Consider the following 107,543-nt stretch of genomic DNA (forward strand, 5'->3'; position numbering starts at 1 on the left):
CCGTCGAGTCGCTCATGGGCTCCGCGACCGGCGGCACCGTGGCGCTGATCATCGGCATCGCGACCGCGCTGTGGTCGGCCTCGGCGTACATCAAGGCCTACTCCCGGGTCTCGAACTCGGTCTACGAAGTGCCCGAGGGGCGCGGACCGATCCGCATGAACGGGACGATGCTCGCCCTGACCCTGGCGATGATCCTGGGGATCCTGTTGGTGATGATCTCGGTGCTGCTGAGCGAGTCCATCGTGGACGGCCTGCTGGGCCCGATCGCCTCCAGCATCGGCGCGGAGGGCGCGCTGTCCTTCCTCATGAACTCCTTCCTGCCGATCTGGGCATGGGTCAAGTGGCCGGTCATCCTGCTCATCGCCTTCGCCCTCATCTCCCTGCTGTACTGGGGCGCCCCGAACATCCGCAAGCCCTTCCGCTTCATCTCCCCCGGCGGTGTGTTCGCGATCCTCGGGATCGGCGTCGCCGCGGTGGCGCTGTCGATCTACATGGGCACCGTCGCCGGCTACTCCAGCTACGGCGCCATCGGCGGCATCATGGCCGTGCTCTTCGCCCTGTGGGTCATGAACATCGTGATCATCATGGGCGCTCTGGTCGACGCGGAGTACGAGCGGGCCCGCGAGCTCGTGGCCGGCAAGCCCGCCGAGGAGACCCTGGCACTGCCGATGCGCGACGACGCCGGCGCCGAGAAGGCCGACTCCAAGCGCGAGAAGATCGTGGACGAGGGCCGGGACATCCGCCTGCAGAACCTCCACCACGACTCCGAGGCCTACCTCGGCGAGGACGCCCGCCTCACCCCGCGCCACGGCGTGCCCGCCGTCGGGACCGACCAGGACACGACGACCACGGAAGGTGGCTCCGCCGGCGCGGCCACCGACCCGGCGGACGCGGACCGCGACGGCACGAGCTCCTGAGATGTGCGGGCGCTTCGCGTTCTTCCAGGAGATCGACCCGCTGCTGGACGATCTCGGCGCGGTCGACCTCGAGGACCCGCGTCTGCGCAGCCGGTGGAACATCCCGCCCACCGCGCCGATCCACGTGGTCACCGAGTCGATCGACAAGGAGACCGGCGAGGTGCTGCGGGCCCTTCGGGTGGCTCGCTGGGGGCTGCTGCCCCCGTTCGCGAAAGACGAAGCGTTCTCCTCGCGCACCTTCAACGCGCGCCGCGAGACCCTCGGCGAGAAGCCGAGCTTCCGCGGCAGCCTGGGGAGATACCGGGCGATCGTGCCGATGGACGGCTACTACGAGTGGGGGCGCGACGCGAAGGGCACGCGCAAGCAGCCGTTCTTCATCGCCCCGGCCGACGGCTCCCGGCTGTACATGGCGGCGCTGGTCTCCTGGTGGAAGGGACCGGGCGGCCACGAGGGCCCGGCCGCGAGCGCGGACGGCGCCTTCCTGCTCTCGGCGACGATCATCACCCGCGAGGCCACCGGGGAGCTCGCCGAGATCCACGACCGCACCCCGGTGATGCTGCGCCGCGAGGAGATCGACACCTGGCTCGACACCGGCATGGACGACCGCCATGCCGCCCAGGAGTGGATCCTCGGGGACGAGCACCTGCTGGACGACGCCACGCTCGCCCTGCGCGAGGTGGACCCGGCCGTCGGCAAGGTCGGCAACGACGGTCCCGAACTGCTCGAGGGACCGCAGACCCTGCTCTGAAGGCCGTGCCCGGATCCGACCGCGGTCTGACGCGCCCGGGGCCCTCCCCGCCGTACCCTCGTGACCATGACGAACGGACCCGAGACCCGACCGGAGACGCCCCCGCGGCGCGCCGGCCGCGCCGACCCGTTCCGCTGGATCATCGAGAATCCCGGCACCGTCGACCTGATCGGCTTCGGCGCCGCCGCCGCCGCGATCGCCGTCTTCGCCCTGGTCACCGGCTCCTACGGCTGGTGGACGCTGTTCTCGGTGCCGATGGTCGCCGCCGGCGCGCTGTGCCGTGTGCGGCCGCTGATCGGCGTCGTCGTGATGGGCGCCCTCGCGGTGCTGCACGTGCTCGTCAACGTGCCGGTGGTGCTCGGCGACGTGATGACCTTCTACGCCATGTTCTGCGCCGTCGCCTACGGGACCACCGCCGTGCACGCGATCGGTGTCGCCGCCGGGATGCTCGGCGTGCTCACCCAGGCCACCTTCTGGGGCATCGACGCGCTGCGGAGCGAGTACGGAGGTCCGCTCCAGGCCCTGGCCAGCTTCGTCGGCCTGTGCGTCATCGGCAGCATCACCATCGTCGCGATCTGGGCGCTCGCGAACCTGCAGCGCGCCCGGGTGCGTCAGCTGGTCCTGGTCCGCGAGCGCGCCGAGCAGGCGGTGCGAGAACGTGAGCAGCGCACGGCCCTGGCCGTCGCCGACGAGCGCGCCCGCATCGCCCGCGAGATGCACGACGTGGTCGCCCACTCCCTCTCGGTGATCATCGCGCAGGCCGACGGGGGCCGCTTCGTCGCCGCGCAGAAGCCGGAGAAGGCCGGCGAGGTGCTGGGCACCATCGGCACGACCGGCCGCGCGGCGCTGGCGGACATGCGCTCGCTGCTCGGCGTGCTGCGCCAGGAGGACGAGACCAGCTTCGGACCGCAGCCGGGGCCCGAGATGCTCCCCGACCTCGTGGAGCGGGTGCGGGCCGCCGGCCTCGACGTCGACCTCGACCTCGGGAGCTCCCTCGAGGACCTCCCGCAGGCTCTCGGCATGTCCCTGTTCCGCCTCGTGCAGGAGTCGCTCACCAACGTGCTCAAGCATGCCGGTCCCGACGCCTCGGCCGCGGTGCGGATCCTGCGTGACGACCAGCAGGTCACCGTCGAGGTCCTGGACGACGGCCAGGGCGTGGACCCCGCCTCCGACGGGCAGGGGCACGGGCTGACCGGGATGCGCGAGAGGATGTCCGTGTTCGGCGGCACCCTGCAGGCGGGTCCGCTGCCGTCCCGCGGCTTCCGGGTGCTCGCGACCGTGCCGCTGCGGCAGGCGGCACCGCCGTCCGGTCCGTCGGCCGAGGCGCCAGCCCTTCCCGTTCCACCGGCGGGGACGCCCGCGGCCCACCCCGCCTCCCCGGCACATGCACCGACCCGCCCCCTCGAAGGAGATTCCCGATGACCGATCCGCTGGACCGCCCGCTGCGCATCGCCCTGGTCGACGACCAGCCGCTGGTGCGCGCCGGCTTCGCGATGGTCATCGACTCGCAGGACGACATGGAGGTCATCACCCAGGCCTCCGACGGCGCCGCCGCCGTCGAGGAGCTGCGGGCCCGCACGGTCGACGTGGTGCTCATGGACGTGCGCATGCCCCGCATGGACGGCATCGAGGCCACCGCCGAGATCCTCGCCCGGGCGGCGGAGGGGCGGGCACCGAAGATCATCGTGCTGACCACCTTCGACCTCGACGAGTACGTGGTCGCGGCGATCCGGGCCGGCGCCAGCGGGTTCCTGCTCAAGGACGCCCAGCCCGAGGACCTGCTCGGGGCGATCCGCACCGTGCATCGCGGGGACGCCGTGATCGCCCCCTCGGCCACGCGTCGGCTCCTGGAGCGGGTGATCAGCGCACCTGAGCCGGAGCAGCAGGACACCGCGGTCCTGGGGTCCCTCACCGAGCGCGAGCTCGAGGTGCTGACCCTGATGGGGCGGGGCTTCTCCAACAAGGAGATCGGCGCGGAGCTGTTCGTGGCCGAGGCGACCGTGAAGACGCACGTGGGGCGGGTGCTGGCCAAGCTCGACGCCCGGGACCGGGTGCAGGCCGTGATCATCGCCTTCGAGACCGGTCTGGTCGCCCCCGGCGCGCGCTGAACGGCGCGCTGACCGGCTTGCGCTGACCGGTGCCCGTCACCCGTCACGCGCCGCTCACCGGGCACCGCCGCCGGTGTCAGACCCTGGTATGACGGGACCCGCCCGGGAGCGCGACCCTCGCCGCGCACCACCCGACCACGGGGTGACGACACGGAGGGGCAGGAGGCGGAAGCATCGGGGACGACCTCAGCACCCCGGACGAAGGACCCTCGATGACCACCGCCCCTCTGGCCGCCGCCCCGTCCCCCACGGACGGCGCCTCCCCCGCTCTCCTCGCTCTCGGCATCACCCGCACCTACGGGACCGGCGCCGGGACCGTCACCGCGCTGGACGCGGTCGACCTCGACATCGCCCGCGGCGCCTTCACCGCGATCATGGGACCCTCCGGCTCCGGGAAGTCGACCCTTCTCCACGTGCTCGCAGGGCTCGACGAGGTCGACGCCGGAACGATCGAGATCGACGGCACCGAGATCACCGGGATGGGCGATGATGCGCTGACCCGCCTCCGCCGGGAGCGGATCGGCTTCGTGTTCCAGTCCTTCAACCTGCTGCCGATGCTCAGCGCCGAGCAGAACATCCTGCTGCCGCTCGAGCTCGCCGGGACCCGGGTGGACCGAGCCTGGTTCGAGACGATCACCGAGGCGTTCGGCATCACCGACCGTCTGGACCACCTCCCCTCGCAGCTCTCCGGCGGCCAGGTGCAACGGGTCGCGATTGCCCGCGCCCTGGTCACCTCGCCTGCCGTGGTGTTCGCCGACGAGCCGACCGGGAACCTCGACTCCCGCACCACCGAGGAGGTGCTGGACTTCCTCCGTCTCTCCGTCGACGAGTTCGGCCAGACGGTCGTCATGGTCACCCACGAGCGCGACGCCGCCGAGCGCGCCGACCGCATCATCACCCTCGCCGACGGACGGATCGCGAGCGACGAGCTGCTGCGGGGGAAGCGCTGATGGCCCGCACGCCCGTGAAGCTCACCCCGCTGCGGCGCCACCTCGCCGCGGTCATCACCATCGCACTGTCCTGCGCCTTCGTCGCCGTCATGATCCTGGCGGGGAACCTCGTGCAGGACTCGCTGCGCTCGCAGGCCGCCCAGCTGTACGACGGCGCGGACCTCGAGATCACCCGGCCGCTCAGCGACCAGGAGCGGGCCTCCGAGGAACCGCTGGCCGCCCCGGAGGTGGAGGGCGCCGAGTCGGTCTGGCCACAGGTCGAGAACTACCTCCCTCTCGAGTCGACGCGCGGCGAGGCCTTCCTCTCGGCGGCCGTGCTGCCGCCGGGCGATCGCGGATCGCAGAGCCTCGTCGAGGGGGTCCGCGCAGAGGACGCCACGGAGATCGTGCTGGACCGCGGCGCGGCCGACGCCCTCGAGGTGGGCCTCGGCGACGCCGTCACCCTGCCCGCCGAGTCCGCTCCCGAGCAGCAGGACGTCACCCTGCGAGTCGTCGGCATCGCCGACGCCGCGGAGGGGGCCGTCTTCGGCGGCACCCCGCGGGTCCTCCTCGACGAGGCGAACGCGGAGACGCTGCTGGGCCCCGGCGCGGGCACCGCCACCGAGACCTGGCTCGCGAGCGTCCCCGCCGGCACCGATCCCGCAGCGGTCGCCGACGTCGCCGACGCCGCCGCCGGCGACCTCGACGTGCGCACCGTCGACGAGGCCGAGCAGGAGGCGGCCGACTCCCTCCTGCGCGGGTTCTCGGCGCTCGGCATGATGCTCGCCGTGTTCGTGGTCATCGCACTGTTCACCAGCGCCGTGGTCATCGCGAACACCTTCGCGGTGACCCTCGCCCAGCGCACCCGCTCCCTCGCGCTGCTGCGCACCCTGGGGGCGACCCGCTCCCAGGTGCGCGGCGTGGTGCTGCGGGAGTCTCTGCTGGTGGGTCTGCTCGGCGCCGGGCTCGGGATGCTCGGAGGGCACCTGCTGGCGCAGCTCGCGCTCGTGGGCGCCGCCGGTCTGGGGTGGCTGGAGGGCGTGATGGTGGTCCCGATCAGTGCCGCCTCCGCGCTGCTGCCCCTGCTCGCCGGGGTCCTCATCACCCTGGGCGCGAGCCTCGCCCCGATGCGCTCGGCCACCTGTGTCGCGCCGCTGCAGGCGCTGCGACCGGCGCCGCCCGCCGCTCGCCGCGGCCTCGGCGCCCGCGGAGTCCTGGGGCTGCTCGCCGTGGTCCTGGGAGTCGCTGCGATGGGCGGCGGCACCGCCCTCGCCCTGAACGACAGCGCGGGGGCAGGTATCCTCGCCGCGATGTTCGGCGGGGTGCTCAGCTTCAGCGGCGTGCTGCTGACCCTGGTGGTGCTCACGCGTCCGCTCTCCGCCCTCGCGGCCCGTCTCGTGGGTGCTGTCGGAGGGCTCCCCGCCCGGATCGCGGGCGCCAACGTGGCCCGCAACCCGCGGCGCAGCGCCGCCACCATCGCCGCCCTCCTCATCGGCACCACGCTGATGACGATGATGGCCGTCGGCGCCCGGACGGCCGAGGCGACGCTCACCTCCGAGCTCGACTCGCGCCGCCCGATCGACCTGGTCGTCTCCGCCGAGGAAATGCCCGAGGACGCCGTCGACGAGATCGCCGCGATCCCCGGCGTCGACTCCGCCCATGCCTCGGCGCGCGGTGACATCGACGTGGGGGTGCCGGAGCCGATGACCGTGCACTCCGCGACCCCGGAGATGATCCGCGAGACCTCCCACCGACCCGAGATGGCCGACGAGCTGACGGACGGCGAGGTGATGCTGGGCCAGGAGCGCGCCGAACGGTTCGGCGTCGAGGACGGCCAGGTGCTCGAGATCGACGGGCCCGACGGCACGGCGCACGAGCTGGAGGTGAGGGTCGATGCGAACCTGCAGATGTCCCTGGTCACCCCCACGACCCTCGAGCAGCTGGTCGGTGAGGGCGCGACCCCCGCCGTGCTGGCCGACTTCGCCGATCCCGGCACTGCCGAGCGCGAGGGCACCGACGTCTACGGGCTCATCAGCGCCGTCGACGAGGTGACCGCCGAGGACGGCTTCGTCGACGCCACGGTCGAGGCGGGAGGCGCGGAGCGGGAGGCCTACGGGCAGATCCTCGACATCCTGCTGGGCATCACCCTCGCCCTGCTCGCGGTCGCGGTCCTGGTGGCGCTGGTCGGGGTGGCCAACACGCTCAGCCTCGGGGTCATCGAGCGCACCGGGGAGAACGCCCTGCTGCGAGCGCTGGGCACCACACGTCGGCAGATGCGGGCGATGCTCGGCTGGGAGGGCGTGCTGCTGGCCGTGGTCGGCGCAGTGCTGGGCCTCGTGCTCGGCAGCCTGTACGGGGTGCTCGGGATCAACGCCCTGCTGGGCTCGACCTATCCGGTCACGATCACGATCCCCTGGGGTCAGCTCGGCCTGGTGCTGGGTCTGGCCGTGGTCGCAGGGGCGCTGGCCTCGGTGCTGCCGGGCCGGGCCGCCGCGCGCACCGCCCCGGCGGCGGCACTCGCGGACGCCGACTGAACCACCTCCCGGCGGGGCGGGCGTTGCGAGAGCAGCCGCTCAGTCCCCGCCGGGCAGGGGGGTGGAGCGCACCAGGCGCGTCAGGAGCACGAACAGCGCGATGGCGAGGAGGAGAGCGAGACCGCCCTGCCAGTACAGGGCCCCGCGCAGAAGGCTCGCGCCCACCAGCGCCTGGAACATCTGCCAGGTGATGCCGAAGCCCAGGCCGAAGCGTCCCCTGGCCAGGATCGAGCGCGAGGCCAGGGCGAGCGCGAGCGCGAACAGCACCAGGAAGATCCCCAGGCCCGTGCCCAGGCGGACGTCCAGTCCCCCTCCGGAGACCGCCACGAAGCAGTACGTCGCCGCGGCCGCGAGCATCAGGGCCTCGATGCCCAGCAGGACCGCTGCGGTCGGACGGGTGCGGGGACCGGGGTCCTCGGCGTCTGCCTCACGGGTCGGTGAGGAGCCGCGGGCGGAGGAACGGGGTGCGGTGGGCATGGAGGCACTGTATCGGCAGGGCGCCCTCCCGGCCGACGCCCTGCGGGGCGCGGCACGAGCCGCGGTGGGAGGCCGCACGTGCCGTCGCACGGACGATCATCGCGGCGCCCGATCGCACTTTCTCGAGCGGGATGCAACGGCTTCGTGCCCGGCATCACGGGCATCGGTGCCCGACGTCGAGCGGTGTGGGAAGTGCCACCAGGCTTGCTCATCCAGGCCCTTGTCCACTCACCCGGCCGCCCAGAACAATGGAGCACGGCACGTCGCACCGACGGACACCCGGGAGCTCACGCCTCGGAGCCCGTCCGACGAGCCGGAGACCCGAGAACGCCCCTCAGGGGAGCGACCCTCGCCGCGTCATGCCCCACGGGGCGGGGCGTGGCGTCCTGGAAAGAGAGAGTGACGATGGACTGGCGCCACCGTGCCGAGTGCCTCAACCATGATCCCGAGCTGTTCTTCCCCATCGGGAACACCGGACCGGCGATCACGCAGATCCAGGAGGCGAAGGCGGTGTGCCAGAAGTGCGACGTCATGACGGCGTGCCTCAAGTTCGCGCTCGAGACCGGCCAGGACTCCGGCGTCTGGGGCGGCCTGTCCGAGGATGAGCGCCGCTCCCTCAAGCGTCGCAACGCCCGCGCCCGTCGCGCCGGCTGACGCCCTCTCCCTGCCTCACCCCGCCTCCCGGGCCTGCAGGGTCCCCGTTCACAGGGTGAGCGGATCCAGGTAGACGTCGACCGTCGCCCGTGTCCCGCCCTCGGGCCTGTCCTCCCAGAAGAGCGTGCCGCCCAGCTGCCCCTGCACCAGGGTCAGGGCGATGTTCGTGCCGAGGCCCGTCGGCTTCGCCGATCCCATGCCCTCGCCGTCGTCCTCGATGGCGATGATGAGATGGGAGCCGGTGCGCTCGCTGCGGATGGTGAGGGTGCCCCCGGTCTCCGAGAGGCCGTGCTCGACGGCGTTGGTCGCGAGCTCCGTGACCACCAGCGCGAGCGGCGTCGCCTCCTCGGCGCGGATCGATCCCACCCGCCCCACCTTCTGCGTGCGCACCTCCACCTGGCTGTCGGTCAGCTGCGGCGTGCCCGCCCGGTGCACGGTCGCGCTCGCGGCATCGACGGCGAGACGCAGGCAGCGATCGACCACCTCGTCGAAGTGCACGGCCTCCTGCGATCCCTGCAGCAGGGACTCGTGGACGAGCGCGATGGTCGAGACCCTCCGCATCGCCTCCGCGAGCGCCTCGCGCGCCTCGTCCGTCTTCATCCGCCGCGACTGCATGCGCAGCAGGGCCGCGACCGTCTGCAGGTTGTTCTTCACCCGGTGGTGGACCTCGCGGATGGTCGCGTCCTTGGTGATCAGCTCACGCTCGCGGCGACGCAGCTCGGTCACGTCGCGCACCAGGATCACCGCACCGGTGCGCTGCCCCTGTGCGGTCAGGGGCACCGCCCGCAGCGAGAGGGTGCCGCCGCGGGCCTGCATGTCCGAGCGCCAGGCCGCACGGCCCATCAGCACCAGCGGGAGCGATTCGTCCACCGGGCTGCGAGTCTGCAGCACCTCGGTGGAGAGCTCGGCGAGAGTGATGCCCTCCATGTCCCCCTCGATGCCGAAGCGGTGGAAGGCCGAGCGGGCGTTGGGCGAGGTCCACTGCACGACACCGTTCTCGTCGAGCTCCACCACGCCGTCACCGACCCGCGGCGCGCCGCGGCGCGGCGGGATCGGGGCGCCCTCGATCGGGAACGCCCCGTTCTCCAGCATCCGCATCAGCCGCTCGCCGAGTCGACGCTGATGGGTCTCGTTGTTCGACGGCACGCCGTCGCTGTCGGGACTCTCCGCGGCCAGCACGGCGAGGGTGCGGCCGTTCCGGCGCACCGGCACGAGCACACCGATCGCGGGCCGGCCCTCGCGCTCGATCGGGGTGGGCCGCTGATCGGGCGCACCGCCGCCCAGCAGGCGGGCGATCTGGGTGCCCTCCTCCCCCTCCTCGCACGTGGTGCCCACCGGGTCCTCGTAGTAGACGGTGGGGCCGGTGGCGGGGCGGCAATGGGCGACCGCCAGTGGACACTCCTCCTCCTGGATCCAGAGGACCAGGTCGGCGCGCAGCAGGTCGGCGAGCAGGTTCCAGTCGCCGATCAGGTGCTGCAACCAGTCGGCCTCCTTCTCGGAGAGACCATTGTTGTCGGCGAGGAACTTGGACAGGCTCGGCATGAGGACAGGATAGGGGTCAGCGGCGGCCTTCTCGCGATCGTCCCGCCGACGGGCGCCCCGGGAGCCGGCCTCCAGCATCCGGGCGACGATCGTGCTGGTCCCCGGCCTCTCCCGTCACCGCTCTGCCCTAGGCTGGGCGCGACACGTTCCGAGGAAGGACACCGATGAAGCTTCGCGAGACACTGAACCTGCCGCTTCCGCCTCGTGCGGCGGCCGAGATGTACGCAGACCCGGAGTACACCGAGATCCGGCGTGGCACGCTCGGCGCCACCTCGGCGGAGTCGACGCTCGACGGCGACCCCTCCGGAGCGTTCACCGTCCGCACCGAGCTCTCGATGCCGACGGACCGGGTGCCGGACATGGTGCGTCCGTTCGTCGGCTCCTCAGTGACGATCCACGAGGAGCAGGCCTGGTCGGCGACCGAGCCCGACGGCAGCCGCAGCGGCACCATGCGGCTGGACGTGGCGGGCACCCCGGCAGGACTCACGGCCTCGGTGCGCCTGTCCCCCACGGGCGAGCGGAGCAGCAGCGTCGAGATCGACGGCGAGCTGGTCGCCAAGATCCCGCTCATCGGGCCGCGGCTGGAGAAGGCCGCGGTCCCCTACGTCTCCACGGTGCTGCAGGCGGAGGAGCGCTCTGCCCGGGCCTACCTGGAGTCGACCTCCGACTGACCGGTCCGGGCCGAGCTCCCCCGTCGCCGGGCGGCGGGGAGGCGGTCGAGCCGTCAGGCCGCGCTGCCGCCGTCGAGGAAGGCCAGCGCATCCCGCCCCTCGGAGGCGTCGAACCACAGCAGCGCGGGATCCGTGTCGTCCGCGGCCGCGGCTGCGGCGTCCTGCTCGGTGACGTGGAAGCTCGCGATCTTCGCGAGGACCTCCTCCCGGAGGGACACGCCGAAGACGCCGCCCTCCTGAGGAGCCCCGGTGAGTGCGCCGTCCGGCGCGTCCGCGGCGATCACGAGTGCCCTCGCGGAGTCCTCGCCCGCGGTGAGGGCGACGTGCACGGCATCCTGCAGCGCGTCGTACTCCAGGTCCTCCTCGTCCTGGCCGGGTCTGTCCGCGCGCACCTCGGTGGTCACCGCCCAGGCGGCGCGATCCGCGGCGAGGTCGAGGGAGCGGGCGGAGCTCTCGAGGCGCGGACGGTCCTGGACGGTCAGCGGCAGGTAGATCCTCATGGGGCCGATTCTCTCACCGCGACTCAGCGGCCGATGCGCCGAGGTCCCGTCCCAGCACCGAGCGGGTCGCGGCGAGGTCGCGCAGCCCGCGCCTGAGCGCTGTCCGGGGCGCGGCCTCGGCCAGCAGCGCGCCGTCCCAGGCGGCTGTGCGACAGGAGACCGGATCGTCGGGGAGCAGGGAGAGCGAGGCCACGGGCATCCTGTCGGCGATCAGGTCCCGCACCCGGTCCCCCGGCACCGGCGACCCCACCCGGTTGACGACCACGTGCAGCTCCTGGACGCCGATCTCCTCGAGCCGACTGCTCTCCCTCAGCAGTCGGGTGATGCTCACGGGGTCCGCGGTGACGACGGCGACGACAGCGTCCGCGGCGTCGAGCGCACTGAGCGCGGCAGCGTTCCGCTGCGGCGCGACGGTGTCGTAGCTGAGCTCCTCGTCCTCCTCCAGCAGCGGACCGACATCGGCGATCACCAGATCGCCCCGGCGCGCGAGCGCGGCCCATACGCCGTCCATCGAGGTGCGCCTCAGCTCGGCCCAGCGAGCGGGGACCCCGATCCCGCTGAGCAGGCGCAGTCGGGGCTGGACCAGCGGGAGGAGCGACTCCAGCGTCTCCGGGTCCAGCGCGTCGCGATCCTGCGCCCGAGCCGCGGCCACCAGCCCCGGGGCCTCGTCGAGCACCCCCAGCATCTGGCTCTGCGCAGGACCGTAGGTGTCCGCGTCCACGAGGATCGTCTCCTGGCCGGCCGCGGCGGCCTCGGCGGCCAGGTTGGCCGCGATCGTCGAGCGGCCGGGCGCGCCCGTGGGACCCCACACGACCAGCAGGCGCCCCGGCGACGCGGGGACCGCCTCCTCGTCCGGCCGCGCCCGGTCCTCGGGATCGTCCTGCTCACCGCTGACCGCTGTGGCGGCCGCGGCGAGGATCTCCTCGATCGGGGCCTCGGAAGGCAGGACGTGCGGCAGCCCGAGCCCTGTCCGCTCGGGGGCGTCCTCGGGTCGCAGGCCGACCACCGCCGCGTCCCGCATCATCGCCGCGATCGCGTCGCGCCCGAGCCCGCGGACGGTCACGTCGATGAGGACCACGTCGCCGACCCCCGCGGCGGTCACAGCGAGCGTCTCGGCGAGGTCGGCGCAGCGGCGCACGACGCGTGCCGAGCGATGCTCGTCCGTCGCCAGGTCATGGACGATGCGGACCTCGTCGCTCCCCGAGGCGCACAGGACGATGTCGATCATGGGGCGAGCCCATGGGCGCCGGGGACCCCGATCACGTCGAGACGCTCTCCTTGCGAGAGCACCTCGAGCACGGCTTCGAGACTGTCCCCGGGCACCAGCACCTCGACCGACATCGAGCGCATCCCGAGTGAGCTGCCCTCGTCGATGCGTCGGACGACCGCGTCGGAGACCAGCAGCTGCGCATGAGCACTGGTCTCGTCCCCGGCCGGTGAGGTGTGCCAGAGCTCGACCGTCGCCCCCGGCACCACGGACTCCGCCACCGTCGCGTCGACGGGGATCACGACCGGTCGCAGCGGGACGTCCGCGGACTGACCGATCGCGGACAGCGGAACGATCTCCCCGGCCTGGATCGTGCGGGTCGCGACCGCTCCCTCCGGGATCGCCTCCGCACTGCCGACGTAGTGGTCGGTCTGCTCGCCGAGACGGAGGTCGACGGCGACCAGATCGGCGGCGTCGATCGGGTCCCCCGGGACGATCGGCGCGCGGGCGACGAGCACGGACGTCGTCTCCGACAGCCGTGTGACCAGCATGGCCCCCATCAGAACGCTCGCCACGACGAGAACGACTCCCACGATGAGCCGCGGGTCCCGCCATCGTGGTCGGCGCAGCCTCATCACCGGTGCGGTTGCCCCCACTGCATCCTCCTGCCCCTCGATCCGGCCGGTGCGGCCCGATGTCACGGGACATTACGACAGCCCGGCCCTCCGTGGGGGCGGAAGCGCGAGCTCTGTGGAAAACAGGCGCGGACGCCCGTCCCGACGTACCGCCGTCCACAGCGGGCACGACAGGGAATGGGGAGGATGAGACACTGTGGACATCCCGCCGTCCCAGGTGTGCCCGACCGGAAGGATCGTCGATGCCGCCCCGTTTCGTCCCGCTCAGCGATGTCGCGGAGATGCTCTCGATCTCCGCCTCGCAGGCCTACGCGCTGGTGAGGTCCGGGGAGCTCCGGGCGATCAAGGTCGGCGGCCGGGGCCAGTGGCGCGTCGAGACCACCGAGATCGAGTCGTACATCCAGCGCAGCTACGAGGCCACGGCGAACATCCTCGAGCAGGAGCGGCGCCAGGAGCGCGAGAAAGCGGGCGGGAAGGGCTGACGCGGAGCGTCGTCCCACCGGCTCCGACGGCCCCGAGGCCCGAGGTGCCGTCGTGCCGTCGTGCCGTCGTGCCGTCGTGCCGATGCACCCTCAGCGCGGGAGCACTGCCAGCAGCGCCGTCATCGCCACCGTGATCCGGGCCGTGCCCGGCACCGCCGTCTGCTCCCCCGTCGGCAGCGACCGGACGTCCATCGCGTCCGCGCCCACGGCGGCGAGACGACCGACCACGCTGCCGGCCGTCGTCTCCAGCCGCACCACGCTGCGATCTCGCGCGATCTCGCGCAGCACGGAACCGAGGCTGCGGGAGGAGATCGGCGACTCCTCGGCAGGGCGCGCCCGGCCGGGCAGACCCTCGACGAGGGCGACCGCTGCCAGCGGGATCACCGACCTGCCGCCTCCACGGCGCTCCCGCAGCGACACCCACGCGACTCCCACCTCCTCGACCCTGCCGGTCGCTCTCAGCGAGGGGCCGAGATGGAGCGTCAGCGGATCATCGCCGGCTCCTCGGAGCCGATCGGCGAGAGTGAGCTGAGCACGCTCGGCGCGTGTGAGCTCCTCCGAGACCGCGCGCATCTCCTCCTGCTGCTGATGCGCGAACTGGCCCTCGAGGTCGTCGAAGATCCGCTCGAACCGCATGACGCCACTGTAGGTGCACGGGTCCACGAGCGACGGCTCCTCCCCACGCGGAGTCATCCACAGATCCTCATTGCCCCATTGCGTGACGCGCCACACACGACTATCTTCGCTCTAAAGACATTCACCAGCATCAAACTGCATCAAACGACATCCCTGCGTCGGTCGGAGACGCCACCACGGCGATGTCACGACATCCGGGGGTGCCCATGGCGGACGACACGACGACACAGACGGCCGTGCGGCCCGGGGTGACTCTGCTCTGCGCCGCGGCAGCAGCGTCCGGAGCGCTGGCGTCGGGAGCCGTTGTCGGCGCCCTCGGCCCGGTGGCCCGCACCGGGCACGGCGAACAGGCCCTGGTCGCGGGAGTCCTCGTCGGCCTCGCGCTGATCGGCGCCCTGCTGTGCCTCTACCTCGCCGTGATCTGGGCGCTGGCGGCACTTGTCGTCATGGTCGGACCGGCCAGCCGCAGCGGTGCCGCCGTGCTCGCCGCGCTCCGGGTGCTGGCGCCGCGCCTCGCCCGGCGCCTCTCGACCGGGGCCGTGGTCGCCACCGCCGCCACAGCATTGGTCATCGCCCCGGGGTCCGCCGCCGAGAGCATCCCCGAGAGGACGGCCGGCGCTTCCGGACCGGCCTCCTCCGTGAGCGTGACAGAGGGCAGGGACCACGCGATCCCGCAGTCCTCTCGGTTGGTCTCCGCGCAAGGACCGTCGACGGAGTCCGACCGGGACGCCGCCTCGTCGGACGGGACGGCCGGCGGTCCCGACGCGCCCCGCGACGACGGAGATGCCGCAGCGGAGATCGACGCGCCGCCGTCGCTCGGCTGGGGCGAGGAGACCTCCCCGGAGCCGTCCGACGCGCCAGAGGCGCCAGACGCACCAGACGCACCAGATGCACCGGAGGCGCCGCCGCCGGATCCGACCCGCATCGTGATCGTGCGCAGCGGCGACAGTCTGTGGAGCATCACCGAGGATCTCCTCGGCCCCGCGCCCTCCGACCCCGCGGAGATCGCGGCCTCCTGGCCGCAGCTCCACGAGATGAACCGGGACCTCATCGGGCCTGACCCCGATCGACTGCATCCCGGTCAGGAACTCACCGTCCCGACCTCGCTGACCCCTCAGGACACGCCATGACCACCACCGATCAACGCCCCGCCCGCACCGGCACCGAGAGCTACGCCCCGGAGGACCCCCGCTCGATCGAGCCGCTGGTCGCGCCCGTCGCTCGACGGGCCGTCGAGATCGTCCGGGACATGCGCCCGGAGAACTCGCTCTCGCGACTGGTCATCCCGGAGGTGAGCCATCAGCTCGCTCGCCGAGCGGCGCTGACACGACGACTGCGAGCGACGACCGGCTACGCGCCGCCACGACAGCTCATGGTCACCGGGGTGCGCATCTGCGTGGTCAACGAGCACACGGTCGAGGCCAGCTGCGTGCTGCGCGAGCCCGACCGTGCACGGTTCCTCGCCATGCGGTGGGAGCTGCGGCACACCGGATGGCGGGTGACCGTGCTCGAGATCGGCTGACTCAGCGCCGCCGACGCTGCGCCCTGCGCTGAGCCCGGTTCTGCGCGGCATCCTGCGGTGCGCCGGACGGCTTGTCCTGCACCTTGTCGCTCGAGGTTCCTTCGGCCGCCTCGCCGGCGCGTGCCCGACGTGCCTGTCGGCGCCGCTGGGCGCGCGAGAGCGTCGAGGAGTCCTGCACGCCGCTCCCCTCCGCGGAGGTGTAGCGCAGCTGTCGCTCCGACGGACCGTCGTCCAGGCCCTTGGCGCGCAGGACCACGCGATTCTCCTGCGCGAGCTGCTCGGCCCGCTCGTCCCGCTCCTCGTCCGACAGGTCGGTGACGGGATCGGTGTCCGCCCCGGCATCCGCGCCAGCTTCCGCATCGGCATCGGCATCGCGCGGCGTGTCGGTGTGCCCCGCCGCGTCGTCGCGGGCCTCCGCGTCGGTGCTCTCGACGCCGACGGCCTGCCCCGATCGCTCGGCCTCCTCCGTCTCCACGGCAGCTGCGCTGCCGGACTCGGCCTCGGTGCTCGCACCGTTCTGCACGACCCCCGCGGACGACGCACTGCTCGCGACCGCGGCCTGCGCGGCGCGGGACGCGCCGCGCAGCAGATCGCTCACCGCCTTGGGCACCACCGGCTCGGCCTTCTCCACCTGGACCTCGAGGTGGTAGACGTAGCCGACCACGTCCTCCTTCACCCCGGCCATCATGTCGTTGAACATGAGGTGACCCTCGCGCTCGTACTCGATGAGCGGGTCGCGCTGGGCCATCGCGCGCAGCCCGATGCCCTCCTTGAGGTAGTCCATCTCGTAGAGGTGCTCGCGCCAGCGACGGTCCATGACCGAGAGCAGGACTCGGCGCTGCAGCTGGCCCAGCCCTTCTTCGCCGAGCTCCTCGCGACGCTTCTCGTAGGCGACCCGGGCGTCGGCCAGGATCTCCTCCTTCAGCACGCTCGCCTCGAGGTTCTCCTTGCCACCCATCTCCTCGATGAGCTCCTCGGCGGTGAGGGAGACCGGATAGGCCGGCCGCAGCGCCCCCCAGAGCTCCTCGAGATCGACGTCCTCGGCGGGCTTGCCCCGGGTGTGGGCGTCGACCGTGCCGCCGATGACCTCCTCGATGAAGCGCTCGATGTGCGCGTCGAGGTCCTCGCCGTCGAGGATGCGCGAGCGCTCCTCGTAGAACTTCTTGCGCTGCTTGGTCAGGACGTCGTCGTACTTCAGCACGTTCTTGCGGATCTCCGCGTTGCGCGACTCGATGGAGTTCTGCGCGCGCTGGATCGCACCGGTGACCATGCGGCCGGTCAGCGGGATCGACTCGTCCACGCCGCCCCGCGCCAGCAGCGACTCCGCCGCCCCGGAGTTGAACAGGCGCATCAGGTCGTCCTGCAGCGAGAGGTAGAAGCGGGATTCGCCCGGATCGCCCTGACGACCGGAGCGCCCGCGCAGCTGGTTGTCGATGCGTCGCGACTCGTGCCGCTCGGTGCCCAGCACGTACAGACCGCCGAGGCCGACGACCTCGTCGTGCTGCTCCGCCACCGCGTCCTTGGCGCGCTCGAGCTCGTCGTCCCACGCCGACTCGTAGACCTCCGGATCCTCCTCCGGGTCCAGACCGCGCTTCTCGAGCTCCGCATGGGCCATGAACTCGACGTTGCCGCCGAGCATGATGTCGGTGCCGCGGCCGGCCATGTTGGTGGCCACCGTGACCGCGCCCTTGGCCCCGGCCATGGCGATGATCGCCGCCTCGCCCGCGTGGTTCTTGGCGTTGAGGACCTCGTGCTCCACGCCCTGGGCGGTGAGCATCTTGGCCAGGTACTCGGACTTCTCGACGCTCGTGGTGCCCACGAGCACGGGCTGCCCCTTGTCGTGACGCTCGACGATGTCCTCGACGACGGCCTCGAACTTCGCCTTCTCGGTGCGGTAGATGCGGTCGGCCTCGTCGGCGCGCTGCATCGGGCGGTGGGTCGGGATCGGCACCACCCCGAGGTCGTAGGTGTTCATGAACTCGGCGGCCTCGGTCTCGGCGGTGCCGGTCATGCCCGAGAGCTTCTCGTAGAGCTTGAAGTAGTTCTGGAGGGTGATGGTGGCGAGGGTCTGGTTCTCCGCCTTGATCTTCACCCCCTCCTTGGCCTCGATCGCCTGGTGCATGCCTTCGTTGTAGCGCCGTCCGGCGAGGATGCGGCCCGTGTGCTCGTCGACGATCATCACCTCGCCGTTGAGGACCACGTAGTCCTTGTCCCGCTTGAACAGCTCCTTGGCCTTGATGGCGTTGTTGAGGAACCCGATCAGCGGGGTGTTCAGCGACTCGTAGAGGTTGTCGATGCCCAGGCGGTCCTCGACCTTGTCGATGCCGGACTCGAGCACGCCCACGGTGCGCTTCTTCTCGTCGACCTCGTAGTCCCGATCGCGGCGCAGCTCGAGGACGACCTTCGCGAACTCGGTGAACCACTTGTTCGCGTCCCCCGAGCCGGGGCCGGAGATGATCAGCGGGGTGCGGGCCTCGTCGATGAGGATCGAGTCGACCTCGTCGACGATCGCGAAGCTGTGACCGCGCTGGACCCTGTCCTCGGGCTTGAGGGCCATGTTGTCGCGCAGGTAGTCGAAGCCGAACTCGTTGTTCGTGCCGTAGGTGATGTCCGCCGAGTACTGCTCGCGGCGCTCGGCCGGGGTCATCCCCGACTTGATCACGCCCGTGGTCAGCCCGAGGGCGCGGAAGACGCGGCCCATCAGGTCGCTCTGGTACCCCGCGAGGTAGTCGTTGACGGTCACCACGTGGACGCCCTTGCCCGCCAGCGCGTTGAGGTACGCGGGCAGGGTCGCGACCAGGGTCTTGCCCTCGCCGGTCTTCATCTCGGCGATGCGACCGCGGTGCAGCGCGGCACCGCCCATGATCTGCACGTCGTAGGGGCGCTGGCCCAGGGTGCGGTGCGCGGCCTCGCGCACCGCCGCGAAAGCCTCGATCATCACGTCCTCGAGGGTCTCGCCGTCCTCGAGCCGCTCCTTGAAGTGGTCGGTCTCGGCGCGGAGCTCCTCGTCGCTGAGCTCCGTGAAGACGTCCTCCGCCTCGCCCACTCGCTGGGCGATGGCTTCGAGCCGGCGCACTTCCCGGCCTTCGCCGGCGCGCAGGATCTTGTCGAAGAGGTTGACCACTCGTGCTCCCGTAGATCTGGTGTCCGCCGTCACGGGCGGTAGATGCCTGACCCATCGTAAGCGTCACGGTCCCCGAGGGTGACCACCTGCGTGCATCCTCACCCGGTGTCGTCTCGGGCCGTCGCCCTCGACGCGCCGTCCCGGGTCGCTCCGGCACCCTCCGGCACAGGGACGCCGGCGGACCTCACGGAGCCCGTCATCCCTGGCCGCACTGCCGCGCGAGCGCCGAGGAGAGCTCCCCGGTGCCGCTCCCGGTGCTCACCTCGATCCCCTCCAGCCCCTGCCACCGCGCGGCGCGGCCGAGCTCTGCGACGAGCGCGTCGAGGACCTCCTCGTCCGGCGGGCGGCTGCGGGAGGGGAGGTGCGGGAGCGGCTCGCGGTAGGTGCCGCGGACCTCCAGCACGCCGCGGGCGCGGTCCGCGCGGAGGTCCACCCGGGCGGGGATCAGGTCACCGTGCAGGAAGAGCAGCGAGTAGTACCCGGTGGTGCGGCGCGCGGCCGGGGTGTAGATGCCGATGCGGTAGTCCACGTCGAAGAGGTGTTCCAGGCGAGGGCGATGGAACACGATCGGGTCGAACGGGCTGACCAGCGCCGCGGTGCGCAACCGGCGGGCCCGGGGGGCCTCGGCGTGCAGGAGCATCCGGCGCTGCCCGGCGGGATGGGCGACCTCGACCTCCTCCAGCTCGCCGCGCGAGATCAGGTCCTCGATCGCCGGGCGGACCTCGCGCACGCGCAGCCGGAAGTAGTCCGCCAGCGCCCCGGCATCGGCGATGCCCAGGCAACGGGCGGCACGGGAGACCAGCTCGCCGACGGCCGCCGCCCTCCCCGGCGGGCCCGGCGCCTCCTCGACCGGGACGTAGAGGCGCTCGAACTGAGGATTGCGGGCCACGCAGTCCAGCTCTCCCGTGCGGAACAGGTACTCGACGGCCCACTGGGTCGAGGTGCGCCGCCAGCCCCATCCCTCACCGCGCTCGAGGTCCCCCAGATGGCGCGACACGGCGGCGGCGCTGACGGGGCCGAGCTCGGCCACCGCCTCCCGGGTCCTGGCGAACAGATGCGGGGACGAGGTCGCGATCTCACGCAGCGCGCCCCAGTCGCGCTCCGCGGTGTCCCGGCGTCGGAAGGCCAGCAGACGGTGCACCTCCGGGGAGGTGAGGGCGGCCTCGTGCGCGAGGCTCTCGTGCAGGATCCGGTGCGGCCCGGGTCGCAGGGCACGATCCAGCACCGCGGGATCCCAGATCCCGGTGCGGGTGTAGACCGGCAGGTGATGGGCGCGGGCGAAGACGCTGACCGAGTCGATCTGGAGGAGCTGGGTGCTCTCGAGGGTGCGCGCGAGCGCGCGGCGGCTGGTCGCGGTCGTGGGATGCTCGCTGCGACGTGCGCCGCCCATCCCCTGCGCGCGCAGAGCGATCCGTCGGGCGGCGGTCCAGCTCAGGGAGGCGCTCATCGGTGGCCGCCGACGCGACCGAGGGCGGGAGGGCGCCGGTGCGCTCCTCCCGCCCTCCGGTCGGGTCTCGGGGTCAGGATGCCGCCAGCTCGCCGTCGAGCTCGATGACGCCGTAGTTCCAGCCCTTGCGGCGGTAGACCACCTTCGGGTTGCCGGACTCGTCATCGACGAACAGGAAGAAGTCGTGGCCGACGAGCTCCATCTGGTAGAGCGCGTCGTCGACGCTCATGGGGTTCGCGGGATGCTTCTTCTCGCGGATGACCACCGGGCTCCCGGCCTCGGCCAGATCGACCTCGTCCGTCCGCGAGCTCTCGGCCGATTCCTCCGCGGGCTGCGGCGAGGTCTCCTGGAGCGAGGCGGGCAGCTCCTGGTCCGCGGGCATGGTGCGCAGGCTGGCCCCGCTGCTCTTGTGGGAGCGGTCCCGGCCGCGGCGATGATCCTTGCGACGGTCACGAGCCCGGCGGAGACGTTCGAGGAGCTTGCCGTAGGCGATGTCCAGGGCCCCGTAGAGATCGTCGGCTCGCGCCTCGGAACGGATCAGCGCACCGTTCTCGTGCACGGTGAGCTCGACGCGATCGCTGAGCTCGGCCTGCCTGGGGTTCTTCTCCTGCGAGATCTCGACGTCCACGCGGAGTGCCGCGGGGGCGAGCTGGGTGACCTTGTCGAGCTTGTCGGTGAGATGACGGCGGAATCGATCCGGGACGTCCATATGACGTCCGACGACGTTGATCTCCATGAGTGGGTTCTCCTCCTATCCGGGTGCGGCCGCTCTGAGCCCGGCCGCGATGGCTCTTCGGCTGGGTGTCGCACCTCCTGATGAAGGGGGTCCCGCCCTCGATGTGGCGAGTGCCATAAGCATGCCACGTTTCACTCGATGTTTCCTGATCGTTCGTCGCGGAACTCGCCCGGCGGCGGGATCCGTGCGGAGGCGACCACGACGGCGCCCAGCACGCGCATCCCGGCCCCCGTGAGCGCCTCGTGCATCCCGCGCAGGGTGGATCCGGTGGTCACGACGTCGTCGACGATGACCACGCTCCGGCCTGCTCGTCCCGCGTCACGGGCTCGGCGCCCCGAGAGCACGATCCTCCGGGCGCGTCGCTGCCGGGAGCCCTGCCCCTCCTGGGCCGTGGTGGGCCGGGCGCCCAGCAGCAGGGCCCGGCCCGCCCCACCGCGGTCCAGAGCACGCACGAGCTCCGCGGTGTGGTCCTCACCGCGTCGCAGCCGGGCGCCGCGCCGGGAGGGCACCGGGACCAGCGAGGGGTCGACGACCTCCGCGTCCTCGGCGAGCCGGGCCACGGCAGGAGCCAGCGCCGGGGCGATCCGCGCACCGAGATGCAGCATCCCGCCGTTCTTCCAGGCCAGCACGATCTTCTGCAGCTCACCGCCGTACTCCCCGAGCGCGAGCACGGGAAGCAGCGCGCTGTGGTCCACGCCGGCGGGCAGCACGATGCCGCCGCGTCGCTCCTCCCGTACCCGTGCGGCCGTCAGCACCTGCAGCGCATCGCAGCAGGTCTCGACGCGACGCGGCTCGACCTGCAGCAGCGCCGCGCAGCGCGGACAGAGCCAGACGTCCTCACGGCCGCACGGGCACCTCCGCGGGGCCACCAGCGCGCAGGTCTGCGCGATCACCTCCCGCACCGTGCCCGAGAGGTCGCGCCGATCGTCCATCCGCCGATCCCAGCACCTCCGCCCCAACGGTGCGAGGCAGCGATGCCCGCGGTGGACGGCACCGCGGTGGGGAGGAACGGTCGCCGCACCGCGCGAGGGCCGTCATGCCTGCCCGCCGGGCCTCAGTAGAAGGAGGGGTCGCGCCCCTCGATGTCGACCGGGGTCCAGCTCTCACCGTCGCTGCGCAGCAGCTCTCCGCCCGCGGTGCCGGCCCAGACGGCCTCGGCCACCACGGAGCCGGCGATGCGGTCGATGCCGGGCTCCAGGACGGGCAGTGCCTCGCGCCCGGCGGCGAGGTCGACGATGAGGGCGCGCTCCTCCTCCGCGGACCGGTCGGTGCCGAGCATCACCAGCGCGAGCTCGTCGTACCAGGAGAGATCGGTGACCGAGGTGAGGAAGGTGTGCACCGTCGTCGGCTCCGTGAGCGAGGCGGGGACGCCGTCCGCATCGCGCACCACGGCGCACAGATCCACGCGGGATCCGCCGTCGTCGGCGGAGAGCAGGACCATCCGGGTCGCGTCAGCGGCGATGTCCAGAGCCTGGATCTCGCGCCCGGCCAGCCACGGGGCATCCACCTTGGCATCGCGGTCGGGTCCCTGTCCGGACAGCGCCAGCAGCGCTCCCGCGCTGGACCGGGACGCGGTCCACACGAAGCCGGCGTCGTCGATCCGGGGCGCGACGAAGGCGCCGCCGGTGGCCGCCTCTCGCAGGGGCACCGAGCCGTCGGTCGAGGCGATCAGGACGACGGAGCCCTCACGGCTGCGTGCGGCGGCCAGCACGCCGTCCTGCGCGATCACCGGCGCGGAGACCTCGGTCTCGGCGAGGTCGGGCACCAGCTGGACGGCCGGGTCCGCCGTGCCCGCATCGGTCAGCGAGATGATCCCGGACGGTCCGGCGGCGATCGGTCGATGCCCCGGCAGGGCCCGTTCGACCCGGGTCTCGTCGTCCAGCACCACGTCCTGGCCGTCCTGCACCAGGCGCACCCCGGACAGGGTGCGCAGCGATCGCAGCGACGCCTCCAGCTGGGAGAGGGCCAGCGCCCTCGGCCCGGCGGCGAGGCTCGCGATCGCCGTGGGCACCGTGACCTGCGCGCTCCCGTCCACGCCGGTGGTGATGACCGCATCGGAGATCCCCGAGGTCCGGGGCACGTGGCTGGTCACCGCTCCCTCGAGGAAGGGGGCGGGGCCGGCCAGGAAGGCCTCGAGCACGGCCGGGGCGCCGCGCCGCAGCGGGAACCAGCGATGGTCGGGGACCAGATGTCGGTCGCGCGCGTCGAGGAAGTACAGCCGTGCAGGTCCGTACAGGGTCTCGAAGGCGGCCTCGGAGAGGAAGATCCCGTCCGGGACGGCGCTGAGCCGCCACTGGTCCTCGACCTGCTCGATCTCGACCTGGATCTCACGGGAGACGGGACCGGACATCAGGCTGCGCACCCCGTCGGCATCGACGAGGGCGACGACCTGCAGCATCATCGCCAGCTTCCCCTCGCCCACCTCCTCCACCTGCAGCTCCTGGCTGCCGGAGTAGACGGTGATCCTCGCGGCCGGGTCCCAGGTCGCGCTCGCCTCGGCGGTGAGATAGGCCCGCGCCACCGCGAAGTCCTCCTCGGAGCCGACCCCGGCCTGGACGAATCCGGCGACGACGTCCTCGGCGGTGGCGTCGTCCGGCGGCGGCAGGGCCCGGACGTAGGGCGCCCCGGGCTGGGCCTGCCCCGACAGGGTGCGGCTGTCGATCGGGGAATCGGTGGGGATCCGCGCACAGGCGGTGCCCAGGCCCAGCACTGCGGCGGCACCGGCCGCCCGCAGCACGTCGCGTCGTGCCGGTCTCATCGCTCTCCACCGATCTCGCCCGCGCCGGGGACGCTGCCGCCCGCCCCGGGAACGCTCTCCCCGGCGCTCTCGTCGAGGTCCGGGAGCAGCCCGGGCCCGATCATGATCTCGCCGGTGGGCGTGGGCGAGACCGCCGCATCGGCCTCACGGCGGTCGAAGGAGCGCTCCAGCCGCAGCGGCGAGCGGAGGAGCGTCGCCCCGGGACGCCGCGGAAGGGTCAGGCGGAACACCGCCCCCTCGCCCTCCTGCCCCCAGGCCTGCAGCCAGCCCTCGTGGAGCCGGGCGTCCTCGACCGAGATCGACAGCCCCAGTCCGGTGCCGCCGATGGTCCGCGCCCGGGAGGGATCGGCCCGCCAGAAGCGATCGAAGACCCGCCGGGCGTCCTCCGGGGAGATGCCGTGGCCGTAGTCCTGCACGACGACCGCCACGGCGTCCTCGTCGGACGCCGTCTGCACGAGCACGGGTCGGCCGGCGCCGTGCTCGATCGCGTTGGTCAGCAGATTGCGCATCACCCGGTCCACGCGTCGCGCGTCCACGACGGCGTCGACATCCTCCCCGGACAGTCGCACGTCCAGCAGGCATCCGCGCGCCCCGGCCAGCGGGCGGACGTCCTCGATCGCGCGCATCACCAGCTCGTCGAGGTCCTCGCGACGGGCTTCGAGCACCGCCGCCCCGGCGTCGAAGCGGGAGATCTCCAGCAGGTCCGCCAGCAGCACCTCGAAGCGCTCCACCTGCGCGGAGAGCAGCTCGGCCGTGCGCTGCAGCTCCCCCGGCAGCTCCCCGCGGCGGCCGTCCAGCACCGAGGACGCCATGCGGATCGTGGTCAGCGGCGTGCGCAGCTCGTGCGAGACGTCGGCGACGAAGCGCTGCTGGACGTGCGAGAGCTCGGTGAGGTCGTCCACCTTCTGCTCGAGGCTGCGCGCCATGTCGTTGAAGGACTCCCCCACCCGGGCCAGCTCGTCGGCGCCGGAGACCTCGACCCGGCTGGTCAGGTCGCCCGCCGCCATCCGCCCGGCGGCGTGCGCGGCACGCTTGAGAGGCGTGGTCACCAGCCGGGCGACGACGATCGCGATGCCGACGATCAGGGCCAGGAGGACCGCGCCGCCACCGAGGATCACGCGCTGCACGAAGGAGAGGGTCTCCTGCTCCTCCTGCATCGAGTAGACGAGGTACAGGTCGTAGGAACCCGCGCTCGGGACGATCACGCGGGTGCCGACCAGGAGCGCCGGGTCCGTGCTGCCGGCACCGTCGTCGCGGCCGATCGAGCGCCAGGAGATCGCGTCGGGCTGCTCCGCCACCGTCGCGGAGAACTCGTCGTCGACCTCGTCGAAGAGGGTGCGGTCCGAGGAGGCGACGGGGAAGACGGTGCCGGTCGTCTCCACCGGCACCAGGGCGACCTCGCGCCGGTCCCCGCCGCCCTGCCCGCCCGTGGTCTGGACGAAGGCGCTCACCGCGTCCTGCTGCTGGGTGCTGGTGGAGCCGGAGACCTGGGAGAGCGTGTCGGTGAGGTCGCTGCGCACCTCGAGGGTCTCCTCGAGCACCCGGTCCCGACGCTGCTCGTAGAGCCCGTCGGCGATCACCGAGGAGAGGTAGGCGCCCACGGCGAGCAGAGCGACGATCGAGAGCAGCGTCGTGACCAGCACGACTCGCAGGGCGAGCGGCCAGCTGCGCGGATCCGCGCCGAGGACCGCGCGCACGCTCCCCGCGGTCGAGGAGGAGTCCTCCTCGGCGCTCGCCCGCGGATCGCCCCCCGCGCTCGGGCCGGTGCTCACGGACGGGCCGGTGGTCACGATCGGGTCGGGGCGGTCAGGCCCCGCCCCCGGCGCGATACCCGACCCCGCGCACCGTCACCACGATCGCGGGGTTCTCGGGATCGTGCTCGATCTTCGAGCGCAGACGCTGGACGTGCACGTTGACCAGGCGGGTGTCCGCGCTGTGCCGATAGCCCCACACGTCCCGCAGCAGCACGTCACGGGTGAAGACCTGCCACGGCTTGCGCGCCAGCTGGGTGAGCAGGTCGAACTCGAGCGGGGTGAGGGAGATGAGGTCGGATCCGCGCCGCACCTCGTGCCCGTCGACGTCGATCGTGAGATCCCCGATCGCGAGCGTCTCGGTGGTGGGGGGATCGACGCGCCGCACCCGCGCCTTGATGCGCGCCACCAGCTCCTCGGGCTCGAAGGGCTTGGTGAGGTAGTCGTCGGCCCCCGCCTCGAGCCCTTCCACCACGTCGGCCGTGTCGGTGCGGGCGGTGAGCATGATGATCGGCACCCCGGACTCCCGGCGCAGCCGTCGGCACACCTCGATCCCGTCCATCCCGGGCAGCATCAGGTCGAGGAGGACGAGGTCGGGACGCAGGCGCGGGAAGGTCTCCAGCGCGGAGGCGCCGTCGGGCGAGGTGGCGACCTCGTAGCCCTTGCCGCGCAGCACGATGCCGACCATCTCGGCGATCGCGTGATCGTCATCGACAACGAGGATCCGTGAAGGCGTCGTCATGGTGGTCATTGTGCCACCGGCGACGCGCAGGACCTGGGAGGCCGGTCCGTCAGGGTGTCCGGAAGATACGAGGTCATCGACGTTCGTCGGATCGGCGAGCGCTCCTGCCCTCCGTATGGTCGCCTCAGGACTTCCGCTCCCGCCCCGACGGCCGAGCCGGGCGACGGGAGACGTCACGAGCAGCAGGAGGATCGATGAGCACGCAGTGGACAGCCCCGGGAGCGACCGGCGGCGACGACGCGTCCGCGACCCCCGAGGGCGACCCGGCGTCCACGGGCACCGGGCCGGTCGAGCCCTCCGGCCCCGCACCGCGCGGCGGGCCGCGCCGCGAGCTCGTGCAGTCGATGCCGCTGTTCCCGCTGCGCCCGCTGGGCCTGGGCGAGATCCTCGGCGCGGCGGTGCGGATCTACCGGCTGCGTGCGAGGTCGGTGCTCGGCGTCGCCGCCGCCGTCTACGGCGTCGCCTTCGTGATCACCACCTTCGCGACCGGGGCCAGCATGGTCCCGATCATCGGTGACATGCAGGCCGTGATGGAGGATCCGCAGGCGGAGGTCGCGGGCCTGGACAGCCTGGCGGACGCGGCCGTGCTGATCTCCTCCACCGCACTGACCCTGGTCGTGACCCTCGTGGCCGCGGCGCTGGTGACGGTCGCGCTCACCCGTGTCGCCCTGGGGGAGGCGGTGGGCCGCCCCGTGCCCACCGAGGAGATGTGGGCGACCATGCGCCGCCGCGGCCTGCCCGCGGTCGTGGTGAGCCTCCTGATCGGGCTGCTCGGCACGGTGCTGTTCGCGGTGCCCTTCGTCCTCGGGATGCTCCCGCTGGTGCTGCTGCAGGAGGCGAGCGTGCTGACGATCGTCCTGCTCGTGCTCGGTCTGGTCGTCGGGGTGCTCGCGGCGATCTGGCTGTGGGCCCGCACGGTCCTGGCCGTTCCCGCGCTGGTCATCGAGGACACCACGGTGCTCGGCGCCCTCCGCCGCAGCTTCGGGATGACGCGCGGGCGTCGCTTCTGGCGGGTGCTGGGCATCGCGCTGCTGGTGTACGTCCTCTACTCGGTCGCGATGCAGGTGATCGCCGGGGTGTTCGGCACCCTCGCCACGATCCTGTACCTCGCCATCCTCCTGGCCAGCTCCTTCGAGGCGATCGTGCTGGGCATGGCCGTGCTGACGATCCTGTCCATGCTGGGCAGCTACGCCGCATCCTTCCTGCTGGCCCCCTTCCTCTCCGCCGGGATCGTGGCGGTCTACGCCGACAACCGGATGCGCCATGAGGCCTGGGACGTGGAGCTGACCCGGCGGGCGCGGGAGGCCTGGGACGAGGGTGTCGCGCGATGATCTCCGCGGCGCCGCCCCCTCAGGATCCTCAGGACGCCCGCTCGCGGGTCCTGGAGGAGCTGTCCAAGGCGGAGTACGACGACTCGCCCGGCTTCATCGCCTGGCTCCTGGGCACTCTCGAGGACTGGCTGATGCGGGTGCTCGCGGGGATCGACGGCTCCTCGACCGCCCAGGCCGGCGTCGCCGTGCTGGTGGTGCTCGCCCTGCTCGCGGTGGCCGTCCTGGTGCTGCGCCGCACCGGCCTGCTCCGTCGCAGCCATCCGCTCGCCGTCGCGCCCGAACTCGACGCAGAGCCCGTGCTCAGCGGCGAGCAGCTGCGCTCCGCGGCCCGCAGCGCGATCGACGCGGGCCGGACGGACGACGGCACCGTGCTGGCGCTGCGCGCCCTGGTGCGGGACCTCGAGGAGCGCACCCTGCTGGACGTGGCCGCCGGGATGACCGCGCACGAGGCCGCGGCGCGCGCCGCGGTGCCCTTCCCGGACCTGCGCGGCCGACTCCAGCGTGCCGCCGACGCCTTCGACACCGCCGCCTACTCCCACCGGTCCGGCACCGCCAAGCAGGCCGACGACCTGCTGCGCCTGGCCGAGTACATCGCCGAGTCCGCCCCCGACCTGTCGACCGTGGAGGCCGATGGCTCCCTCGCCGCCGCCGGGACGTCCGCATGAGCTTCGAGGCCGCTCCCGCACCGACGGTGCCCGTCGGCGGCACCGCCGCGGATCCTGCCCCCGGCCCTGCGGCCCCGCGGCGCCGTCGGCCCCTGCTGATCGTCCTCATCGCGCTCGCGATGATCGCGGCGGTCCTCGCCTCGGTCGCGCGCGGGCTCTATCGGGACGGTGAGCTGGAGCCCGACGCCCCCACCGACCAGGGCTCCAAGGCCGTGGTCCAGGTGCTGGAGGACCTCGGCGTCGCCGTGGACGTGGACCGGCACACCGCCGATGCCGCCGAGGCGCTGCGCAGCGGACGCACCGTGCTGGTCACCGACCCCGGCCGGCTCGCCCCCCAGCAGGTCAGCGCCCTCGCCGACGCCCGGGAGGCCGGCGACGGACGCCTCGTGCTCGTCCGGCCCGACGCCCTCGTCCTCGCCTCGCTCAGCGACGAGATCACCCCGTCCTCGGCGCTGCGCGACTCCGCCCGGCTCGAGGCGGGCCCCGACTGCGGGGACCTCGCGCACCGTGCAAGGGTCCTCGAGGTGCCGCACCCCGACGACGGGCTGCGCGGTGCCGCCGCCCTGTACCGCACCGACGACAGGGCCGAGGCCTGCTTCGGCGACGACTCCGGTGCCCTGGTGGCCGAGCACGACGGGCTGATCGTGCTGGGCAGCGCGGACCTGCTGACCAATGCCGGGGTGGGCCGCGCGGACAACTCCGCGCTGGTGCTCAACGTGCTCGCCGCGGACGGCGAGCTCAGCTGGTACGTGCCCTCGACGACCGATCCGATGGGCACCTCCTCGCAGTCCCTGCTCGGGTACCTTCCCGGCTGGACCGGTCCCGTGGTGCTGTGGCTGCTGCTGACGGCGGTCCTCGCCCTGGTGGCGGCCGGTCGTCGCTTCGGCCCGGTCGTGGTCGAGCCGCTGCCGGTCACGGTGCGGCCCCAGGAGCTGGTGCTCGGCAGCGCCCGGCTGCTCCAGCGCGCCGACGCACGGGACGGGGCGGCGGCCTCCCTGCGCGCCGCGACCGCCGTCCGGCTCGCGGACCGCCTCGGTCTGCGCCACGAGTCCTCACTCGACGGACTCGTGGCGACCCTCGCCCCGCAGACGGAGCGCTCGGCGGAGGAGCTGCGCGCTCTGCTCGGCCCCACCCCCGTCACCACCGACCAGGACCTCGTGCGCCTCGCGCACGACCTCGACCGTCTCGAGAAGGAGATCGACCGATGACCGACCCCACCGCGGGCGCCGACCCCACCCCAGAGCCCACCAGCGCGCCGGCTCCCGCCGGGCCGGACGTCGACCAGGACACCCGCGCCCATCTGCAGCGCCTGTCCGCCGAGATCCACAAGGGGGTCGTGGGTCAGGACGCCGCCGTGACCAGCCTCGTCGTGGCGCTGCTGTGCCGCGGGCACGTGCTGCTCGAAGGCGTGCCGGGCGTGGCCAAGACCCTGCTGGTGCGCTCCCTGGCGGCGGCGCTGGACGTGCGGATGCGCCGCGTCCAGTTCACCCCGGACATGATGCCCGGGGACATCACCGGCTCCCTCGTCTACGACAACACCACCAGCGACCTCGTCTTCCGCGAAGGGCCCGTGTTCACGAACCTGCTGCTGGCCGACGAGATCAACCGCACGCCTCCGAAGACCCAGTCGGCGCTGTTGGAGGCGATGGAGGAGCGGCAGGTGACCGTGGACGGCGCCAGCCGACCGCTGCCGGACCCGTTCCTGGTCATCGCGACCCAGAACCCGATCGAGTTCGACGGCACGTACACCCTGCCCGAGGCACAGCTGGACCGTTTCCTGCTCAAGGCCGTCATGCCGCTGCCCGAGCGGGAGGTCGAGGTGGACGTGCTGCGGCGCCACGCCGGAGGCTTCGACACCACCGACCTCTCCGCGATGGGTCTGAGCGCCGTGGTCGACGTCCCCTCCCTCCACCGGGCCCAGCAGGACGTGTCCCAGGTGGTGGCCGAGGACCCCGTCGTGCAGTACATCGTCGACGTGTGCCGGGCGACCCGCCGCTCCCCCAGCCTCACCCTGGGCGTCTCCCCGCGCGGCGCGATCGCGCTGCTGCGCACCTCGCGCGCCTGGGCGTACCTCTCGGGTCGAGACTTCATCACGCCCGACGACGTGAAGACCATGGCGCCCTCCACGCTCTCGCACCGGGTGCGCCTGACCACCGAGGCCGAGCTCGAGGGGACGCAGGTCGAGGCGGTCCTCGCCGCGACCCTCGCCTCCGTGCCGGTCCCCCGCTGAGGACCGGCGTCGATGAGGCTCTCGCTGACACCCCGCGCGGCTCCGGTCGCGCTGCTCGGGCTGCCCCTGGTCGTGCTCTGGCCGACCTGGTGGATGCTGCTCGTGCTGGCGGTGCTGTGGGCCCTGGTGGTCCTCGCCGACGCGCTCCTGGCCACCGATCCGCGACGGATCAGGGTGCGGCGGGCCGCCCCGACGCAGGTGCGCCTGGGAGGGACCGTCACCGGTCGCCTGCTGCTGACCAACCCGACCTCGAGGAGCGCCTCCCTCGAGGTGCGCGACGCCTGGAACCCGACCGCCGGCCTGTCCTCCCAGCGCTCCGCGCTGCACCTGCCCTCGACCGAGCGGCGCGCGATCACCCAGGTCTTCACCCCGACCCGTCGGGGGGAGCACCGCAGCCGGGCGCTGCTGATCGCCTCCCGGGGGCCGCTGGGCCTCGCCCGGCGCACCGCGAGGGCCGAGGCCCCCGGCCGCCTGCTGGCGCTGCACCCCTTCGGCTCACGACGCCATCTGCCCTCGCGGGTGCAGCGGCTGCGCGAGATCGAGGGGCTCGCGGCGATCCATCAGCGGGGGCAGGGGACCGAGTTCGACTCCCTGCGCGACTTCGTCGACGGTGACGACGTGCGCTCGATCGACTGGCGCGCGACCGCCCGTCGGCGCAGCGTCGTGGTGCGCACGTGGCGGCCCGAGCGGGACCGGCACGTGCTGATCGTGGTGGACACCTCCCGCACCTCCGCGGGCCGGCTCGGCGAGGCGACCCGCCTGGACGCCGCCTTCGACGCCGCGCTGCTGCTGACGGCGCTGGCCGGGCAGGCCGGGGACCGCGTGGACCTGGTGTGCGTGGACCGCATCCCGCACGTCTCGGTGCTCGGCTCGACCCGCACGAAGGTCCTCCACGACATGGTCACGGCCACCGCCGGGGTGGAGCCGGCGCTGGTGGAGACCGACTGGGAGCTCGCCGCGAGCACGATCACCGACCGCACCCGTCGCGGCTCCCTGGTCGTGCTGATCACGCCGGTGGAGGCCTCGGTGGTCCACTCCGGGCTGCTGCCGGTCGCCGCCCGCCTGGCGAGGGATCATCCGCTGCTGGTCGCCTCGGTCGCAGATCCTGCCCTCGAGGAGCTCGCCGCCGGGCGCGGCGATCTCGAGGAGGTGTACCGCGCGGCCGCCGCCGAACAGGCGCGCTCCGAGCGATCCGGGGTCTCGCATGCCCTCGAACGGGTCGGCGCCCATGTGGTCGACGCCCCACCGGACCGGGCCCCGCAGGCCCTGGCCGACGCGTACCTCGCCCTCAAGGCCGCCGGGAGGCTGTGAGGCGCCGTGCAGGGGCCGCGGCGATCCGGATCAGCCGGCGGTGGCGACGCTCGCCCCGACCAGCTCCTCGGAGAGGTCCCCGCTCACTCCCTCGCGGTGCACCTGCCGACCGCGGCCGAGCATGAACACCATGAAGGCGAGCCAGGCGACGGCCCCGATCGCGATCCGCAGCGCGGGGGGCAGCCCGCTCGGCGTCACGAACGCCTCGATGAAGCCCGCGACCAGCAGCACGGGCACCAGCCCGATCGCGACCGTGATCAGCGCGCGCGAGGCACGGGAGAGCGCCCACAGCCGCGGCACCGGTCCGGGCCGCACCCAGGCCCAGAAGGTGCGCAGCCCGGCCCCGGCCCCCACCAGCACCGCGGTGATCTCGAGCAGACCGTGCGGGAGGATGTAGACGAAGAACGTGCCCAGGCCGCCGTAGGCGCTCATCACGCCAGCGGACAGTCCGATGTTCAGTCCGTTCTGCACCAGCATGACCAGGGGCCAGAAGCCGGTGACGCCGAAGACCACCGCCTGCACCGTGATCCAGGCGTTGTTGGTCCACACCTGGGCGGCGAACCCGGAGGCCTCGCCCTCGAAGTAGTAGCTGACGAAGTCCTCCTCGGCCAGCTGGCGCTGCTGGTCCTGGGGGATCACCAGCTCGCGCGCCGTGGGATCCATGCCGAAGTAGACGCCGGTGACGACGGTGGAGAGCAGGAAGACGGCCGCGGCCAGCGCCACCGTCCAGCGGGCCTCGTACAGCGCCGCCGGCAGGTCCTCCCAGAAGAAGGTGCGGGCGTGCTTCCACAGCGGGGTGCGGGCGCCGGTGATCCGCAGCCGGGCGCGATGCACGAGCAGCGAGAGCCACGAGACCAGCGCCGGGTCGGGGTTGGTGGACCGGACGGTCGAGAGGTGGGTGGAGGTCTCCTGGTACAGGGAGAGCAGCTCTCCGACGTCGGCAGCATCGAGGGTGCGGCGGCGGGTCAGCTCCCGCAGCCTGTCCCACTGGGGTCGGTGCACGGCGATGAAGGCGTCGGTGTCCACGACCTCAGGGTAGGGTCCGCCGCCGCCGCGGACGGCCGACGAAAGTCGGAGCCCCCGGCGTCGGAAGCCGACGGTCGGCGCTGACCCCCTCGGCGCCGGGCTGTCAGGATGGGGCCATGGCAACCATGGGCGCAGCAGCGGCGGTCTCCACCCCGAGGGATCGCGATGCGCTGATCACCGGCGACGCCGTGCTGCTGGATCTGCGCACCGCCTCCTTCGCCACCCGCATGCTCTCGGCCGTGATCGACGGCGTGCTCCAGCTCGTCCTGCTGATCGGCGGGACGATCTCGCTGGTCTGGGGCGCCTCCCGCGCGGAGCTCGACGACGGCTTCGTCGCCGCCGGGATCGTCACCATGTCCGTGCTCGCCTACGTGGGCTATCCGGTGCTGTGCGAGCTGCTGACGGGCGGCCGCTCGGTGGGCCGCGTGGTGATGGGCACCCGGGTGGTGCGGGACGACGGCGGCCCCGTCCACGTGCGCCAGAGCCTGATCCGGGCCGTGATGGCGATGCTCGAGCTCTGGTCCACCTCCGGGGCGATCGCGCTGACCTGCTCGGTGATCGACCGCAAGTCCCGACGGGTGGGCGACCTGCTGGCCGGCACGATGGTGATCCAGGAGCGGATGCGCGGCCTCACCGCGCAGCGCGTCGAGGTGCCGGGACCTCTGCAGGACTGGGTGCAGGGGGCCGACGTCGGCCGGCTGCCGCTGACCCTGATGCAGGACATCCGCTCGTTCCTGCCCCGCGCGGGCTCGATCAACCCCGAGTCCCGCCGGCAGCTGTCCCGGGACCTGCTGCACCGCACCCTCCCCCATGTCGCCCCGGCGCCGCCGCCGGGCACGGACCCGGAGCAGTTCCTCACCGCGGTGATCGCCGAGCGGTCACGACGGGACGAGCTGCGGCTGCGACGCGGCCAGGAGCGTCAGCGGGACCTGTCCGCCGAGGTCCGTGCGGTCCCGTTCACCGTCTGAGCCTCCACGGACGCGGGGCTCTCAGGAGCTCGGCGGCGCCTCGTGGCGCCCGGCGATGAGGACGGGGATCCCGCCCTCGACGGGATGGACCCGCCGGCAGACCTCGCACCGCATCGCGCGGTCCGTGTCGCGCAGCTCCCCACCGCAGTCCGGGCAGCGCAGGATGGCCCGCACCCATCCGGGCACGTCGGCGCCGCTCGCCCCGGACGGCGGCCCGACGGGCGCCGCGATCCCGCCGTCGACCGCCGGGGCGGTGACCGCCAGGGGGTCGGCCCCCTGCTCGTCCGCGGGGCCCTGCTCGTCCGCGGCCTCCTGCTCGTGCCGGGCACCGTCCTCGTGCCGGGCACGGTCCTCGTGCTCCATCGGGTCGGGCTCCGTCCTGTCGGCGGTCGTGAGGCCGACGGCGTCCTCCCGCACCAGGGCGAGCACCTCGTCCCGGATCCGCTCCATCGTGGCATCCTGCTCCGCCTCGACGTTCAGGCGCAGCAGCGGTTCCGTGTTCGAGGACCGCAGGGTGAACCACCAGCGCTCCTCCGCGGGACGCTCCTCGTCCCAGTGCTCGACGGTGAGCCCGTCGAGGTCGTCGATGCGCGCTCCCGGCAGGCCCCCGAGGCGTTCGCGCACCCGCTCCCGGGCCCTCGCGGCGTCCTCGACCCGGGTGTTGATCTCCCCGCTCGCGGCATAAGGGCTGTGCGCGGCGACCAGCGCGGAGGAGGGGGCGTCGGTCTCGGCGAGCGCGGCCAGGACGTGCAGGGCCGCGAGCATGCCGGAATCGGCGTGGAAGAAGTCCCGGAAGTAGTAGTGCGCGGAGTGCTCGCCGCCGAACACCGCCCCTCGCGCGGCCATGGTCTCCTTGATCAGCGAGTGGCCCACAGGGGTGCGCACGTGCTCTCCCCCGGCCTCGCGGATCGTCTCGGCGACGTGACGGGAGGTGACGAGGTTCGCGACCACCACCGGTCGCGTCTCCCCCGCGGCCCGGGCGGAGGCGATCTCGCGCCGGGCGATGAGCGCGGTGAGCGCCGAGGGCGTCACCGCGGTCCCCGTCTCGTCGAGCACCACGCAGCGATCGGCGTCGCCGTCGAAGGCGAGGCCCAGGTCGGCGCGCTCGCGGAGCACCGCCTCCTGCAGGTCGCGCAGGTTCTCCGGGCGCAGCGGATCGGCCGGGTGGTGGGGGAAGTCGCCGTCCAGTGCGAGGTGGAGCCCGACCATCTCGATCTGCGGCAGTCGGCCCAGCACGGCCGGGGCCGTGTGCCCGGCCATGCCGCTGCCGGCGTCCACGACCACCCGCAGCGGGCGGCCCTCGGGCACGGGTGCCAGCTCGAGCAGGGTCCGGGCGTAGTCGTCCAGGGTGTCGATCTCCTCGGCGCGGCCCTCGCCGCGCACCGGGATCTCTCCCGCGTCGAGGTACGCCTCCGCCGCACGACCGATCTCCCCCAGGCCCGTGTCCCGCGAGATCCGACGGGCCCCGGGCAGGCACAGCTTCAGCCCGTTGTCCTGGGGAGGGTTGTGGGAGGCGGTGATCATGACCGCGGCGGCCCGATGCAGCCCCGAGGCGCAGTAGAGCTGATCGGTCGAGGCCAGTCCGGCATCGGCGACGATCGCACCGCGCCGCACCGCGCCCTCGATGACGGCCTGCGAGAGCGCCGGGGAGCTCCGTCTCATGTCGTGGGCGACGATCAGCTCGGGCGACTCCAGGGAGTCGGCGAAGGCCGCTCCCAGCGCCCGGGCCACCTCGACCGTGAGCTGGTCGTCGGCGCGCCCGCGCACGTCGTTGGCGAGCACGATGTCCGAGAGGTCGTGGGGGGCGACCGCGGGATCGGGCCGCGGCTGGGAGAGCTCAGTCATCCGCGCTCCTGACCACGTGCAGATGGCGGGTGGGCGCGGCGTCGCGGGAGGACCGCGGTCCCGACGGCGGAGCGGTCGAACGACGCGAGGAGGACGACGGAGCAGCGGCAGGGGCCTGGTCCCCGGGGCGCTCCCGGCGAGGGCGGAGCGCATCGGCCAGCGCGACCAGGTCGTCGCTGACCTCCTCGCCGCCGGCCACCCGCAGCAGCTCCCATCCGCGCGGGGCCGTCATCCGCGAGGCGTGCTCACGGCAGAGGTCGTAGGCGTGGGGCTCGCTGAGCCGTGACAGCGGACCGAGCACCGCGGTGGAGTCCTCGTACACGAAGGTCAGCGAGGTGACGGCCGGCTGGGAGCAGGCGGTCCGGGAGCATTCACGAACAGGCACGTCCAGCAGTGTATCCAGGGGGAAGCGCCCCCGGCGGACGGCGCGCCCCGCGGGTCGGTCGCCTCCCGTGCGCTCGCCCCGCAGGTCGGTCGTAGGCTGTGGCCATGGATGTGCAGCCGTTGCGGCCGGGATCACCGGGCCCCCGACAGGGACCTCGCCGCCGCGACCGCCGCGGACGCGGCCGCCGCTGGGACCTGATCCCCCCGCACCTGCCGGGCTATCGCACCCGGCGCGAGCGCTTCGACGACCTGGTGGCCGATGCCGGTGCCGCGCTCACCGAGCGCTTCCCCCGCCGGCTCGCCCACCTGCAGGTGCTGGTCGAGGAGGTGCCTCCGGCCGATCCGGCGCCCTGGGAGGAGGTCTCCGTCCTGCTGGGACGGGTGATCCCGCCCTCTCGTGAGCATCCTGCACGGGTGATCGTCTACCGTCGGCCCCTGCAGACCCGCTGCGCGACCGAGCTCGAGCTCGAGACGCTCGTGCGCCAGGTGCTCTCCGAGCAGATCGGCTCGCTGCTGAGCATCCCACCGGAGGACGTGGATCCCGAGGCCTGGGCCGGCTGAGCCCCTCACTCCCCGAGGGTGACCGTGACGTCCCGTCCGCCGCCCTGCTCGGACAGCACCGGGTAGGACGAGAGCAGCGAGACCTCGTCGCCGTCGCTCTGGCGCTGCGTCCAGGCGGCGTGGACCACGCCGGGCACCTCCGGGACCAGGCTGATCCCGGCGGCGGACTCGCCGTCGATCTCGAGCTGCTGCGCACCGACCGCGGCGGTGGCGCCGGCGGCGACCTCCACCTCCAGCGGCTCCCCCGCGGAGCCGTCGGCGGCGATCGGGATCACGGTGACCGCGGAGTCGGCGGTGGCGGCCAGGGTGAGCTCGCCGGCGGCGCCCTGAGCGGGCAGGGCGCTCATGCCGTGCGAGCGGATCGCCGGAGCGGGGGCGACGACGGCGAGGTCGACCGGTGCACCGATGGTGTCGCCGGGAAGCTCCGCCCCGGTCAGGGCGCTGCGGGCGACCGCGGTGACCGGCTCCTCGGCGCGCACCCGCACCGAGTAGGTGCCCTCGGGCAGTCCGTCCAGGGAGGTGCGCACCACCGTGCCGCCGGGCACGTCGACCTCCGCCAGCGCGGCGGCGTCGATCGGCCCGTCGGGTCCCACGACCTCGACGGATGCCGTGGTGTCGGTGCCGCGGGGGTTCGCGAGCACCAGGGTGGGCGCGGTGCCCGCGACGTCCACACCGGGCATCAGCAGGTCCGTCCCCGCCGCGGGCAGGGGGTCGAGGATCTCGGCGCCGCCCGGGGTGAGCCCATCGCGCTCGGTGGTCTGCAGGTGCATGACCAGCGGCGCGCCGAGCACGCTCACGTCCACGCCCACCGCCTCATGACCGGCGGCCACGGACTCCAGCAGCACCCGCTCCTCCTCCCCGGGGGCGACCACGATCTGGCTGCGACCGTCCATCGCGGCCGGTCCGTCCTCGGTCCACAGCTGCACGGAGGCGGTCGCGGGCCGGTCGGTGGTGTTCTGCAGCACGAGCACGGAGCTGTCGCCGGTCGCCGTGGAGGTGCCCAGGAAGGAGGCCTCGGTGGCAGGTTCCGCGCAGCGGGTGACCGCCAGGGAGCGGTAGTCGCCGTCGGCGGCCACGGTGCTCTGGAGGGTGTCCGCGATCGGTCGCCCCTGCTCGGAGGTCGCGGAGCTCACGTGCGGGGCGGTCTCGAGGCCGGTCATCCCGAGCACGGCGGCCCCCAGGTCCTGGGAGGAGGGGGAGTCCGAGAGGACTCCCCCGTCGGGTCCGTCGACGGTGATCGAGGGGGCACGGACCGAGCCGTCCTCCTCCTGCAGGGTCGAGGAGCCGCTGACGGTCCCGAACAGCAGCGAGGAGGCGGGTTCGACCGAGACCGTGCGCAGGGAGATCTCCGGGCTGGGCGGGGCGACGGCGAGCTCGGGGTCCGCTCCGGCGTCCAGGGCGCCCTCGGGCACCTGCAGCGGGCCGTGGCACCAGCGCGTGCTCGCGCCCGGCTGGGAGACGGCCGAAGCCCGATCCACCGCCACGGTGCCCGCCTCGGGCACGGTCAGCAGGGCACCGGCGGCGAGCGCGAGCGGCAGCAGCGCGGCCAGGGCGAGGAGGGGGCGGGCCCCGTCGCGCCGCGCGCGATGGTCCCCGGTGCCCTCGGGAGCGGGGTTCTCAGCCATACATCTCCTCCGCCGTGCGCGTGCGGACCCGCCAGGGGATCGCGATCAGGGCGGTCAGGGCGGTCGAGGAGTAGAGCAGCAGCTGCCACAGCAGGCGCAGGGGCTGCTGGCGGTGGACATCGATCTCGCCTCCCGCTCCGGCGGGGACCACGAATCCCTGGGCCCAGCCGTCCACCGCGACGGCCTCGAGCTCCGTGCCCTCGAGCGTCGCCCGCCACTGGGTGTCGTGGCGCTCGGAGAGCACGACGGTGCGTTCGGCGTCCTCGGCAGGGATCCGCCCGCTCGCGTCGACGACCCCGCTGGCCAGCGGCAGCGGTGCCGAGCCCCCGATGACGACGGCGCGCGGGGCGGAGTCGATGACGCGCCACATCCCGCCCCGGGTGCCCTCGGTGACCTTCTCCAGCCCGGTGGAGGCGTCCAGGGTACGCATGAGCCCGGACTGATCCCCCGCTCCGCCCTGCACCACCACGTAGGAGAGGGCGAGGTGGGAGTCGGCCCGGCCGTCCTCCTCCTCGGCGGAGCCCGGGGAGAGCATCTCCGCGACGGTCTCGCGCAGCGCGGCGGAGGCGGGGTCGCCGTCCGCGCCGCCGCCCGTCCGGACGGTGTCGACGTCGCGCGCGTCGGTGACCACGGCGTGCTGCAGGACGGAGTCGCCGCCCTGGACCACCAGCCGGGCCTCGACCGCGCCGTCGTCCTGCTGGGCGAGGAGGAGCACGCGGGTGCGGGCGTCGGTGCGGCCCTGGTCCGCGGCGGCGGCCGGGACCTGGCCCTCCTCGACCCGGTCCAGCTGCAGCCGTCCCGGCAGCAGCACGGTCCAGCCGACCACCGAGGCCAGGCACGCCGCGGCCACCACGGCGCCGATCGCGCCGGTGAGCAGCCGGCGCACGCGGCCGTCACGGGCCTCGCGGCGGGCCAGGGCGTCGAAGGTGGCGGCGGCGCCGACGGCGAGTGCGAGCAGAGTGGCGCTGAGCAGTCCGTGCAGCGGCGGCGCGACGAGCCGGTCGCCGTCGACCGCGGTCCAGGTGCTGCGTGCCAGCAGCACCGCGAGCAGCCCGACGGCGGCCAGCAGGAGGCTGAAGCGGCCGGCCCTCCCGGCCGCGCCGGGCAGCAGCGGGGAGGCGACCGCGGCGAGGACCACCGGGGCCAGCGGCAGCAGCAGGGGCAGCAGCGTGGCGGCGGTCCCGCCGAGCAGCGGGGCCAGCAGGTCCTGCAGCCCGGGATCGACGGGCCACAGCGCGACCAGGTCCGTGGCGGAGGCGGAGGCTGCGCTCGGCGGGACCCCGGCGACGGCGAGCACCGACCCGGGGTGGCCGAGGTAGGAGGCCAGGTAGGGGGCGTGGAGCGCGAGGGAGGGCAGCAGCACCCACAGCAGGCGCCGGCGTCGGCCGGGCACCGCGATCGCGACCAGCACCAGGGCCACGGCGGCGAGCAGCACGAGGGCGGGCTGCACCGCCCCGATCACCAGCAGCAGCAGCCCGCCGGCCGCGGCCGCGGAGACGCTGGCCTGGGACACCTTGTGGGGCAGTCCGATGGCGCGGCCGACGGCGAGGGCGAGCAGCGGGAGCAGGATGTGCACCAGCAGCAGCGGCCAGGCGCCGACGGCGAGCGCGGACACCAGCGGCGGGGCGAGAGCCCAGACGCTCGCGATCACCAGGCGCGCGCCGACGGCACGGGTCAGCGCGCCCGAGGCCCACCAGGCGAACAGCGCGCTCGCGGGCACGGCGGCGAAGACCAGGATCTCGATCAGCAGCGAGCCGCTGAAGGGCAGATGGCCGAGCAGCCGCACCAGCGCGTCCCCCGGGCCGCGCTCCCCGAGCCCACCGGGGACCCAGCTCGACCAGGCGGCGTCCCAGAGATCCCTCCATCGCTCGGGGATCGGGCGCAGTCCCGGCCCGGCGAGCTCGCCGCGGCCGAAGAGGCCGCGCAGGGCGAGCAGCCCCAGCACCGTCGCGGCGAGCGCGACCACGACCGTCCAGACGACGTGGCGCCCGTAGTCGGCGTCGTCGAGTCCGTGCCGGGTCCCGGCGATCCCCCAGGTGGTGCGACGGATCTGACGACGACGGTCATCGTCGGCGAACAGGCGCGTCCAGGCGTCGTCCCCCCAGCGGCGCAGCGCGGCGCCGCGCGGCAGGTAGAGCGGGGCGAGGCGCCCTCGCGGCACCCGGGCGTGCCGGCGCTCGCGCAGGGAGCGGCCGAGCACGCGGCGCGAGCGCGGCACGACGGCCGCGGCGGCGCGCAGCTCCATCATCGCCCGGCGGGGAGCGGAGGCGGCGATCGCGCCCAGCATGCGCAGCAGCGTCTCGATCGGCAGCAGCGCCAGGGTGAGCAGGGCGTGCAGCAGGGTGCGCTGCTTGATCAGCACCAGCAGCTGCCCGGTGCGCTGCTCGCGGAGCCTGTCCAGCAGCGGCCGGACGGGGTGGGGATGCAGCACGCGGGCGGAGGCCTGGACCGCGACCCTCTCCCCCGAGCGCCAGATGCGTCGGCACAGGTCGATCTCGGCCCACGGGGTCGGCAGATCGGGGTCGAGCCCGCCGACCTCGCGCAGCGCCTGCTCGCGCACGAGCATGCCGGGCAGCGGCACCGCCAGCACGTCGTGGCGCCAGTCCGCCTGCCCCTGGTCGATCTCCCCCGGGTCGACGCCGGTGATGATCCGCCCGCCGTGGGTGAGGGTGAGGCCGACGTCCACGAGCGCGTCGGCGCTCTCCGCGGTCAGGGGCTGGTCCGCGCCCGGGGAGGCGTGGCGCACCCGCTTGGTGCCGACGACCGCGGTGCTGGGAGAGGACTCGAGGATCTCCAGCTGGCGCTCGAGGGCGTCCAGACCCGGGGTGGACTCGTCCACGACGAACCACAGCCAGGACTCGCCGGCCGCGTCGGCGGTGCCGACGCGTCGGCCGGATCTGTAGGGCTCCTCGCGCAGACGCTGCGGGACGTGGGCGAGGTCCTCGGCACGCTGCGTGCGCTCCCGCTCGACGGCGACGCTGTCGACCCGGCGAGCGCGACGGCCCCGGGGGCGTCGGCTCGTGGTGCGCGACGCGTCCTCGCCCGCGGTCCTGCTCCGCTCCGCCGCACTCTCGCGCGGGGCGAGGTTCTCGAGGGTCTCGCGGACGGCTCCCGCGCGGCTCACGGCGGTGGAGACGGGGAGGATCTCCTGGATCGATCCCTCGGCGAGATCGGCCTGGACGCTCGCCAGGACGCTCTCGGCGAGCTCGGACGGGGTCACCACGACGACCCGGTCCACGGGACGGGTCTGGGTGGACAGCGCAGTGCGCAGAGCGTCGTGGGTGGACGCAGTCGTCGCCCCGCTCAGCAGGACGACCGCAGTGACATGACGATCGCTCACCGGGTCAGGATGTCAGACCACCCGGCGCTTGAGCTTGCGACGCTCGCGCTCGGAGAGCCCGCCCCAGATCCCGAAGCGCTCATCGTTCTCGAGGGCGTACTCGAGGCATTCTGCGCGCACCTCGCAGGAGACGCACACCTTCTTCGCCTCGCGCGTGGAGCCGCCCTTCTCGGGGAAGAACGCCTCCGGGTCGGTCTGGGCGCACAGCGCCCGTTCCTGCCAGGTCAGCTCGGCGTCGTCGGAGTCCTGCCCGGCGAGATCGAGCAGGGACAGCTCGGCACGCGCGTCGTCCTCGACCCGTTCCTCATCCATGGCCACCACTCCTTCCACTGCTGTGTCGAGCACCGAAGGCCCGTCGGGGCCTAAAGTACACCGGTGTAGTTATGGTCCGTCAAGCGGCGGCGGCGCGTCGAGGCGCCCGCCGCACCCAGATCACAGCCCCGGGAGGCCCCCGTGACCGACGCCCGTCCGCCCGCGCAGGTCGCACCCCTCTCCGCCGCCGGCGCACCGGCCCCCACGCTGACGGTGCTGCCGGTCACCGGGCTCGACGAGATCCGCGAAGGGGCCGACCTCGGCGCCCTGCTCGCCGCGGCGCTCGCACCGCTCTCCCCGCGCGACGGCGACGTGCTGTGCGTCTCCACCAAGATCGTCTCCAAGGCGCTGGGGCTGCGCGTCGCGCCCGAGCAGCGGGAGCGCGCGATCGAGGAGGCCTCGGTGCGCCTGGTCGCCCGGCGCCTGCACACCCGCGTGGTCACGTCCGTGGTGCAGATCCCCTCGGGACCGGTGATGGCCGCCGCCGGGGTGGACTCCTCCAACGCTCCGGACGGTCCGCTGCTGCTGCCCGAGGACCCCGATGCCTGCGCCCGTGAGCTGCGGGACGCGCTGGTCGCCGCGCTCGGGGTGGACCTCGGGGTGCTGCTGACGGACACCTCCTCACGGATCTGGCGGGTGGGGGTGGGGGACATCGCCCTCGGGGCGGCGGGAGTTTGCTCGCTGCAGGATCTGCGCGGCGGCACCGACGCCGACGGCCGCCCGCTGACGGTCACGGTGAGGAATCTCGCCGATGAGCTCGCCGCGGCCGCGGACCTGGTCAAGGGCAAGGCGAGCGGAGTCCCGGCGGCGCTGGTGCGGGGCGTTCCGGGGGCGACCGCGCAGGACGTCCCGGCCCGGGACCTCTCCCGCACCGGGGCGGAGGACTGGTTCCGCCGCCCCAGCCTCGAATCGGTCTGGGCGGCGATGGGGCTGACGCCGCAGCAGGAGCCGATCGCCAGGATGTCCCCCGAGCCCGACGACGAGCGGATCCGGCGGGCGCTCGCGGTCGCCGCGATGCCCCGGGGAGGCGCCCGCGCGGCGGCCCCCGCCCCCGGGGCGCGCCTCGAGGGTGCCGCCGCTGGGCCCCGGTCCGGCGGTGGTGCGCGTATCGTGGTGGATCCGGCCGACGACTCGCCCACCGCGCTGCTCGATGCGGCGACGCTCGCCGAGCGGATCCGGACCGCGCTCGGCGCCGAGACCCTCGGCGTCCCGCTGCCGGAGATCCTCGTCGAGGTCGCCGTCCCCGTCCCGGGACAGCGCACCGACCCGGAGGATCCGTCATGAGCACAGTCCGACCGCCCGCCACCGCCGACACCGCCGCGCAGCTGCTGAGCGCCCTCGAACGGTCCGGTCCGAACCCCGCCCTCGCCTGGTACGGGGAGTCCTCGCGGATCGAGCTGTCCGGCCATGTGCTGGCCAACTGGCTGATCAAGTCGATCGGGCACCTGCACGAGGAGATCGCGCTGGCGCCCGACGACGCGGTGGTGCTCGATCTGCCGCCGCACTGGAAGCGGCTCGTCCTGGCGGTGGCCGCCTGGGCGCTCGGCGCCGAGGTGACGGTGCACGATCGTGGGACCGACGGGGACGGCGGAGACGGCGGAGACGGAGGTGGCCGTGGGGACGGCGGCCCGCCCGCCGGGTTCGCGGAGCCGCGCGTGGTGATCACCGACCGTCCCGACTCGCAGCTCGCCCGCGCCGCGGACGAGGTGCTCGCGGTGCAGGCCGTCTCGCTCGCGCCGCGCTACGACGGCGAGCTGCCGCCCCTGGCGCACGACTGGCTCGCCGAGGTGCGGGGCAGCCCGGATCAGCTCGGGGTGGTCCTTCCCGCGTGGAGCGGCCCCGCGGCCCACATGCCGGTGACCGGGTCCCCGCCGCGCCTGCTGGTGGAAGACGACGGGCTGGACACGGCCTCGCAGGTGCTCGGCGCGCTGCTCGCCGGCGGGGGGATCGTCGGCCCCGCCGAGGACGTCGCCGCGCAGCAGGCGCAGGAGGAGTCGGTGACCGGGCGGGTCTGAGAGGCGGCGCCGAGCGGATGCGCCCGGGTCGCGCAGGGCCCATCCCGCGCACAGCTCGCGACGTCGGCTCGCGAGACCAGCCCGCGAGACCAGCCCGGGAGACCAGCCCGCGAGATCAGCTCGCGCGCAAGGTCGCGACGGCCTCGGTGGGGTCGCCGTCGTAGACCGTCCGGCCCTTGCGCAGCACGACGATGCGGGTGCACAGCCTCTCGAGCATCTCGAGCTCGTGGGAGACCACGATCATGGTGCGCCCCGCCTCCTGCAGCTCCCGGATGCGCTCGAGGCACTTGCGCTGGAACGGCTCGTCGCCCACCGAGAGGATCTCGTCGACCAGGAAGATGTCCGGCTCGGTGTGCACGGCGACGGCGAAGGCCAGGCGCAGGAACATCCCCGAGCTGTAGTACTTCACGTCGGTGTCGATGAACTCCTCGATCTCGCTGAAGGCGACGATGTCCTCGAACTTCGCCTCGATCTGCTCCCGGTCCATCCCGAGGATGGCACCGTTGAGGTAGACGTTCTCGCGCCCGGAGAGGTCGGGGTGGAACCCGGCGCCCACCTCGATCAGCCCTGCGACCCGCCCCCGCAGCCGCACCTGGCCCCTGTCGGGGTAGAGCACCCCGGAGATCGTCTTGAGCAGGGTCGACTTGCCGGAGCCGTTGAAGCCGATCAGCCCCACGGTCTCCCCCGCGTGCACGGTGAGGTCGACGTCGTCGAGCGCGAGGAAGGTGTCGGCGAGCTTCTTGCGCTGCAGCGCGGAGAACACCAGCTCCTTGAGGGAGTGGTCGTGACGCAGCGAGAACTGCTTGGTGACGTGGTCGATGCGCACCATCTCGCGGTCGGTGGGGACCGCCGCGGACTCCGGCACGGACTCGATGTTCGGACTCACCGCTGCCCTCCTCTCACAGTTCCTGGGCGAAGCGCCGCTTGGAGTGCTCGAACAGGACGGTGCCGACCACGAAGGTGGCCGCCGCGATCAGCAGCCCGGCCCACCACAGTCCGAAGGGCTCCCCGGGGGCGAGCAGCGAGGGGTCCGCGCCCGCGCGCTCCACCACCGGCGGCGAGTAGCGCCAGAAGGCCACATGGAACAGCTCCACGACGATGGTCAGCGGATTCAGCTGGTAGAGCCACCACCAGATCGTGCCGCCGATCGCCTCCTCGACCATCGAGATCCGGTACAGCACCGGGGAGAGCCAGGTCGCGACCATCACGATGAGGTCCACGAAGTTCTCCACGTCGCGGAATGCCGCGTTCAGCGCGGCCGTGACCAGCCCCAGCCCCATCGTGAACACGACCAGGATCAGCAGCCCCAGCCCGAAGGCGAGCGCGGACGTCGTCGAGGGCAGCCAGCCGAACAGCAGCGCTCCCACCACCAGCACCAGCAGCTGGGGCAGGAAGTGCACGAGGGCCACGATCATGCTCGCCCAGGGGAACAGCTCGCTGGGCAGGTAGATCTTCGAGACCAGCGCCTGGTTGCCGGTGATCGAGCGGGTGGCGTTGCCGAACACCTCGCCGAAGAGGTTGACGACCACGATGCCGCTGAAGAGGTACACCGCGTAGGCGGGGGTGTCGCGCTGGAGCTGCAGGAACACTCCCAGCGCGATGTAGAACACGATGAACTGCACCGCGGGCTTGACGTAGCTCCACAGCATGCCCAGCGCGCTGCCGCGGTAGCGGACCCGCAGCTCCTTGCGCACCAGCAGGCGCAGCAGGAAGCGCTCCCGCACCGGGTTCAGCCATCCCGCGTCCTGTCCGGGCGCCCGCCATCCCTCGGCCTGCTCCGCGCGCGTGGGCAGCCGCGAGGAGCGTGCGGCTCCGGCGCGGCTCACGCGGCCGGTCCCCTGTCCTCGCCGGTCCGGGTCCCGCCGGTCCGAGCTGCGCGGTCCGCGGCCCGGTCGCGCTCGCGCACGGGGGCCGGGTTGTCGGCGAAGGTCCGCTCCCAGGCGGCGAAGGAGGTGATCCGGGCGGAGGCCTCGCGGTATCGGGCGCTCAGGCTGCTCCACTGCAGGAGCAGCGCGGCATGGGTGCGCAGGGTCTCGACCAGCATCCTGCGCACGGCCTCGGGGTCGCGCTTGTACCACGCCGCCCGGGTCCCCTCGGCGTTGGAGACGACGGCGCTGTCGAAGCGGCTCAGCCGCCACCACTTCGCATCCTGATGGGCGATCTCCGTCTGCGGGTGCACGCGGGACAGCTCGGTGGTGGACTTCGCCAGCTGACGCATCATCATCTTCGCGGTCCAGGCCGGCAGCATCGTCCGGCGCGGCGGCGTCATGTCGCGCCCCTTGCGCGGCGGACGCTCCCGCCGGACCGCGGGGAAGGCCTCGGCCCCCTCCCGCGTCGTCGAGTCGTCGAACTCCTCGACCATGGCCCGCAGCTCCGGCAGCGCCAGGGAGATCTCCCGGTGCAGATGATCGGGCCCGCGCAGCACATCGGCCTGCGCCTTCAGACGGGCCTGCTCCGTGTAGTACTGCATCGAGATGAGGTGCTTGATGTCGATCGACTGGGACTCCCCGAGAACCCCGCCGCCGCGCTCGTAGTGCGAGTGCAGCAGGGCGGTGATGATCCGGTTCCGCTCATGGAAGTAGACCTGCCAGTCGAGGGCATCGTTCTTGTCCGCCCACGTCACGTGCCAGACCCCGGCCCCGGGAAGGGACACCGTCGGGTAACCGTGGTCGCGGGCCCGCAGCCCGTACTCCGTGTCGTCCCACTTGATGAAGACCGGCAGGCTCAGGCCGATCGCCCGCACCGTCTCGGTGGGGATCAAGCAGGTCCACCAGCCGTTGTAGTCCACGTCGGTGCGACGGTGGAGCCAGGGCGTCGAGCGCAGCGGATGCTGGGCGAAGTCGTGCTGCATCTCCGGTGCGGAGCGCGGCAGCGCGGGCTGGATGGTCCACGGATCGACGATCTCCCCGAAGGCGTGCAGCACGGAGCGGTTGTTCAGATCGAACATGTGGGCGCCGACGAGCGTGGGGCGCACCGCGAAGTCCGCGAAGGTCACCATCCGGATCAGGGACTCCGACTCGATGACGATGTCGTCGTCGCAGTTGATGACGTAGGTCGAGGTCCCGGCCGTCGCCGCCTCGTACATGCCCCGGGAGAATCCGCCCGAGCCGCCGATGTTCCCCTGCTCGATGATCTGCAGCTGCCCGCCGAGCTCGGCGCTGAGGGGAGCCAGATCCTCGGGGTGGTCCCGCAGCCGGTCCGAGCCCTGGTCCACGACGTACATGACGTCCAGCAGCGACCGCAGGTCGCCGTCCTGCGCGATGGTGCGGATGTTCTCCAGGCAGTACTCGACCTTGTTCATCGTGGTCATCGCGATCGAGAAGCTGCCCTCCGTGCGGGCGAGGCCGGCATCGGCCGACCACTCCGCCCCGAGGATGACGAGGTCCTCGCCGCCGGCGTAGGCGTCGAACCAGTACCAGCCGCCGTCGCCGAAGGCGGTGAGGGGGAGCTCGACGACCTGCTCGCCGTCGGTCGTGACGTCGATCGTGAGGTGTCGCTGCAGGCTTCCGCGCGCCGTCGAGCGCATCACGATCAGCTGCCCCGCCCCCAGGGTGCGGACGGTCAGCCGGATCTTCCGCACCGCGGTCCACCGCCGCCAGTAGCTCGCGGGGAAGGCGTTGAAGTACGTCCCGAAGGACCGCATCGCGCGGGCGGGGATCCGCACCCCGTGCCGCTCGCTGAGCTCGTTCACGTCGACGCGCGTGCGCGCGGCGGTGCGCTCGATCACGTCATCGGCGTCCCCGAAGGACGCCGCGATCTCGCCGCGCAGCCCGACGGAGCCGCCGGCGCTCGAGGCGCGGGCCTCCTCGGCCTCGATGTAGAGGGGGACGATGTCGGGCGAGACCTCCACAGGGAGGATGAGCCGCTGCAGCACCCGCTGGTCGGCGCTCCGCGGGGGATCGTCCTGGCTCGTCGACTCGGCGATGGCGGTGGGATTCATGAGTGGTGGAGCTCCTCGTCGGCGCGGCGGTCGGGTCAGGCCCGCAGCAGGTCGGCCAGCTTGTTGTCGGCCATGGACAGGGCGGAGCCGATGGCCATGTGCATGTCCAGGTACTGGTAGGTGCCCAGGCGTCCGCCGAACAGGGTCCGCGGCTCGGCGCCGGCCCGTTCGCGGTAGGCCAGCAGGCGCTCGCGGTCACGACCGGAGTTGATCGGGTAGTAGGGCTCGTCCCCGGACTCGGCGAAGCGGGAGTACTCGCGCTGGATCACGGTGCGATCGGCAGGGTAGTCCCGCTCCGGGTGGAAGTGACGGGGTTCGATGATGCGGGTGTAGGGGACCTCCGCATCGGCGTAGTTCATCACCGAGGTGCCCTGGAAGTCACCGACGTCGTGGTGCTCGGTCTCCAGGTCGATCGTGCGCCAGCCCAGCTCTCCGAGCTCGTGGTCGAAGTAGCGGTCCACGGGGCCGGTGTAGACGACGGGGAGGTTGCCGCGCACCGCGTCCCGGTTCAGCGGCTGCGAGGTGTCGAAGTAGTCCGTCTCCAGCCGCACCTCGATGTCCGGGTGGTCGGCCATCCGCTCCAGCCAGGCGGTGTAGCCCTGCTCGGGCAGGCCCTCGTAGGTGTCGCTGAAGTAGCGGTTGTCATAGGTGTAGCGCACCGGCAGCCGCGAGATGATCGAGGCGGGCAGGTCCTTGGGATCGGTCTGCCACTGCTTGCCGGTGTAGTTCTTGATGAACGCCTCGTACAGCGGGCGGCCGATCAGCGAGATGCCCTTCTCGTCGAGGTTCTCCGGATCGGTGCCCGCGAGCTCCCCGGCCTGCTCGGCGATCAGGGCGCGCGCCTCCTCCGGGCTGTGGGCCGCGCGGAAGAACTGGTTGACGGTGCCGAGGTTGATCGGCATCGGGTACACCACGCCCTGGTGGTTCGTGTACACCTTGTGCTGGTAGCCGGTGAAGCCGGTGAAGCGGTTCACGTACTCCCACACCCGGGGGTTCGAGGTGTGGAAGAGGTGGGCGCCGTACTTGTGGACCTCGATGCCGGTCTGGGCATCGGCCTCGGAGTAGGCGTTGCCGCCGATGTGCGGACGCCGGTCGATGATGGTCACCTTCGCGCCGTGCTCGGCGACGGCGCGCTCGGCGATGGTCAGTCCGAACAGACCGGAGCCGACGATGAGGAGATCAGGAGTCGACACAGGGTGTCCTTTCGACGCGTGCGGAGGGTCCGCGGGAGACCAGACGACAGTATTCGAGCTGGGTGAACGGGAGACGACCAGGAGGTGACCCCGCCCGTGATGTGGCGACCCTCACGCCGACCTCCCCTCCTCGGCGCCCTTCTCGATGAAGCGCCGATAGCCGACGCGGCGCAGCCAGCCCGGGGCGAAGCGGTAGGCGCCCCGGAGCGCGACGTTGCGCACGAACAGGCCCGGCGTGGTGACGCCGTCCCGCACCATCCGCTTCTGGAACCGCAGATCGCTCGCGAACAGGCGCCGGCCGCCGCGGCGCGCGAAGAGCTCGTCGTCGACGCGATAGTCGACGAGCACCTCGGGGAGGTTCCCCATCCGGGCGCCGCCGAGCATCATCCGCTCCCAGAGCCAGTAGTCCTCCAGCAGGGGGAGGTCCCGGTAGCCCCCGACGGCGAGCGCGACCGAGCGCCGCAGCACCATGGTCGGATGGTGGAAAGGGCTGTGATGGGGCAGGTACGCCACGATCTCCTCGTGCGTGAGGGGCCGGGTGCGCAGAGGGCCCTTCCCGGGCGGGAGCCGGTCGCTGAACTCGCGCATCGCCGAGCCCAGCAGGTCCAGCCCCGCACTCTGCATGCGCGGGATCTGCAGCGCGAAGCGCTCGGGGCGGCACAGGTCGTCCGCGTCGGCGCGGGCGACCAGCTCGTACGGGCTCATCTCGAGGCCGTCCTGGAGCGCGGCGGCGACCCCGCGATGAGCATCGTGACGCAGCACGCGGGAGGGCCCCCACTCCCCCGCCGCGACCCGGTCCACGACGTCCTCGAGGGCGGCGGGCAGCTCACCGTCCACCGTGAGGATCAGCAGGTCCGGCTGTCGCTGCTGATCCACGGTGGCGGAGGTCAGGGCGAGCTCCACGCGGTCGGGCAGATCGCGCCCCCACAGCGGCATCAGCACCGCGAACCCTGCTGACGCCTCCGGACTCCCCCGGTTCCCCTGCGCCGTCACCGGCCCGCTGCCCTCTCGATCGCGCGGACGTCCGCGGCGGCCTCGCCATCGGCCGCCAGCACCGTGGCCGAGGGGCGCGGTCCCCGCCGCAGCGCCGCGGCCAGACCGCGCAGGCCCACCCCGAACAGGTCCCCGCGATGCCGGACCAGCAGCAGCATCCAGCCCAGGGCGGTGCGGCCGCCGTGCAGGATCTTCTCCAGCGGGGTGAACGAGGAGGTGCGCAGCAGCGCCCAGAGGCGATTGCGCACGTCGTAGTAGAAGCGGGAGCCGGGATTGGCCTGGGCGTTGCCGAAGCGCGCGGTGCGGTGCTCGACGACCGAGCCCGGGACGTGCAGGCCGCGCCCGTGGCGCAGCAGGCGGCCGGTGTGCTCGAAGTCGTCGGACCAGATGAAGTAGTCCGCATGGGGCAGGCCGAGCCGGCGCACGTCCTGGCCGTTCAGCAGCGCGGAGACGTAGCTGGCGGTGCGGATGGGACGTCCTCCGGCGCGCGCGGCGTCCGCCTTCTCCTGGGCGCCGGCGCCCAGCCGGGTGCGCGGGGTGTTCATGGGATGGTCCCGCCCGTCGGTCCAGACGGCCCGCGAGCTGAGGACGCTGAGCCGCACCGGGGAGGCTTCGAGGGCCCGCAGGAGGCCGGCGAGGGCACCGGGCCGCGGGACGGTGTCGTCGTCCATCACCCAGATCCAGTCCGCGTCGTGGCGCACCAGGGCCCGCGCGATGCCGGTGGCGAAGCCTCCCGCCCCTCCCACGTTGCGACGCAGGTGGACGACATCGGCGCCGATCGGGTGCGCGTCAGCGACGGCGCCGCTGGCATCGGTCGAGGAGTTGTCGATCACGACGACCGCGTCGGGCCGTCGCTCCTGCGCCGCGAGCCCGTCCAGGCACTCCTCGAGGAGCGTCTCGCGGTTGTAGGTGACGACCACGGCGACGATGCGCGCCGAGCGCGCCTCGGGGTGGGCGGAGCCGGACTGCGACATCGGGTCGCCGGGGGATGCTGCGGTATGGGTCACTGCGCCTCCTGCTGCTGTTCCGTGCCGCCAGGGCGGCGCCTCCCCAGTGTACGGAGCGGGACGCGTCCGCTCCGCCCACCCCCATGACCGAGGTGTGAAGGTTCTCGGGAGTTTCGCAGGAAGGTGCCCTCCACGCCGCGGCCCACCGGCGCGGCGGCCGCCGCGGGCCGCTACTCTGGCGAGCGCCGTCCGCGCGGAGGCCCGCTCGGTCCGCCGAGCACGGCACGCCGACGACGAACCAGGAACGCACGGCCCCGACCGGGAAGGAGACAGCAGTGAGCGATCAGCCGCCGCCCCGCTCCCCGCGTGCCGGAGGCCCGCGCCGCCCCGGCGGGCATCGCGCCCGCGCCGGGGGGAGCGCACGTCCCGTCCCCCGCCCCGGGTCCGCCCCCGCGCCCTCCGCGAGGAGCTCGTCCGGCGATGCCGGGCCGACGCCCACGCGGCCGCTGCCCCGTGCCCAGCAGCCCGCCCCCGACGCCCGCTCGGACGCCGGCGCCGCACGGGACGGCCGCCGCGCCGCCTCGATCCACCACCGGGCGGGCTCGCCGCAGGCACCGGTCGACGGTGCACCTGCCGGCGGTGCGTACGGCGGCGCGCGGGAGGGAGGTCCCGGAGGTCCGCCTCCCGGGGGCCCGTCCCGCTCCCGTCGACGCCGCTCGCGGATCCCGCGTCCGCTGCGACTCGGCGCCACGCTGCTCGCGCTGCTTCTCGTCGTGGTCCTGGGCTGGGGCGCCGGCCTGACGCTCTGGGCCGACAGCCGGATCGAGCACGTGGACGCCCTGTCCGATGCCGCGAACACCCCGGGCACGACCTACCTCATCGCCGGGTCCGATCGCCGCGACGGGGAGGCGGTGGGCGAGGACGGCACCGAAGGAGCCCGCACCGACACGATCATGCTCCTGCACAAGGCGCCCGGCGGGAACAGCTACCTCATCTCCCTCCCCCGCGACACCCTCGTCGACATCCCCGGCGAGGGCCGCTACAAGCTCAACGCCGCCTACTCCTTCGGCGGCGCGCCGCTGCTGGTCGAGACCGTGGAGCAGTTCTCCGGCCTGGCCATCGACCACTACGTGGAGATCGGCTTCGACGGCGTCTCGCAGATGGTGGATGCGGTCGGGCACGTCAACCTCTGCATCGACCAGGACGTCGACGACGAGAAGTCCGGCCTGGTGATGACCGAGGGCTGTCACGACGTGGGCGGCGAGCAGGCTCTCGCCTTCGTGCGCGCGAGGTACTTCGACCCCACGGCGGACATCGGCCGACAGAAACGTCAGCAGGAGTTCATCGGGTCCCTCATGGACCGCGTCACCTCGCCGTCGGTGATGCTGAACCCGCTCGCGCAGGTCCGTCTCGCGGGCGCCGGCTCGGGTGCGCTGACCACCAGCGAGGGGACCGGCATCATCGACGTGGGCCGGATGGCCCTGACCGCCCGCAGTGCGATGGGCTCGGGCCGGACGCTGTCGATCCCGGTCACCGACCCGGAGTACCAGACCGAGAACTCCGGCGTCGCGATCCTCACGGACGAGGACGAGGTCGCCGCGTTCTTCGCCGAGGTCGCCGACGGCTCGGCCGAGCCCGCGCCCGACGGCGGGTGATCCCCGTGCCCGCCGTCCCGCTCCCCGCAGGAGAGGAGCACGGCGGACGCGGGCGGAGCTCAGCGGAAGAGCATGTCGATGACGATGTTCACCGAGTTCAGCATCGGCTGGCCCTTAGAGCGCGAGTAGTCCGTGTAGAGGATGTGCACCGGGTGCTCGGACACGGTCAGCCGGTGACGACCGATCTCCTCGACGATCTCGGAGGCGTGCGCCATCCGGTTCTGCTCGATGGTGATCTTCTCGCAGGCCTCGCGGCCCAGCACGCGCAGCCCGTTGTGGGCATCGGTCAGGCGCACGCCGGAGGTGATGTTCGTGTACCAGACGGCACCGCGCAGCACGATGCGCTTGAGCACCCCGGGCTTGGTGCGCGCGTCCAGGAAGCGCGAGCCGAGCACGATGTCCACCCCGTCGGCCTCCCGCTGGGCGACCATCGAGGCGGCATCGTCCACCTGGTGCTGGCCGTCCGAGTCGAAGGTCACGACCTGCTGCATCCCCGGGTCGCGCAGCGCGTAGTCGATGCCGGTCTTGAGGGCGGCGCCCTGGCCCATGTTGTAGGGGTGGCGCACCACCGCGGCACCCGCCTCCTCGGCGACCCGCGCGGAGTCGTCCGCGCTGCCGTCGTCCACGCACACCACGAGCGGGTAGCGGGTGCGCAGATCGCGGATGACATCGCCCACGACCTGGCCCTCGTTGAACAGCGGCACCACGAACCAGGTGGTGTCGGCGCCCGGTGCGGCCGGGACGCCCTGGCCTTCGGACGGAGCGTCGGACGTGCTCACAGGCTCTCCTTCGGGTCGACCGAGCTCGGGGAGATCCGCCGACGGCGGGGCGGCGGAGCGCGAGGCTCCGGGACCGCGGTTGAGGATACCCTGTCACGGTGGACCGCCCCCGGTGGTCGACGACGCGCACGGCGCCCACGTGGTGCCCCACGAGGAGGAGCATTGTGAAGACTGCTGTTGTCGCCCTGGGGAAGATCGGCCTGCCGCTCGCGGTGCAGTTCGCCGATGCCGGCCACGAGGTGGTCGGGGTCGATGTGAACGCGCAGCAGGTGGAGCTGATCAACCGGGCCGAGGAGCCGTTCCCCGGCGAGGCGCATCTGGCGGAGAAGCTGGCGGAGCTGGTGCCGGCCGGGAGGCTGCGGGCGACGACGGACTACGCCGAGGCGATCCCGGGCGCGGACGCGGTGGTGATCGTGGTGCCGCTGTTCGTGGACGACGCCTCGTGGGAGCCGGACTACGGCTGGATGGACCAGGCGACCCGCTCGCTGGCCGAGCACCTCAGCCCGGGGACCCTCGTCTCGTACGAGACGACCCTGCCGGTGGGGACGCTGCGCACGCGGTTCGTGCCGATGATCCAGGAGATCTCCGGGCTGATGGAGTCGGAGGACTTCTTCGCGGTGTTCTCCCCCGAGCGGGTGCTGACCGGGCGCGTGTTCGAGGACCTGCGCAAGTATCCCAAGCTGATCGGTGCCCTGACCGAGGCGGGCGCGGTGCGGGCGCGGGAGTTCTACGAGTCCGCGCTGAGCTTCGACGAGCGTCCCGATCTGGCACGTGCGAACGGGGTGTGGGATCTCGGCTCCCCGGAGGCGTCCGAGCTGGCCAAGCTCGCCGAGACCACCTACCGGGACGTGAACATCGCGCTGGCCAACGAGTTCGCGCTGTTCGCCCAGGACCACGGCATCGACGTGTACAAGGTGATCGAGGCGTCCAACTCGCAGCCCTACTCCCACATCCACCAGCCCGGGATCGCGGTGGGCGGGCACTGCATCCCGGTGTATCCGCGGCTGTACCTCTCGACCGATCCGGTCGCGGAGACGGTCCGCACCGCCCGCACCCTGAACGCCTCGGTGCCCGCGAAGCTCGTCGAGCGCGCCGCGAACCTGCTCGGGTCCCTGCAGGGGCTGCGGGCCGTGGTGCTCGGCGCCTCCTACCGGGCCGGGGTGAAGGAGACCGCGTTCTCCGGCGTGTTCCCCGTGGTCGAGGCTCTGCGGGCCCGCGGTGCGGAGGTCGCGGTCCACGACACCTTCTACGACGACGAGGAGCTGGCCGGCTTCGGCTGGGCGCCCTACCACCTCGGGGACGCGGCAGATCTCGTGATCGTCCAGACCAACCATCCCGAGTACCGCGAGCTCTCCGCCGCGGACGTGCCCGGGGTGAGGCTGGTCGTGGACGGCCGCAACATCACCACCGCCGAGAACTGGACCGGCACGCCCCGCCTCGTGCTCGGCGACGGCTCCGCCTCCACCCACCAGCAGGCAGAGGAGGCGTGAGCCCATGGGCGAGCAGGAGATGCTCCTCGGCCTCGGACCGACGCTGGTGAGCAACCGCACCTTCATCATCCAGCTCCTGCTGGTGCTGGGGATCGTGGTGATCGTCGCATGGCTGTTCGTCAAGCGCGGCGCGAAGCAGCTGGCCGTGCGCCGGCTGCTGGTCATCGCCTTCGCGGTCTTCGCCGTGTTCACCGTGATGTTCCCCGGCGCCCTGAGCCGGGTGGCGAACTTCGTCGGCGTCGGGCGCGGCGCCGACCTCCTGCTCTACATGACCGTCCTGGTGCTGCTGGGCTTCCTCGCCCTGCAGGAGGCCCGCACCAAGGCGGCGGAGAAGCGCACGACCTATCTCGCGCGGCGCATGGCACTGGACGAGGCGGTCCCGCCCGAGGAGTACCGCACCCGCGAGCTCGGCCCTCCGCAGACGCCTTGAGCACCACAGCCGTGCTGATCGGGATCTGCGCCGTGGTCCTGGTCGTGACCTACCTGCCCACGGGTCTCGCCCTGCGCCTGCTGGGCGCCGACCGGCTCCTCGCCCTCGCCCTGGCCCCGCCGCTCGCCGCCGCACTGGCCGGACTCGCCGCGATCGTCGCCGGGGCGGCCGGGGTGCGATGGGGGCTTCCCGTCTACGCGCTCGCCGCGCTCGTGATGCTGGGCGCCGCAGGGCTCCTGGCGCGATGCGGGATGCGGCTGCCGGGCGCCGGCGACAGGGACGGGGACGGGGACGGCAGGTCCGGGCGCGGAGGACGGTGGTCCCGCCACTCCCTGCGGGAGACCTGGTGGGTGCCGACCTCGCTGCTGCTCGCCCTCGTGATCGCGCTCGGTCCCATCCTCGCCGCCCTCCGCACCGGCAGCGGGATCCTCGAGCGCTGGGACACGCTGTACCACCTCAGTGCCCTCGCCCGCATCAGGGACCTCGGCGACGCCTCCTCCCGCACCCTCGGGATCATCTCGAACACCGTCGGCGAACCGGTCTTCTACCCTGCCGCGTTCCACGGCCTGGCCTCGCTGGTCCCCATCGGCACCGTCCCCGAGGTGCTCACCGCGAGCACCCTGGTGCTCGCCGTGGTGCCGTGGACGATCGGCATCGCGCTGCTGGCCCGTCTGCTGTGGCCCTCGGTGCGATGGGCGGCGCCGGCGGCGGCGCTCGGGGCGGTGCTGGTGCCGGCGGCGCCGGTCGACGAGTGGATCCACCTCTCCGCGATCCCGAACCTCACGGCCATGTCGATGCTGCCGGGGGCTCTGGCAGGGCTGCTGGTCCTGTGGCGCTCCGTGCTCGCCCGTCACGATTCCCCCGGCGTGCCCGCCACGGCGGAGCCGGTCGCGAAGGAGCCGCGAGCCGTCCCCGCGACCCGGCGGGGCCTGGTGGTGATCGTGCTCGTCCTGCTCGGGGTGCTGCTCGGACTCGCGCTGCTGCAGCCGAACACGGCAGTGGCCCTGCTGATCCTGGTGGCGGTGCTGACCACGGTCACGGGGGCCTCGCGATGGCGCACCGCACCGCTGCTGGCCGCGGTGCCGGTGCTCGCGATGGTGCCGCTCGGCGTGCTCACCTGGACTCCGCTCGGCGCCGGGGTGACGAACTTCGAGGGCGGCCTGCAGGTGCCGCTGTGGACGGCTCTCGGCGAGGTGCTGCTGGGGCTGCTCACGGTGTGGCCGATGGCTCTCGGCGTGGTCATGGCGCTCGTGTGGTGGCCGGGGCTGATCCGGACCATGCGCTCCCCGCAGCGGTGGGTGGCGATCGCGTGGATCGTGATCGCCGTCCTGTACCTCGATGCCGCGGTCGACTCGCCGCTGGACCTCTCGGTCCTCTTCTACCGGGGCCAGGACCGCCTCGCCATGCCGCTGGCGATGCTCAGCGTGCTGCTGATGGTCCCCGGCCTGCAGCTGCTGCTGCACCTCGTGCGCTCCTCGCCCGCGAGACGTCCCGTCTCGGCCGCGCTGGTCGTCCTCGCGCTCGTGGCCGCCGGCACCTCGATCCCCACCCGCTCCGACAACGCCCAGAAGAACCTCGCCTGGGAGTACGAGGGCCGAGGACGGTTCCTGCAGCAGGACGAGGTGGAGGCCTTCGAACGGGCCGCCCCGCAGATGGACGACGGCGCCGTGCTGCTGGCCAGCCCGTTCTCCGGGGCGGCGCACATGGCCGTCGTGCACGGGATGACCGTCAGGTTCCCCGTGGCGGGGATGTCCTTCAAGGGCACCGACCAGGAGCTCGTCGACGCCGTCCCCGAGGCCGCGACCTCGGCCGAGGCCTGCGCGACGCTGCGGCGAGCCCATGTGGGGTACGTGTACCAGGAGCGGACCCCTTACCAGTGGGATCCGCGGTACGGGCCGATCGAGCAGGCCGACGACTCGCTGGGCGAGGTCGTGTTCCAGACCTCCCACTCGCGCCTGATCGAGGTGGACTGCGAGGACGGCGAGTCCGGCTGAACCGCGGGCGGGGCCCGGGACCCGCCCCGGGGCGAGGCAGCGCGGATCAGGAGCGCGTGATCCCGGCGAGCACCTCCGCCGCGCCCTGCGCGGCGCACCCTGCCAGGGACGCGTTCTCGAGCGTCCAGCGGCGCAGGTGCTCGCCCGTGGGCACGTCCACGCCCCGCAGCGCACGATCCATCGCCGCGGCGACCTGCTCGGCGTCGTGATCGCAGGCCCAGCCCAGCGCATTGTCGCGGATCCGATCGTGGGCCGCGCCCTCCCCGGCGTGGACCACCGGCGTGCCGGTCGCGGTCGCGGCGTAGATCTTGGTGGGCAGGGCGAACTCGTAGCCCTGCCCCGGAGTGATCGAGCTGAGACCGGCGACGGCGCCGCGCAGGTGGGCTGCGACCTCGGCCGGAGGGATCTTGTCCCGGAACTCGACGCCCTGCACGCCACGGTCCCGCACGCTCGCCTCGAGCGCGTCGCGGCCGCTGCCCTCGGAGAAGAACAGCAGACGGGCTCGCGGATGCTCGGCGCGCACCCGGGCGAAGGCGTCGACGAAGACGTCCGCGCCCTGCCATTCGGAGACGGTGCCCGCGTAGACGAAGTACGGGCCCTCCTCCCCTCCGGCGGGCCCCTGGTCGGTGAAGGTGTCGGCGTCGATCCCGTTGCCGACCATGATCAGGTGGTCACGGGGCCCGATGAGCTGCTCGAGCCGATGCTGCACCCCCGGGGAGATCGTCAGCACGCGCGTGGCGCGCTTCCAGACGGTCGTCTCCATGAGGCGCAGTGCGGCCAGGACGAGGGAGGGCACCCCCTCGACGCTGTCCGCCGCATCGGACCACACGTCCGCGGCGTAGAAGGTGTACGGCACCCGCCGGAGCGCCGCCGCGACCATCCCGACCGTCCCGGTGGTGGGCGGCGGCTCGAGCACGAGCGCATCCATCGGCCGCCGCAGCAGCAGGCGCAGGGCGAGCGGCACGTCGAAGCTGAGATAGGAGAGGTACCCGCGCACCTGGCCCTGGGCGTCGCGCTTCACCGGCCAGCGGGACACGGTGCGATGACGGGAGCGGGCGGCGCCCGTCCCCGGCGCGGTCGAGGTGAGGACCGTGACCTCGGCGCCCGCGCGCTCGAGCGCGAGCACCAGCGCCTCGAGACGGAAGGCGGCCGCGACCGGCTCGGGGGCGTAGACGCGGGTGGCGACCACCACGTGCGGCGGCCGGGTGCCGCCGTGCCGGCGAGAGGTCCGGGAGCGGGAGCGCATCAGGCCCTCTCGCGCAGGGCGTCGACGGAGCGCAGGGCGGCTCGTCCGTCGCCGTAGTGGGCGGGGCGGTCCGCGGTGGGGCGGGGCCGGGTCACGGCGGCGGTGAGCTCTGCCGGATCGCTGACGAGGCGGTTCCAGTCGTTCTCGAGGGTCTCGACCCATTCGGTCTCGGTGCGGACGGTGGAGCAGGGGGTGCCCAGGAGGTAGGCCTCCTTCTGCAGACCGCCGGAATCGGTGACCACCGCGCTGGCGTGCTGCACGGCGCCCACGAGGTCGGGGTAGGCCACGGGCGCGCCGACGTGGACGGCGCCGCCTGCCAGCGCTATCCCGGCCTCGGCCGCCTTGGCGACCAGGCGGGGATGGGCGAACAGGGCCAGCGGGATCTCGAGCGCCTGCAGGGCCTCGACGATCGCGGCCAGGCGGTCGGGGTCGTCGGTGTTGTCGGCGCGGTGGATGGTCGCGACCGCGAACTCGCCGGTGGGGTCGATGCCCTCGGGCAGGGCGAGCTGCGTGCCCTCGACGGCTGCCGCGACGCGCAGGCACACGTCGGTCATCACGTCGCCGGTGACGACGGTGCGCTCGGCCAGGCCCTCGGCGGTCAGGTGCTCGCGGGCGACCTCGGTGGGGGCCAGCAGCAGGTCAGCGGCGTGGTCGGTGAGGACGCGATTGTGCTCCTCGGGCATGCGACGGTTGAAGGAGCGCAGCCCGGCCTCGAGGTGGGCGACCTTGAGGTGCATCTTCACCGCGGAGAGCGTGCCGGCGAGGGTGGAGTTGGTGTCGCCGTAGACCAGGGTCCAGTCCGGACGGTGCTCCTCGAGCACCTCGTCCATCCCGCTCAGCATGGCGCCGGTCTGGCGGCCGTGGGAGCCGGAGCCGACGGCGAGGTTCACGTCCGGGGCGGGGATCCTCAGGTCGGCGAAGAACACATCGCTCATCGCGGCGTCGTAGTGCTGGCCGGTGTGGACGATGACGTGCTCGACGTCCTCGCGCTGCGCGGCCGCATCGGCGATCGCGGCGAGCTTGACGAACTGCGGGCGCGCGCCCACGACGGACAGGATCTTCATGCGGACGTTCTCCTCCACCAGGCGATCTGCATTCGGGGGGCAGTCTACGGACCCACGAGCGCCCGGCGATCCGCCCGGCGCGGTGGCGAGGTGGGAGGGCCCCGGCCGTGCGGCCTCCGATAGTGTGGCGCCGTGGCCCGCCCCTCCCTGCTCCTGATCAGCCTCTCCCCCATCCACCGGGATGCACGAGTGCTCCGGCAGCTCTCCGTCGTCGCCGAGTTCGGCCGCGTCACCACCGTCGGCTTCGGGCCGGCGCCCGAGGGTGCCGACGAGCATCTCCAGGTCCCCGACGACCTGAGCACGCTGCCGCAGACGCCGCTCGGGGTCGCGAGGCTCGGCCTGCGGCGATGGCGCGGAGCGGAGCTCGCCGCCCCCGCGGCGCAGTGGGTGCTGACCGCTCTGCAGGGGCGGCGGTTCGATGCCGTCGTCGCCAACGAGGCACGCATACTGGCCCTGGCCGATCGAGTCGCCGCCGGGGCCCCCGTCTGGGCGGACATGCACGAATGGGCGCCCGAGGAGCGCACCCACATCCTCTCCTGGCGGCTGCTGGTCGCCCCCCTCATGGACCATCTGTGCCGCGAGTACCTGCCCCGCTGCGCGGCGGTGACCACGGTGGGCGACCGGATCGGCGACCTCTACCGCTCCCGCTACGGGGTCGAGGCGCGCACGATGCGCAACTCCTCCCCGTACCGGGACCTGCCCGTCGGCGAGGTCCGCGAGGACCAGGTGAGACTGGTGCACTCGGGGGCCGCCGTGCAGGGGCGCAACCTCGAGCTCACGATCGACGTGGTCAGCGCCCTGCCCGAGCGCTTCAGCCTGGACCTGTACCTGGTGCCCGCCAACGACGGCGGCAGGTATCTGCGCTCCCTCGCCGAGCGCGCCCCGGCCGATGGACGCATCCGCTTCCTGGACCCGGTGCCGCCGATGACCCTTCCGGACACCCTCAACGCCTACGACATCGGCGTGTTCTGGCTCCCGCCGGTGCACACCAACGGTCGGCTCACGCTGCCCAACAAGTACTTCGACTACGTCCAGGCCCGGCTCGGCATCGCCGTCGGGCCCTCTCCGGAGATGGCGGACCTCACCCGGGAGCACGAGCTGGGCACGGTGGCCGCGGACTTCCGCCCGGAGACCCTCGCCGCCTCGCTGCGGGACGTGACGGCGCAGGAGGTGCGGACCTGGAAGCAGCATGCGGACCGTGCCGCACGGCCTCTGTCCTTCGAGTCCGACGCGCAGGTCGCGCGCGAGATCCTGACGGAGCTGACCTCCGCCTGAGCCGCACCGGGCCGCGTCAGGCGCCCGCGGTCCGGGCGGGGAGCTCGCGGGCGTGCGCAGGGGCGGCGGACGCGGTGGAGGCGGACGCGGTGGACGAGTCTGCGGCGTCCTGCGGCGAGGGCTCCTCGTCGGTGACCACGGTGCGGTTCCGCCACCGCGGATCCCACCAGTCCTCGCGGGCGTCGATCTCCCCGCAGGCATCGATCCGCCAGAGGGTCGCCTCCCCCGCCGAGGCCACCTCGGTGAAGCCCTCCGAGGTGTCCACGTCGTACAGCCCGGGCAGGGAGGTGTCGCGCAGCTCGCCCTCGTAGCGCACGGGATCGTCCTCGTAGTAGTAGGAGATGCCGTAGTGGCGCACGATGTCACACACCCTCGGGTCCTGCTGGATGTCCGCGAAGCGCTGGGCGAGATAGTCGCCGTCCTTGTCCAGGGAACGGACCGTGACCTGGGTGAACACGGTGTCGACGTCGGCGAGGACGGGGGCGTACCCGATGCCGCTGAGGGGATCGCCGAGGATGATCGCCCCCTCGGGCACGAGGTCGTCGAGGTCCTCGAGCAGCGCGAGCTCCTCCTCGGAGCCGATGATCGCGCGATCGCCGATCGAGGGCGCCGCCGGGGAGTACGCCATCCGCCAGGACAGGAAGGCCCCGAGCGCCAGGTGGACGATCAGGACCAGCACGACCGCGGCGCGCGCCGGGGCGCGTCCGGCGAGTTTGGTCAGGACGGGCAGAGGCCGCGGCCAGCTCACGGACTCCTCCCCGAGCTCGTCGGCCCGCTCGCCGCGCTCCCACAGCATCGCCAGGCCCATCGGCAGCAGCAGGGCGAGGAACACGACCTGGATCGCGAACAGCCGGTACACGTCCGAGTACCAGATCCCCGCGATGCTCGACAGCAGCGGCAGCGGGAAGTACACCCCGAGGATCAGCAGCGCCTGCATCACCCAGGCGGCGAGCACCCAGCGGGAGCGGTGGGTGCGCGCCGCGGCCACGATCCCCAGCACCGTCACGCTCCCGTAGAACAGCGCCAGAGCGGTCAGCACGAGCCGGTTCGGCGTGGTGGGCCAGAGCACCAGGGTGCTGGTCAGCCGCGAGAGGAAGGAGCTCCACTCGCCGAGGACCGGACGCGACAGCGCGGCCTGCACCTGCGGATGGGCGAGGACGACCACCACCAGCCCGCCGGCGCCCGCTGCGGCGAGGAGGGCCGCCGCGAGGACCCGGGGACGGGGCCACACCCGCCACAGCCGGCGCGCCAGCAGGGCCACGACCACGACCGCCCACGGGGCGCACACCCAGAGCACGGTGAAGATGAACGTGGGATGGGTCAGCACCATCCCGGCCGCTCCCGCGAGCAGGACGAGCGCACTGCCCGCGTACCGCACGGCGTTCTGCGCGAGACGCCCGTGCGCGACGTCGAGGACGACGGAGAGCGCCGCGGCCAGCACGCCGGGGAACAGGGCGAGGGCGAGCGCATTGGGCCAGAAGCTCTTGCCCACCGACATGTAGTCCGGGAAGGCGACGAAGCCGGCGGCGACCAGGGGCGTCAGCAGGATCATCAGGCGGCGGCGCGGGAACACCTCGGCACCCAGGCAGGTGATGCCCAGCAGGAAGATCGCAGGGATGACGAGGTAGCTGAGCACGTGCGCGACCTCGACCACCGCCTCCGGCGCGGCGACCAGAGCGGCCAGCGCGTGCCAGACCGCCGGATAGCTGACGTCCAGCACCCGCAGTCCGTAGTTCCAGTCCATCGCCCCGAACATCGATGCGTTGCCGGTGTGCAGCACGGCGTTGATCCCGTTGTAGTGGAACATCGGGTCGGTGAGGGAGCTGGGGAAGGACGGATCCACGACGAGCACCACGGGGGCCCAGTGGAAGAGCACGGCGATCCCCACCGCGCCGCCCGCGAGCAGGCGGTCGCGCCGGGTCCACCGCGTCGGCGGGACGCTCCCCCCGAGGGGTCGGCCCTCCTGACCGGCACGACGCAGGAGCAGTCGGTAGCCCACCACGAGAAGACAGGCGATCGCGACCAGCCCGAGGAAGGGGAGCCGCCCCCAGCGGACGCCGAGGAGATCGAGGAGGATGCCGCCCACGCCCACCAGGCCGCAGGTCACCGCCGGGGCGAGGCCGAGAGCGAGGTTCCAGCGGAGGTCGGCGAGCCGCAGGACGAGCAGCCCGGGGACGTACAGGAGCAGGAGCAGTGCCACCAGGAGCGGGGCGGTGGCCGTCCAGGCCTGGAGGTGCTCCATGCACTGCCCTCTCGTCGTCGCGGCGCCGGGGTCGTGCCCTAGGATCGTGCCGTGCGGGTGTTGCGGCGCGGAGGGCCAGACTATGCGGTGGGCCACGGCACGCGGTCAGCGACGCACCACCCCGTGCGCACTGTTGTTCCCCCGTTATTCTGCGCGTGATCAGCACCACCAGTCCGGAGACCGCACCACGGAGCGAGCGAGACATGCCCGAGCCCGACTACCCCAGCGTCCTGCACCTGAGCGACCCGGCCCTCACCGCGACACGGCTCGCCGAGGCCGCCGCGGAGACCGGTCGGACCTGGCGCGTGCTCCCCCTGGCCATCGCCCCGGAGCCCGGCACCGCCGCGGCTCTCGCGGTGAAGGCGGGCCGCGGGCTGCGCTGGGAGGCGAGGCTGCTCGCCGCCCGGGCACGGTCCCGACGGGTGCACGTGCACAGCGTCCTGGCGAGGCGGCATGCGGGATGGGCCTTCGGGCGGCGCTTCGCCCTCCACCTCCACGGCACGGACATCCGCAGCGCGCAGTACGAGCAGCGACATCGCGATCTCGTGCACGAGACCGTCCGCACGGCGCAGACCGTCTTCTACGCCACTCCCGACCTGCGCGAGCACGTGGCCCCGCTGCGGGAGGACGCGCGATTGGTGCCGGTGCCGGTGTCGCTCACGGTGCCGCCGGCGGAGCGCGCACCCCGCGAGCGTCCCGCGCAGATCCGCGCTCTGGTCGGCGACCGCGACTACCTGCTGTTCACCTCGCGCTGGGAGGCGGTCAAGGGCGGGGCGCGCTCGCTCGAGATCGCCCGTGCTCTGACGGCGGCGCAGGCGGATCCCTCCGGCCCCGCGGTGCTCGGCCTCGACTGGGGTCCGCTCGCCGGGCAGGCCGCGGACGCCGGGGTGCAGCTGGTGCCGCGGATGCCGCATGCGGACTTCCTGGCGGCCGTCGGGGCGGCTCGACTGTGCATCGGGCAGCTCTCGGGCGTCATGGGCGCCTCGGAGCTCGACGCCCTCGCGGCGGACGTCCCGCTGGTGGCACCGCTGGAGCCGCGCTGGTACGACGGCAGCCACCCCTCGCTGGTGGTCCCGCCCGTGCTGGGCGGGGTGGACCTCGGGATGTCCGGCACGGCCGCGGATGTCGTGGACCTGGTGCGCGAGGAGCTCGTCGCCCCCGCGGAGCGCTCCACCCGGCCATGGGTGCAGGAGCATCATTCGCCGCAGGCGGCGCTGGACGAGGTCCTCGCCGGCTATCGCGACAGCGGCTGGTGAGGGGTCACGGCCCCGCCGGGTCGATCGCCGGCCCGCTCCGCGCCCCGCTGCTCGCCGTCCGCTGAGACCGCCCGTCCCGAGCTGCGCCGGGCCGAGCTGCGCCGGATGCGCTGCGCCGGATGCTCATCCCTGAAGAGCGCGGAGCCGCTCCGCCGCCTGGCGGGCGCGGGCCCGCCAGGTCTGGTCCTCCCGCGCCCGGCGCGCCGCCTGCGCATACTCCGCGAGGCGCTCCGGGCGCGCACGGAGGTCCTCGAGCTCGACCTGCAGCGCCTCGGCCGAGTAGTCGATGACCGGGCCGATCCCGAGCCGCTCCCCCAGGTCCCCGGCATGGGTGCCGCGGCTGAGCAGCACCGGCTTGCCGTGGCCGAGGTACTCGAAGAACTTCACCGGGGCGGCGAAGGTGCGGTACTCCCCCGGCTCGACGAACAGCACGCAGGCCGAGGCCGCGTCGTAGAGCGGCTCGAGCTGGGGCCCGGAGCCGTGGACGATCCGGATCCGCGTGCCCAGGTGCTGCTCGTAGCGCGTACGGTTCTTCTCCCACTGCGCCGGCGGGACGCACAGGGTGAGGGTGACGCCCGGGGTGCGGGAGACCGCCTCGACGCAGGCGTCCAGACCGTACTCGGCGCCGAGCCCACCCACGTACAGCAGGTGCAGCCCCTGCGGGGTCGCGGACTCGACGACGGTGGCGCCGGGCGGCAGGGCGCTGCTGCGTCGCTCCGCGACGGGGATGATCGGCGCCATCCGCTCCGAGGGCAGGAACAGGTGGACCCGCGCCAGCCGCAGCGCAGCGAGGTCGAGGCGGTAGAGCAGGTTCATCACCGCGGAGCGCGGGGTGCGCACGGCGCGCAGCGAGGTGGAGAAGCGCCAGTAGACGTCCCGATAGAACTCTCCGGCGGGGATCCCCCGACGGCGGGCCCACAGCAGGATCCGAGCATCCAGCAAGGGTGCGATCCCCTCGCGCACGCTGGTCGCCAGGAGGTTCGGCTGGGTCGAGTTCTCCGAGTACAGCAGCTCGAGGTCCTGCCCCCCGCGCAGCCGTCGGCGCGCGGCGCGATAGGCGACCGCCCGCTGCCGCGGCGCACCGACCAGCGGATGCACCCGATGCCCTCTGGCCGCGAACGCCTCGAGCATGCGCAGCGGGCGCAGACGGCTCGCGCCCTGGGGACGGGGGTCGATCGGGAAGGGGGCGTGGAAGAGCATCCGGGGCCCGCGCTCCGCCTCGACCGCCCGGCGGTACATGTCCTGCTGACGTTGGAGGAAGGCGTCGGCGGAGAAGATCTCCCGGGCCCGCTCCCGGATGGCGTCGCGCTCCTCGGGCAGGGCGGCGCGACGATCGCGCGCCGCGGTCGTCATCGCCGTGCCGAGGGCGGCGAGATCGTCGACGGGGACGACGGTGCCGCTGCCGGGCTCCACCCAGGCACGCCCCGCCCAGGTCGCGGTCGCGATCACCGCGAGGCCGGCGGCGCGCGCCTCTCCGAGGACGGTGCCTCCGGCCTCGAGCGCGCTCGCGAGCACGAGGCAGTGGCTGCGCGCCATGAGCGCGGGCAGCTGGTCGCGCTCGACCCGGCCGAGGATCTCGACCTGCTCGGCGATCCCGAGCGATGCCGCACGGTCGCGCAGCTCCCGTGCCCGCTCCGGGGTACCTCCGGCGATCACCAGGTGCGCCTCGACCTCCTCCGCGACCCGTGCGAACGCCGTGAGGGTCTCCTCGGGGCGCTTGTTGCGCACGAGATTCGAGACGTGCAGGAAGGTGTACGGGCGAGCGGGGTCCGCCAGCTCGGCGGCGGCGGCGGTCGCAGCGGCCGGGGCGAAGAAGCGCTCCGGCACCGGAAGCGGGATCACCTCGGGCGGAGCGATGTCGTAGTGCTCGGCGATCGCCGCGGCGAAGGGCTCGCTGACGGTCGCGACCACGGCCGCGTCCGCGAGGGCGTGCAGCAGGTGCGCGCGCCGGGTCGCGGAGCGGGGCGCGGTGAGGCTCGAGGGCCGATGCTCGGTGAGCACGACGCCGCGCCCCCAGCGCACGGCGAGGTCCTGGGCGATGAGCAGTCCGGGCATCACGGAGTGCGCATGGATCACGTCCGGCAGCTCGCCGCCGACCGAGCGATGCGCCTGCTCGGCGAGGTGCCCCATCAGCTCCTGCTCGAGCCGCTGCAGCGGGCGCGGCAGCGCGGGCACGCTGAACCGCAGCACGATCAGCGCGCCGTCCTGCTCGAGCACCGGGGATGCTCCGCGCCAGCGCGCGAGCGGGACGGTGCGCGGCACCAGCACCATCACCTCGTGGCCCGCCTCCGCCACCATCCGGGCCTGCTCGCGGAAGAAGGAGCCGTTCAGCGGCTCCTGCGGGCTCGGGTACCAGGACGGGACGACGAGGACTCTCATGCGGCCTCCAGCTCTCGGACGGTGGGGGGCGGGGTCGGGGACCGTCGCGGTCAGGCGGAGGGCCCGGCGGGCTGCGTGGTCCCGGCGGGCCCGTCGGGTTCACCGGGTGCGGCGGGGTCCGTCGGCTCGGAGGGTGCGGCGGGATCCGATTCCCGCCTGCGATCGTAGCCACGCGCGGCCAGCAGCGACATCACCAGCATCAGCGCGAGCATCGCCGCCATCAGCAGACCGAGCCAGAACACCGTGTCCAGCAGCGGGAGCGGCGAGAAGTACAGCAGCGACAGCGGCGCCGCGCAGAACGCCACGGAGAAGGCGAGCATCCACTGCTGGTTGTCGGTGACCACGAAGACGGTGGAGATCGGGGAGGTCACCAGCTGCATCGCGAGCCACGGGGTCAGCGCACGGGCGAAGTCCCCGGCCATGTCCCACTGCTGGCCGAACACGAGGATGAACAGCCACGGGGAGACGAGGTAGATCAGGCCGAAGGGCACGATCGAGATCAGCAGCGAGCGGATGATCGTGGCCCGCACCAGTGGGTACATCTCCCCCGGCCGCACCCGGGCGAGCTTCTGGAAGAACACCTGGGAGATGGCGCTGTTGATCAGCCCGATCGGGACCTGGAGGATCCGCCAGGCCAGGTTGAACTGGCCCACGGCGCCGAGCGCCACGGTGCCGATCAGCAGGGTGATCCCGTTGATCCGCAGCGAGTCCACGAGCGCGTTGGGCATGTTCAGCAGCGGCATCTTCTTGTAGCGCCGGACCAGCTCGAGCCCACTCGCGGTGCCCTCGGGGATGGGTCGGAACAGGGACCTCGACCGCAGCCGCAGGTTGACGAAGGCGTAGGCCTGTCCGAGCAGGGTGCCGAAGACCAGGCCGGGCAGGGTGCGCAGTCCCAGCAGGCCGAAGCCGAGCTGGCCGCCCGCGGAGCCCACCGCCTGCTGCACCCGGTTCAGGGAGATCGTGCGGTAGTCGGTCTTGCGATTGAACCAGAACTGCATCATCGTCGCCTGCGCCACGAAGAACACGGTGAAGCCACCCATGAGCAGCCACGACGCGAGCTCGGGATCCCCGTACTGGGCGATGACGAGGTCCCGCAGCACCAGGGCTGCGAGGGAGAACAGCCCGGCGACCACGAGATTGCTGAGGGTGGCGATCCGAGCGATCCGTCGCGCCTCGTCATCGTCCTCGGGAAGCATGATCGTCATGTCCAGCCGCAGCGAGGCGATGGTGGTCGCGATCGCGGTGAGCGATCCGTACACGGCGAACTGGCCGAACGCCTCGGGGGTGAAGATGCGGGCGGTGAACACCGAGACGCCCATGACCACGATCTGGGCGAGCGCGGTGCCGGTCAGCAGCACCATCACGTGCCGGAGCGTGGGGTACTTCGTGGTGAGCTTCTCGATCCGTCCGCGGATCCCGGTGGAGGAGACCAACGCCGGACCACCTCGCGATCGGTGTGAGTACGATGAACCTGCGGGTCACCTCGACTCGCGTCCCGGCGCGCCGACCGCGAGGAGACCATGCTGACCGTCGTCCCGCATCTTAGTACACGGTGGACGGCGGACGATCGAGGGCAGCGCCTGCGCACGGCGCCCGGAGCCGCGGCGCCCCCGTCCCTTGACACGGGGGATCCCGTGACCGCGCAGTCCCTGCGCGCCGGCGGCGCGCTGTTCTCCGCCGTCCTGCTCACCGAGCGCGAGATCGTGCTCGCGGTCGACCATCTGCGGTCCTGGCCGCTCTTCTACGCGGTCCACGACGGCGCGGTCCATGTGGCCGAGGACGCCTTCGCGGTGGCGGACGCCATCGGTGGACGGGTGCTGGCCGACGACGTCGCCGCCGCGTTCCTGCACACCGGTCTCGCGCTCGGCGACGGGACCCTGCTGCGGGGCGTGCGGCAGGTACCGGCCGGCACGACCGTGCGCATCGACCGGGTCAGCGGTGCGGTGACCGGCCGGCTCGAGCGCCGTCTGCGGCTGCGGGAGCCCGACGGCGCGGACCTGGCCGCCTTCACGACCGCCTTCGCCACGGCGCTGGACGAGGCGATGAGGCGGCTGTACGAGCGCGCCGACGGGAGGGTGATCGCGCTGCCGCTCTCGGCCGGGCTGGACTCCCGCCTGCTCGCCTCGCTGCTGGCGAGGGACGGGTACCCGAACGTGCGCACGTTCACCTACGGCCTGCCGGGGAACGCGGAGGCCCGCGCCTCGGAGCGGATCGCCGCGAGCCTGGGCCTGCCCTGGCAGCAGGTCTCCCACACGCCCGCGCAGCTGCGGGAGGCCTGGACCCGCCCCGCCGGCGCGAGGTTCCTGCGGGAGGCCTCGGGCGGGGCGTCGCTCCCGCACATCCAGGACTGGTACGCGATGCGGTCGCTCACCGCGGACGGCACCCTCCCTCCGGGGAGCATCGTGCTTCCCGGGCACACGGTGGTCAGCTCCGCGAAGGACGAGCCGCTGCGCCACGGCCGCGAGGTGACCCCGGCGTCGATCGTGCGGGCGCTCGAGCCCTGGCACTTCTCCCTGCGCTCGCGGTCCCGGCGCGCGGTGCGGCTCCCGGCGGCCGTCCGGGAGCTGCGCACCTTCTTCGAGGAGGTCACGCTCACCGGCGAGCGGCGCTCGACGATGGATGCCGTGCGCTGGTTCTGGCAGCGCGAGCGGCAGGCGAAGTACATCCTGAACTCGATGCGCACCTACGAGCACGTGGGCCTCGACTGGGCCCTGCCGATGCACGAGCTGGACGTCTGGGAGGTCTACGAGGGCGCGCCCGACGCGGCGATCGCCTCACGCGAGTGGTACCGCGCGATGACCGAGGAGCTCTACACGAGCGTCAGCGGCGAGCCGGCGCCGACCGCGGCCCCGCGGCGCACGGAGCGCTCCCCGGCCCGGCGCGCCGCGGCGAGGACCGCCAAGGCCACGGGCCTGCCGCAGCTGCGCTCCCGGATGCGCACGGTGCGGGCGGTGGTGGACCATCCGCTGGGCTTCGAGGCGCTGATCACGGGCGCCGCCCGAGGGGAGATCGCGGTGCGGACCGCGCGGGGGATGACGCCGCTGGGCGAGTACGCGGAGCTGTTCCTGGCCGACGAGTGGGTGCCCGGCAGCGAGCTGTTCGCCGCTCCGGAGCGCTGACGGCGCTCGCGACCGCAACGGGGGCGCGGACGCCGTCGGAGCGTCACGGCGGGAGACGGGCCTCCCGCGGGGATCAGCCGAGGGTGATGACGCGACCGTCCCGGGCGCTCTCGAGCACCGCCTCGACCGTGCGGACGGTGTGCAGGCCCTCGCGCATGGTGACGATGTTGGAGTCGTCGCCGAGGACCGCGTCGCGGAAGGCCTCGTGCTCGGTCGCGAGCGGCTCGCGGCGCTGCAGGGCGTAGGTGATCGAGTCGCCCTCGCTGACCCCGCGGAACGAGGCCATCGACTCCCACAGGTTGGTCGCCGCATCGGCATTGGCGTGGAAGGTGAGGTCGGCGTTGAGGGTGTCGCCCACCAGGGCGCCCTTCTCCCCCGTCACCACGGTGACGCGTTCCTTGAAAGGCGTCAGCCAGTTCACGAGGTGGTTGGTGATGGTGCCGTCCTGCAGCGTGCCGGTGACCGAGACCATGTCCTCGTCCTCACGGCCCGAACGACGGGTCGAGGTCGCCCCGACGCTCGCGTACGGGGACTGCGCCACCCAGGCAGTGAGATCGAGGTCGTGGGTGGCGAGGTCCTTGACCACGCCCACGTCCGCGATGCGGGCCGGGAAGGCGCCCTGCCGGCGGGTGACGATCTGGTAGATCTCGCCGAGCTGTCCCTCGGCGATGCGCCGGCGCATCTCCTGCAGCGCCGGGTTGTACCGCTCGATGTAGCCGACCGCGCCGATCAGGCCGGCCCGCTCGTAGGCATCGGTGATCTCCTCGGCCTCGGCGATGTCGAAGGCCAGCGGCTTCTCGACCAGGGTGTGGATCCCGGCCTCGGCGAGAGCGAGGGCGACGTCCCGGTGGAACTGGGTGGGCACGGCCACGACCGCGTAGTCGATGCCCGCCGCGATCAGCGACGCCGCGTCCGGCAGCACCTCCAGCCCGGGTGCCGCGCCGTGCGGATCGCCCTGCGCATCGGCCACCGCGACCAGCTCCACACCCTCCAGGGAGCGCAGGTTGCGAGCGTGGTGGCGGCCCATCATGCCCAGACCGATCAGCCCGGCCCGCAGCGTCCTCGAGGTCCCCGACGTCCTCGCCATGCTCATGCCCCCGCCTTCGCCACAGCGTTCACCGCGGCGACGATCCGCTCACGGTCCTGGTCGGTGATGCTCGGATGCACCGGCAGCGACAGCACCTCGCGCGCCAGCATCTCCGTCACCGGCAGCTCCTGATCCGTCGCGAACGACGCCAGTCGATGCACCGGCGTGGGGTAGTACACCCCGCACCCCACCCTGTGCTCCTCCCGCAGCGCGGACGCGAACCCGTCCCGCTCCACCGCCGAGGCCCCCTCGATACGGATCGTGTACTGGTGATACACATGCGAGGCCCGCTCGGCCACCACGGGCGTCACCACCCCCTCCAGATGCGCGTCGAAGAACGCCGCGTTCTCCTGCCGCGTCCCCGTCCACCCGGGCAGCTTCCCCAGCTGCACCCGACCGATCGCCGCATGGATGTCCGTCATCCGATTGTTGAACCCCGCGACCTCGTTCGCGTACTGCGCCTCCATCCCCTGGTTCCGCAGCAGGCGCACCTGACGCGCCACCTCACCCCGGGCACAGGCGACCATCCCGCCCTCCCCCGAGGTCATGTTCTTCGTCGGGTACAGCGAGAACATCGCCCCGTCCCCGAACGTGCCCACCTGCGCCCCGTCCCACGTCGCACCATGCGCCTGCGCCGCGTCCTCGAACACCCACAGACCATGCCGCGACGCGATCTCGACCAGCTGATCCATCGCCGCCGGGTGCCCGTACAGGTGCACCGGCTGGATCCCCACCGTCCGCTCGGTGATCGCGGCCTCCACCGCCCCCGGATCCACCGTGAACGTCTCCGGATCCACGTCCACGAACACCGGCACTCCCCCGGAGACCGCGACCGTGTTCGCCGTCGCCGCGAACGTGAACGACGGCACGATCACCTCGTCCCCCGGCCCCAGACCCAGCGCCAGCATCCCCAGATGCTGCCCCGAGGTGCCCGAGTTCACCGCCACCACCTCACGACCGCCGACCAGCGCCGCCGAGAACTCCTCCTCGAACGCCGCCACCTCCGGACCCTGCGCCACCATCCCCGAGGCCAGCACCCGATCCACCGCGTCCCGCTCCTCCTGACCGATCAACGGCTTCGCCGGAGGGATCATCGTCAGCTCGATGTTCATGCAGTGCGTCCGTCCTGGTCGTCGGGCTGGGGGTGAGGGTCTCCGTCGGGCTGCGCGTCGGGGTCTCCGTCGGGGTCGAGGGGCGCCGTCGCCCGCGGGGCGTCCGCGAGGGGCGAGGAGGCCAGCAGCAGCCCGCCGGTGGAGTCGTCGGGGACGTACCACTCCCCGGTGGTGGGGCAGACCCAGGCGTCGGTGCCGTCGGAGGCCGGCACGAGCTTCTCGCCGGAGCGTCCCACCCAGCCCAGGCGTCGGGCCGGGACGCCGGCGACGAGGGCGTGCGGGGGCACGTCCTCGACCACGGTGGCGCCGGCGGCGACCATCGACCAGGCCCCGATGGTCACGGGGGCCACGCACACCGCCCGAGCGCCGATCGAGGCGCCGGTCTCGCAGGTCACGCCCACGGCCTCCCAGTCGGAGGCGTCCTTCCGGCTGAGGTCGGGGTTGACCGCGCGGGGGAAGTGGTCGTTGGTGAACACGGCGGCGGGGCCGACGAAGACGCCGTCGGCGAGCCTCGCGGGCTCGTACACGAGGGCGTAGTTCTGGATCTTGCAGCTGTCGCCGAGGGTGACGCCGGAGCCGATGTACGCGCCGCGGCCGATGATGCACCCGGCGCCGAGGCGAGCGCCCTCCCGCACCTGCGCCAGATGCCAGATCGAACTGCCGTCTCCGATGGTCACGTCGTCCGCGATGTCGGCCCCCGGGGCGACCCGGTGAGCGGGGGTGTCAGTCATGCTCCCGACGATACCGCGCCGGATCACGTGCGACGGGAGCCGGGCCGCCGTGCCGCGGGCCCGTCCCCCCGACCCCGCAGCCGCCGGGGGACCTCGAACAGCCAGTCGGCGCCGATCCTGTCCGCGGCCGCCTTGACGAGGAGCGCGACCACCACGCACAGCGCGATCACGGTCGGCACCAGCAGCAGGTCCGCCGCCGCGGACCGCTCCCACTCGCCGCGGTCGAGCGCCCAGCGGCTGAGCACCACCACGACGTTCAGCACCAGCGGGTGGACGAGGTAGATGACCAGAGTCCTCGAGCCGACGACGCGGCCGAGCGCGGCGGCCGGCGCGAACCTGCCGAGCATCGTGGAGAGCGCGAGCACTGCGGTGACCGAGGCGCAGCTCGCCGCCAGCAGGGCGAGACGCCTGGCGCCGGGATCCAGGCCCGCCATCACCGCCGCGTAGCAGAGGGGGCCGCTCGCCGCGACGGCGATCACCGCGACCAGGGGACGCGGAGCGGCGCCGAAGCCCCGCAGCCGGTCCGAGAGGACGAACCCGGCGGCGAACCACACCCCGAACTCCGTCAGCCGACGGACCCCGGCGGCGGCCATCATGAACTCCGGACCGAACGTCTTCACCCAGCTCTCGAGCGCAGGGCTGGCCAGGTACGCGAGGAACAGCAGCGCGAGCAGGATCCAGGGCCGGTTCCGCCCCCACCGGGTGACGAGGAAGAACACCGGCAGCACCGCGATGAACCAGTACGGCGAGGCGAACAGCACGATGTTCTGCAGGCCGCCGCGCAGGTACCCCCAGGGGTCGTCGGGCGCGTAGCGCGGCCAGGCCGTCAGCGCGAAGACCACGCTCCAGAGCACATAGGCCCACAGCAGGTTCGTCACCCGCGGTCCGCGCACCGCGGGCCAGGGGCGGGCCAGCGCCCCGACGGCGAGCATGCCGGCGACGACGAAGAACAGCGGCATGCGCAGGGGCACCAGCAGCAGGTTCGCCGTCCGCCACCACTCCCCCGCGTCCGTGATCTGCCGCGGGAGGAGGTCGAAGACGGCGGCGACGCCGGTGTGGTACGACACCACCAGGACGATCGAGGCCGCCCGGGCGACGTCCACCCAGGACATGCGGCCCCGGTCGGTCACGGGGGCGGACGCCCCCGCCGGCTCGCTCACCGCGAGGCGCGCAGCGCCTCGCCCTTGGCGAGCGCGATCTGGCGCAGCTCGGCCTGGAAGGCGACCATCCGCTCCCGCAGACGGGCGGCCTCGTCGTCCGCCCCGGCGGCCAGGATCCGTGCCGCGAGCAGCCCGGCGTTGCGGGCCCCGCCGATGGAGACGGTGGCGACCGGCACCCCGGCGGGCATCTGCACGATCGAGAGCAGGGAGTCCATCCCGTCGAGGTGCTTCAGCGGCACGGGCACCCCGATCACCGGCAGCGGGGTGAGGGCGGCGAGCATGCCGGGCAGGTGCGCGGCGCCCCCGGCCCCGGCGATCACCACGCGCAGCCCGCGCTCGGCGGCGCCGCGGCCCCAGGCGACCATGTCCTCGGGCATGCGATGGGCGGAGACGACCTCGACGGAGACCGGGATCTCGAACTCCGCGAGCGCCTCCTCGGCGGCCTTCATCACCGGGTGGTCGGAGTCGGAGCCCATCACGATGCCGACCCGCGCCACGGGCGCGGAGGGGTCCTCGGGGGCCTGCTCCGGTGCGGTCCGGTGCTGCGGTGCGGTCCGCTCCTGCGGGCCGGTGCTGTCCTGGGTCACGGGGTCCTCCGTCGTGGGGTCGCTGTCATGGGGTCGCTGTCATGGGATCGCTGTCGTGGCGGGGGCGGCGGCGAGGTCAGGCCCCGTCGGGCCCGTCGATGATCAGGCGCTCGGCGCGGTGGGCGCGCTCGAGGAGTTCCGCGGCGTCGTCGCCGACCACGGTGACGTGGCCGATCTTGCGGCCGGGGCGCACGGACTTGCCGTAGAGGTGGATCTTCACCGCGGGGTCCCCGGCGAGCGCGGCCCGTGCGCCGGGATCGAGGTCCGCGGCGGTGCCGCCGAGGAGGTTCACCATCACGGAGACCGGGGCCAGCGGGGCCGTGGATCCCAGCGGGAGGTCGGCGACCGCGCGCAGATGCTGCTCGAACTGGCCGGTCACCGCCCCGTCCATGGACCAGTGCCCCGTGTTGTGCGGGCGCATGGCGAGCTCGTTGACGCTGATCTCCCCGTCCTCGGTCTCGAACAGCTCGACCGCCAGCATGCCGGTGACGTCGAGGTCCTCGGCGATCGCGAGCGCGAGCGACTGGATCCGCTGCTGTGCGGCGGCGTCGAGTCCGGGCGCAGGGGCGACGACCTCGTAGCAGACGCCGTCCTTCTGCACGGACTGCACCACGGGATAGGCGACCGCCTCGCCCCCGGGACGCCGCGCGACCTGCGCGGAGAGCTCGCGAGTGAAGGGCACGAGCTCCTCGGCGAGCAGCTCGCCGTGGGCATCGAGCCAGTCCTGCGCCTGCCCGGCGCTCTCGACGATCCGGACCCCGTGGGCGTCGTAGCCGCCGCGCGGGGTCTTGACCACCACAGGGCCCTCGACCTCCGCGATCGCCGCGGCGAGATCCTCGGCGACACCGATCCGCCACCAGCGCGGGCAGGGATGTCCGAGCGCGGTGAGCCGTTCGCGCATGACGAGCTTGTCCTGGGCGTGCACGAGCGCCGCAGGTCCGGGGCGCACCGCGGCGAGACCGTCGCGATCGATGGCCTCGAGGATCGCGGCGGGCACGTGCTCGTGGTCGAAGGTGAGGACCTCGACCTCGTCCGCGATGCCGCGCACCGCCTGCTCGTCGTCGTGACGGCCGATCCGCACCCGGGCGGCGACGTCGGCGGCGCTCTCGGCGGGGTCGGTGGCGAGGACCGGTGCGGTCAGCCCCAGCTCGATGGCCGGGCCGAGCATCATCCGGGCCAGCTGCCCGGCGCCGATGATGCCCACCCGGCGTGCGGAGCGACCGTCCTCGCCGGGGCGCGCCCCTCGGTCGGGGGCCCCTCGATCCGGGCTCGTCGCGACGGGGCGGGACGGAAGGGGCGGGGGCGCGGCGGGCGAGGTCTCGGGCACGGCGGCCAGTGTACGAGGTCAGGTGCGGGAGCGCGGGCGACGCCGCACCACGGACCCCTGGGGAAGGGCGTCGAGGTCGTCGCCGCCGGAGCGTGCGCCCTGGACGCCGCTCGGCGTCATGTCCGCACGGGTCCCACGCCCTGCGCGGCCGCGCCGCCCTGCACGGCCCTCGCGGTGCGCCCTCGCGCCTCGTCGGCCGTGCCCCTCGGTCCCCTCCTCGTCGGGTCCCTCGTCGCCGGGGGCGGAGATCAGGAACACGCCGAAGGTGGCGGGGCTCTCGGTGAGCAGCTCGAGCCGGCCGCCATCGTCCTCGACCAGGGTGCGGGCCAGCGCCAGGCCCACACCGGTGCCGCGCGAGCTGCGGCCCGAGACGGAGCGCTCGAAGATGCGGGCCCCGAGCTCGGGGTCGATGCCCGAGCCCTCGTCGGAGACCTCGATGACCGTGGAATGGTCGTTGCGCCGCACCTTGACCGTGGTGCGGCCGCCGCCGTGGGCGAGCGCGTTCTCGACGAGGGTCGCGACGACCTGGGTGAGCGGTCCGGTCGAGCCCCACACCGCGGCGCTGCGCGGCACCTGCACCTGCAGCTCGCGCCCCGAGCGGCGGTAGGCCGGGGACCACTCCTCGCTCTGCTGCGTGAGCACGCTGCGCAGCTCGACGACGCCCGGGGTGCGCAGCTGCGAGGCACGGGGGGCGTTGATGAGGTCGTGGACGACCTCGGTGAGACGGTCGATCTGCTCGAGGGAGATGCGGGCCTCCTCACGCACCCACTCCTCGGAGCTGGTCGCGAGGATCTCGTCCAGGCGCATGGACAGCGCGGTGAGCGGGGTGCGCAGCTGGTGGGAGGCGTCGGAGGCGAGGCGGCTCTCCGCCTCCAGCCGCTCGTTGAGCATCGCACCGGAGCGGGCGAGCTCCTCGGCCACGTCGTCGATCTCCGCGATGCCGGAGGGCTGCCAGGGACCGCGGGAGCGGCCCGAGCCCATCTCCTCGGCGCGCCTGCTGAGCCGGGCCAGCGGCATGGAGATGCGCTGCGCCTGCCACAGCGCGACCGAGACGCCGATCGACAGCGCGGCGAGACCGGCGACGATGATCAGCACCCAGGCGCTCGCGGTGTGGGCGCGCACGTCGGAGGCCGGGATGTATACGGAGACGGACTGCCCGAGCGCACCGTTGGTATTGGTCGTCACGCCGCCCTCTCCGGGCGGGTCGCCGGCGCGGTACACGACGTCCTCGTAGATGACCGTGACGGTGATGTTCAGATCCGTCTGCTCGTCGACCCGACGTTGCAGGAGCGCCTCGTCGATCTCGCCGCCCTCCTGGAGCCGGGTCTCGGTGTCCACACGCACCTGGTCGAGAATCGTGTTCCCCTGGTTGAACACGGTCTGGCGGGTGAGGTTCAGCCACGAAAAGCCCAGCGGGATGCCGAGCATGAGCACGGCCAGCAGCACGGTGATGATGGTGGCCTGCAGCACGCGCTGCCGCACGGGTCAGCTCTCCGCGCCGGTCTCGAAGCGGAAGCCCACTCCCCTCACCGTGGTGATCCGGCGCGGGTCCGTCGCATCGTCGCCGAGCTTCCGGCGCAGCCAGGAGATGTGCATGTCGAGGGTCTTGGTGGACCCCCACCACTCGGCGCCCCACACCTCGCGCATCAGGTCGTCGCGGGTGACCACGCTGCCGGATTCGCGCACCAGCACGGTGAGCAGGTCGTACTCCTTGGCGGAGAGGCTCAGCTCCTCGCCGTCAGCGTAGGCGCGGCGGGCGGAGACGTCGAGGGTGACGCCGTTGACGTCGTAGCTGTCCCCGGACTCCTCCATCGCCTGGGAGCGCCGCATCAGCGCGCGGATCCGCGCCTGCAGCTCGCCGAGACGGAACGGCTTGGTGACGTAGTCGTCGGCCCCTGCGTCGAGCCCGACCACCGCGTCGACCTCGTCGGCCCGCGCCGTGAGGATCAGGATCGGGGACTCCAGACCGCCTTTGCGCAGGCGGCGAGCGACTTCGAGACCGTCCAGGTCGGGCAGGCCCAGATCCAGGATGACCAGGTCGATCGGCTCCGGTCCGGCGGCGATCGCGAGCGCGTCCATCCCGCGCGAGGCGCGCATGACGGTGTACCCCTCGCGGTCGAGCGCACGGGAGAGAGGTTCAGCGATGGCCGAGTCGTCCTCGACGAGAAGCAGTCGTGTCACGCGGTCCATCCTATGACGTCGGCGACAGGGGCGGCCCGGAGCCGGGATGCGGCGGGGCCCGCCCCCATCGAAACAGCTCGGCGGCGTCCGTGCCGGGACCCGGTGCTCACCGGCGTGGCCACGGCCGCGGCGCCCAGGGCAGATCCCGTGCCAGATCTCGTGGCCGGGGCGCCGGGTCCCGTGGTCACAGCCCCATGTCCAGCGGCGCGGAGCGGTCGCGGAGCATCTCGTGGACGCGGACGGTGCCGATGCCGTGCAGCTCGACCTCCTCGCCCCCGGCGAGGGTGAAGCCGCCGGGCAGCGCCTGCGCGACCGCATCGGCGGTGTCCCCGTCGACGACCACCGTGCCGGGCCTGGCCACGGACTCCATCCGCGCGGCGAGGTTGACCGTGGGGCCGAACACGTCCCCGTAGCGGGAGAACATCGACCCCCAGGCCAGTCCCACCCGCACCGGCGGCAGGTCGGTGGACTCGGTGATGGTCTCGGCGAGGCTCACCGCGATCTGGGCGCCGTCCTCGGGCGTGTCGGCGAGGAACATGATCTCGTCCCCCACGGTCTTGACCACGCGCCCGCCGCCGACGGAGATGACATCGCGGCTGAGCGACTCGAAGCGCCCCACCATGTCCGCCAGCTCGGTGCCGGGCATGTCCTGGGCGAGTCGGGTGAACTGCACCAGGTCCGCGAAGCCGACGGCGCGCTGGAGCGGGAACAGCTCGTCGGTGTCGCGGTGCAGCACCTCGCTGCCGGCGCGCGCGGCGTACGCGGCCAGCTGGCGCCGGAAGGTGAACATGACCTGGGACTCGAAGATCTCGAGAAGCTCGGGGACGGTGTCGAGCATCTGCTGGCGGGCCTCGGAGTCGTCGAGCCCGCCGGCGTGCTTCGCCTCGTCCACCAGCGCCTCGGTGATCCACATCGCCAGGCGCCCCATGTGGAAGCCCATGCCGCGGGAGATGCTCGCGAAGGCGCGCTCGCTGATCGTCCCCTCCTCGACGATCGCGGCGAGGTCCCCGATCGCGTAGGCGTCCTCGTCCGTGAACACGACCGTGTCCTCGTCCACCGGGGTGAAGCCGAGGGAGCGCCAGTAGACGGAGGTGAGCCGCTCGGGGATCTCCTGCTGCTGGGCGAGGTCCCGGCGGGAGTACTTCCGCGGGCCCTGCAGCAGCACCTTCTCGAGCGCGCCGACGCTGCGTCGCACCGCGGCGAAGCGCCGGTTCAGGTCGAGGATCTCGGCATCGCCCAGCGAGGCGGGCTCTGCGGCGTCCTGCGAGAGGTCGGGCAGCTCCGCGGTCTCCCTCGGGACGGGCCCCTGCGACGCCGACGGGTCGTCCGACGGAGCGGTCCCCGACAGGTCCGCGGGTCGCTCCAGGTCTTCCATGCCTCCGGTCACGTGCCGCGCTCCTCCTCGACGTCCGTCGCCTCGTGGGTGGTGGGTCCGGACGCTCCGTCCGGCCGCAGATGCCTCACGTCGCCGACGTCCACCGCCGTCCGGTCGCCTCCTTCGAGGTCGACGACCAGCCGACCGTGCCCGTCGATCGTCCGGGCGATCCCGTGCAGGGAGGGAGGATGGACTCCCCCTGCGCCCGTCTCCCCGAGAGGGTCGACGCGCACCGCCTGCCCGAGTGTGAGGCACGTCATAGTGTAGCGCCCGTGGGTCCCCGCCGAGACCCCGTCTCCCTGGGCGGACTCGAGACGGCCCAGCTCCTCGCGCAGCGCGGCGTGCAGTGCGCCCTCGAGCCGCTCGCGCAGCGCCCGGCCGTCGGGAGCGTTCGCGGTGGAGCGCAGTCCGCCCTCCCCCCGCAGCCAGGCCGCGCCGGGGACCACCTCACCGTCGTCCTCACCCACCGGGGCGCGCAGGTTCATCCCGATGCCGAGCAGGACGAGGTCCCTCCCGCGGGCCTCGGCCAGGATCCCGCCGAGCTTTCGGCCGTCCTCGGCATGCAGGTCGTTGGGCCACTTCAGCCCGATCCTCGTGCCCCGTCCGGGCTCCTGCCCGAACAGCTCCTCGAGCGCCGTGACCGCCGCCAGGCCGGCGGCGAGCGGGAACCAGCCCCGACGGTCCGGGGGCAGGGCGGTGCGATGCACGGCGGTGAGGGCGAGGCTCGATCCCTCGGGGCTCGAGAACGTGCGACCGAGGCGACCGCGTCCCGCGGTCTGCCGGCGGGCGGTCACCGCGAAGGGCGGGACCTCCCCCGCGGCCAGGAGACGCGTCGCCTCGTCCTGGGTGGAGGCGATCGTGCCCAGGCGGTGGATCCTCGCCGCGGCGTCCGCCGTCGCGGGATCGCCCGGGGAGATCCCCGTCACCGCGTCCGGCTCCCGTGCCGTCCCCGCCTGGTCCATGCCATCTCCCGTCGTGCCTCGCCGATCGTTCCCCGTCGCCCGTCGACCTGCCGCGACCGACGGTGCCGTCCAGGGGGCGGGAGCGGCCGCCGTCGGACGTGCGTAGCGTAGTATCCCGGTGTCCATCCGACGGAACAGATGGCGGCCGCGCAGGCCGCAGCAGGAGGCTCCGTGACCGACGCCCCGCGGCCGCTCACCACCGCCCAGCGACTCGAGGACCTGCGCGAGCGCGACGGCGCCGCGGTCTCCGCGGCGGACGAGCTGGCGGTCCAGAAGCAGCACGCCCGCGGCAAGAAGACGGCGCGGGAGCGGATCACCGACCTGCTGGACGACGGCTCCTTCGTGGAGACCGACCGCTTCGTGCGCCATCAGGCCCGCAGCTTCGGGATCGACCGCAAGCGCCCCGACGGGGACGGCATCGTCACCGGGTACGGCACCGTCGACGGCCGGCAGGTGTGCGTCTACTCCCAGGACTTCACCGTCTTCGGCGGCTCCCTCGGCGAGGCGCACGGCCGCAAGATCCAGAAGATCCAGGACCTCGCCCTGCGCACCGGGGTGCCGATCATCGGCATCCTCGACGGGGGCGGCGCCCGCATCCAGGAGGGCGTGGCCTCCCTCGCGATGTTCGCCGGGATCTTCCGCCGCAACACCCGTGCCTCCGGCGTGATCCCGCAGATCTCCCTGATCATGGGCCCGGCCGCCGGCGGCGCCGTCTACTCGCCGGCGCTGACGGACATCATCGTGATGGTCGAGAAGACCTCCCACATGTTCATCACCGGTCCGGACGTGATCCGCACGGTGACCGGGGAGGACGTCGGCTTCGAGGAGCTCGGCGGCGCCCGCACCCACACCTCCCGCTCCGGCGTCGCGCACTACATGGCGCCCGACGAGGCCGACGCCATCGAGTACGTCAAGGACCTGCTGAGCTACCTCCCGGCGAACACCCTCAGCCCCGCCCCCTCGTTCCCGGTGCGCTTCGAGGAGGACCTCACCCCCGCGGACACGGCGCTGGACACCCTGGTCCCGGACTCCCCCAACCAGCCCTACGACATGCTCACCGTGCTGCGCGCCGTCCTCGACGACGAGGAGTTCCTCGAGGTCCAGCCGCTGTTCGCACGCAACGTGGTGGTGGGCTTCGGACGGGTCGAGGGCTACAGCGTGGGCATCATCGCCAACCAGCCCTCCCATCTGGCGGGCACCCTGGACATCGACGCCTCGGAGAAGGCGGCCCGCTTCGTGCGGCTGTGCGACGCGAACAACATCCCCGTGCTCACCTTCGTGGACGTGCCCGGGTTCCTGCCCGGCACCGATCAGGAGTACGGCGGGATCATCCGCCGCGGCGCGAAGCTGCTGTACGCCTATGCCGAGGCGACCGTCCCGCTGATCACCGTGATCGCCCGCAAGGCCTACGGCGGCGCGTACATCGTGATGGGCTCCAAGGAGCTCGGTGCGGACATCAACCTCGCCTGGCCCACCGCCCAGATCGCGGTGATGGGCTCGCAGGGCGCGGTGAACATCCTCCACCGCGGCGAGCTCCGGAAGGCCGCCGAGGAGGGCGGGGACGTCGACGCCGAGCGCGCCCGCTTCGAGGCCGAGTACGAGGAGCAGTTCGCGACCCCGTACACCGCGGCGGAGCGGGGCTGGATCGACGGCGTGATCCGCCCGGCAGAGACACGCCTCGAGGTCGCCCGCGCCCTGCGCGCCCTGCGTACCAAGCGGGACACCCTGCCCACCAAGAAGCACGGGAACATCCCGCTGTGAGCGAGGCCCGCCGCGCCGAGGACCAGCCGGTGCGCCCCTCCGACGTCCGTCTCGTGCAGGGCTACCTGCGCGACGACGAGCTCGCCGCGATCGCGGTGGTGGTCTCCGCGATGAGCGTCACCAGCCGCCTCGAGGCCGAGGAGCGGATGCTCGCCGAGGGCCGCGGCGCCGGGGCCGGCGCCTGGAACGATCCCGTGCACTGCCATCCCCGCGCGCACGGGCTGCGGGCCCTCGCCTCGACCACCGCCTGGCAGTTCTCCGACCGCTGAGGCGGCGCCCGCCGCATAGACTGCGCGGCATGTCCGAGACCTCTGACGCCTCCCCTCCCGTCCCCGCCCGGACCGCGACCTCCCTGGACCGGCTCGCCGACGAGTACGTCGAGCTCAGCGTGCGCCTGGACCCGTACCTCGCCACCGCCCTCGGCGTGCCCGGCCACGACCACGAGGTCACCGACTTCTCCCCCGCCGCCGTGGCCGAGCGCACCGACGCCGCCCGGGACCTGCTGGCACGTGCCTCCGAGGTCCCCGACGAGGATGCCGCGGACACCGTCACCCGCGCCGCGCTGTCCGAGCGCCTGGGCCTCGAGATCGAGCGCGCCGAGCAGCGGCTGGACGTCGCCGCGGTCAACAACCTCGCCTCTCCCCTGCAGTCCCGCGACGTCCTCGACCAGATGCCCACGGACACCGCCGAGGACTGGCAGGTCATCGCCGAGCGCATGGCCGCGATGCCGCACACGCTGAGCAGCTGGGTCGAGTCCCTGCACGAGGCGGCCGAGCACGGGGTGGTCTCCGCCCGTCGGCAGCTGCTGCTGGGGGCGGAGCAGGCCCGCGGCTTCGCCGCCGAGGACGGCTTCTTCACGGCCTTCGCCCGCGACGCCGTGGGCGACGAGGCCCAGCGCGCCCGGGTCGGTGAGGCCGCGCGCACGGCCGCCCGCGGCTATCTGGACCTCGCCGATCAGCTCGAGGCGCTCGCTCCTCGGGCCCCCGAGCAGGATGCCGTGGGGCGCGATGCCTACGCGCTGGCCTCCCGCACCTTCCTGGGCACCGGGATCGACATCGACGAGACCTATGCCTGGGGCGTCGAGGAGCTGCGCTCGGTGGTCTCCGAGCAGGAGGAGGTCGCCGCACGGATCAACGACGCGGCCGGCAACGACGCAGGCCGCTCGGTCGACGCGGCGAAGCAGGCTCTCACCGGCGATCCCGCCCGCGTGCTGCACGGCACCGACGCGCTGCAGGCATGGATGCAGCAGCTCTCGGACCGCGCGGTCGAGGATCTCGCAGGCACCCACTTCGACATCCCGGAGCCGCTCCGGCGCCTCGAGTGCAGGATCGCCCGCACCGGCTCCGGCGGCATCTACTACACCGGCCCGAGCGAGGACCTCAGCCGTCCGGGACGGATGTGGTGGGACGTGCCCGCCGGGACCACCGAGTTCCACACCTGGCTGGAGACCACCACCGTCTACCACGAGGGCGTGCCCGGCCATCATCTCCAGGTGGGCATCCAGACCCTGCAGGCCTCCGCGCTGAACCGCTGGCGGGCGATGATGTGCTGGGTCTCCGGGCACGGCGAGGGCTGGGCGCTGTACGCGGAACGGCTCATGGACCAGCTCGGGCACCTCGCCGACGACGGCGACCGGCTGGGGATGCTCGACGCCCAGCGCCTGCGCGCCGGACGCGTGGTGCTGGACATCGGTCTGCACTGCGGCCTGGCGATGCCCGAGGGGCTCGCGGGGTCCGCCGGCGGCGCCTGGACCTACGACAGGGCCTGGGACTTCATGACCGCCCACTGGGGTGTCACCGAGGCCGAGCGCCGCTTCGAGCTGAACCGGTACCTGGGCTGGCCGGGCCAGGCTCCCTCCTACAAGATCGGCCAACGGGTGTGGGAGCGTCTGCGCGCGGACAGCGAGGCCGCCGGCACCCCGGCCCGCGACTTCCACCGCCGCGCGCTGGAGCTGGGCGGCCTGCCGCTGTCCGTCCTCGAGGAGGCACTGCGATGACCACTCCCTCCCTCCCTGGGGACCACGCCCAGGCAGCTCCCGGCCACGACCAGGGGCACGACCCGCTTCTCCTGCTCGCCTCCGCCTCCGCGGGCCGCCGCGCGACGCTGCGGGCCGCCCGCATCGAGCACTCGACGCTGCCGGTCGACCTCGACGAGGACGCGATCCTCGCCCGCGCGCGCGAGCAGGCCGCCGCGGACCCCGCCCACGGGATCCCCGACGCCCCCGCCGACAGGGATCGCGCCGACAGGGATCGCGCCGACGGGGTCGCCGCCGCGTCCACGACCGCCGCCCCGCTCACCGTCGCGGAAGAGGTGCTGCTGCTGGCCCGGGAGAAGGCCCTCACGGCGACCCTCCGCAGCGCCGGCGGCTACGTGGTGCTGGGCTGCGACTCGATGCTCGAGCTGGACGGCGAGGCGATCGGCAAGCCTCGCACCGCCGAGCGCGCCCGGTCGCGATGGAGGGCGATGCGCGGCCGCACCGCCGTGCTGCACTCCGGGCACTGGCTGGTCGACGACCGCGACGGCGAGGACGGGGGCACCGGCGCGACCTTCGGCGCGACCTCGAGCTGCGCGATCGCCTTCGCCGATCTCTCCGACGAGGAGATCGACGCCTACGTCGCCACCGGAGAACCCCTCGGCGTGGCCGGCGGCTTCACCATCGACGGGCTGGCCGGCCCGTTCGTCGAGCGGGTCGAGGGCGACCCCCACGCCGTCGTCGGCCTCTCCCTGCCGCTGCTGCGCAGGATGCTGGGCGAGATCGGCCTGGGCGTGCACGAGCTGTGGGAGGAGACGGTCCTCACCGGCACCGTCGATGCCACGGCGAGGCCTGCCGACGGCCGAGCCGATCGGTACTAGACTCGGCCTCTGCTGACTCCCGGAAGGAACCCTCGCCGATGCCCGCACGCTCCTCCAAGCCCCGCCCCCTGTCCACGGTGCTGATCGCCAACCGTGGGGAGATCGCGGTGCGAGTCGCACGGGCCTGCCGGGACGCCGGGCTGCGTTCGGTCGCCGTGTACGCCGATCCCGACCGGGACGCCCTGCACACGCAGATCGCCGACGACGCCTACGCCCTGGGCGGCACCACCGCCGCCGGCTCCTACCTGGTGGTCGACAAGATCCTGGACATCGCCCACCGCTCCGGCGCCGACGCGATCCACCCCGGCTACGGCTTCCTCTCCGAGCGCGCCGACTTCGCCCAGGCCGTCATCGACGCGGGCCTGACCTGGATCGGGCCCTCGCCCTCCGCGATCGAGAAGCTGGGCGACAAGGTCTCGGCCCGCCACATCGCGCAGAAGGCGGGAGCGCCGCTCGCCCCCGGCACCAAGGATCCGGTCCAGAACTCCGACGAGGTCGTCGACTTCGCCCGCGAGCACGGCCTGCCGATCGCCATCAAGGCGGCCTTCGGCGGCGGCGGACGCGGGCTCAAGGTCGCCCGCGAGGAGTCCGAGGTGCGCGAGCTGTTCGACTCGGCGGTGCGCGAGGCGACGGCCGCCTTCGGCCGCGGCGAGTGCTTCGTCGAGCGCTACCTCGACTCCCCCCGCCACGTCGAGACCCAGTGCCTGGCCGATGCGCACGGCAACGTCCAGGTGGTCTCCACCCGTGACTGCTCGCTGCAGCGCCGCCACCAGAAGCTGGTCGAGGAGGCGCCCGCCCCCTTCCTCACCGATCAGCAGAACGCCCAGCTGATCTCCTCCTCGAAGGCGATCCTGCGAGAGGCCGGCTACGTGGGCGCCGGGACCTGCGAGTTCCTGGTGGGCGCCGACGGCACGGTCTCCTTCCTCGAGGTCAACACCCGCCTGCAGGTCGAGCACCCGGTGACCGAGGAGGTCGCCGGGGTGGACCTGGTGCGCGAGCAGCTGCGGATCGCGGCCGGTGAGCGGATCAGCGGCGAGGACCCCGTGGTGCGCGGCCACTCCTTCGAGTTCCGCATCAACGGCGAGGACCCCGGCCGCGGCTTCATGCCCGCCCCGGGCCGGATCCAGCGCTACGACGTGCCCTCGGGCCCGGGCGTGCGGATCGAGTCCGGGGTCCGCGCCGGGGACGAGGTCTCGGGAGCCTTCGACTCGATGCTCGCCAAGCTCGTGGTCACCGGCGCCACCCGGCAGCAGGCGCTCGAGCGCTCCCGACGCGCGCTCGCGGAGTTCCGGATCGACGGGATCCCGACGGTGCTGCCCTTCCACGCCCGCGTGGTCGAGGACCCGGCCTTCGCCCCCGAGGATCCCGAGCAGGCCTTCTCCGTGCACACCCGCTGGATCGAGACCGAGTTCGACAACGATCTGCCGGCCGCCCCGCTGCCTGCACAGCCCGAGGAGCCCGAGGACCGCGAGGCCGTCGTGGTCGAGGTCGACGGCCGTCGGGTCGAGATCAGCCTGCCCGCGTCCCTGCGGGCGCCGCAGGCCGCGGTGCGCCAGCGGCGCAAGCGCGAGCACCGCGGGACCGGCGACGGCTCCGCGGCCGGCGGCAACAGCGTCTCCGCCCCCATGCAGGGCACGATCGTGAAGGTGGTCGCCGAGGAGGGCCAGTCGGTGGCCGACGGCGACCTGCTGGTGGTGCTCGAGGCCATGAAGATGGAGCAGCCCATCACCGCGCACCGCTCCGGGGTGGTCAAGGGACTGAACGCCGAGATCGGGGCGACCGTCTCCGCCGGCGCCGTCCTCTGCAGCATCGAGGACTGACCACCTGCGACCGAGATCCCGGGGGCTCGCGCGCCCCTCTCCAGGACCCCGACGTCCGAGGAGCTCGAGGGATGGAGGAGCTCGAGAGATGGAGGAGCTCGAGGGGACGGGAGCTCGGCGAGGGCGGGTGAGGCGGGGCCTCAGCGCTGGGCGTCGTCGAGCAGGCGCTTGCGAGCCACCTCGGCGAGAGAGCCCGTGAGCGAGGGATACACCGTGAACGTCCCGGCGACCTGCTCGGCCGTGAGCCGGTGGGCGACGGCGAGGGTGTAGGGCAGGATCAGCTCGCTGGCGCGCGGAGCGACCACCACCGCGCCGAGCACGGTGTGCGACCCGGGTCGCACGATGAGCTTCACGAACCCCTCGGTGATGCCCTGCATCTTCGCCCGAGGGTTGGTGTCCAGGCCCAGCACGAGCACCTCCCCGGCCGCCTCCCCGTCCCGCACCTCCTGCTCGCTGACGCCGACCACCGCGATCTCCGGGCTGGTGAAGATCGCGGAGGAGACCTGGGCGGAGATCAGCGGGGAGACCGCGTCGCCGAGGGCGTGGTGCATGGCGATCCGTCCCTGCATCGCCGCGACCGAGGCCAGCGGATACACCCCGGTGCAGTCCCCGGCGGCGTAGATCCCCCGCACCGAGGTGCGGGAGACGCGGTCGGTCTCGATGTGCCCGGTCTCCCGCACCCGCACACCGGCCGTCGCCAGGCCGAGGTCCGCGGTCCAGGGGATCCCGCCGAGGGCCATCAGCACGTGGCTGCCGGCGATCTCCTCCCCGGAGGTGAGGGTGACGACCACCCCGTCCGCGGTGCGGCGCGCGGTCGCGGCGCGCGAGCGGGAGCGGACGGTGACGCCACGGCGGGCGAAGGCGTGCTCGAGCACGTCGGCGGCATCCGCATCGGTGCCCGGCAGCACCTTCTCCCGCGAGGAGACCAGGGTGACCTCGCAGCCGAGCGCCCGGTAGGCGCTCGCGAACTCGGCACCGGTCACCCCCGAGCCGACGACGATCAGGTGCTCGGGCAGTCGCTCGAGGTCGTAGAGCTGGGTCCAGTTCAGGATCCTCTCCCCGTCGCAGGGAGCACCCTCCAGCTCGCGGGGTCGGGCACCGACGGACAGCAGCACCACGTCCGCCTCGAGGACCTCTCCCCCCTCCCCTGCCGCGTCGAGCACCTCGACGCGATCCGGGCCGTCGAGGCGACCGCGGCCGTCGACGACCCGCACCCCGGCCCCCTCGAGGCTGGCGCGGATGTCCACGGACTGGGCGGCGGCGAGCTCGCGCACGCGCCGGTTCACGGAGGCCAGGTCGACGTTGAGCGTGTTCGCGGTGGGCGCGGTGCCGTTGTCGGCGTCGCGGATGCCCAGCCGCTGCGATCCGGCCACGAGGTCGAGGACGTCAGCGGTGGCGATGAGGGTCTTGGAGGGGACGACGTCGGTGATCACGGCCGCCCCGCCGATGCCCCGCTCCTCGATGAGCACCGTCTCCGCTCCGTGTCGGGCGGCGGTGAGCGCCGCCTCGTAGCCGCCGGGCCCGCCCCCCACGATCACCACCCGCGGCCGCTCACCGGCGCTGGTGAGTCGTCGAGGATCCGGAGGGAGGGCGGTGCTGGGGTCGGTCACGGTCCCATTGTGGCAAAGACGACGCGGTCAGGGGCCGGTTCCGTCCTGCCCGCACCGCCCGTCCGGACTGCGCCGCTGTCCTCTCTGCGCTACCTTCTGACCATGACTGCTTCCGCACCCGATCCGTACCAGCTCGCCCGTGACGCCGCCGCCGGGATCGCCGAGGCCAGCGGCGTCCCCGCCCATGATCTGGCCCTGGTGCTCGGCTCGGGGTGGGCCGGCGCGGCGGACCTGCTGGGCGAGACCGTCTGGCAGGCCGACGCCACCACGGTCCCCGGGTTCCGGCCGCCCGCCGTCGCCGGACACGTGGGCACGCTGCGTTCGGTCCGCGTCGAGGGCACCGGGGCGCGCGCGCTCGTGCTCGGCGCCCGCACCCACTTCTACGAGGGCGCCGGGGTGGACGCCGTGGTGCACGGAGTGCGGGCGGCGGCCGCGACCGGGGCCCGCACCATGGTGCTGACCAACGGCTGCGGCGGCATCGACCCCTCCTGGGTGCCGGGCACCCCGGTGCTGATCCGCGACCAGATCAACTTCACCGGCGCCACCCCGCTGGTGGGCGCGAACTTCGTGGACCTCACCGACCTCTACACCCCCGCGCTGCGCGAGATCGCCCACGAGGTCGACCCGAGCCTCGACGAGGGCGTGTACATGCAGTTCTCCGGCCCCACCTACGAGACGCCCGCCGAGGTGCAGATGGCGACGGTGATGGGGGCGCACCTGGTGGGCATGTCCACCGCGCTCGAGGCGATCGCCGCGCGCGAGGCCGGCATGGACCTGCTGGGGATCTCCCTGGTGACGAACCTGGCCGCGGGCATCAGCGGCGATGCGCTCAGCCACCAGGAGGTGCTCGAGGCGGGCCGCGAGGCCGGGCCCCGCATCTCCCGTCTGCTCGCCGAGACGGTGCGCCGCCTCACGGGCGGGACCGCGGACGGCCCCGGCTCCCGCGCCGAGAGCTCGCCCGAGGGCGGCGGGCCGGCATGAGCGTCGACGCCGCGCTGCGGGCCCGGGCCGAGGCCTGGCTCCTGGACGACCCCGATCCCGCCTCCCGCGCCGCGCTGGAGAGCCTGCTGGAACAGGCCGAGGCGGGCAGCGGGCCCGCGCTCGAGGAGCTCGCGGACTCGTTCGCGGCGGACCTCCAGTTCGGGACCGCCGGTCTGCGCGGGCGCATGGCACCGGGACCGAACCGGATGAACCTCGCCGTGGTCTCCCGCGCCGCGCGCGGTCTGGCCGACCATCTGCTGGGCGACCTCGGGCTCTCCGAGCCCCTGGTCGTGATCGGCTACGACGCCCGGTACGGCTCGCAGGACTTCGCGCACCGATCCGCGGCGATCATGACCGCCGCGGGCTGTCGTGTGGCCCTGCTGGAGCGCCACGGCCCCACCCCGCTGGTCGCCTTCGGCGTGCGCCATCTGCAGGCCGACGCCGGGATCGTGGTCACCGCCTCCCACAACCCGCCCGCGGACAACGGCTACAAGGTCTACCTCGGCGGGCGCGCCGCCGAGAGCGACGGTCGCGGCGTGCAGATCGTGCCCCCCGCGGATGCACGGATCGCCGCCCGGATCGCCGCCGTCGGCCCGGTGCGCAGGATCCCGGTCGCGGAGACCGGCTGGGAGCTGCTCGGCGAGCAGCTGCGCGAGCACTACCTCGAGGCGATCTGCGCCCTCCCGGATCTCGACGGACCGCGGGACGTGCGCATCGTCCACACCGCGATGCACGGGGTCGGCACCGAGATCGCGCTGGCGGCACTGCATCGCACCGGCTTCGCGGAGGTGCATCCGGTGGCCAAGCAGGCGGACCCGGATCCGGACTTCCCCACGGTCGCCTTCCCCAATCCCGAGGAGCCGGGCGCGATCGATCTGGCGCTCGAGCTGGCGCGCACCCTCGCGGCCGACGTCGTGATCGCCAACGACCCCGATGCGGACCGCTGCGCCGCCGCGGTGCTGGACCCCCATCAGGGCGACTGGCGGATGCTCACCGGCGACGAGCTGGGGGTGCTGCTCGGCGACCACCTGGTGCGCCGCCACGGCTACCGGGGCGTGCTGGCCCGCTCGATCGTCTCGAGTCGCTGGCTGGGACGCCTCGCGGAGCATGCCGGGCTCGAGGCGGCGTCGACGCTGACCGGCTTCAAGTGGATCTCGCGCGCGCCGGGCATCGCCTTCGGCTACGAGGAGGCCATCGGCTACTGCGTGCTGCCCGAGGTCGTGCGGGACAAGGACGGCCTCTCCGCGGCGCTGATGGTCGCAGAGATGGCGGCGCTGGCGAAGGCCGAGGGCACGAGCCTGGTCGGACGGCTCGACGAGCTCGCGCGGGCGCACGGACTCTTCTCGACCTCCCAGCTGTCGCTCCGGGTCGAGGACCTCTCGCTCATCCCCGCGATGATGCGGCGGCTGCGCGCGACGCCGCCCGGCACGCTGCTCGGCTCCGCGGTCGCGGAGACCCGGGACCTCTCCGAGGGCTCGGTGGAGACCACCGGCCTGCCCCCCACCGAGGGGATGCTGCTGCTGAGCGAGGACGACACCCGCGTGGTGGTGCGCCCCTCGGGCACCGAGCCGAAGCTGAAGTGCTATCTCGAGGTGGTCGAGGCAGTGCCCGAGGGAGCGTCCGAGGAGGAGATCGGCGCTGTCCGCCGCCGCGCCGGCGAACGCCTGGAAGCGCTGGAGGACGAGCTGCGGACGGTGCTCGGGCAGGCGTGAGGAGCCGGGTCGGTGCGATGCGGGACCCCGTGATCGGAGCCGTCCGGGAGGTCCGGGAGATCCGGGAGATCGCGGGGGCCGGAGCGCTCCGGGAGGTCAGGCGCGGGTCCGTCGGTGTCCGACGGCCACGGCGGCGATCGCGACCGCGCCGATCACCACGGCCGCCATCGCGACGATCCCGCCGAGCACCAGGAGGTACCCGATCGGTATCCCCGCCACCTGGACGAGCTGGGTCGTGGTGGTGGTCGGCACCACGTGCTCGGTCCCGGGATCCGCGGCGAAGGTGAAGTCGGAGGTGAAGGACTCCGGCTCGCCCCGGATCTCGAACTCGGTGACCACCCCCTGACGCTCGGTCCGCGAGCTCGCGTCCTGGTCCTGCGCGAGGTCCTCGCCGACCATCTCCCGCAGCACGGCATCGGACCAGGACCAGTCGTGCGCGGTGGGGTCCGCGATCCACGGGCGCTGGATCTGCTGCCCCGCGGCGGAGTCGTCGGACCGACGCATCGGCTCCTCGCCGAGCACGAACAGGTGCACCGTCTGCGAGGACGACGCCGCCTGCGAGAAGCGCATCGGGTAGACCAGCTCGTCGGTCGCGAAGTCGAGCCGCAGCGGCTCGAGGTCACCGCTCAGCACGGCGTCGCTCGCGTAGCGGACGGCGGTGAAGGTCCACCCGTCCTCGGCGTAGGGGTCGATCAGCGCCGAGACCCGCTCGGCCAGCTCGTACCCGTTCTCGGCGAGCCAGGTGCGGACGGGCTCGGCCTCCCCGCCGAGCACAGCGACCTCGTAGTCCCCGATCCGCTCCTGCTCGTGGACGGTCACCGCTGCGTCGCTCGGCTCCTGGCCCGCGGCGCCGACGGTCCTGTCCCCGGAGCGGAAGGGCCCCTCCCCCCAGAGGTCGTACTCGATCTCCTCGCGCGGAGCGGTCGCGGCTGCCGCCTCCCGCAGGCTGTCGGACTCGGCGGCGCTCACCTCCGGCACGGACGGGGTCGGCATGAGCAGCGTGGAGCCGGTGCGCTCGGCGTCCAGCTCGAGCCCCATGACGAGGGTCTGGACGCCGTCGCGCAGGGAGAGCACCGCGGTCTCCCGCAGCACCGTCGCGCCCGTGCGCTCGTCCTCGGGATCGACGAACGCACCGCAGGCGCAGGCGCCGGCCGGGCTCGCGGCGCCGAGGACCAGCTGGGCGAGGACGATGACGGCCGCGAGCACCAGGGCGACGGGCCGGGGCGCGGGGACTCGAGGGCAGGATCGCGCGGGCACGGTCAGTACCCGGTGCCGGTGCCGCGTTCGAGGATCGCCTTCGACGAGGACAGTCCCAGACGGCTGGCGCCAGCGGCGACCATCGTCTCGGCCGCCTCGCGGGTGCGGATGCCGCCGGAGGCCTTCACCCCGAGACGGTCGCCGACGGTCGCGCGCATGAGCTGCACGGCGTGCTCGGAGGCTCCCCCGGCGGGATGGAAGCCGGTGGAGGTCTTCACGAAGTCTGCGCCCGCGCGCTCGGCCGCCTCGCAGACGCCGACGATCTGCTCGTCGTCCAGCGCGGCGGACTCGATGATGACCTTGAGCACCACAGGCGCCGGCGCCGCCTCGCGCACGGCCCGGATCTCCTCCTCGACGGCGGCGAACTCCCCCGCCCGCGCCAGGCCCACGTTCAGCACCATGTCGATCTCGTCGGCCCCCTTGGCGGCGGAGTCGGCGGCCTCGGCGGCCTTGATCGCGGGGGCGTGCTGCCCCGAGGGGAAGCCGCACACGGTGGCGACCTTGACGGTGGTCTCGAGAGGCAGCATGGAGGGTGAGACGCAGACGGAGTAGGTGCCCAGCTCCTCGGCCTCGCGCAGCAGCGCGGTGACGTCCGCAGCCGTGGCCTCCGGCTTGAGCAGGGTGTGGTCGATGAGTCGGGCGAGCGCCTCGTTGTCGATGTGGGTCATGCGGAGATCTTGGCAGAGACCACCTGTCCTCCGCATCCGGTGCGGCGACGATCGGATCACGATCCTCCGTCCCCTCCCCGCACGGTCGGGCATCCGCCGGTTCCCGGCGCAGAGCTTCCTCCCGCAGCCGGCGCCGGGCCGCGGCGGGCGCGCGCTCGGTCCCCGCCGCGCCTAGAATCACCCCCTGTGACCGTCCCCGCCTCCCGCCCTCGCCCGCCCCGTCGCGTCGTCCTCCTGGCCGGTCCCTCCGGCAGCGGCAAGGGACTGCTCTCGCAGAGGTCCGGGCTGCCCGTGCTGCCGCTGGACGAGTTCTACCGCGACCTCGACGCCCCGGGTCTCCCCCGCCGTTTCGGGATCGTGGACTGGGACGATCCCGCCTCCTGGGACGCCGGGGCGGCGCTCGAGGCGCTCACGGCGATGGCGCACGACGGGGCGGGCGAGGTCCCGATCTACTCGATCTCCGCCTCCCGTCGGCAGGGCGTGCGACGCCTCGAGGCGGGCGACGCCCCGCTGATCATCGCCGAGGGGATCTTCGCGGCGGAGCTGATCGCACCGCTCGCGGCCGCGGGCCTGCTGGCCGACGCGATCGTGCTCCACCGCCCCGCGCCGATCGTGTTCGCGCTGCGCCTGGCACGGGATCTGCGCGAGCGTCGCAAGGCCCCGCACACGCTGATCCGGCGAGGATGGGCGCTGGCCCGCCAGCAGAGGTCCGACCTGGCCCGCTGGAGGCAGGCCGGGATGCGGCCCGAGGGACTCCGCGGCGGTATCCGCCGGCTGCGGCGCCTGGCGGGCTGCGCGGAGGCATCGGAGCACCAGCGCAGCCTCTCCCCGCGCGGTGACGTGCTGAGGATCTCCGCGGTGTGCTTCCTGCGGGAGGGCCCTGACGGCACCGAGGTGCTCGCCGTGCGCAAGCGCGGCACGGGATCGTACATGCAGGTGGGCGGGAAGCTGGAACCCGGCGAAGGTGCGCGGGAGGCGGCGGTGCGCGAGGTGCAGGAGGAGCTGGGCGTGGACCTCGCCCGTGACGATCTGCAGCTGCTGGGCGACTTCGAGGCCGTCGCCGCCAACGAGCCGGCCACGACGGTGCACTCCACGGTCTGGGTCACGCGCCGTGCGCTGCCCGATCCTCTCGAGGTGCGGGCCGAGCTGGAGGGCCACCGCTGGGTGCCCGTCTCCGCCCCCGGCACCGGCGCGCGCCTCGCACCGCTCATGGTCCAGCACATCCTGCCCGCTCTGCACCGCGGCTGAGGAGCACCGCCGCGCAGGCGGGTCCGGGCGATGCAGTCCGGACGGTGCGGTTCAGGCGGTGCGGTCCAGGCGGTGCGGTTCAGGCGATGCGGTCCAGCACGATCCTGCGCGCGGGCAGATCGGCGTCGGGCGCACCGAAGGTCCAGGACCCGTCGATGGCCTCCCTCGCGCGGTCGATCCTCTCCGGCGTGTCGGTGTGCAGGCGCGCGAGCACGTCGCCGGCCTCGACCCGGTCGCCGATGTGCGCTTCGATCTCCACGCCGGCGGCGGCCTGCACGGCCTCGCCGGGACGGGAGCGTCCCGCGCCGAGCCGCCAGGCCGCGACGCCCACGCCCATCGCGTCCAGGCCCGTCACCACTCCGGCCTGTGAGGCACGCACCTCCTCGACATGCTTCGCGACCGGCAGCGGGGCGTCGACGTCGCCGCCCTGGGCGCCGATCATGGCGCGCCAGGAGTCCATGGCGCGGCCGTCGGCGAGCGCGGCCTCGACGTCGGGGTCGTGCACGCCGGCGGCCTCGAGCATCTCCCGCGCCAGCGCGCAGGTCAGCTCGACCACGTCGGCCGGTCCCCCGCCCGCGAGGACCTCGAGCGACTCGCGCACCTCGAGACCGTTGCCGGCGGTGCGTCCCAGAGGCGCGGACATGTCGGTCAGCAGGGCGACGGTGCGGACACCGGCGTCGGTGCCGAGCTCGACCATGGTCCGTGCGAGCTCCCGAGCATCGGCCTCGTCCTTCATGAAGGCGCCGGCACCGGTCTTGACGTCGAGGGTCAGCGCGGCGGTGCCCTCGGCGATCTTCTTGGACATGATCGAGGAGGCGATCAGCGGGATCGCCTCGACGGTGCCGGTGACGTCGCGCAGGGCGTAGAGCTTCTTGTCCGCCGGTGCCAGGCCGGATCCGGCGGCGCAGATCACGGCGCCGGCGCCCTCGAGCTGCGCGAGCATCTCGTCGTTGCCGAGGGCGGCGCGCCACCCGGGGATGGCCTCGAGCTTGTCGAGGGTGCCGCCGGTATGGCCCAGGCCCCGGCCGGACAGCTGCGGCACGGCGACCCCGTAGCTCGCGACCAGCGGCGCGAGCGGCAGGGTGATCTTGTCCCCCACCCCGCCGGTCGAGTGCTTGTCGGTGGTCGGCTTGGACAGGGCGGAGAAGTCCATCCGCTCGCCGCTGGCGATCATCGCGCTCGTCCAGCGGGCGATCTCGCGCCGCTCCATGCCGCGCAGGAAGATCGCCATGGCGAGCGCCGCCATCTGCTCCTCGGCGACGACACCGCGGGTGTAGGCGTCGATCACCCAGTCGATCTGCTCGTCCTCGAGGGCGCCGCCGTCGCGCTTGGCGCGGATGACGTCGACGGCGTCGAAGGGCTCGACGGCGCGGTCTGCGGGTGCTGTGGTCACAGGATGCTCCTCGGTGGGGCGGCTCTGGTCGGGATGTGTCGACGAGTGGCGGGTGGCCAGGGACGGCGAGGTGTCGGGGACGGCGGGAGGTCAGGAGAGACGGTGTCAGGAACGGCGGTGACAGGAGAGGCGATGACAGGGGCGATGTGCGTCAGGAAAGGTGTGCGTCAGGGAACGTGCGCGTCAGGAACGCAGATCGGCGGGACCGAAGGCCTGCGGCAGCACCGCGTCCATCCCGCGCGGCCCTCCGGGGGTCAGGAGCACGAGATCGGGCGCGGCGTGCTCGGAGAGCAGCTGGCGGCAGCGGCCGCAGGGCATGACCACGTGCCGCTCGTCCCGGTCCTTCCTCTCGTCGCCGCCCACGCACACGAAGCGGCTCAGCCGCCCCCCGCCTCCGGCGATCAGCTCGCTGATCAGTCCGCACTCGGCGCACAGGGTGACGCCGTAGCCGGCGTTCTCGACATTGCATCCGCGCACCAGGCGGCCGTCCTCGGTGAGCGCGGCGGCGCCCACCCGGAAGCGGGAGTAGGGCGTGTAGGCCCGTTCGGCGATCTCCCGCGCGGCGGCGAGCAGCTCGTCGAACTCGGTGGCGGGCAGCCCCTGCGGGGTGTTCTCGCTCGTGCTCATGCCCCTGATGCTCTCACTGCTTGACGTACGGCTGGCCGTTGGCCGCCGGCACCCGCACCCGGCCCACCACGCCGGCCACGGCGAACAGCGCGACGATGTACGGGAGCATCAGCAGGAAGTCACCGGGGATGGAGACCCCGCCCTCCGCGGCGGACATGGTGCCCAGACGCAGCTGCAGGGAGTCCGCGAAGGCGAAGGTGAGCGCCGCGAGCAGCGCGCCGACGGGGTGGTAGCGGCCCAGGATCATGGCGGCCAGGGCGATGTAGCCCTTGCCCGCGGACATCTCCTCGCCGAAGGCGACGCCGGTGCCGATGGTGAGGGTCGCGCCGCCCAGGCCGGCCACCGCGGAGCCCAGCAGGACGTTCTTCCAGCGGGTGAGGTTCACGGCGATGCCGACGGTGTCGGCGGCCTTGGGGTGCTCGCCGACGGCCCGCACGCGCAGGCCCCAGCGGGTGCGGAACAGGGCCACCGTCAGACCGGCCACGATGATCCACATCAGGTAGACCAGGATGTTCTGCTCGAACAGCACCCGTCCGAGCACGGGGATGTCCGCCAGCAGCGGGATCCGCAGCGTGGGCAGGCGCATCGGCGCGTTGAACAGCCCGGGGTTGTCCCGCATCACGGTGCCGAAGAAGAACGAGGTGATGCCGATCGCGAAGACGTTCAGCACCACGCCGACGATGATCTGCTGGACGTGGTACCCGACGGCGAACAGGGCGAGCATCGCCCCCATCACGAGCGCCATCACCGGAGCGGCGAGCAGACCGATCCACACGCTGCCGGTGAGGGAGCCGACCAGCGTGGCGCCGAAGGCGCCGAACAGCAGCTGTCCCTCGATGGCGATGTTGATGACGCCGGACCGCTCGGAGAGCACGCCGGAGAGGGCGCCGAAGGCGAGCGGGACGGCGAGCACGATGGTGCCCTGGAGCAGCGTGGTGACGTCGAGGGCGCGCTGCGAGATCACCCAGGTCATGAACGCCAGGATCCACGCGAGGGCGAACACCGCGATCAGGGCGATGCGGATCCGCGCGGACGGGCGGGCGCTGCGGGCCTGGAGCGCCCACAGCCCCGCCGAGGCGAGGAGCGCGACCACCGACAGCGCGATCGCGCCGCCCATCGAGGGCAGCACCACGCGCTCGGGGACGATGCCCAGGGGATTGATGTCGCTCTCCCGCGCCAGCACGAACGCGGACTCGACGCCGGGGATGCCGCGCAGGCCGAACATCACCAGGGCGATCAGGCCCATGACGGTGGTGGTCGCGGGCAGGTGCCACCAGCTGGCGGGGCGCGAGTCGTCGAAGGACTTCTCGACGGCGGAGTCGTCGGTGACGACCACGGGTGCGGTGCTCATCGCTCCTCCTCCTGCGCATCGGTGCCGTCCTCGCCGCGCTCCGCGGCAGTATCGGGGTCAGGGCCCGGATCAGGGCTCGGATCGTGGCTCGGAGGCGCCGCGCCCTCCCCGCCCGCCGCGCTACCGGCGGCGGGTCCGGCGACCGGCCCCTCCTCGCCGGCACGGACGGCGGGATCCGGGGATCCTGCCCGCGAGACCGCCGCGGCGGTCGCGTCGACCTCGGCCGCCGCACCGGCGGCGACGGCGGCTCGGTCGGCTCCCGAGCTCGCGCGGCGAGCGCGGCGCACACGGGCGCCCGCACCGGGGTGGTCCACTCGTCGCAGACCGATCAGCGTGCGCACCAGCGGCGGAGCAGCGATGAACAGCACCACCAGCACCTGGATCACCTGGACCAGGTCGAGGGGGACGCCCTGGTTGGACTCCATGAAGCGACCTCCGGTGGACAGCGCCGCGAACAGCAGGCCCGCCAGCACGATGCCGACAGGACCGGAGCGGCCCAGCAGCGCCACGGTGATCGCGTCGAAGCCGATGTTGCCGGCCACGCCCTCGGTGAGCCGCCTCTCGGTCCCGAGCACGTGCACGGCGCCCGCGAGGCCGACGAGGGCCCCGGCCACGGCGAGCACGAGGAAGGCGGTGCGGGACGGCGAGATCCCGGCGACCTGCGCGGCGCGGGGGTTGGAGCCGACGGCACGGAAGTGGAAGCCGATCGTGGAGCGGCTCATCAGCCACCAGAGCAGCACCGCGGCGCCGGCGGCGATGAACAGTCCGGCGTGGAGGCGGAAGCCGGAGCCGAGGAGCTGCGGGAGCACGGCGTTCTCGCGGACCGACGGGGAGGTGGGCTGGGACTGGTTCGCTCCGGTGAACGCGGCGGTCTTCAGCGCGAAGAACAGCAGGTAGGTGGCGATCCAGTTCAGCATGATGGTGCTGATCACCTCGTTGGCGCCGAAGCGGGCCTTGAGGAAGCCGGCGATCCCGCCCCAGAGCCCGCCGGCGAGGACGCCCGCGAGCAGGCCGGCCACCAGGTGCACGAAGATCGGCAGATCGAGGGCGAAGCCGACGTAGCCGGCGGCCATGGCGCCGACGATCAGCTGCCCGGTGCCGCCGATGTTGAACAGGCCCGCGCGGAAGCTGACGGCCATCCCGGCCGCGGCGATGATCAGCGGGGTGCCGACGGTGAAGGTCTCGGTGAGCGGCCGCAGCCCGGCCGAGAGCGCGGGCAGGAGCACGTACGTGCCGGATCCGCCGGCCTCCCGGACCCGCTCCGCCGCTCGTGCGTAGCCGGGGCCGTCGAAGATCGCACCGCGGAACATCGCTCCGTAGGCCTGGGTCACCGACTGCCAGATCGCGGTCAGCGCGTCCGAGGGGCGGTCGACGAAGTAGCCGAGGGTCTCGCGGACGTCCTGATCGGCGATGACGATCAGCACCGACCCGATGAGGAAGGCGAAGACGAAGCTCATCACGACCACCAGGACGTCACCGCGCGCGATTCTCTGCAGCGTCCTGGCCAGCGCGGTCTCCGCGGTGTGCTCGGGCGGCGGCGGAGCGTCGGAGCTGCCCGCACCGACCCCGGGGGCGGAGCCGGTGGCAGCGGCATCGACTGTGCTCATCAGTTCCTCTCCTCCCGCTCGTGCCTCGCAGATCGTCGACGAACGGTGCTCATCGGTTCCTGTCCTCCCGCTCGTGCCTCGCAGATCGTCGACGAACGGTGCTCATGCGATGTCTCCTTCGTCGGCGAGCTGGGAGTCGGTGGTGCGGGCACCGGAGGCGACGGCCTCCCGGGCCGCTTCGGCGGTGTAGCCGGCCATCATCAGGCCCAGCACGTCGCGGTCCTCGTCCCCGGGCACGATCCCCAGGATCCTGCCGCGGTACATCACCGCTATGCGGTCGGCGAGCTGGGTCACCTCGTCGAGCTCGGTGGAGACGATCACGACCGGGGTGCCCGCGTCCCGCTCGTCGAGGATGCGCCGATGGAGGAACTCGATCGAGCCGACGTCCACGCCGCGGGTGGGCTGGGAGGCGATCAGCAGGGCCAGCTCGCGATTGAGCGCCCGGGCCATGACGACCTTCTGCTGATTGCCGCCGGAGAGCGTCGAGACCGCTGCGGCCGGGGAACCGGTGCGGATGTCGAACTCCGGGATCAAGCGCTTGGCGTTGTCGGCGATCGCCCGCAGCGACATCGCCACCGGGCTGCCGAAGGGCGCCCGATCGTGCTGGTCCAGGACCAGGTTCTCGGCGACGGAGAAATCGGCCACGAGGGCGTCGTGGGTGCGGTCCTCGGGCACGAAGCCGACACCGGCGTCGAGCACCTGCTTGGTGCTGCGGCCCACCAGCTCCCGGCCCTCGAGCGTCGCGGAGCCGTGCACGGTCTCCTGCAGCCCCAGCAGCGCCTCGGTGAGCTCGGTCTGTCCGTTGCCCTGCACTCCGGCGATCGCGAGCACCTCGCCGTGGCGCACCTCGAAGGACACTCCGTCCAGCGTGCGGGTGCCCACCTCGTCGGTGACCCGCAGGTCGGTGACCTCGAGCGCGACCTCGCCCGGCGTCGCCGCGGCCTTGTCCTGGGCGAGGGAGACCTGGCGACCCACCATCAGCGAGGCGAGGTCGGCCTGGTCCGCGGAGGGGTCCGCCTCCCCCACCACCTTGCCGCGGCGGATCACGGTGATGCGGTCCGAGACCGCCTTGACCTCGCGCAGCTTGTGGGTGATGAACACGATCGAGGTGCCCTCGTCGCGCAGCTGGCGCATGATCTCCATCAGCTCGTCGGTCTCGTGGGGGGTGAGCACGGCGGTGGGCTCGTCGAGCACCAGGACCTCGGCGCGGCGGCTGAGGGCCTTGATGATCTCCACGCGCTGCTGGGCGCCGACGGGGAGGTCCTCGACCAGCGCGTCGGGGTCCAGGTCGAAGCCGAAGCGGGCGGAGATCTCGCGCACCAGAGTGCGGGCCGCCCCCAGGTCGAGGAGACCGCCGGTGGTCGGCTCGTGGCCGAGGACCATGTTCTCGGCCACGGTGAAGACGGGGACCAGCATGAAGTGCTGGTGGACCATGCCGATGCCGGCCTCCATCGCCTCGCCCGGGTCGGCGAAGGTCACGGGCCGGCCGTCGATGACGATCTGGCCGCCGTCGGGCCGGTACAGCCCGTACAGCACGTTCATCAGGGTCGACTTCCCGGCCCCGTTCTCGCCCAGCAGGGAATGGATCTCCCCCGGTTCCACGACGAGGTCGATGGCGTCATTGGCCACGAAGGACCCGAAGGTCTTCGTGATGCCGCGCAGTTCGAGCTTCACAGCACTCGCTTCCGTCGGCGCCCGCCGGAGGGACCGGCCGGGCGATGGAGGGACGGCGGACGCGGCCCCGGCCCGTGGTGGGCAGGGACCGCGTCCATCGTCCGGGGATCAGGCTCCCGCGGGAGAAGCGTCGGACTCGACGACCACCGTGCCGTCGATGATCTCCTGCTCGAGCGAGTCCAGCTCCTCGGTGAGGTCCGCGGGGACGTCCTCCTCGAAATCGTGGAAGGGGGCCAGGCCCACGCCGCCGTTCTCGAGGGTCCCGACGTACGGGGTGGAGTCGAACTCGCCGGAGGCCGCGCCGGCGATGACGTCCTCCACGCCCACGGTCATCTCCTTCATGACCGAGGTGAGGATGACCGACTGGGCGTCCTCGTCGGAGGAGTTGGTCTCGTAGCCGTCGGCGTCGACCCAGATCACCTTGCGGTCATCCCCCTCCTTGGCGGAGGCGAGCGTGCCCGCGCCGACGGGGCCCGCGACCGGCATCACGATGTCGGCGCCGGCGTTGTAGAACTCGTCGGAGACGGCCTTGCCCTTGGACTGGTCCTCGAAGGTGCCCACGATCGAGCCCTCCTGGGAGTCCTTGTTCCAGCCGAGCACCTCGACGTCGGTGTCGTGGGTCTCGTTGTAGTGGGTCACGCCGTCCGCATAGCCGTCCATGAAGATGGTGACGGTGGGGATGTTCATGCCGCCGTAGGTGGCGACCTTGCCGGTCTCGGTCATGCCGGCGGCGAGGTACCCGGCCAGGAACGCGGCCTGGGCGGTGTCGAACTCGAGGGGCTTGACGTTCTCGAGCTCGATCGGGTTGCCGTCGGCGTCCTGGGCGGTGGAGTCGACGATCGCGAAGTCGACGTCCTCGTTGGCCTGTGCGGCGTCACCGGTGGCCGGCGCCAGGAGGAATCCGACCGTGATGATGAGGTCGCAGCCCTCGGTCACCATGTTGTTGATGTTCGGCGCGAAGTCGGAGTCCGAGGTGGACTCGGCGGTGTTCTTCTCGATGCCGAGGTCCTCCTCGGCGTTGAGCAGGCCCTGGTAGCTGGACTCGTTGAAGGACTTGTCGTCCCAGCCGCCGGAGTCGGAGACCATGCAGGCCTTGTAGTCGGCGGAGACGTCGCCGCCCTCGCCCCCACCGGCGCTCTCCTCGGGGGCGGTGCCGCAGGCGGCCATGGTCAGGGCGCCGGCGCCGGCCAGGGCGAGCGCACGAGTGATGCTCTTCATGAGGGTTCCTTCGATTCAGGTGAGGGGCCGAGGCGCCCCGAGGGGACCGTCGCGACAGCGCTGTCGCAGTGCGTCTCGGACCATATCCGCGGCCGGTGCCCCCGCGCGGGCGGTTCGGTCCCCGTCGATGAACCGTTATGAAATCGACGCGGACCCTTCGCAGCCCCGTCGCAGCGGATCCCTCGCAGCGGACCGGGCGGCGGCCCGCCTCATGATCAGACCGGCAGCAGGTCGCGCTGCACGCAGGCCGAGGCGAGCACCGAGGCGCCGATGCCGATCGCGCGCTCGTCGATCATCAGATCCCCCATGTGCAGGTCGTAGGTGCGCCCGCCGGGGGTGCGGGTGCCGAGACGGGCCAGCGCGCCGGGCACCTTCTCGAGGTACCAGGCGAAGTCCTCGCCGCCGAGGGACTGCGCGGTCGGATCGAGATTCTCGCGGCCCAGCACTCCTCGCACCGCGGCGGCGAGGACCTCGACGCTGGTGCGGGTGTTGGACACCGGCGGCACGCCGCGGTCATGGGTCACGCGCGCCTCGACGCCCCAGGGACGCACGAGATCCGCGAGCACGGACTCGAGCAGTCGCTCGGCCTGGTCCCACGCGTCGTGATCGAGGCAGCGCAGGGTGCCCTCGAGGGTCCCGCTGCTGGGGATCGCGTTGAAGGCGGAGCCGGCGTGGATGCTGCCCCAGGTGAGGTTCACGCCCGAGCGCGGGTCCATGCGTCGCGTCAGCGCGGCGGGCAGCTGAGTGGCGATCGAGCCCAGCGCGTAGACCAGATCCTGGGTGAGGTGGGGGCGGGAGGTGTGCCCGCCCGCGCCGCGCACCAGGATCTTGACCGGGTCGGTGGCCGAGGTGATCGGCCCCGACTTCAGGCCGATGTGGCCCACGTCGACCCCCGGATCGCAGTGCAGGGCGAGGATCGAGTCGACACCGGCCAGCACGTCCTGGCCGATCAGCTCGAGGGCGCCGCAGGGGTGCATCTCCTCCGCGGGCTGGAAGACCAGCCGCACCCCGCGGCGCAGCGCACCGGCGTCCGCCACACGCACCAGGGCGGTCGCCGCCCCCAGCACCGCGCTCATGTGGACGTCGTGACCGCAGGCGTGGGAGACGCCCTCGACGGTGGACCGGTAGGCCACGGTGGTCAGCTCGGGGATTCCGAGGGCATCCATGTCCGCACGCAGCGCCATCAGCTCGAGCGAGGGGTCGCTGCCGGGGATGTCGCAGATCAGGCCGGTGTGCGCCATCCGGCGCGGGGTCAGGCCCAGACGTTCCAGATGCTCGACGACGTAGTCGGTGGTCGCGTGCTCCTGGTGCGAGAGCTCGGGGTGACGGTGGATGTGCCGCCGCACCTCTCGCAGCTCGTCGGACTTCTCGGCGACCGTCCGGGCGATCAGCCCCTCCGGGCCCAGCATCGACCTCTGCTCCGCCGTGCCCAGCAGCACCTGCTGCGACTGCTCCACCTGTGCACTCCCTGCGTTCTGTGTCGTCGGCGCCCGGCGTGGACGTCGGTCGGTCGTGACGCCGCCCCGAGGGACGACGCGATGCGCGGCGGGGTCCTGCACCGAGGGCCGCGGACGCGGGGCGCCGGAGTCGGCGCCGCGCGGGGTGGCCGCAGCGGGCGGTCGACGGTCAGCGCAGGCGGCCCAGTCCGCGCTCCTCAAGGCGGGCGACGAGCACCGGGAGATCCTGCGCCTGCTCGTCGGCGAGCACCAGCAGCGCGTCCTCGGTGTCGACGATGCTGATGCCGTCCAGCCCGACCAGGGCGATGTGGCGATCGGTCGCACCGTACACCGTGGCGCGCGAGGAGACGGCATCGACGGACGCGCTTCCCAGCACGCGGACGTCGCCCCCGGGCGGGGCGGCCCGTTCGTCCTCCGCCGGCGAGGCGCGGCCGTGCTCGCGCAGCTGCCGGGAGAGGGCCGCGAAGTCGCCGACGTCGTCCCAGCCGAAGGCGGCGGGCACCACCGCCACCCTCCCCTGGGCGGCGAGAGGCTCGGCCAGGGCGTGATCGATGGCGATCGCGGTGAGGTGCGGCCACACGCGCTCGAGCACCTCCTGGTACCGACCGGTGCCGCGCGCGGCGGCAATCTCTCGCACGCCGCGCGCGAGCGGAGGGATCTGGGCCGTCAGCTCGTCCAGCAGCACCGAGGCGCGCACCACGAACATCCCGGCGTTCCACAGGAAGCGGCCGGTGGCCAGGAACCGCTCCGCGCGCTCGCGATCCGGCTTCTCGACGAAGCGCACCACCGGTCGCGCCCCGCTCTCGCGCAGGGCGGCATCGCACCGGGCGCCCCCGCCCTCCGCAGCGACGCCCGCGGTCCCTGCGCCGTCCTGCTCGATGTAGCCGAAGCCGGTCGCCGGTCGCGTCGGGGCGATGCCGAGGGTGACGAGGTACCCGAGCTCCGCGGCCGCGCGGGCGCTGTGCACGGCGCGGGCGAAGGCCTGCTGGTCCCCGATCAGGTGGTCGGCGGCGAAGGAGCCGATGACGGCATCGGGACGGTCCCGCTCGACGAGGGCGGCGGCCAGCGCGATCGCCGGCATCGAGCTGCGCGGGGAGGGCTCTGCCACGACCTCCGCCGGGGCGACGTCCGCGAGCTGCTCCCGCACGATCACCGCATGCTCGGCACCGGTCACGACCAGGGGCGGGGCATCGGCGAGCGGGCCGAGGCGCCGCACGGTCTGCTGGAGGAGGGAGCTGCCCTCGCCCGTGGGATCCAGCAGGAACTTCGGGTGCGCGCGCCGTGAGAGGGGCCACAGTCGCGTGCCGGAGCCGCCGGCGGGGATCACGGGGACGAACGGGGACTGTGGCATCGGCCCAGCGTATCGGCACCCCACCCCGCACCCCAATGCCGTCCCGACGCGCTCGCGGCGTGACCACGCATCGGCGCAACCGCGCCCCTGCCTGGTGCTACGCTGGCAGAGCCCCTGTCGGGGGCGATGATGATGTCGCCGTGTCGTGAAACGACCGCCTCGTGAGCCACCGCTCGCGGACGGTGCACGCCGCGACCTCCCGCCGGAGCAGGCTCCGGCGGGACTCGCGCCGCACTCCGCGGCATCTCATCACCGTTCCCGGCGCCATCCCGACGCTTCTGGAGGATCTCCGTGGCTTCAGCCCAATCCGGGACGCTCTATCGCGGACGCGAGGGCATGTGGTCCTGGGTCGCCCACCGCATCTCAGGAATGCTCATCTTCCTGTTCCTGCTCGTGCACGTCCTGGACACCGCTCTCGTGCGCGTCTCCCCCGAGGCGTACAACGAGGTGATCGGGCACTACAAGACCGTGGTGTTCGGTCTCGGCGAGGTCGGCCTGGTCGGCGCGATCCTCTTCCACGCCCTCAACGGCCTGCGCATCATCCTCGTGGACTTCTGGTCCCAGGGCACCAAGCGCCAGCGCGGCCTGTTCTGGGGCGTCGTGATCGCGTGGGTCGTCCTCATGGCCGGCTTCCTCCCCCGCCACCTCATGCACATGTTCGGAGCGTGATCCCGATGTCGACCCCCACCACCTCGATCCCGGATCCGAGCACCCGCTACCGCCGCACCGGCATGCGCGGCCTGAACGCCGAGATGCTCTCGTGGGTGTTCATGCGCGCCTCGGGCGTGCTGCTGGTGATCCTCGTCTTCGGCCACCTCTTCGTGAACCTGTGGCTCGGCCAGGGCGTCCAGGGCATCGACTTCGCCTTCGTCGGCGGCAAGTGGGCCTCGCCCTTCTGGCAGGTCTGGGACCTGCTGATGCTGTGGCTCGGCCTCCTCCACGGCGGAAACGGCGTGCGGACGATCATCAACGACTACGCCCGCGGCGACCGGCTCCGCCTGGTCCTCAAGGGCCTGCTGTACTTCGCCGTCGTGGTCACGATCGTGCTGGGCACCCTGGTGATCTTCACCTTCGACCCGTGCCCCGTCGGCGCCGACCCGAGCCTGCTGCCCTCCTTCTGCGAGGGCTGACGTCCCCACGGGCGGCCGGTCCCACCGGCCGCCCTCCTCACTTCCCGGTCGACCCGAAACGGAGCAGTCACCCGACATGCAGACCCATAACTACGACGTGGTGATCGTCGGCGCCGGCGGTGCCGGCATGCGCGCCGCCCTGGAGTCCTCCAAGAGCGCCCGCACCGCGGTCGTCACCAAGCTCTACCCCACGCGGTCCCACACCGGCGCGGCGCAGGGCGGCATGTGCGCCGCCCTGGCCAACGTCGAGGAGGACAACTGGGAGTGGCACACCTACGACACGGTCAAGGGCGGTGACTACCTGGTGGACCAGGACGCCGCCGAGGTGATGGCCAAGGAAGCCATCGACGCGGTGCTCGACCTGGAGAAGATGGGCCTGCCCTTCAACCGCACGCCCGAAGGCAGGATCGATCAGCGGCGCTTCGGCGGCCACACCCGCGAGCACGGCGAGGCGCCCGTGCGCCGCGCCTGCTACGCCGCGGACCGCACCGGTCACATGATCCTCCAGACCCTCTACCAGAACTGCGTGAAGCAGCAGGTGGAGTTCTTCAACGAGTACTACGTGCTCGACGTGCTGATGACCGGCGACCCCCGCAGCGACGAGGGCGTGCGCGCCTCGGGCGTGGTCACCTACGAGCTCGCCTCCGGGGAGATCCACGTCTTCCGCGCGAAGTCGGTCGTGTTCGCCTCGGGCGGCTTCGGGAAGATCTTCAAGACCACCTCGAACGCGCACACGCTCACCGGCGACGGCCCCGCGATGGCGTTCCGCCGCGGCATCCCGCTCGAGGACATGGAGTTCTTCCAGTTCCACCCCACGGGCCTGGCCGGCCTGGGCATCCTCCTCTCGGAGGCGGCCCGCGGCGAGGGCGGCATCCTGCGCAACAGCGACATGGAGCGCTTCATGGAGCGCTACGCCCCGACCCTGAAGGACCTCGCCCCGCGCGACGTGGTCGCCCGGGCCATGGCGAACGAGGTGCGCGAGGGCCGCGGCGCCGGCCCGAACAAGGACTACGTCTACCTCGACCTGACCCACCTCGAGCCCGCGCACATCGATGCGAAGCTCCCGGACATCACCGAGTTCGCGCGCACCTACCTCGGGGTGGAGCCGTACACCGAGCCGGTGCCGGTCTTCCCCACCGCGCACTACGGCATGGGGGGCATCCCCACGAACATCCGCGGCGAGGTGCTGCGCAATGCGACCGACGTGATCCCGGGCCTGTACGCCGCCGGCGAGACCGCCTGCGTGTCGGTGCACGGGGGCAACCGCCTGGGCACCAACTCGCTGCTGGACATCAACGTGTTCGGGCGCCGTGCCGGCATCGCCGCCGCGGAGCACGCCGAGACCGTGGACCTCCCTGAGCTCCCCGAGGGCGTCGAGGACCCCACGGTCGAACTGCTCGAGCGCCTGCGCGACCGGCCCGCGACCGAGGACCGCATCGCCGACATCCGCAGCGAGCTGCAGGAGCTCATGGACGCCAACGTCCAGGTGTTCCGCACCGACGAGACCTGCCGCATCGCCCTCGACGGCATCACCCGGCTCAAGAAGCGGTACGAGACCGTCGCCATCC

General features: G+C 73.0%; 90 protein-coding genes (1 of these 90 running past the window's edge). 38 read left to right on the top strand and 52 right to left on the bottom strand.

The genetic code is table 11. The annotated features are described in order from the left end of the window. From ACT3SP_RS13250 to ACT3SP_RS13275, 6 genes are all read left to right on the top strand, one after another. A protein-coding gene (locus tag ACT3SP_RS13250) for a YihY/virulence factor BrkB family protein (protein WP_444587769.1) crosses the window boundary here: on the top strand, positions 1–917 show its 3' portion. It extends 295 nt beyond the left edge of the window; the window shows 917 of its 1,212 coding nt (coding positions 296–1,212); its start codon lies off the left edge, out of view; its stop codon occupies positions 915–917. Between the two features lies 1 nt (position 918). Further along, on the top strand, positions 919–1,665 hold the full coding sequence (locus ACT3SP_RS13255; protein WP_444587770.1) for an SOS response-associated peptidase: 747 nt from the start codon (positions 919–921) through the stop codon (positions 1,663–1,665). Positions 1,666–1,731: 66 nt separating this feature from the next. Continuing rightward, entirely contained in the window at positions 1,732–3,087 is a 1,356-nt protein-coding gene (locus tag ACT3SP_RS13260; RefSeq protein ID WP_444587771.1) for a sensor histidine kinase, read from the top strand. Then, positions 3,084–3,773 (top strand): response regulator, encoded by a 690-nt coding sequence (locus ACT3SP_RS13265; RefSeq protein ID WP_444587772.1) that lies wholly within the window; start codon positions 3,084–3,086, stop codon positions 3,771–3,773. The genes ACT3SP_RS13260 and ACT3SP_RS13265 overlap by 4 nt, the downstream gene beginning before the upstream one ends. Positions 3,774–3,985: 212 nt before the next feature. Continuing rightward, positions 3,986–4,723, top strand: a complete 738-nt coding sequence (locus ACT3SP_RS13270) for an ABC transporter ATP-binding protein (RefSeq protein WP_444587773.1) — start codon at positions 3,986–3,988, stop codon at positions 4,721–4,723. Continuing rightward, positions 4,723–7,236 (top strand): ABC transporter permease, encoded by a 2,514-nt coding sequence (locus ACT3SP_RS13275; RefSeq protein WP_444587774.1) that lies wholly within the window; start codon positions 4,723–4,725, stop codon positions 7,234–7,236. Before ACT3SP_RS13270 ends, ACT3SP_RS13275 begins: the two co-directional genes overlap by 1 nt. A 39-nt stretch (positions 7,237–7,275) precedes the next feature. Here the strand turns inward: ACT3SP_RS13275 and ACT3SP_RS13280 are convergent, their stop codons facing one another. Beyond that, positions 7,276–7,713: a hypothetical protein gene (locus ACT3SP_RS13280; protein WP_444587775.1), complete on the bottom strand. Its 438-nt coding sequence runs from the start codon at positions 7,711–7,713 to the stop codon at positions 7,276–7,278. Positions 7,714–8,118: 405 nt separating this feature from the next. On the opposite strand from ACT3SP_RS13280, the gene ACT3SP_RS13285 reads away from it, so the two are divergent. After that, positions 8,119–8,367, top strand: a complete 249-nt coding sequence (locus tag ACT3SP_RS13285) for a WhiB family transcriptional regulator (protein WP_031307255.1) — start codon at positions 8,119–8,121, stop codon at positions 8,365–8,367. 48 nt (positions 8,368–8,415) lie between these two features. Here the strand turns inward: ACT3SP_RS13285 and ACT3SP_RS13290 are convergent, their stop codons facing one another. Further along, complete coding sequence (locus ACT3SP_RS13290) at positions 8,416–9,909, bottom strand: sensor histidine kinase (protein ID WP_444587776.1); 1,494 nt, start codon at positions 9,907–9,909, stop codon at positions 8,416–8,418. Positions 9,910–10,073: 164 nt separating this feature from the next. Here ACT3SP_RS13290 and ACT3SP_RS13295 point away from each other — a divergent pair, with 164 nt between their 5' ends. Further along, positions 10,074–10,580, top strand: coding sequence for a DUF2505 domain-containing protein (locus ACT3SP_RS13295; RefSeq protein ID WP_444587777.1), 507 nt, complete (start codon positions 10,074–10,076; stop codon positions 10,578–10,580). A gap of 53 nt (positions 10,581–10,633) precedes the next feature. Here ACT3SP_RS13295 and ACT3SP_RS13300 read toward each other — a convergent pair whose 3' ends face one another. The 3 genes from ACT3SP_RS13300 to ACT3SP_RS13310 are packed head-to-tail and all read right to left on the bottom strand — an operon-like array spanning position 10,634 to position 12,838. After that, positions 10,634–11,080, bottom strand: coding sequence for a DUF6912 family protein (locus tag ACT3SP_RS13300; RefSeq protein ID WP_444587778.1), 447 nt, complete (start codon positions 11,078–11,080; stop codon positions 10,634–10,636). A 13-nt stretch (positions 11,081–11,093) separates the two neighbouring features. After that, on the bottom strand, positions 11,094–12,308 hold the full coding sequence (locus tag ACT3SP_RS13305; RefSeq protein ID WP_444587779.1) for an AAA family ATPase: 1,215 nt from the start codon (positions 12,306–12,308) through the stop codon (positions 11,094–11,096). Next, positions 12,305–12,838, bottom strand: coding sequence for an SAF domain-containing protein (locus ACT3SP_RS13310; protein WP_444587780.1), 534 nt, complete (start codon positions 12,836–12,838; stop codon positions 12,305–12,307). Before ACT3SP_RS13310 ends, ACT3SP_RS13305 begins: the two co-directional genes overlap by 4 nt. Before the next feature lie 326 nt (positions 12,839–13,164). On the opposite strand from ACT3SP_RS13310, the gene ACT3SP_RS13315 reads away from it, so the two are divergent. Next, entirely contained in the window at positions 13,165–13,404 is a 240-nt protein-coding gene (locus tag ACT3SP_RS13315) for a helix-turn-helix domain-containing protein (RefSeq protein WP_444587781.1), read from the top strand. A 90-nt stretch (positions 13,405–13,494) separates the two neighbouring features. Here ACT3SP_RS13315 and ACT3SP_RS13320 read toward each other — a convergent pair whose 3' ends face one another. Further along, a complete protein-coding gene (locus tag ACT3SP_RS13320; protein WP_444587782.1) occupies positions 13,495–14,040 on the bottom strand; it encodes a hypothetical protein in 546 nt (181 codons plus the stop codon). Positions 14,041–14,363: 323 nt separating this feature from the next. Here ACT3SP_RS13320 and ACT3SP_RS13325 point away from each other — a divergent pair, with 323 nt between their 5' ends. Continuing rightward, the gene (locus ACT3SP_RS13325) at positions 14,364–15,170 is read left to right on the top strand and encodes a LysM peptidoglycan-binding domain-containing protein (RefSeq protein ID WP_444587783.1); all 807 of its coding nucleotides are present in this window, start codon (positions 14,364–14,366) and stop codon (positions 15,168–15,170) included. After that, the gene (locus ACT3SP_RS13330) at positions 15,167–15,562 is read left to right on the top strand and encodes an Rv3235 family protein (RefSeq protein WP_444587784.1); all 396 of its coding nucleotides are present in this window, start codon (positions 15,167–15,169) and stop codon (positions 15,560–15,562) included. The genes ACT3SP_RS13325 and ACT3SP_RS13330 overlap by 4 nt, the downstream gene beginning before the upstream one ends. A 1-nt stretch (position 15,563) precedes the next feature. Here ACT3SP_RS13330 and secA read toward each other — a convergent pair whose 3' ends face one another. From secA to mtrA, 7 genes are all read right to left on the bottom strand, one after another. Beyond that, entirely contained in the window at positions 15,564–18,686 is a 3,123-nt protein-coding gene (secA, locus tag ACT3SP_RS13335; protein WP_444587785.1) for a preprotein translocase subunit SecA, read from the bottom strand. Between the two features lie 196 nt (positions 18,687–18,882). Further along, positions 18,883–20,133, bottom strand: a complete 1,251-nt coding sequence (locus ACT3SP_RS13340; RefSeq protein ID WP_444587786.1) for a winged helix-turn-helix domain-containing protein — start codon at positions 20,131–20,133, stop codon at positions 18,883–18,885. A gap of 73 nt (positions 20,134–20,206) precedes the next feature. Further along, positions 20,207–20,869, bottom strand: coding sequence for a ribosome hibernation-promoting factor, HPF/YfiA family (hpf, locus tag ACT3SP_RS13345; protein ID WP_444587787.1), 663 nt, complete (start codon positions 20,867–20,869; stop codon positions 20,207–20,209). Positions 20,870–21,000: 131 nt separating this feature from the next. Further along, positions 21,001–21,801 carry a ComF family protein gene (locus ACT3SP_RS13350; RefSeq protein ID WP_444587788.1) on the bottom strand — a complete coding sequence of 267 codons (801 nt, stop codon included), beginning with the start codon at positions 21,799–21,801 and terminating at the stop codon, positions 21,001–21,003. Positions 21,802–21,923: 122 nt separating this feature from the next. Beyond that, a complete protein-coding gene (locus ACT3SP_RS13355) occupies positions 21,924–23,627 on the bottom strand; it encodes an LpqB family beta-propeller domain-containing protein (RefSeq protein WP_444587789.1) in 1,704 nt (567 codons plus the stop codon). Then, positions 23,624–25,399 carry an MtrAB system histidine kinase MtrB gene (gene mtrB / locus ACT3SP_RS13360; RefSeq protein WP_444587790.1) on the bottom strand — a complete coding sequence of 592 codons (1,776 nt, stop codon included), beginning with the start codon at positions 25,397–25,399 and terminating at the stop codon, positions 23,624–23,626. Before mtrB ends, ACT3SP_RS13355 begins: the two co-directional genes overlap by 4 nt. Positions 25,400–25,433: 34 nt before the next feature. Then, positions 25,434–26,129, bottom strand: a complete 696-nt coding sequence (mtrA, locus tag ACT3SP_RS13365) for an MtrAB system response regulator MtrA (protein ID WP_444587791.1) — start codon at positions 26,127–26,129, stop codon at positions 25,434–25,436. Positions 26,130–26,314: 185 nt separating this feature from the next. Here mtrA and ACT3SP_RS13370 point away from each other — a divergent pair, with 185 nt between their 5' ends. From ACT3SP_RS13370 to ACT3SP_RS13390, 5 genes are read left to right on the top strand one after another with little or no spacing between them, the layout of a single operon-like run. Further along, positions 26,315–27,451, top strand: coding sequence for a glycerophosphoryl diester phosphodiesterase membrane domain-containing protein (locus tag ACT3SP_RS13370; protein ID WP_444587792.1), 1,137 nt, complete (start codon positions 26,315–26,317; stop codon positions 27,449–27,451). Continuing rightward, complete coding sequence (locus tag ACT3SP_RS13375) at positions 27,448–28,116, top strand: DUF4129 domain-containing protein (RefSeq protein ID WP_444587793.1); 669 nt, start codon at positions 27,448–27,450, stop codon at positions 28,114–28,116. Before ACT3SP_RS13370 ends, ACT3SP_RS13375 begins: the two co-directional genes overlap by 4 nt. Then, positions 28,113–29,324 (top strand): DUF4350 domain-containing protein, encoded by a 1,212-nt coding sequence (locus ACT3SP_RS13380; protein ID WP_444587794.1) that lies wholly within the window; start codon positions 28,113–28,115, stop codon positions 29,322–29,324. Before ACT3SP_RS13375 ends, ACT3SP_RS13380 begins: the two co-directional genes overlap by 4 nt. Continuing rightward, positions 29,321–30,346 (top strand): AAA family ATPase, encoded by a 1,026-nt coding sequence (locus ACT3SP_RS13385; protein ID WP_444587795.1) that lies wholly within the window; start codon positions 29,321–29,323, stop codon positions 30,344–30,346. Before ACT3SP_RS13380 ends, ACT3SP_RS13385 begins: the two co-directional genes overlap by 4 nt. A gap of 12 nt (positions 30,347–30,358) precedes the next feature. After that, positions 30,359–31,657 (top strand): DUF58 domain-containing protein, encoded by a 1,299-nt coding sequence (locus ACT3SP_RS13390; RefSeq protein ID WP_444587796.1) that lies wholly within the window; start codon positions 30,359–30,361, stop codon positions 31,655–31,657. Positions 31,658–31,687: 30 nt separating this feature from the next. On the opposite strand, the gene ACT3SP_RS13395 is transcribed toward ACT3SP_RS13390, so the two are convergent. Continuing rightward, complete coding sequence (locus tag ACT3SP_RS13395; RefSeq protein ID WP_444587797.1) at positions 31,688–32,683, bottom strand: stage II sporulation protein M; 996 nt, start codon at positions 32,681–32,683, stop codon at positions 31,688–31,690. Positions 32,684–32,799: 116 nt separating this feature from the next. On the opposite strand from ACT3SP_RS13395, the gene ACT3SP_RS13400 reads away from it, so the two are divergent. Continuing rightward, the gene (locus ACT3SP_RS13400) at positions 32,800–33,651 is read left to right on the top strand and encodes an RDD family protein (protein ID WP_444587798.1); all 852 of its coding nucleotides are present in this window, start codon (positions 32,800–32,802) and stop codon (positions 33,649–33,651) included. Positions 33,652–33,672: 21 nt separating this feature from the next. Here ACT3SP_RS13400 and ACT3SP_RS13405 read toward each other — a convergent pair whose 3' ends face one another. Together ACT3SP_RS13405 and ACT3SP_RS13410 are read right to left on the bottom strand one after the other, a co-directional pair. After that, entirely contained in the window at positions 33,673–35,496 is a 1,824-nt protein-coding gene (locus tag ACT3SP_RS13405; protein WP_444587799.1) for a phosphomannomutase/phosphoglucomutase, read from the bottom strand. After that, complete coding sequence (locus ACT3SP_RS13410) at positions 35,489–35,881, bottom strand: DUF3499 domain-containing protein (RefSeq protein ID WP_444587800.1); 393 nt, start codon at positions 35,879–35,881, stop codon at positions 35,489–35,491. The genes ACT3SP_RS13405 and ACT3SP_RS13410 overlap by 8 nt, the downstream gene beginning before the upstream one ends. 104 nt (positions 35,882–35,985) lie before the next feature. Here ACT3SP_RS13410 and ACT3SP_RS13415 point away from each other — a divergent pair, with 104 nt between their 5' ends. Continuing rightward, positions 35,986–36,441, top strand: coding sequence for a metallopeptidase family protein (locus ACT3SP_RS13415; RefSeq protein ID WP_444587801.1), 456 nt, complete (start codon positions 35,986–35,988; stop codon positions 36,439–36,441). 5 nt (positions 36,442–36,446) lie between these two features. Here the strand turns inward: ACT3SP_RS13415 and ACT3SP_RS13420 are convergent, their stop codons facing one another. From ACT3SP_RS13420 to ACT3SP_RS13430, 3 genes are read right to left on the bottom strand one after another with little or no spacing between them, the layout of a single operon-like run. Next, complete coding sequence (locus tag ACT3SP_RS13420) at positions 36,447–38,066, bottom strand: DUF5719 family protein (RefSeq protein ID WP_444587802.1); 1,620 nt, start codon at positions 38,064–38,066, stop codon at positions 36,447–36,449. Beyond that, on the bottom strand, positions 38,059–41,406 hold the full coding sequence (locus ACT3SP_RS13425) for a hypothetical protein (RefSeq protein WP_444587803.1): 3,348 nt from the start codon (positions 41,404–41,406) through the stop codon (positions 38,059–38,061). Before ACT3SP_RS13425 ends, ACT3SP_RS13420 begins: the two co-directional genes overlap by 8 nt. Before the next feature lie 12 nt (positions 41,407–41,418). Then, complete coding sequence (locus ACT3SP_RS13430) at positions 41,419–41,718, bottom strand: WhiB family transcriptional regulator (protein WP_444587804.1); 300 nt, start codon at positions 41,716–41,718, stop codon at positions 41,419–41,421. 141 nt (positions 41,719–41,859) lie between these two features. Between ACT3SP_RS13430 and ACT3SP_RS13435 the strand changes: the two genes are divergently transcribed. Further along, positions 41,860–43,002, top strand: a complete 1,143-nt coding sequence (locus ACT3SP_RS13435) for a coenzyme F420-0:L-glutamate ligase (protein WP_444587805.1) — start codon at positions 41,860–41,862, stop codon at positions 43,000–43,002. Continuing rightward, positions 42,999–43,733, top strand: a complete 735-nt coding sequence (locus ACT3SP_RS13440) for a TIGR03089 family protein (protein WP_444587806.1) — start codon at positions 42,999–43,001, stop codon at positions 43,731–43,733. Before ACT3SP_RS13435 ends, ACT3SP_RS13440 begins: the two co-directional genes overlap by 4 nt. 115 nt (positions 43,734–43,848) lie before the next feature. On the opposite strand, the gene ACT3SP_RS13445 is transcribed toward ACT3SP_RS13440, so the two are convergent. From ACT3SP_RS13445 to ACT3SP_RS13470, 6 genes are all read right to left on the bottom strand, one after another. After that, positions 43,849–44,619 carry an ABC transporter ATP-binding protein gene (locus ACT3SP_RS13445; RefSeq protein ID WP_444587807.1) on the bottom strand — a complete coding sequence of 257 codons (771 nt, stop codon included), beginning with the start codon at positions 44,617–44,619 and terminating at the stop codon, positions 43,849–43,851. A gap of 13 nt (positions 44,620–44,632) precedes the next feature. Further along, positions 44,633–45,559, bottom strand: coding sequence for an ABC transporter permease (locus tag ACT3SP_RS13450; RefSeq protein ID WP_444587808.1), 927 nt, complete (start codon positions 45,557–45,559; stop codon positions 44,633–44,635). Then, on the bottom strand, positions 45,556–47,673 hold the full coding sequence (locus tag ACT3SP_RS13455; RefSeq protein ID WP_444587809.1) for a glycosyltransferase: 2,118 nt from the start codon (positions 47,671–47,673) through the stop codon (positions 45,556–45,558). Before ACT3SP_RS13455 ends, ACT3SP_RS13450 begins: the two co-directional genes overlap by 4 nt. 35 nt (positions 47,674–47,708) lie before the next feature. Continuing rightward, entirely contained in the window at positions 47,709–48,866 is a 1,158-nt protein-coding gene (gene glf, locus ACT3SP_RS13460; protein WP_444587810.1) for a UDP-galactopyranose mutase, read from the bottom strand. A gap of 111 nt (positions 48,867–48,977) precedes the next feature. Then, positions 48,978–49,802, bottom strand: a complete 825-nt coding sequence (locus tag ACT3SP_RS13465; RefSeq protein ID WP_444587855.1) for a glycosyltransferase — start codon at positions 49,800–49,802, stop codon at positions 48,978–48,980. A 53-nt stretch (positions 49,803–49,855) separates the two neighbouring features. Beyond that, positions 49,856–50,866 carry a glycosyltransferase family 2 protein gene (locus ACT3SP_RS13470; RefSeq protein ID WP_444587811.1) on the bottom strand — a complete coding sequence of 337 codons (1,011 nt, stop codon included), beginning with the start codon at positions 50,864–50,866 and terminating at the stop codon, positions 49,856–49,858. A gap of 275 nt (positions 50,867–51,141) precedes the next feature. On the opposite strand from ACT3SP_RS13470, the gene ACT3SP_RS13475 reads away from it, so the two are divergent. After that, positions 51,142–52,461 carry an LCP family glycopolymer transferase gene (locus tag ACT3SP_RS13475; protein ID WP_444587812.1) on the top strand — a complete coding sequence of 440 codons (1,320 nt, stop codon included), beginning with the start codon at positions 51,142–51,144 and terminating at the stop codon, positions 52,459–52,461. 59 nt (positions 52,462–52,520) lie between these two features. Here ACT3SP_RS13475 and ACT3SP_RS13480 read toward each other — a convergent pair whose 3' ends face one another. Continuing rightward, positions 52,521–53,240: a glycosyltransferase family 2 protein gene (locus tag ACT3SP_RS13480; RefSeq protein ID WP_444587813.1), complete on the bottom strand. Its 720-nt coding sequence runs from the start codon at positions 53,238–53,240 to the stop codon at positions 52,521–52,523. A 164-nt stretch (positions 53,241–53,404) separates the two neighbouring features. On the opposite strand from ACT3SP_RS13480, the gene ACT3SP_RS13485 reads away from it, so the two are divergent. Genes ACT3SP_RS13485 through ACT3SP_RS13495 form a run of 3 tightly spaced genes read left to right on the top strand, consistent with a single transcriptional unit; the run spans position 53,405 to position 57,154 of the window. Then, positions 53,405–54,730, top strand: coding sequence for a nucleotide sugar dehydrogenase (locus tag ACT3SP_RS13485; protein ID WP_444587814.1), 1,326 nt, complete (start codon positions 53,405–53,407; stop codon positions 54,728–54,730). Positions 54,731–54,734: 4 nt separating this feature from the next. Continuing rightward, positions 54,735–55,160, top strand: a complete 426-nt coding sequence (locus tag ACT3SP_RS13490; RefSeq protein ID WP_444587815.1) for a DUF2304 domain-containing protein — start codon at positions 54,735–54,737, stop codon at positions 55,158–55,160. Then, positions 55,157–57,154, top strand: a complete 1,998-nt coding sequence (locus ACT3SP_RS13495) for a DUF6541 family protein (RefSeq protein ID WP_444587816.1) — start codon at positions 55,157–55,159, stop codon at positions 57,152–57,154. Before ACT3SP_RS13490 ends, ACT3SP_RS13495 begins: the two co-directional genes overlap by 4 nt. Positions 57,155–57,200: 46 nt before the next feature. Here the strand turns inward: ACT3SP_RS13495 and ACT3SP_RS13500 are convergent, their stop codons facing one another. After that, on the bottom strand, positions 57,201–58,400 hold the full coding sequence (locus tag ACT3SP_RS13500) for a glycosyltransferase family 4 protein (protein WP_444587817.1): 1,200 nt from the start codon (positions 58,398–58,400) through the stop codon (positions 57,201–57,203). Next, positions 58,400–59,464, bottom strand: a complete 1,065-nt coding sequence (wecB, locus tag ACT3SP_RS13505) for a non-hydrolyzing UDP-N-acetylglucosamine 2-epimerase (RefSeq protein WP_444587818.1) — start codon at positions 59,462–59,464, stop codon at positions 58,400–58,402. The genes ACT3SP_RS13500 and wecB overlap by 1 nt, the downstream gene beginning before the upstream one ends. 132 nt (positions 59,465–59,596) lie before the next feature. Between wecB and ACT3SP_RS13510 the strand changes: the two genes are divergently transcribed. Beyond that, positions 59,597–60,739, top strand: coding sequence for a hypothetical protein (locus ACT3SP_RS13510; RefSeq protein ID WP_444587819.1), 1,143 nt, complete (start codon positions 59,597–59,599; stop codon positions 60,737–60,739). 16 nt (positions 60,740–60,755) lie between these two features. Here the strand turns inward: ACT3SP_RS13510 and ACT3SP_RS13515 are convergent, their stop codons facing one another. Beyond that, entirely contained in the window at positions 60,756–62,981 is a 2,226-nt protein-coding gene (locus tag ACT3SP_RS13515; protein ID WP_444587820.1) for a DUF6541 family protein, read from the bottom strand. A gap of 203 nt (positions 62,982–63,184) precedes the next feature. Between ACT3SP_RS13515 and ACT3SP_RS13520 the strand changes: the two genes are divergently transcribed. Next, a complete protein-coding gene (locus tag ACT3SP_RS13520) occupies positions 63,185–64,237 on the top strand; it encodes a hypothetical protein (protein WP_444587821.1) in 1,053 nt (350 codons plus the stop codon). 123 nt (positions 64,238–64,360) lie between these two features. Here ACT3SP_RS13520 and ACT3SP_RS13525 read toward each other — a convergent pair whose 3' ends face one another. Then, positions 64,361–66,616 carry a glycosyltransferase gene (locus ACT3SP_RS13525; RefSeq protein ID WP_444587822.1) on the bottom strand — a complete coding sequence of 752 codons (2,256 nt, stop codon included), beginning with the start codon at positions 66,614–66,616 and terminating at the stop codon, positions 64,361–64,363. 50 nt (positions 66,617–66,666) lie between these two features. Then, positions 66,667–68,049 carry a lipopolysaccharide biosynthesis protein gene (locus ACT3SP_RS13530; RefSeq protein ID WP_444587823.1) on the bottom strand — a complete coding sequence of 461 codons (1,383 nt, stop codon included), beginning with the start codon at positions 68,047–68,049 and terminating at the stop codon, positions 66,667–66,669. A 201-nt stretch (positions 68,050–68,250) separates the two neighbouring features. Between ACT3SP_RS13530 and ACT3SP_RS13535 the strand changes: the two genes are divergently transcribed. Beyond that, complete coding sequence (locus tag ACT3SP_RS13535) at positions 68,251–69,735, top strand: asparagine synthase-related protein (protein ID WP_444587824.1); 1,485 nt, start codon at positions 68,251–68,253, stop codon at positions 69,733–69,735. Between the two features lie 73 nt (positions 69,736–69,808). Here the strand turns inward: ACT3SP_RS13535 and ACT3SP_RS13540 are convergent, their stop codons facing one another. From ACT3SP_RS13540 to ACT3SP_RS13585, 10 genes are all read right to left on the bottom strand, one after another. Beyond that, positions 69,809–70,828, bottom strand: a complete 1,020-nt coding sequence (locus ACT3SP_RS13540) for a Gfo/Idh/MocA family protein (RefSeq protein ID WP_444587825.1) — start codon at positions 70,826–70,828, stop codon at positions 69,809–69,811. After that, positions 70,825–71,934, bottom strand: coding sequence for a DegT/DnrJ/EryC1/StrS family aminotransferase (locus ACT3SP_RS13545; protein ID WP_444587826.1), 1,110 nt, complete (start codon positions 71,932–71,934; stop codon positions 70,825–70,827). The genes ACT3SP_RS13540 and ACT3SP_RS13545 overlap by 4 nt, the downstream gene beginning before the upstream one ends. After that, entirely contained in the window at positions 71,931–72,665 is a 735-nt protein-coding gene (locus ACT3SP_RS13550; RefSeq protein ID WP_444587827.1) for an acyltransferase, read from the bottom strand. Before ACT3SP_RS13550 ends, ACT3SP_RS13545 begins: the two co-directional genes overlap by 4 nt. Positions 72,666–72,688: 23 nt before the next feature. Beyond that, positions 72,689–73,777, bottom strand: a complete 1,089-nt coding sequence (locus ACT3SP_RS13555; RefSeq protein ID WP_444587828.1) for an acyltransferase family protein — start codon at positions 73,775–73,777, stop codon at positions 72,689–72,691. 44 nt (positions 73,778–73,821) lie between these two features. Continuing rightward, positions 73,822–74,322, bottom strand: coding sequence for a 5-(carboxyamino)imidazole ribonucleotide mutase (purE, locus tag ACT3SP_RS13560; RefSeq protein ID WP_444587856.1), 501 nt, complete (start codon positions 74,320–74,322; stop codon positions 73,822–73,824). 166 nt (positions 74,323–74,488) lie between these two features. Next, positions 74,489–75,583: a 5-(carboxyamino)imidazole ribonucleotide synthase gene (locus ACT3SP_RS13565; protein ID WP_444587857.1), complete on the bottom strand. Its 1,095-nt coding sequence runs from the start codon at positions 75,581–75,583 to the stop codon at positions 74,489–74,491. A 174-nt stretch (positions 75,584–75,757) separates the two neighbouring features. Continuing rightward, positions 75,758–77,221: an ATP-binding protein gene (locus ACT3SP_RS13570; RefSeq protein ID WP_444587829.1), complete on the bottom strand. Its 1,464-nt coding sequence runs from the start codon at positions 77,219–77,221 to the stop codon at positions 75,758–75,760. Between the two features lie 3 nt (positions 77,222–77,224). Continuing rightward, the gene (locus ACT3SP_RS13575; protein WP_444587830.1) at positions 77,225–77,920 is read right to left on the bottom strand and encodes a response regulator transcription factor; all 696 of its coding nucleotides are present in this window, start codon (positions 77,918–77,920) and stop codon (positions 77,225–77,227) included. A gap of 184 nt (positions 77,921–78,104) precedes the next feature. Further along, positions 78,105–79,295: an adenylate/guanylate cyclase domain-containing protein gene (locus tag ACT3SP_RS13580; protein ID WP_444587831.1), complete on the bottom strand. Its 1,191-nt coding sequence runs from the start codon at positions 79,293–79,295 to the stop codon at positions 78,105–78,107. 8 nt (positions 79,296–79,303) lie between these two features. Continuing rightward, positions 79,304–80,257, bottom strand: a complete 954-nt coding sequence (locus ACT3SP_RS13585) for a biotin--[acetyl-CoA-carboxylase] ligase (protein WP_444587832.1) — start codon at positions 80,255–80,257, stop codon at positions 79,304–79,306. Between the two features lie 171 nt (positions 80,258–80,428). On the opposite strand from ACT3SP_RS13585, the gene ACT3SP_RS13590 reads away from it, so the two are divergent. From ACT3SP_RS13590 to ACT3SP_RS13610, 5 genes are read left to right on the top strand one after another with little or no spacing between them, the layout of a single operon-like run. Further along, positions 80,429–82,018, top strand: a complete 1,590-nt coding sequence (locus tag ACT3SP_RS13590; protein WP_444587833.1) for an acyl-CoA carboxylase subunit beta — start codon at positions 80,429–80,431, stop codon at positions 82,016–82,018. After that, positions 82,015–82,287: a hypothetical protein gene (locus tag ACT3SP_RS13595; RefSeq protein ID WP_444587834.1), complete on the top strand. Its 273-nt coding sequence runs from the start codon at positions 82,015–82,017 to the stop codon at positions 82,285–82,287. The genes ACT3SP_RS13590 and ACT3SP_RS13595 overlap by 4 nt, the downstream gene beginning before the upstream one ends. Positions 82,288–82,316: 29 nt before the next feature. Beyond that, complete coding sequence (locus tag ACT3SP_RS13600; RefSeq protein WP_444587835.1) at positions 82,317–84,014, top strand: DUF885 domain-containing protein; 1,698 nt, start codon at positions 82,317–82,319, stop codon at positions 84,012–84,014. Further along, positions 84,011–84,871, top strand: a complete 861-nt coding sequence (locus ACT3SP_RS13605; protein ID WP_444587836.1) for a Maf family protein — start codon at positions 84,011–84,013, stop codon at positions 84,869–84,871. The genes ACT3SP_RS13600 and ACT3SP_RS13605 overlap by 4 nt, the downstream gene beginning before the upstream one ends. 38 nt (positions 84,872–84,909) lie before the next feature. Continuing rightward, positions 84,910–86,691, top strand: coding sequence for an acetyl/propionyl/methylcrotonyl-CoA carboxylase subunit alpha (locus ACT3SP_RS13610; protein ID WP_444587837.1), 1,782 nt, complete (start codon positions 84,910–84,912; stop codon positions 86,689–86,691). Between the two features lie 140 nt (positions 86,692–86,831). On the opposite strand, the gene ACT3SP_RS13615 is transcribed toward ACT3SP_RS13610, so the two are convergent. Next, positions 86,832–88,301: an NAD(P)H-quinone dehydrogenase gene (locus ACT3SP_RS13615; protein WP_444587838.1), complete on the bottom strand. Its 1,470-nt coding sequence runs from the start codon at positions 88,299–88,301 to the stop codon at positions 86,832–86,834. A gap of 102 nt (positions 88,302–88,403) precedes the next feature. Here ACT3SP_RS13615 and ACT3SP_RS13620 point away from each other — a divergent pair, with 102 nt between their 5' ends. Continuing rightward, a complete protein-coding gene (locus tag ACT3SP_RS13620) occupies positions 88,404–89,282 on the top strand; it encodes a purine-nucleoside phosphorylase (protein ID WP_444587839.1) in 879 nt (292 codons plus the stop codon). Then, positions 89,279–90,994, top strand: coding sequence for a phospho-sugar mutase (locus tag ACT3SP_RS13625; protein ID WP_444587840.1), 1,716 nt, complete (start codon positions 89,279–89,281; stop codon positions 90,992–90,994). The genes ACT3SP_RS13620 and ACT3SP_RS13625 overlap by 4 nt, the downstream gene beginning before the upstream one ends. A 96-nt stretch (positions 90,995–91,090) precedes the next feature. Here ACT3SP_RS13625 and ACT3SP_RS13630 read toward each other — a convergent pair whose 3' ends face one another. Together ACT3SP_RS13630 and deoC are read right to left on the bottom strand one after the other, a co-directional pair. Further along, positions 91,091–92,251 carry a DUF2330 domain-containing protein gene (locus ACT3SP_RS13630; protein WP_444587841.1) on the bottom strand — a complete coding sequence of 387 codons (1,161 nt, stop codon included), beginning with the start codon at positions 92,249–92,251 and terminating at the stop codon, positions 91,091–91,093. A gap of 2 nt (positions 92,252–92,253) precedes the next feature. After that, the gene (gene deoC / locus ACT3SP_RS13635) at positions 92,254–92,919 is read right to left on the bottom strand and encodes a deoxyribose-phosphate aldolase (protein ID WP_444587842.1); all 666 of its coding nucleotides are present in this window, start codon (positions 92,917–92,919) and stop codon (positions 92,254–92,256) included. A 186-nt stretch (positions 92,920–93,105) separates the two neighbouring features. Between deoC and ACT3SP_RS13640 the strand changes: the two genes are divergently transcribed. Beyond that, positions 93,106–94,167, top strand: a complete 1,062-nt coding sequence (locus ACT3SP_RS13640) for an NUDIX domain-containing protein (RefSeq protein WP_444587843.1) — start codon at positions 93,106–93,108, stop codon at positions 94,165–94,167. 79 nt (positions 94,168–94,246) lie between these two features. On the opposite strand, the gene ACT3SP_RS13645 is transcribed toward ACT3SP_RS13640, so the two are convergent. From ACT3SP_RS13645 to ACT3SP_RS13680, 8 genes are all read right to left on the bottom strand, one after another. Then, positions 94,247–95,560, bottom strand: coding sequence for a thymidine phosphorylase (locus ACT3SP_RS13645; protein WP_444587844.1), 1,314 nt, complete (start codon positions 95,558–95,560; stop codon positions 94,247–94,249). Between the two features lie 183 nt (positions 95,561–95,743). After that, positions 95,744–96,187, bottom strand: a complete 444-nt coding sequence (locus ACT3SP_RS13650) for a cytidine deaminase (RefSeq protein WP_444587845.1) — start codon at positions 96,185–96,187, stop codon at positions 95,744–95,746. A 13-nt stretch (positions 96,188–96,200) separates the two neighbouring features. Then, a complete protein-coding gene (locus tag ACT3SP_RS13655) occupies positions 96,201–97,538 on the bottom strand; it encodes an ABC transporter permease (RefSeq protein WP_444587846.1) in 1,338 nt (445 codons plus the stop codon). Beyond that, a complete protein-coding gene (locus tag ACT3SP_RS13660; protein WP_444587847.1) occupies positions 97,535–99,145 on the bottom strand; it encodes an ABC transporter permease in 1,611 nt (536 codons plus the stop codon). Before ACT3SP_RS13660 ends, ACT3SP_RS13655 begins: the two co-directional genes overlap by 4 nt. Before the next feature lie 102 nt (positions 99,146–99,247). Beyond that, a complete protein-coding gene (locus tag ACT3SP_RS13665; RefSeq protein ID WP_444587848.1) occupies positions 99,248–100,819 on the bottom strand; it encodes an ABC transporter ATP-binding protein in 1,572 nt (523 codons plus the stop codon). Between the two features lie 108 nt (positions 100,820–100,927). After that, positions 100,928–102,037 (bottom strand): BMP family lipoprotein, encoded by a 1,110-nt coding sequence (locus ACT3SP_RS13670; protein WP_444587849.1) that lies wholly within the window; start codon positions 102,035–102,037, stop codon positions 100,928–100,930. A gap of 215 nt (positions 102,038–102,252) precedes the next feature. After that, positions 102,253–103,494 (bottom strand): M20 family metallopeptidase, encoded by a 1,242-nt coding sequence (locus tag ACT3SP_RS13675; protein ID WP_444587850.1) that lies wholly within the window; start codon positions 103,492–103,494, stop codon positions 102,253–102,255. A gap of 169 nt (positions 103,495–103,663) precedes the next feature. Then, positions 103,664–104,845, bottom strand: coding sequence for a mannose-1-phosphate guanylyltransferase (locus tag ACT3SP_RS13680; protein ID WP_444587851.1), 1,182 nt, complete (start codon positions 104,843–104,845; stop codon positions 103,664–103,666). A gap of 291 nt (positions 104,846–105,136) precedes the next feature. On the opposite strand from ACT3SP_RS13680, the gene sdhC reads away from it, so the two are divergent. The 3 genes from sdhC to sdhA all read left to right on the top strand — a co-directional run. Next, entirely contained in the window at positions 105,137–105,514 is a 378-nt protein-coding gene (gene sdhC, locus ACT3SP_RS13685) for a succinate dehydrogenase, cytochrome b556 subunit (protein ID WP_444587852.1), read from the top strand. 5 nt (positions 105,515–105,519) lie between these two features. Continuing rightward, positions 105,520–105,975: a succinate dehydrogenase hydrophobic membrane anchor subunit gene (locus ACT3SP_RS13690; RefSeq protein ID WP_444587853.1), complete on the top strand. Its 456-nt coding sequence runs from the start codon at positions 105,520–105,522 to the stop codon at positions 105,973–105,975. Between the two features lie 76 nt (positions 105,976–106,051). Then, positions 106,052–107,543: succinate dehydrogenase flavoprotein subunit (gene sdhA, locus ACT3SP_RS13695; RefSeq protein WP_444587854.1), on the top strand; the 1,492-nt coding region annotated here is incomplete at its 3' end.

Source organism: Brachybacterium sp. AOP43-C2-M15 (assembly GCF_052446295.1).
Taxonomy (GTDB): domain Bacteria; phylum Actinomycetota; class Actinomycetes; order Actinomycetales; family Dermabacteraceae; genus Brachybacterium.

Excerpts from the sequence above, each read along its gene's own strand:
- ACT3SP_RS13355 (WP_444587789.1), bottom strand. The coding sequence starts at position 23,627 with ATGAGACCGGCACGACGCGACGTGCTGCGGGCGGCCGGTGCCGCCGCA.
- ACT3SP_RS13390 (WP_444587796.1), top strand. The coding sequence starts at position 30,359 with ATGAGGCTCTCGCTGACACCCCGCGCGGCTCCGGTCGCGCTGCTCGGG.
- ACT3SP_RS13305 (WP_444587779.1), bottom strand. The coding sequence starts at position 12,308 with ATGATCGACATCGTCCTGTGCGCCTCGGGGAGCGACGAGGTCCGCATC.
- ACT3SP_RS13680 (WP_444587851.1), bottom strand. The coding sequence starts at position 104,845 with ATGCCACAGTCCCCGTTCGTCCCCGTGATCCCCGCCGGCGGCTCCGGC.
- ACT3SP_RS13285 (WP_031307255.1), top strand. The coding sequence starts at position 8,119 with ATGGACTGGCGCCACCGTGCCGAGTGCCTCAACCATGATCCCGAGCTG.
- ACT3SP_RS13330 (WP_444587784.1), top strand. The coding sequence starts at position 15,167 with ATGACCACCACCGATCAACGCCCCGCCCGCACCGGCACCGAGAGCTAC.
- mtrA (WP_444587791.1), bottom strand. The coding sequence starts at position 26,129 with ATGACCACCATGACGACGCCTTCACGGATCCTCGTTGTCGATGACGAT.
- ACT3SP_RS13315 (WP_444587781.1), top strand. The coding sequence starts at position 13,165 with ATGCCGCCCCGTTTCGTCCCGCTCAGCGATGTCGCGGAGATGCTCTCG.
- deoC (WP_444587842.1), bottom strand. The coding sequence starts at position 92,919 with ATGACCCACATCGACAACGAGGCGCTCGCCCGACTCATCGACCACACC.
- ACT3SP_RS13275 (WP_444587774.1), top strand. The coding sequence starts at position 4,723 with ATGGCCCGCACGCCCGTGAAGCTCACCCCGCTGCGGCGCCACCTCGCC.
- ACT3SP_RS13375 (WP_444587793.1), top strand. The coding sequence starts at position 27,448 with ATGATCTCCGCGGCGCCGCCCCCTCAGGATCCTCAGGACGCCCGCTCG.
- ACT3SP_RS13620 (WP_444587839.1), top strand. The coding sequence starts at position 88,404 with ATGACTGCTTCCGCACCCGATCCGTACCAGCTCGCCCGTGACGCCGCC.
- ACT3SP_RS13540 (WP_444587825.1), bottom strand. The coding sequence starts at position 70,828 with ATGAGCATGGCGAGGACGTCGGGGACCTCGAGGACGCTGCGGGCCGGG.
- ACT3SP_RS13520 (WP_444587821.1), top strand. The coding sequence starts at position 63,185 with ATGCCCGAGCCCGACTACCCCAGCGTCCTGCACCTGAGCGACCCGGCC.
- ACT3SP_RS13370 (WP_444587792.1), top strand. The coding sequence starts at position 26,315 with ATGAGCACGCAGTGGACAGCCCCGGGAGCGACCGGCGGCGACGACGCG.
- ACT3SP_RS13670 (WP_444587849.1), bottom strand. The coding sequence starts at position 102,037 with ATGAAGAGCATCACTCGTGCGCTCGCCCTGGCCGGCGCCGGCGCCCTG.
- ACT3SP_RS13295 (WP_444587777.1), top strand. The coding sequence starts at position 10,074 with ATGAAGCTTCGCGAGACACTGAACCTGCCGCTTCCGCCTCGTGCGGCG.
- ACT3SP_RS13280 (WP_444587775.1), bottom strand. The coding sequence starts at position 7,713 with ATGCCCACCGCACCCCGTTCCTCCGCCCGCGGCTCCTCACCGACCCGT.
- ACT3SP_RS13270 (WP_444587773.1), top strand. The coding sequence starts at position 3,986 with ATGACCACCGCCCCTCTGGCCGCCGCCCCGTCCCCCACGGACGGCGCC.
- ACT3SP_RS13565 (WP_444587857.1), bottom strand. The coding sequence starts at position 75,583 with ATGATGCTCGGCCCGGCCATCGAGCTGGGGCTGACCGCACCGGTCCTC.
- ACT3SP_RS13300 (WP_444587778.1), bottom strand. The coding sequence starts at position 11,080 with ATGAGGATCTACCTGCCGCTGACCGTCCAGGACCGTCCGCGCCTCGAG.
- ACT3SP_RS13655 (WP_444587846.1), bottom strand. The coding sequence starts at position 97,538 with ATGAGCACCGCACCCGTGGTCGTCACCGACGACTCCGCCGTCGAGAAG.
- ACT3SP_RS13555 (WP_444587828.1), bottom strand. The coding sequence starts at position 73,777 with ATGTCCTGGGTGGACGTCGCCCGGGCGGCCTCGATCGTCCTGGTGGTG.
- ACT3SP_RS13420 (WP_444587802.1), bottom strand. The coding sequence starts at position 38,066 with ATGGCTGAGAACCCCGCTCCCGAGGGCACCGGGGACCATCGCGCGCGG.
- ACT3SP_RS13385 (WP_444587795.1), top strand. The coding sequence starts at position 29,321 with ATGACCGACCCCACCGCGGGCGCCGACCCCACCCCAGAGCCCACCAGC.
- ACT3SP_RS13545 (WP_444587826.1), bottom strand. The coding sequence starts at position 71,934 with ATGAACATCGAGCTGACGATGATCCCTCCGGCGAAGCCGTTGATCGGT.
- ACT3SP_RS13600 (WP_444587835.1), top strand. The coding sequence starts at position 82,317 with ATGTCCGAGACCTCTGACGCCTCCCCTCCCGTCCCCGCCCGGACCGCG.
- ACT3SP_RS13660 (WP_444587847.1), bottom strand. The coding sequence starts at position 99,145 with ATGAGCACAGTCGATGCCGCTGCCACCGGCTCCGCCCCCGGGGTCGGT.
- ACT3SP_RS13265 (WP_444587772.1), top strand. The coding sequence starts at position 3,084 with ATGACCGATCCGCTGGACCGCCCGCTGCGCATCGCCCTGGTCGACGAC.
- ACT3SP_RS13440 (WP_444587806.1), top strand. The coding sequence starts at position 42,999 with ATGAGCACAGTCCGACCGCCCGCCACCGCCGACACCGCCGCGCAGCTG.
- ACT3SP_RS13405 (WP_444587799.1), bottom strand. The coding sequence starts at position 35,496 with ATGACTGAGCTCTCCCAGCCGCGGCCCGATCCCGCGGTCGCCCCCCAC.
- ACT3SP_RS13580 (WP_444587831.1), bottom strand. The coding sequence starts at position 79,295 with ATGGAAGACCTGGAGCGACCCGCGGACCTGTCGGGGACCGCTCCGTCG.
- ACT3SP_RS13550 (WP_444587827.1), bottom strand. The coding sequence starts at position 72,665 with ATGACTGACACCCCCGCTCACCGGGTCGCCCCGGGGGCCGACATCGCG.
- ACT3SP_RS13320 (WP_444587782.1), bottom strand. The coding sequence starts at position 14,040 with ATGCGGTTCGAGCGGATCTTCGACGACCTCGAGGGCCAGTTCGCGCAT.
- ACT3SP_RS13515 (WP_444587820.1), bottom strand. The coding sequence starts at position 62,981 with ATGGAGCACCTCCAGGCCTGGACGGCCACCGCCCCGCTCCTGGTGGCA.
- ACT3SP_RS13400 (WP_444587798.1), top strand. The coding sequence starts at position 32,800 with ATGGCAACCATGGGCGCAGCAGCGGCGGTCTCCACCCCGAGGGATCGC.
- ACT3SP_RS13465 (WP_444587855.1), bottom strand. The coding sequence starts at position 49,802 with ATGCCGCTGTGGGGGCGCGATCTGCCCGACCGCGTGGAGCTCGCCCTG.
- ACT3SP_RS13255 (WP_444587770.1), top strand. The coding sequence starts at position 919 with ATGTGCGGGCGCTTCGCGTTCTTCCAGGAGATCGACCCGCTGCTGGAC.
- ACT3SP_RS13490 (WP_444587815.1), top strand. The coding sequence starts at position 54,735 with ATGGGCGAGCAGGAGATGCTCCTCGGCCTCGGACCGACGCTGGTGAGC.
- ACT3SP_RS13380 (WP_444587794.1), top strand. The coding sequence starts at position 28,113 with ATGAGCTTCGAGGCCGCTCCCGCACCGACGGTGCCCGTCGGCGGCACC.
- ACT3SP_RS13690 (WP_444587853.1), top strand. The coding sequence starts at position 105,520 with ATGTCGACCCCCACCACCTCGATCCCGGATCCGAGCACCCGCTACCGC.
- ACT3SP_RS13350 (WP_444587788.1), bottom strand. The coding sequence starts at position 21,801 with ATGGACGATCGGCGCGACCTCTCGGGCACGGTGCGGGAGGTGATCGCG.
- ACT3SP_RS13290 (WP_444587776.1), bottom strand. The coding sequence starts at position 9,909 with ATGCCGAGCCTGTCCAAGTTCCTCGCCGACAACAATGGTCTCTCCGAG.
- ACT3SP_RS13625 (WP_444587840.1), top strand. The coding sequence starts at position 89,279 with ATGAGCGTCGACGCCGCGCTGCGGGCCCGGGCCGAGGCCTGGCTCCTG.
- hpf (WP_444587787.1), bottom strand. The coding sequence starts at position 20,869 with ATGGAGATCAACGTCGTCGGACGTCATATGGACGTCCCGGATCGATTC.
- ACT3SP_RS13340 (WP_444587786.1), bottom strand. The coding sequence starts at position 20,133 with ATGAGCGCCTCCCTGAGCTGGACCGCCGCCCGACGGATCGCTCTGCGC.
- ACT3SP_RS13605 (WP_444587836.1), top strand. The coding sequence starts at position 84,011 with ATGACCACTCCCTCCCTCCCTGGGGACCACGCCCAGGCAGCTCCCGGC.
- ACT3SP_RS13610 (WP_444587837.1), top strand. The coding sequence starts at position 84,910 with ATGCCCGCACGCTCCTCCAAGCCCCGCCCCCTGTCCACGGTGCTGATC.
- ACT3SP_RS13430 (WP_444587804.1), bottom strand. The coding sequence starts at position 41,718 with ATGGATGAGGAACGGGTCGAGGACGACGCGCGTGCCGAGCTGTCCCTG.
- ACT3SP_RS13525 (WP_444587822.1), bottom strand. The coding sequence starts at position 66,616 with ATGAGAGTCCTCGTCGTCCCGTCCTGGTACCCGAGCCCGCAGGAGCCG.
- ACT3SP_RS13260 (WP_444587771.1), top strand. The coding sequence starts at position 1,732 with ATGACGAACGGACCCGAGACCCGACCGGAGACGCCCCCGCGGCGCGCC.
- ACT3SP_RS13310 (WP_444587780.1), bottom strand. The coding sequence starts at position 12,838 with ATGCTGGTCACACGGCTGTCGGAGACGACGTCCGTGCTCGTCGCCCGC.
- ACT3SP_RS13415 (WP_444587801.1), top strand. The coding sequence starts at position 35,986 with ATGGATGTGCAGCCGTTGCGGCCGGGATCACCGGGCCCCCGACAGGGA.
- ACT3SP_RS13455 (WP_444587809.1), bottom strand. The coding sequence starts at position 47,673 with ATGAATCCCACCGCCATCGCCGAGTCGACGAGCCAGGACGATCCCCCG.
- wecB (WP_444587818.1), bottom strand. The coding sequence starts at position 59,464 with ATGAAGATCCTGTCCGTCGTGGGCGCGCGCCCGCAGTTCGTCAAGCTC.
- ACT3SP_RS13500 (WP_444587817.1), bottom strand. The coding sequence starts at position 58,400 with ATGCGCTCCCGCTCCCGGACCTCTCGCCGGCACGGCGGCACCCGGCCG.
- ACT3SP_RS13585 (WP_444587832.1), bottom strand. The coding sequence starts at position 80,257 with ATGGACCAGGCGGGGACGGCACGGGAGCCGGACGCGGTGACGGGGATC.
- ACT3SP_RS13650 (WP_444587845.1), bottom strand. The coding sequence starts at position 96,187 with ATGAGCACGAGCGAGAACACCCCGCAGGGGCTGCCCGCCACCGAGTTC.